Genomic DNA, 115,343 nt, shown 5'->3' with positions numbered 1-115,343 from the left:
CGTGTGCATCTTGACGATGTAAAAGAGTATAAGATACACGGTAGAATCAAAATTTCACCATTAGCTCAGAGAATTGCCGATATTGAAGGCTTAAATATTCAAGTTATTGAAGGTTCAGGTCCAAAAGGTAAGATTATGAAAGAAGATGTGTTAGCTCTTCTACATGGTGATGATAAAAAAGAAGAAAAAGTTAAAGATACACCAAAACAAGAAACCAAAGATAAAAAAGCAGAAGATAAAGATGCTGATGTTGAAAGAATTAAAATGCCTGGTATTAAGAAGGTTGTTGGTAAGAGAATGAGGGAATCATTACAAATTTCTCCAACATATTCAATTAATGTATCAATTGATATGACTAATTTACTAGCATTTAGAAAACAGACGGTAGATTTAGTAGTAGAAAAAGTTGGTGAAAAACCATCAGTTACTGATTACATTTCACTGGCTGTAATTAAATCATTACAAAAACATCCATATGTAAATGCATCAGTTAGTGAAGATGAATCAGAAATTATATTCCATAACTATGTAAATCTATCAATAGCAGTAGGTACAGATGAGGCTTTATACGTACCAGTTGTTAAAGGTGCAGATAAGATGAGTTTTACTGATTTGGTTGTTGAATCTAAAAGAGTGATTAAGGCTACATTAGATGGTAAATTAAAACCAGCAGAAATGCAGGGGTCAACATTTACAATATCTAATTTAGGTATGTATGGAGTTGATAGCTTTACATCAATAATTAATCAGCCAAATACAGCAATACTATCAGTAGCATCAACAAAGAAAACACCAGTGGTAATTGATGATGAAATAGTAATTAGACCTATGATGAATTTATCATTAAATGCAGACCATAGAATAATTGATGGTTTAGAAGGTGCTAAATTTATGCAAACATTGAAAAAGAATCTAGAAAATCCAGTAGGATTATTAATTTAATTAGGAGGGGATATTTATGGCATATGAAGTAATCATGCCCAAAGCCGGCTCAGAAATGGAAGAAGGCGAAATCGTACAATGGCTTAAAAACGAAGGCGATAAAGTTGAAGTTGGTGAACCATTATTAGAAATCGTAACAGACAAAGTAAACATGGAAGTAGAAGCTGAAGATTCAGGTACTTTACTTAAAATTCTTCACAAAGCAGGAGAAGTAGTACCAGTTGTTTCTACAATAGCATGGATTGGTGAACCAGGAGAATCAATACCAGAAAAAGATGGTGGAGACTCAGATTCATCAAAAACAGAAGATGAAGTAGTTGAAAAAACTAAAGATGACGTATTGCCAGAGTCAGTATCAAAGGGCGAGAAAGAAGAAGCTCCTAAAAGAGAAAGAAAAGGCGAATATGATGTAGTTGTTATCGGTGGTGGTCCTGCTGGTTATGTTGCCGCTATTAAAGCTGCTCAATTAGGTGGTAAAATTGCTGTTGTAGAAAATAGCGTAGTTGGTGGTACTTGCTTAAACAGAGGTTGTATCCCAACAAAAGCATATTTACACAATGCTGAAATAATAAATATGATTAAAGAGGCTGATGAGAGAGGTATTAAATTAGTAAATGATGCGTTCTCAGTAGATATGAAACAAACCGTAGCGATGAAAAATGGAGTTGTTAAGAAGTTAACTGGTGGTATTGCAGGTTTATTCAAATCTTATGGTATTAAATTATTTAATGGATTAGGAAAAATCACAAAAGACAAAAAGGTTGTGGTAAATGATGGCGAACATGTAATTGATGCTGATAAAATCATTTTCGCTGGTGGTTCAAGTGTAAGAATGCTAGATTTACCAGGAATGGATAGTAAGAGAGTATTAACATCCGATACAATTTTAGATTTAGAAGAATTACCAAAGAGACTTGTTGTAATTGGTGGTGGAGTTATCGGTTCAGAAATCGGACAGGCATTTGCTGCATTCGGTTCAAAAGTTACTATCGTTCAATCAGCAGATAGAATTTTAAATATCTTAGATAAAGACTTATCAGATGTCGTAACAAAGAGATTTAAGAAAGATGGAATTGATATCATTACAAATTCAAGATTTGCTGGAGTTGAAGAAAAAGATAATGAAATAAGAGTAAAACTTGAAGGTAAAGATGACATTGTTGCAGACTACCTATTGTTATCAGTTGGTCGTGTGCCAAACTTAAGTGGACTAGGTGAAATCGAACTAGAACAAGAAAGAGGCAGAATCAAGGTCAACGAATATATGGAAACTTCAGTAGAAGGAATCTATGCACCTGGTGATATAAATGGTGAATTAATGCTAGCTCATGCAGCATTTAAGATGGGAGAAAAAGCTGCTGAAAATGCAATGGGACATAGTAAAAAAGTTAGCCTAAGCTCAATCCCTTCAGCTGTATATACATTCCCAGAAGTAGCAACAGTTGGTTTAACCGAAGAAGAAGCTAAAAAACAATATGATATTAAAGTTGGTAAATTTGCATTCGCTTCAAATGGTAGAGCTTTAGGTTCAAACTCTACAGAAGGGTTTGTAAAAGTAATTATTAGTGCTAAATATCATGAAATCTTAGGTGTCCACATTGTAGGACCAAGTGCGGCAGAAATCATCAATGAAGCTGTAACAATCATTGAAACTGAGATGACAGCAGATGATGTATTAGAAGCATTCCACGGTCATCCAACATACTCAGAAGCATTATATGAAGCTGTAGCTGACTGTTTAGACGTAAGTTTACACTTACCTAAAAAGAAAAAATAAATTAAATAAATTTTAGAAGAATTCAGATGAAGATATCTTCATCTGTTCTTCTATGTTTGTACATAAGCACAGATGTGTCTTAGATTTATGATAATAAATATATAGGGAGGTAGAATGATATATCTAGAATCAAAATCAAATGATCCAGCATATAATACAGCTCTTGAATTGTACGCTTTTAATGAATTGGCAAAAGAGGATAATGTATTTTTCCTTTGGATAAACCAACCTTGTATCGTTGTTGGGAAAAATCAAAATACAAGAGAAGAAGTTGATCAAGATTATTGTGATTCACATGGAATTAAAATCGTAAGAAGAGTAAGTGGTGGTGGTGCAGTTTATCATGACTATAATAATTTGAATTACACAATAATATCAAATGAAGAAAATGGTGAAAAATTCAACTTTAAGTCTATGAGTCAACCAGTACTAGATTCTCTTGCAGAAATGGGAGTAAATGCTGAATTTACAGGCAGAAATGATCTACAAATTGGAGATAGAAAGTTCTGTGGTAATGCTCAATATATTAAAGGAAATCGTGTTATGCATCATGGATGCATGATGTTTGATGTGGATTTGAGTGTTTTATCAAAAGCTTTAACAGTATCAAAAGATAAAATTGAATCTAAAGGTAAAAAATCTGTAAGAGCAAGAGTTACAAATATTAAAGAACATTTACCTGATGAAAGTTTTACTGTTAAAGATTTCTTAAATAAATTAAGAACTTTTATGGATGAAAAATATAATATGAAAGAGTATCATTTAACAGAAGAAGATGAAAAAGAGTCCAAGAAATTATGGATAAAAAAAATAATTCATGGGATTGGGTTTATGGAAGTAATCCTGAATTTACAGTTCAAAGAAATAGAAGATTGCCATCTGGAAAAGTCGAGGCTAATATAAACGTAATAAAAGGTGTGATTGAAAATGTTAAGTTTTATGGAGATTTCTTTGGTGTAAGAGATGTTCAAGAATTGTCAGACCTACTAAAGGGCGTGACATACGATAGAAGATTTATAGAAGCTGTTATAAATCAAATTCATATAGACGATTATTTTATGAATGTAACAAATGAAGAAGCAATTGATATATTGGTAGATTAGAAAATCAAGACTTGGTAAAATTTTGTATATAGAAACCTCCTGATTAGTGTAAAGAAAACTAATAAGGAGGAATTTTTATGCCAAGAAAGAGAGCAGAAACAAAGTTAAACAAAATATCTAACTATTAATCATAGTTATAATAGAGTTGAGCATATAATTTTCGCCTTCTTTTCTTGCTGAATGAAGTAAGTTACTCGTATACGTAGAGTCCCTACATATTTCAATATTTTCTTTTTTTATACCTAATTCTAATAATAAATAATAATTTGCGTCTATCACACTTAATTGATATTTATCAGAAGAATTTTTCTTAAAAAATTTTTCTCAATCATTAAAATGCTTAAAAGCTTCATATACTTCAACGCCCACTTCATAATTATTAATATCTATAGATGGCCCAAGATATACTAAAATATTTTCCTTTTTACAATCAAACTCGCCTATCATTTTATTTATCCCATTTTCAACAATTTTTTTAACTGTACTTTTCCAACCGCTATGTATGACACATTGTACTTTATTTATCGGATCAAAAAGTACAATCGGGGTACAGTCTGCAAACGTTATTAAAAGAGCTATGTTTGGAATATTCGTGATTAGTCCGTCGGTATCTTCGAAAAATTTACCGACAAAATTTTTAATACCAGTTTTTCCATTACAATATTCAATATTATTGCCATGTATCTGATTTGCAAAATATATTTCGCAAGGATCAATATTCATTTTAGAGAGAGTAAAATGTATATACCTATTAAAATTTTCAGAGTTTTTATCTTTGTGGAAATCAAACTCATTACCTATTATTAAATTTGATAAACCATTATTTTTTAGTATGATAGATTGCAATTTATCCTCCATGTAGTATTTTATCTAAATTATATCATACGACTATCAATTTTATATATAGGTCATTTCTGATTTGACTATAATCAATAATATGATATAATTGTCAAATATAAAAATTAAAAAGGAGAAATTATGAAAAAAATATTATCTACTTTACTAGCAATTATTCTAATATTTACTTTAGTTGCTTGTGGAGACAACAAAAAAACAAATAAAGATAAAGGTAACACAAAGTCAGAAACTATTCTTGAGTCAAAAGGAGAACAAAAAGACAACAAGAAAAAAGATGAAACAAAACAAGAAAAAAAAGATGATAAATCAACTACAGGTGAGTTAGATTATATGTCAATAGCTATTACATCTAATTTAGTTGTCGCAAATCAAGGAGACAAACAAGATCTATATGCTTTAAAGGCTAAAAATGAACCAACTCTATCAGAAGGATTTAAGTATGAATTTAAATTTAATCCTACAAACTTGAAATACGCAAATCCTAGTGAAAAAGATCCTGATGATTTGAAACTAATTGAAGTAGAAAAAGCTGAAATTTTAGGTAAGGAAATAGGATATACTATTACCGGAGAAGTTGCAAAAAAAGTTATTGATAAATTAGATAGCAACAATAAAGCTATAGTTTTAGATACAAGATCAAAAGAAGAATATGCAAAAGGACATATTGATGATGCTATAAATGTTCCGGAAGATATTATTAAAAAAATATCTAAAGACGCTAATCTAGAAAGTTTAGGATTAGGAAAAGTTAATAGAAAGTCTATTGTTATAGTTATTGGTGATCAAGCTAAGAACAAAGAATTGGCTAAAAAACTATACGATTTATTAGGTGTAAATGTAATATTAGATGCTGGTTCAATGAAAGATTATAAAGGTGAATTAGAAAGAAACTAATCGTTTTATTTATAGTACTAAAATAAAATTTAAGCTTTAAGCTAGGTTTTTAAAATATAAATTAATATATTACAAAATCAAGACTCTGAATTTTAAAAATTTAGAGTCTTTTTTGGTTTACTTTTTTAAAATTCTTCAATATATGGTATTATTTATAGTAAGTGAAATAGTGAGGTAACTATGAATAATGAAAAAATAAATGAGCTAATAACTCTTTTAGAGAATAATAAATATACTCTATTAAAAGAAGAGTTAATCAAATATAATGAGGCTGATATAGCAGAGTTTTTAGAAGAAATCGATGAGATTGAAGCTCTTGCAATATTTAGACTCTTACCAGAACAAGAAGCGATAGAGACTTTTTCCTTTTTAGATAGTGAAGTACAAGAAAGTTTTATTGCTTCCATGACAAAAGCTGAAACAGTAGAATTAGTAGATAAAATGTATATTGACGATATGGTCGATGTTATTGAAGAAATGCCGGATACTATTGTTAGAAAAATAATGAGAAATGCTGATGGGGAAAAACGTGGTTTAATTAATCAATATCTAAGTTATCCGAAGCAATCTGCAGGGTCGATAATGACGGCCACATATATTTCTATAAAAGAAGAAAAAACTGTTGGTCAAATTATTAAAAGGCTTAGAAAAATTAAGGATATGGATGAGACGTTTTATACTCTTTATACAACTGATGATAATATGGTGTTAAAGGGGTATATAGAAGTAAGAGACCTTTTAATAAATGATCCAGATACAAAAGTAAGTGATATTATAAATGAAAATATCATTTACGCAACTACAACAGACGATCAAGAGTATGCTGCAAAGCTTTTAGATAAATATGAATTTTTAACTCTTCCAGTAGTAGATCATGAAAAAAAACTTGTCGGAGTTATAACATTTGATGATGCCTTAAAGGTTCTTTCTGAAGAAGCTGAAGAGGACTTCCAAAAAATGGCGGGTATGTCTCCAAATGAGAAAAAGTATATGGATATTAGTGTATTTGATTTAGCTAAACAAAGAATGGCTTGGTTAATTATACTTTTATTTTCAGCATCACTCTCTCAGTTAGTTATAGATAGTTTCAATGATATTATTACAGTCGTTACAGGTCTTATTGCATTTATGCCAATGCTTTCTGACTCAGCAGGTAATGCAGGTTCTCAAGCATCTACCACTATTATCCGTGGTCTTTCTTTAGGAGAGATAGAAGTTAAAGATACTCCAAAAGTACTATTTAAGGAATTTTTAATAGCACTTATGGCAGGGGGTGGATTAGCTATAGTGAATTTCTTTAGGGTGATTTTATTTACACCTGGTGAAATGACTATGGCATTTGTAGTATCTATATCTCTATTAATAACCATCGTGTTATCTAAAATGTTTGGTGCTTTATTGCCGATTATAGCTACCAAAATAAAAGTAGATCCGACTATAATGGCTGCTCCATTACTAACTACAATCGTTGACTCAATGTCGTTATTTATATATTTTACAATAGCGAAATTAATTATTCTTTAGGGGGTTAAGATGAATGATAAAAAATTAAAAGAATTATTGCATCTACTCGAATCAAAGAAAATTAAAGAATTGAGAGATGAATTATTAAAATTTGAACAAGCCGATATTGCTGATTTTCTAGAAAAAATGGGTAAAATTGAATCACTAGCTATTTTTAGAATACTTCCAAAGGATGTAGCTGCTGAAGTTTTCGCACATTTTGATGTAGACGATCAAGAAAGATTATTAAACGCCATGACAAATGTAGAATTAACAGATATTGTTGATAAGCTATACATAGATGACGTCGTTGATATGTTGGAAGAATTACCGGCGAGTGTCATAAAAAAAGTCATGAGGGAAATCAATCCAGAAAAAAGAAAAATAATAAATCAATACTTGCAATACCCAGAAGAATCAGCTGGCTCAATAATGACAGCAGAATTTATAGATATTAAGAAATCTATGAAAGTTGGAGAGGCAATTCAAAAAATAAGAACCAAGGGTATGACAAGTGAAACTATATATACATTGTATATAACGGACTCTAAAAGACGATTAGAAGGATTTATCTCCATCAGAACGTTATTGATGAATGAAGAAGATGTAGTTATAGAAGATTCTGATGGAAGAAGATGTAATATTTGTCCATACAACTGATGATCAGGAGGATGTAGCTAAGTTATTCTCCAAATATGGTTTCTTAGCAATCCCTGTAGTAGATAATGAACAAAGATTAGTAGGTATCGTAACATTTGATGATGCAGTTGATGTTATGATGGAAGAGGCTACAGAAGACTTCGAGCTTATGTCAGCTATGACACCTTCAGAAAGGCCATATTTAAAATCATCAGCATTTGAAATTGCAAAGAATAGATTCTCATGGTTGTTAATACTGTTAATTACAGCGACTTTTACGGGATTTATTTTAACAAAATATGAAGATATGTTAACAGCAGTAACAGGAATTATAGCTTTTGTACCTATGATTACAGGAGCGGGTGGTAATGCTGGAGCACAATCTTCTACTATGATTATCCGTGGTTTAGCACTTGGAGAAATTGAAATTAAAGACTATGGAAAAATATTTGCTAAAGAATTAGGTACAGGAATATTAATAGGTATTGGATTAGCACTAATTAACTTCTTGAGAATATTGATTTTTGGAGGGAAGCCCTTAGTGGCATTAGCAGTTTCAATATCATTATTCTTTACAATAATCTTAGCAAAATCAATAGGTGGATTATTACCAATAGGAGCACAGTCTCTAAAACTTAATCCAGCAGTAATGGCAGCACCTTTAATAACAACAATAGTAGATACATTATCTTTATTAATCTATGTATTTTTTGTATCAATATTATTAATTTAGGGAGAAAATATGAAAGAATTTATTAGAGTTAGACCAGTAGGTCCTTTAAAGGGGGTTGTGCAAATAGATGGTGCAAAAAATTCAGCCCTCAAGCTTTTGGCAGCAACATTACTTACTAAAGAAGAAGTTATTATTTCAAATTTACCATTATTAGAAGATGTGAAAGTAATGTTTGACGTACTAAAATATTTAGGATCTAAAATAGAAAAAGTTGGAGAAGGCAGTTATAAAATAAAAAATGACGATATTAACGACTATATAACACCGACAAAATTAATGAATAAGATGAGAGCATCATTTATTGTTACAGGGCCCTTGTTATCAAGGTTCAATAAAGCTATTTCATATATGCCAGGTGGATGTAGTATAGGTGCTAGACCAGTTGACTTACACTTAAAAGGTTTTGAAGCATTAGGTGCAACAGTTCATATTGGAATTGATGCGATTGATGTAAGTGTATCAAAGGGAGAACTTAAGGGTGCGTATGTGTATTTAGATTTTCCTTCTGTTGGTGCGACTGAAAATATTTTAATGGCAGCAGTATTAGCAGATGGTGTTACTACAATAGACAATGCTGCACAAGAACCAGAAATTACTGATTTAGCAAATTTCTTAAATAAATTAGGTGCTAAAATTAGAGGTGCAGGTACAAAAACAATAATTATCACTGGTGTTAAAGAATTAAAAGGTGGAGAACACTCCGTAATGCCTGATAGAATTGAAGCAGCGACATACCTAATTGCTGGAGCGATTACTAAAGGAGATGTTACGGTTAAGAATGTAGTTGCAGCACATCTAAGACCAATAATTGCTAAATTGAGGGAAATAGGATGTGAGATAAGTGTAAATGATGATGAAGATGAGGTAAGAGTCACAGTAAAAGATAAATTAAAAGCAACAAATATTAAAACGCTTCCTTATCCAGGGTTACCTACAGACGTTCAATCTCAATTTATGACACTTTTAACTATTTGTAATGGAGATTCAATTATAAAAGAGACTGTATTTGAAAATAGATTTATGCATGTTGAAGAGTTACAAAAAATGAAAGCTTTAATTATCACAGATGGTAACGAAGCTAGAATAATGGGGGTTAAAAATTTAGTTGGTACTAAAGTCATATCTACAGATTTAAGAGCTGGGGTTTCGTGTATTCTAGCAGGATTGGTAGCAGAGGGAGAGACAGAAGTATACGAAACATATCATATTTATAGAGGATATAATGATGTAATCAATAAGTTTAAATCTTTGGGAGCAGATTTAGAAGTCGTGGAATATGAGGAAGCAAAATGATAGACACCAAAGGTAGTGTTATAGATATAATATATAGAAGTGAAATAACTTCATATAGTATTTTTAAGCTTGAGACTGAAGATGGAGATATCACTGTAGTAGGTAATACTTTAAATCTTGAAATTGGAGATTTTTTAAGAGTATCAGGCGAAATTGTATATCATAATGATTATGGTGAACAAATAAAATTAAATAATTATGAGAAGATTATGCCGAATACAGTGTTAGAAATTGAAAGATACCTGGGTTCAGGCATAATTTCGCAAATAAAGAAAAAAAGAGCAAAACAAATAGTTAAAGCATTTGGAGAAGATACACTGGATATCATCTTAAATACTCCTGAAAGACTGCTTGAAATTAAAGGTATAGGTAAAAAATCTATAAAAAAGATTCACGATGATTTAATAAAGGCAAATGAAAGTCGAGAGATATCCATATATCTGCAAAAATTTGAATTAGGAAATAAATTAGCAGCTAAAATTTATGCAAAGTACCGTGATAGAACGATTGATGTTATTGAAAATAATCCATATACATTAGTTGATGAGGTTAAGGGAATTGGATTTCCAACAGCAGATAAAATCGCTAAAATTATTGGAATTGCCCCTGATTCAGAATTTAGAATCAAGTCTGGAATAGCATATATATTAAATGTAAGTGAAAATAAAGACGGAAATTGCTATTTGGAGTATAAAAAATTTATAGAAAAAGCATCAAGAGAATTAAAATTAAATAGTCAATTAATAGAAGATCAGATTACAAACTTAATATTAGAAAATATTATTAAAATAGTGGAATATAATAACGAAAAAATAGTTTATGCAAGAAAAACGTATGATTCAGAAAAATATATTTCCCAAAAATTAATCTATCTTTTAGAAGAGAAAAAAATAATTGCAAATATTGATGTGGATGAAGAAATATCCTTTGTTGAAATGACAGAAAATATCGAATATTCAGAAACTCAAAAAGAAGCTATAAAAAAATCGATTATGGAAAAAATTCTGATTATTACAGGTGGTCCAGGTACTGGTAAAACTACAATTATTAAGGCGATTATTTCTATATTGAATAATAAGAGAATTAACTTCACTCTTTGTGCTCCAACTGGTAGAGCGGCAAAAAGAATGGAAGAATCTACCGGATATAAAGCATCCACTATACACAGATTACTTGGATATAGAAGTGCTGAGGACGAGGAAATTGCAATATTTATAAATGAAGAAAATCCTATAGAAACTGATGTTTTGATAATAGATGAGGTTTCTATGGTAGATTTACACTTGATGGAAAATTTATTAAAAGCACTACAAAACAATACATCAATAATATTTGTTGGAGACAAAGACCAGTTGCCAAGTGTAGGAGTGGGGAATGTATTAAATGATATGATTCAATCAAAAATTATTCCTACAATAAAATTAGATGTTATATTCAGACAGGGTGAAGGATTGAATATTGTTAAAAATGCACATCTTATTAACAATGGAAATGCTCCCATACTCAATGAAGAGAATAAAGACTTTTTCTTTATAAATACTAGAAATGATAGAGAAACCTCAGAAATCATAGTCGATCTAGTTTCAAATAGGTTGCCAAAGTTTTATCATGTAGACTCAATGGAGGATATACAGGTCTTAACTCCAACCAAAAGAGGAATTTGTGGTGTTGATAATTTAAATAGTATGATGCAAGAACGTCTAAATCCTATTGAGTTTAATAAATCAGAAATTAAGCAAGGTAATACTATTTTTAGAGATGGCGACAAAATTATGCAAGTGAAAAATAATTATGAAATAGAATTGAAGGATAATTTCTTAAATAAATTTGTTGGAGTGTTTAATGGAGATATGGGGAAAATAAAGGCGACATTTCCCCAAAACAAATCTATGGAAGTTGATTTTGATGACAAAGTTGCAGAATACAAATCTGCAGAGATAAATGAATTATCATTGGCTTATGCTACGACAATTCATAAATCTCAAGGTTCAGAATTTCCAATTGTTATTATACCTATGGCATCAGCACCCCACATGCTTTTAACTAGAAACATTTTATATACGGCGATAACTAGGGGCAAATCAGCGGTGATTTTAGTGGGAGATATACAGATAATGAATAAAATGATTGAAAATAATAATTTTGGAAGGAGAAATTCAACCTTAGATTATTATTTGATAGAAGGGAAAAAGAGATATGATCAAGGGATTAACTGATTATCTATTTTATTCAAATGAATATTGTAAAATATGTTTAAATGAAAAGAGTAAGTCAAACATTTGTAAAAATTGCATTGAAAGATTGGAATTTATAGCTTCTAATAGGAAGTTAGAATTAGGTACTTGCTATTATCCACTATTTTATAATAACTTCATAAGAGAGATAATTAGAAAATTTAAGTATGAAAAAGCAACTTATTTGGTACACCCTTTAGCTGAAATTTTGTATAAGTTTTATAAATCACTAAATTTAGAGTTTGATTATATAAGTTATGTACCTATGTATGCAGATGACGAGTATGAAAGAGGGTATAATCAATCATATTATCTAGCAGAAGAATTTTCAAAACTATCGGGTATTAAGTTGATAAATATAGTAAATAAAATTAAAAAGACAAAACATCAAAACAAAATAGACAGAAATGAAAGAACTAAAAACCTATCGGAAAGTTTTAAGATAATAAAGGGAATGAATATAAATGGATTTAGGGTTCTCATAATAGATGATTTAGTAACTACGGGATTTACATTGAATATTATTTCAAATGTAATAAATGATACATATAATTTGGAATTAACGTTTATGGCAATTACTTCAAGTAAAGTAGAGGGTGAATAAAAATGATAAGCTTTTATAATGATTATAACGAAATAGGACATCCAGATATAATAAGTGAGATAGTAAAATTACAAGATGAAAAATTTATCGGATACTCAGAAGACGTACAGTGTGATTTGGCTAGAAAACTGTTGAGTGAAAAATTAGAAAATAAAGAATTACATATACACTTTCTGCATTCTGGTACCATGGCCAATATTTTAGGTATATTATTTTCTACGAAAAGGTATGAATCCGTAATATCAGCGAATACTGGACATATTATTAATACAGAAAATGGTGCGATTGAAGGGACTGGATTGCAAATTATTCAAGTACAAGAGGAAAATGGAAAAGTTACAGTAAAAGCTGTGGAAGATGCAATAAAAAGACAAAAACCAGAATACGCATCAAAGCCTGGAGTTGTATACATTTCTAACGCTACAGAACTAGGAACAATTTATAAAAAATCAGAGTTAGAATCCCTATATGAATGCTGTAAAAGAAACGGACTTTATCTATATATGGATGGTGCAAGAATAGGGACGGCATTAATGTCAGAACAAGCAGACTATGATTTTAAGGATTTACCTAAATTTACGGATATATTTACCATTGGTGGAAATAAAAATGGTTGTATGTTTGGAGAAGCTTTAATAATTGTAAATAAAGATTTGCAACATAATTATGAAAAAAGGCTAATAAAACAGAAGGGAGCATTATTAGCAAAAGGGTTTTTGCTCGGAATTCAATTTAGAAAAATGTTTGAAGAAAATTTATTTTTTGATAATGCTAAACATGCTGTAAATATGGCAAAAAGATTATCAGAGATATTTGTATCTAATGGAATATCATTGAAATACGAAACAGAATCAAATCTAGTATTTGTAGAATTGCCACTTGAAGTGCATGAAAAAATCTCAAAAAAATTCGTATATGATGCTGTTCAAGATTTTAATGTAAACTATCTGAAATGCAGATTTGTAACAACATGGAATACAAAACTAAAAGAAATAAAAGAACTTGGGAATATACTGAAAGATTTGTAATATATATATATATATATTATAATCGTTATGGTATAAAATTATTTATTATTTAGAAAAGCTGAAGCAATATTACAGTTTTGTATGATTTATAATTGGGTAGAAATAAATATATAAGAATATAAAAAGACAAAACAATGGAGGCATGCACATGAAATTAGAATTAAGAGGCATTAACAAGAGTTTTGGAAAAACACAGATACTTCATGATGTATCATTTGAAGTAGAAAAAGGTAAAGCTATGGGCTTTTTAGGTAGAAATGGAGCCGGAAAGACAACAACAATTAGAATCTTAATGGATGTTTTTAGAGCTGATAGTGGAGAGATATTATTAAATGGGAAGCCATTTAATCAGATGGACTACAAAATAGGATACCTACCAGAAGTTAGAGGTATGTATGATAAAATTTCTGTTATTGATCAACTCGTATATTTCGGTGAACTAAAAGGAATGAATAAAAAAGATGCTAGAGAATCTGCTATGGCAGGATTGGAAAGAATGGAGTTATCGGAATATGCAAATAAAAAATTAGAGACACTTTCTAAAGGTAATCAGCAAAAAGTTCAAATCTTACAAGCAGTGATAAATGATCCGGATATTGTAATATTCGACGAACCATTCAGTGGTCTATATCCTGTAAACTCACAAGTACTCAAGGATATTATTTTAGAATTTATAGAAAAAGAAAGAATAGTTATTTTCTCATCTCATCAAATGAGCCAAGTAGAACAATTTTGTCATGATGTAACATTCATTAGAAAAGGGAAAATAATAAAAACTGGAAATCTTGAAGCGATAAAATCTGAAAAGGGTGCAAACACATATGTACTTTCCAGCAAAACTGAAAATGTAAAAGATATATTACTTCAGTTAAATGGTGTTAAAGAAGTTGTTTTTAGTAAAGATAATCTAATGATTGATGTAGAGGAAGGTTATGATTCAAATAGACTTCTTCAAGATATATTAAATGCTAACATTAAAGTAATAAGTTTTGAACCGTTTAGACCAAATCTAGAAGAAATATTTATAGATTTAGATAAGGAGCAATAATATGAGACAATTTTTTAATGTATTTAAATTTGAATTGAGTCAAAAATTAAAACAAAAAACATTTATAATATCAACTGTGATAATGGCATTAGTTGTTTTTGGGATTACTTTTATACCAAGATTTTCAAACTCAGGTTCAGATTTAGAAGATGATAAACCTTCAACATCTCAATCAGAGAAAAATGAAAAGGAAAAAACTGAAAAAAAAGATTTACTTTTAATTTATGATGGAGAAGTTAGTGAATCCACAAAAAAAGCTATTAATGAACATTTTAAGGTTATAGAAGTTAAATCTGAGGAAGAGATAAAACAAAAAATAAATAATAAAGAAGCAAAATTAGGAGCAGTGATTCACGGAGATTTAAAAGCTAAGGCATACAGTTCAGCAACTGGACTTTCTCAAGTCGAACGAAATGAATTAAAACATGTTCTTGAACATAATTACAAATATAATATAGCACTAAAAGAGGCTGGAATATCAGTGGAAACATTTGATTCCATTGTTAATACAATGGCAGATATTGAAACCGTACCATTAGGAAAAAATCAAATAGCGGGATTCGTATTATCATACGCTGCGATGATGATTCTTTATTTTACAATATTGATGAATGGTCAGCTTATAGCTATGGATGTTGCGAAAGAAAAATCATCTAGAGCAATGGAAATTTTAATTACAAATGTTAAAGCAAAATATTTAATAATAGGTAAGGTTATATCAGGTTTTGTAGCGACATTAATTAATTTCTTCGTTATTGGATTAAGTGGATACATTGGATATTTAATCAATATCAAAGGAAGCCCAGTAGTTACCCAGGTAAAGGATATTATATCTAAAAACTTATCAGCTATAGATGCAATAGTACTGCTATCATTTATTATAGTAGGTGTGATAATGTACTATTTTATATATGCGGCATTATCATCAATGGTTGAAAAGGTTGAGGATTTAAATCAGGCACTAACTCCAATTACAATTATAATAATTGCAGCGTTTATGGCACCTATGGTGTCGTTAGGTGTCCCAGATGGCTCTGTTATGAAAATAGCTTCGTATGTACCATTTTCGTCACCATTAGCAATATTCCCAAGATATCTAATGACAAATATGAAGATGACAGAAGTGTTACTATGTTTTAGTATATTATTAGTTACAACTATAATTGCAGTATTGATATCAATAAAAATGTATAGAAAAGGGACATTAAATTACGGAAATAAATTTAATTTATTTAAGATTTTTAAGAGAAAATAGAATGAAAAATGGATTGTAGTTATTTATAATTACAATCCATTTATTTATATTAAATTATTTTACCTTTATGACTTCAATGTATGTTTTTATAAAAATAGCACCAAATACTATCATTTGACATATAGTCATTAACCAAACTAAAGTAACTAGTACACTACCAAGAGATCCATAAATGCTTGGAGATTTTGTTAAAACATCATTTGTGAATCTATAGAAAAATGTAACTAACCCAATACCTATTGTTGCCACTAAAGCACCTAAAAATGATTCAAAAAAGGTAATATTTGTTTTATCATCAAAAGATGGTGAGTATTTGTATAAAAACATAAAAATTAGTATTGATAAGATAAATGGCATAATAACACCTATACCGTCCAGTAAAATATTTGATAATATATCAATTAATTCTATATTTGTTGTAAATTCTCTTAGAATGCCAATAATTTTTTCATTAAAAACGCTAAATAATAATATAACGGCTAAAAATATAATAAATAAAATGGTATAAAAAATTGAAAATATAATATCAAAAAAGGGGATTTTTGAATTACTTTCGACTTCAAATATTTGATTTAAGGTTTTCTTTAGTCCTAAAAATCCTTTAGAACCAGCAAATAAGGTGGAACCAATTGCAAAAATAGATAGTGAAGAAGATTGACTATTTAGGACATTTTCAATTATAGGGTTAAACAAATTCTTAATATCATTTGGTAGTTGGCTTGTTAGTCCAAACATAAAACTAGCAAAATCAGGTACTACATAAACGATAACTTGCCCCATAAACATAAGTAACGGAATAAAAGATAGCAGTAAATAATAACCCAAATAAGCGGGGGCAAATTCACTAAATCCTTCTGAATTTTTTTTAATAAAATATCTTCCAAATGATTTGACTTTATCCATAATAACTCCTTTTATAAATTATATATTACATTATAACCTAAAATCTTAAATCTTAAAAAGATAATTATATTCTAACGATGTAAAAACTTAAATTTAAGGAAATGATTATCAAAAAACATCTTTGTAAAGTATAAAAGAACGACATTTCTAAAAATATTTTTAACTGCGAAATTTTACTATTGACATTCAATTATAATATTGGTATATTGATAGATATTAAATGCGATGAAGAGAAGAGTAATTATAGTGCCTTTATTTACAGAGAGTCTAGCGAGGTGAAAGTAGACAATAAAAACTATAATGAATAAAGACTTGGAGCAGTGCTTTGGATATTTGATAGAGCAACGTTATTTGCACGTTACAGCAAAGGAGTATGATTGTACTTGCTAAGGTATGTATTGTGAAATACATATAAATTTAGGTGGTAACACGAAATTAACCCTTCGTCCTATGTCAATATTGACAGGGCGAAGTTTTTTAGTTTAAAAATAAAAAAGGATAAGGTGAATTTATGAAAAAAAAATTTATGATATATATATTAACTATATCATTTATATTTACATTTATAGTAGTATCGAATACGGAAGCGGCACCTCAAGAAAAGATACTTAGAATAGGGATGGAAGCGGCATATTCTCCATTTAATTGGACTCAAGATGATGACTCAAATGGAGCTGTTCCAATAGAGGGATCAAATACATTTGCAAATGGCTATGATGTTCAAATTGCAAAAAAAATAGCTAAACACTTAGGCATGAAACTTTTGATTGTAAAAACTGAATGGGACGGATTACTACCTTCAGTTCAGTCAGGAAAGATAGATGCGATAATAGCTGGTATGAGTCCAACGCTCGAGAGGAAAAAAGAGCTAGACTTTACTCAAAATTATTATAACTCAGAATTGGTATTAGTTACAAAAGCAAATGGAAAATACGCCAATTCAAAAAATTTCAAGGATTTAGAAGGTGCGAAAATTGTAGCACAATTAAATACTTTTCATGATAGAATGATTGATCAAATACCAAATATAACTCATGTTACACCAATGACGGATTTTTCAGCTATGAGAGTTGCCGTAGAAAGTGGAAAAGTAAATGCCTACATTGCAGAAAAACCAGAAGGTATTTCTGCAGAAAAGGCAAACAAAGCGTTTAAGATGATAGAATTAAAAAACGCTTTTAAGGTCAGTTCGGATGAAACATCTATCGCAATAGGCTTGAAAAAAGGTTCCCCATTATTAGAAAAAATGAATGAAGCCCTTTCAAAAATAACTGCTGAAGACCAAAATAAACTTATGAATGAGATGATAAATCTTGATTTGGGAATAACTCAAGATGAATCTATATGGGACATAGCAGTAAAAAATAAAGATATGTTTATATTAGGAACACTGTACACTCTATTGATTTCTTTAATAGGTACGATAATAGGACTTTTTGTAGGTATGCTCATCGGGATAATAAGGACTATACCAAAGTTAAAAAATACAATATTAGACATATTAATTGGGATATTAAAATTAATCTCAAATATATACGTACAAATAATTAGGGGTACTCCAATGATGGTTCAAGCAGTTTTATTCTATTATGGATTACAACTATTTTATGGTGTATCATTTTCTCCATTACAATCTGCTTTTATAGTTGTTTCTATAAATACTGGTGCATATATGGCAGAAGTAGTAAGAGGTGGTATAAATTCTATTCATAAAGGACAGATTGAAGCAGCTAAAGCTATTGGTATGAATCATTTTCAAACAATGACAAATATAATCTTACCTCAAGTATTTAAGAACATTTTACCTAATGTCGGTAATGAATTTATAGTAAATATCAAGGATACCTCAGTACTTAACGTTATATCCGTACAAGAGTTATTCTTTAATACAAAATCAATTGCAGGTGCAAACTTTAAGTTTTTCCAAACATATTTTATAACATCACTAATTTATTTAATATTAACATTAAGCATTTCAGGGCTTTTAAGAATGTTTGAGAAGAAATTAGAGGGAAGTGGTTCGTATATAAAAGTAAAAACTGACAATTTATCAAGTGGAAATTAGGAGGGGAAATGAGTATATTAGAAATTAAAAATTTACACAAATATTTTGGTTCAAATGAAGTCTTAAAGGGTATTGATTTTCACGTAAATGAAGGGGAAGTAATTACTTTAATAGGTTCATCAGGATTTGGAAAATCAACACTACTAAGGTGCTTAAATCTACTTGAAGAGCCAAATGGAGGAGAAATAATTTTTGATGGAAAAAATATTCTTACCGATAAGACAAATCAAAATGAACATAGAAAAAATCTCGGCATGGTATTTCAGGAGTTTAATTTATTTAATAATATGAACGTTTTAAAAAACTGTACAATAGGTCAAACTAAAGTGCTAAAAAGACCAATTAAAGAGGCTACAGAAAAAGCTAAACATTACCTAAATTTAGTAGGAATGTCAGAATATCAAAATGCGATGCCATCTCAACTTTCAGGTGGACAAAAACAAAGAGTGGCTATTGCGAGAGCTTTAGCGATGGAACCAAAACTGATGCTATTTGATGAGCCTACCTCAGCACTAAATCCTGAAATGGTATCAGAAGTACTGAATACGATGAAACAATTAGCTGAATTAGGATTCACTATGGTTGTCGTAACACATGAAATGGAATTTGCAAGACAAGTCTCAGATAGAGTTATTTTTATGGAAAAAGGAATTATATTAGAGGATCTCGAGCCAGAAATTATGTTTACAAACCCTAAACATCAAAGAACAAGAGATTTCTTAAAAATATAATTAAAAATGTAGTTAAAGGTACAATCAGTATTAATAATAGAGGAGTGAAAATGAAAAGATCAGAAGTACAAGAAAAACAAACATGGGATTTGACACAATTATATGAAACGGAAGAAAAATATAATGAAGAAGTTGAGAAATCTAAAGAAAAAGTGGATGAATTTGTTGAAAAGTACAAAGGTAAAATAAATTCGTTAGAAGTATTAAATAAATCAATTAAGGATTTTGCAGAAATCAATGCATTATTTTCTAGGCTTGGAGCATACGCATATTTGGATGTGGAAACTGATGCTATGGATGAAACTGCAAATGTAAGGCTTGGAAAATTGTATACAAATTTTGCAAAATATAATGCGAAATTAAGTTTTTATACAAATGAGGTTCAAGAATTGGATACAAAAACTTTAGAAGAAGCTGGAAAAGTAGAATATAATAAGGCTTTTATTGAATCAGTATTAAACAATAAAAAATACAGCCTTGATACAAAAGTAGAATCAGCTTTAAGTACATTGTCACAGACATTGTCATTTCCTTATAACTTATACAATACTACTAAGTTAAAGGATATTGCATTTCCAGATTTTCAAGCAAATGGTCAAAAGCACAAGCTATCATATAACTTATATGAAGACGGTCTGGATGGTTCGGAAGTTGCAGAAATTAGAAGAAACTCATTTAAGATATTTACTGAAACATTAAGAAAATATCAACATACAACAGCGGCCACCTATAATGCACAAGTACAAAAAGAAAAATCGTTATCAGATTTAAGAGGACATAAATCAGTTTTTGATTATTTATTATTGGATCAAAATGTATCTATTGATTTATATAATAGACAAATTGACATTATAATGTCTGAACTTGCTCCTCATATGAGAAAATATGCAGGAATACTCAAGAGATTGGGTAAATTAGATGAGATGAAATATTCAGACTTAAAAATGGATGTAGATCCGGGATATTCACCCTCAGTAACATATGAACAAGCACAAGAATATATTTTAGATGGTTTGTCTGTTTTGGGAGAAGAATATATTTCTATAATGAAAAAAGCTTTTGATAATAGATGGATTGACTATGTAAATAACGAAGGAAAATCAACAGGGGCCTTCTGTTCATCTCCGTATGGAGCAAATGGCTACATTTTAATGACGTTTAACGAAAATATGAGCGATGTAATGACTTTAGCACACGAGCTGGGTCATGCAGGGCATTTTGAGTATACTCATAGAAATCAAAATCCATTAAATTCAAATCCTTCATTATACTTTATTGAAGCACCATCGACTACAAATGAATTAATAGTACAAAATTATTTACTAAAATTAGCAGATGATAAAAATGATTTAAGGATGAAAAGATGGATATTATCATCAATGGTTTCAAAAACATATTATCATAACTTTGTAACACACTTACTAGAAGCAGATTATCAAAGAAAAGTGTATAAGCTAGTTGATGATGGAAATCAAGTTTATGCTAATACATTAAATGATTTATATAAGGAAACTTTGGAGAATTTCTGGGGTGATGCAGTAGAACTTGAAGAAGGTTGTGAATTAACATGGATGAGACAACCTCATTATTATATGGGACTATATTCATACACTTATTCAGCAGGTTTAACAATTGGTACGCAGGTTGCAAAAAATATTGTTGAAAATGGAGAAAAAACATCTTTACAGTGGATAGAGGTCTTAAAAATGGGAGGGACTAAATCTCCGTTAGAATTAGCTAAATTAGCAGGAGTTGACGTGTCTACAGATATACCACTTAAAGAAACTATAAAATATATTGGTTCACTAATAGACGAAATTGAGCAAATAAGTAAGGAATTAGGTGAATTATAAATAAAATAATGACCACTAGTTTAACTGGTGGTCTTTTTCTACTCATATAATGAGTTTTACTGATCTAAACTCAATATATAAAATATAAATATGAAAAAACTTATATTGAATAAATCGTAAAAGAAGCTCCACAAGAAACAAAAATGGTATAACCATAATAAAAAGCCTTAGATTTCAAAATCTAAGGCTTTTTATTATAATTCTGTGTTATTAACTGATTCAACAATTTGATCAACTAATTTTTCTAATTCCGGTCTTTTTTCTTCATCAAATGATGATGAAAAACTTAATGAATCAGGATTTAGAATATTCATATTTTTCATTGATTTAAATTCATCTAACATTACTTTACCAGCTCTTGATGCCCATGAACCATTTTCTACTATAGCTATTGTTCTATTTTGTAGATTTAACATTTTCATGTCTTCTAAAACGTGGTGTACTGTTGGATAAAGTGTCATATTGTATGTTACTGATGTAAATACCATATGTGATAATCTAAATGCATCAGCAATAATGTATGATAAGTGTGTTTTTGAAGCGTCATATACTTTAACGTTTGTTATGCCTCTTTGTACCAATAGTGATGCTATCAAGTAAGCAACTTCTTCTGTATGACCATACATTGATCCGTAAACAATTAATACACCTTTTTCCTCTGGTGTATATGTTGCCCATTTTTTATACTTTTCAATTAAGGTACCTAAATTTGCTCTCCATACAGGTCCGTGTAAAGGAGCGATTTTCTGAATATCAACTTTTGAAGCCTTAGCAAGTACGTTCATAACTGGTTTACCATATTTACCTACAATATTTGTGTAATATCTTCTTGCGTGTGCCATAAATTCTCTTTCGAAGTCCAGTTCATCGTCAAATAATCTACCATCTAACAAACCGAAAGTACCAAATGCATCAGCTGAGAAAAGTACTTTTGTTGTAATGTCATAAGTCATCATTACTTCTGGCAAGTGAACCATTGGAGCTTCTACAAAAGTTAAAGTATGTTTACCTAATTCTAATGTATCACCTTCTTTTACTGCTGTGTGTGGTACATCATCAATAGGGAATCCAAAATTTCTACAAAATTCTATAGCTTTTGCTGTCATATAGTAGTGAGCATTTGGATATCTGTACATTATTTCACCTAAAGCACCAGCATAATCTGGCTCCATGTGATTTACTATAACTACATCAAGATCTCTTTCTCCTAATAAATATTCAATATTTTCTAGAAATTGTTCTGCAAATCCCCAATCTACAGTATCAAATAAACATGTTTTTTCATCTAAAATCATGTATGAATTGTATGTAACACCTTCTGGTAGTGGATGCAGATTTTCAAATCTACCTGTTTTATTATCATTAACACCGATATACCAAGTATCTTGTGCTATTTCTCTAACGTTATGCATTAATACCTCCTAATTTTTTATTACATATATATTATACAGTAATTACAGCATTTTACCAATTAAAATCCAATTTTTTGATTAAAATAGGTAAGATTTGATTTATATCTCCAACAATTCCATAGTCAGATTCAGAAAATATCTTTGCGTGTTTATCCTTATTTATAGCTACTATATTTTTAGCACTTTTAATTCCGGACAAATATCTTTTGTTCCCGGAAAGTCCAAAAGCAAAATAAATATCTCCAGAAAAAGATTTATCAAAATCACCTATAATTCTGTCGCTAGGTAGCCATTCCAATTCCCTAGATATTGAGTGTGAACAAGTGAGTACCCCACCAATTTTTTCTGTGAATTTTTCTGCTGTATATATATTTTCTCTATCACCTATACCTAGACCAACGCCGACGGCTACATTTGCTGTTTTAATATCATCATATATATTAGTTTTTTTGTTCCTATTTATAAAAGGTTTGATTACATTGATTAAATCATCAATATTTTTATCCATATTTGGCGAGTTAAATATTATGCGTTTTCTTTTGATTTGAGGTTGCGATAATTCTTTTCTATTATTTTTATTTTCATCTTTGTCATCTATTAAAATCTTATAGATTAGTTTATCAATATTTTCAAAATTAGAACTATACATACTCGAAAGGTTAAAGTTAATAAGATTTTCATCAATTGTATCTCTTAAAAAATCAGAGTGTATAAGATTGTTGGCTATATTATACGCTAACAAATTAGAGTATGCAGATTCTTTTAAGGATTCAAGACCATTATTTTTCTTTTCTGCAGTGCTATAAATGTATATTTTACATGAGTCAATTTCTGCACCAAACTTTGCAAAAATATTTAAGAATTTCTCATCGATATATTCGTTGTTTTTCTTAAAAATATCTAATAACCCTTGATACAGATTAATTGATAAACCTAAATAATGTGCCGCAAGACTGAGATGTGAAGAAATTAATATGTTTTTAATAATGTTTTCTCCATCATTTTCAAACCCTAAAAGATTTTCCTCTGGTACAATTACATTGTTTAATTTAATGATGCTTTGATTATATAGTGAATCATTAGGTTTAGAAATGATTTCTACGCCCTCAAAGTCTTTTTCAATTATAAATGCAGAAAGATTTTTACTTGAAGTATCTAGTTTAGCAAAAATAAGAATAAAATCAGTATTAATTATATTGATACTACAAAATTTTTCTCCATCTAGAATATAATTATCTCCGATTCGTTTTGATTTAGTTGAAATATCTCTTAAATCAAGATTATTTTTCTTATCTAAAACAGCAATAGAAGCGAAAGCATTTCCACCGTCTACAGGATTGACATATTTAACAATCTGTTGTTTATTTCCAAATTTTAATAATGTAGATTCAAAAAGATAATTCTCGATTATTGATATTGAAATATTGGGATTTACTTTTGCTATTTCGATAATTGCTAGACAATGAAAAATAAAGTTTTTTGCACTACCGGCAAAGGCTTTTGGAGAGTGAAAACCTGAAATTTTTAATGATTTAAGACCTTCTAATAACTCCTTCGAAAGAGGAATATTAGGATTTGAAGCTATATTTTCTTCAGACCACTCTTTTATTATATTTTTGAACTTATTGTATCGCTCATTTAATGTATATAACATTTAATTTCCTTTCATTTTATTGGTAAATATAAAATTATAATTTTTATTATGTGTATAGTATACTTATATCATATATATCCATAATATCATAGATTACAATATCATTTAATATAAAAATACATAATTGGTTTTAGCATACTAAAAGTTATATATAGAAACATAATAATATAGAAATGAAAAGGAGTAAAAATGAAATTTTTACATTTGGCAGATTTACATCTTGGGAAAAATTTGAACGGATATAATTTGATTGAAGACCAAAAATATGCACTTGATCAAATTTATAAATTAATAAAAAGTGAAAATTTAAAATATGTTTTAATAGCTGGAGACATCTATCAAAACATTATTCCATCAGCAGAGGCAATGAATTTATTTGATGATTTTATCTCAAAATGTAATGATTTGGGGGTTAATACAATAATCATAAGTGGAAATCACGACTCATCAGATAGATTAGGTTTTGCATCAAAATTATTAAAAAAAGCAAACATCTATATATCTAAGCCATACGACGGTAATATTGAAAAAGTTAGTTTTAATGACGAATATGGTGTTATAAATTTTTATCTATTCCCTTATGTAAAACCTCATGATGTTAAACCCTATTTTCATGATGAAGAGATAACCTCATATAGTGACGCTGTAAGAATAGTACTGGATAGTATTGATATAAATGAAGAAGAAAGAAATGTGATTTTATCTCATCAATTTATCTTGAAAGCTGAAACATCAGAATCAGAAGAAATTTATGCAGGAATAGACGAGTCTGTATCGGATACCTTTTACGATAAATTTGACTATATTGCACTTGGACATATACATAAAAAGCAAAGTTTCTTAAATGGAAAATTAAGATATCCAGGAGCTTTACTGAAGTATTCTAAGTCAGAATCTAATTATGATAAAACTATATTAATAGTAGAGATGAAAGAAAAAGGAAATATATCTTATGATGAAAGAAAAATAGAATATTTACGTGATATGCGAGTGATTAAAGATTTTTACGATGAAATTATAAAAAAATCTAAAAATGACTTAAATAGAGAAGACTATATTCATATTGAATTATTAGATAAAGAAGAACAATATGAAGCACAGCAAATATTAAGAAATATCTATCCAAACATTATGACACTTAGATATATTAATCTAGAAACTGAAATTTTTGAATTTGATGAAAATAAACAAAAGTATAGAGAAATGAAACCTATAGAATTATTTGAGTTTTTTTATAAAAATGTAAAAGGAATAGACTTAGATGATGAAAAGAAATCTTTAATGGAAAAATCCATAGAAGAGATTTGGGGGAATAATGAAAATAATTAGCTTAAAAATGCAGGCATTTGGACCTTTTAAAAATGAAGAATATATTGATTTTTCAAAGTTAGGAGATAAGGGGATTTATTTAATAAGTGGAAATACAGGATCAGGAAAAACGAGTATTTTTGATGCAATATCATTTGCCCTTTTTGGATCTTCAAGTGGTGGCAATAGAAGTGATACAATGCTTAGATTTATAAGTGCTGACGCATACAAGGAAACTTTTGTAGAGTTAGAATTTTTATACAATCGTAAAAAATATAAGATTAAAAGAATACCAAGCTATGAAAGAGCTAAAAAAAGAGGAGAGGGAACAACTACGCAACCGCATAGTGTAGCCTTAACAATTGAGAATGGAAATATAATAAGCGATACCAAAGAGGTTAATGATTATATAAAAAAACTACTTCAAATAGATGCGAATCAATTCAGTCAAATAATAATGTTAGCTCAGGGAAATTTTATGAAGCTACTTAAGGCCAATAATGATGAAAAAGTGGAACTTTTCCGTCATATATTTTCCACGCAAAAATATCAAGTCTTAGAAACATATATTGGTGAAAAATATCGAGATAAAAAAGCGGAAAGAGATAAATTATTCCATAGAGAAGAAGAGATATATAATAATTTAAATATCCCAAAATATGAGTTTGAGAAATTTGAAGAAGTTAAAAAATATGGTGCAGGTAATGTTATATCATTTGTTGAGTCGATAATAGATGCTCATAAAGATAAGTCGGTTCAATTGCAAGGAAAAATAAAAGAGGTAGAGGAAAATTATACAAAACTAAATACAATTCATTCTAAAGTTTTAGATTATCATAAAACTAAAAATAAAATAAATATTAAGAAAAATGAGCTTTTCAAAGTTGCAGATGAATTTCAAAATGTAGAAATTAAATATAAAAAAATAGATGATAAAGAAAAAGAAAAGTCTACTCTTCAAGAGGCTATTAGAAACTTAAGACAGGATTTGGAAAAGTTTGAAAAATTAGAAAACATCAATAAAGCAAAAAAAAGCTTAATATCTATAAAAGAAGAAAACAATAAACAATTTCTAGAATTAATGGATAACGAAAGAAATTTTAAGAAGTTACTATTAGAACACGAAGTATATATAAAAGATAATGAGAATGTATTTTTAGAAAAGGAAAGATTAGAAAATAACCTAGAAAATAAATTAAATAAATCATTAGATATTTTAACTAAAATAATGAGTATTACAGAAAAAATAGATAAAAATATATGTGAAAAAAAAGCTAAAAATAAAATTTATGAAGAACTAAAAATTGAGATAGAGATATTAAAAAATGATTATGAAAATCTGGAAAGAATATTTTTTGAATCTCAAGTAGGTTTAATAGCACAAACATTGGAAGAAAATAAGCCTTGTCCAGTATGCGGCTCAACGCAACACCCTAATATCTATGTTTCAGAATTTGAAATTCCTAATGAAAATAAAGTTAAGAGTGCCAAAATAAAATATGAGGATAAAAAAGAAAAATTTAATCAATTAAAAAATAATATGCTTTTGTTAAATAATAGTATTGAATCAGATATTAAGATAAAAAATGAATTAATTTTAGAATTAAAAATATTTGATAAAAAAATTGACATCGAAAGTATTCAAGTTGAAAAAGATAATTTAGAGTTTAAGATTGAGTCTGTAAAAAAAGAAATAAAAAATTTATCTAATATTATAGAAAAAATAGAAAAATGTAAGACTGAAATGATTGATATTAAGGCTAAGACAGACGAAAATAATAAAAAAATAGAAAAAAATAAAGAGGAGTCTATTAGAGTTGAAGAACAAATCAAATCTCTTGAAAATCAAGAACAAGAAGAAAAGGCTAATCTAAAAGATTTAAATAAAGAGAATCTTAATAAAAATATGAAATTAAAGGAAAATTTTCTTATCGAGACAGAGACCTTTATAAAGGTGGTTAGAGAAGATTATCAAAATACAAAAGAAAAGTATACTAGTCTAAAAGCTGAAGTAAATACTTTAGAATCAGAATTGAATGAAGAATTTAATAAAAATGAAGAAGATATTAAAACTGAAATAGAAAGTTTGGAAAACGAAAAAAATAATCTACGTGCAGAGTTAGAGTCATTTAATATTTTAATCAATCAAAATTTATCTGAACTTAAAAAACTTAAAGAAATAGTAAAAAGAAAAGAAAATCTAAAAAAAGAATATAAAAATTATGGAGATTTATATAATGTTATTAGAGGGCAACTAACAGGCACAGAAAAGATAAGATTTGAAACTTTTGTTCAAATCACATATTTCGAAGAGGTGTTGATAGCTGCTAATAAAAGATTTTTTGATATGACTGAGGGGAAATTTAGTCTTAAACGAAAAGCTGAAGCTAGTAATCGTAATAAACAAACGGGACTTGAATTTGAGTTGATAGATCATTATAACAAAACGACACGTGATGTTAATACGCTTTCTGGTGGAGAATCCTTCCAAGCTTCACTGTCACTAGCTTTAGGATTATCCGATGTGGTTCAAAGTAAAGCGGGAGGTATAAAACTGGATTCGATGTTTGTAGATGAAGGATTTGGTACTCTTGATGCAGAAACTTTATCAAAAGTTATGAAGAGTTTAATGGACATAAGTCAATACAACAAATTAATAGGTATTATTTCACACGTAGATACGCTCAAATCACAAATAGATAAACAAATTATAGTGACTAAGAATAATGAGGGGTACTCACAAATAGATGAGGTAATATATTGATATATTCTAAATATATGTTATTATATCTACATTGATTGAATAATCGGAGAGGATAATGAAAATTAAAAGAATAGGCTTAGAATCACTTAAAACAATAATATCAGTTACATTATGTTTTATAATAACGGGAATATTTCCACAATTAAGTGCAGGTATGCTGGCGGCGGCAGCAACAACGGCAATAAATATCAGTATTTTTGATTCGTTCAGATCATCATTTGATAGAATAATGGCAAATGTAACAGCAATATTGCTTGCGTTTCTCTTACAAACTACAGGACAAGTAAATCCTGTTGGTGTGGCAGTGGCAATGCTTATACTAGTTATAGTTTGTAATGTATTTAATTGGCAATATGCTATAGGCTCCGCAACAATATTTTTTGTATTTGTATTGGAAGTTCCATATTTTACAAGTAGAAATTTCACTAATTATGCTATAAATAGAATTTTTGATACATTTATTGGTACTTTAGTAGGTCTACTAGTAAATACCTATATTTTAAGACCCAGACAAGAAAAATATCTTCTTCAAACATATAAAACAGCATATATACAAATTAGATTAGCTTTTAAGGATTTAATGGAAGTTGATAAATCAGTTGAGGAAATTGCACTTATAGATTTATTAACTAAAATTAATGAAAATTATAGAAATTTAAGAAATGACGTAAAGCTAAAAATGAATGAGAATATAAACACAATTACAATCTCAAAATTAAATAATTTATTTAGAATTGCTGTAAGTCTAATTATAGAATTAAATGATATGGAAGAAATTCCAAAGTTGACAGAAGAAAATAAAGAATTATTACTCATATTTTATAAAGGGGATTTTGAGAGAGAGTATTCTTCAAAGCTCCCGATAGATAGCGAATATTATACTAGATATAATTATGAAGTAACAAAAACTGTTCACACATTAGAGTCTATAGAATACAATATTAGAGAATTTTCTAAGATGTATGAAAAATTAGGAAAAAAATGGTATTTAGAAAGTAAAAAAATGTAAATTAAAAATCCGTTTTAGTTTTTAAACTAAAACGGATTTTTTCGATTGATTTCACCTACGTCTAAATATATAAATGGGTGAGAGTAACCATAGAGATTTAATATATTGACGATTAATATACTATTGACAGCTCAAAATAGTATGTTTGGTACTTCAATAAGTCGGTGACTTCTTATAAAGTAATTAGTAAGTCGGAGAAAGACTTACCAAAAGTAGATCAACTCCATGTATTTATAATAACATAATTTAATTTCTATAACTGTCAACAATATAACATAAAATTAATAATTATCTATTTAGATATTCCTGTATTATATCATCGGGAATCAAATTGCCACCGGTAGCCCAACAAATATGATTTATATTATCAACTTTATCTAATAAGTCATGTTTTTCTAAATATTTTCGCCCTTCCTTAAATTTAAATAAATCAATAGCACCTTGTATTGAAGCACATGATGATGGCTCAACTTTAACTTGTTCTAAATCTTTAAGTTTTCTTAAATGATCAAATAAAACATTATCCTCGCATGTGAAAATTCCGCTTAAAAGAGTTTCCATTGTATGCCCAGAAAACTTTGATGGTCTTGAAACTGATAAACCGTCAGCTTCAGTTATTCCGTCAATACCTAAATCATGGACAGAAACTTCAGAATGAAGTTTGGTTGAAGCACCGATTAAAAAGCTTGGGATGTGAGTTGTTTCCACGAAAAATGCGTGAACATTATCCCCCAATACTTTTCTAAAACCAAATGCAGCTCCACCTGAAGAGCCACCAACACCACATGGCATATATAAAAATAATGGATGCTCTTTATCAACTTTTATATTCATTTCCTCTAATTGTTTCTTTACTCTCAATGCTGAAACAGAATATCCCTTAAATAGTGTGGTAGACTCTTCATCATCTATAAAATAGCTATTAGGATCTTTGTTAGAAAGTTCTCTTGCTTTTTTTATCGCTAAAGAAAAGTTGCCATCATATTCGATTACTGTTGCACCTCTATCTCTTAGATGCTTTTTCTTCCAATCTTTTGCATCATTTGACATATGAACAATTGTATTAAATCCAAGAGCTGAACCCATTACACCAACGGAAATACCTAAATTCCCCGTTGATGCAACCTGTATAGTGTATTTAGAAAATAAATCTCTAAATTTTTCATCTGCGAATTGAGAATAATCTTTATTATCATCGATTAATTTGTTTTCTTTAGCTAAAATTTCAGCATAAACTAAAACCTCGTATAATCCACCTCTAGCCTTAATTGAGCCACAGACAGGTAAATTAGAGTCTAACTTATAATATAAATTACCTTTAAGACCGTATTTTTCTTTATATAAGCTCTCTAATTCTTTAATATGTTTTAATTCAGATTCTAATATTCCATTACTTTCCTTTACACCATCAATATTTCCAAAAAGTTTTACCATTAGTGGTGCAAATCTATGAAATCTATTATCGGCATCGATTATATCGTCCAAAGTAAATTCAATATTTTCCCAAGCTTCATTACCTTCTTTTCTATCAGGATTAATCCATAAAACTGGCTCTAAATTAGATACTTTAGTCAAAAGTTCTGGATTATACTTGATTATATTTTCTTTCGTATGCACTTATCTCCCCTTAGTAATTTTATAAAATAAAATTAGAGATGAATTCATCTCTAATCCTGAGTATTTATTATTAGTAATATATTACTATTTTTTTTAGTTATTGTCATCTTTTTTTGATTCCAAATCAGATTTTTCTTTTTTATCCTTGTGCTTGATGGTTTTCTCTTCTAATTTAGATTTTTCTTCTTGAATTTTATATTTTTCAATTTCATTTATAACTTCTCTATCCATAGTATGCTCCTTTATTATTTGAGTTACTATATTTTTACCCTTTTTTTAATTTATAAAACTAAATTCTTCTTTGTAGAATATGAGTAATTTTATAAATCAATATTAATCCAAAGTTAAATACAACCATCATTATAGCTGAATGAATAGCTGGTGAGTTAAATACTGAGAAATTCCCAGGTAATGCAAGAATATATCCATAATTTACATTAGGATACATTGGTCTTAATGAGAAATTTACTATCAGTAAAAAAACATTGAAAATATTTGTTACTATCAGTGTATTTTTTAAATCACCTTTGTTTAACTTAAATTTTTCTACAAACAGATAATAGAAAACTAACCATCCCATTGAAAGATGCACTAAAAAGAATTGGAAATTTGTATAATGTGGAAAACTAAATTTATACAAATCTGGTATGATTAAAGCCATTACTGCTCCCAATAGGGAGTAGAAAATGGTGATTGATTTCATTGTTCTATTTTTGTAAAATGCACAATAAATCAAAAACCATATTACAAGTCTACAATGATACAACGGAAAGCTCATATAGATCTTAAAATATCCATATCCAATTTGCCATGCGTAAAGTACTATCTGATCAATTAATAAAATTATAGCTAAACATTTAATTTTTTTTTTTGTTTTTTCGTTTTTCTCAAGTTTTGTTATTATAAAAAATACTCCTAAAAAAAATAAAGTGAGGATAGCTAGATGAACGGGTCCAAAAAGTTGAAACTTAAATCCATCTTCATTTCCTCTAAAAAAATTATTTAAAAAATTCATTTTTCCTCCTTCAACAATTATAATTTATTATAACAATAATTTAAATAGCAAATATTACAAAAATGTAGTGTTGTTCTAAAATTGAAGATTAATTGTTATAGTGCTATAATAGAAATATTAAATAATCATGGAGGAAATATGGATATACCATTAGCCGTCACGGAGGTTCCTCTCCAGAATGGCAATTTAACAGGGCAATTATTGCTCATTTTTATACTGACACTTATAAATGCTTTTTTTGCATCTTCAGAAATGGCAATAGTTTCAGTTGATAAAGCTAAGCTTAAACATGACGCAGATGATGGAGATAGGAAGGCATCTAGTCTGCTAGAACTATTAGAAGAACAATCAAAGCTATTATCAGTTATTCAAATAGCAATAACATTTGTGAGTTTTTATAATGTATCATACGCAGCATCAGGGATATCGTTAAGGCTAGCAAATTTATTTTTTGATATAAAAGTTCCATACGCAAATGTGATTTCTCAAATATTAATCACGATACTAATGACATTTATAACAATAGTTTTTGGACAGTCAATCCCGAAAAGAATTGCACTTGAAAAGAGTGAACAGATTGCAAGATTTTCAGTTGGAATAATAAAGTTTATTAACTTCATATTTAAGCCATTCGTGTATTTACTAACGTGGACGACATTTTTATCACTAAAAATATTTGGATTAGAAACAACAGATTTAGAAGCTAAAATTACAATAAGTGATATAAAATCAATGGTTCAACTTGGTCAATCACAAGGGGTTATTGATCAAATTGAAGGTGATATGATTAATTCGGTAATTAGCTTCGATGAAACATTTGCAGAAGAAATAATGACTCCCAGAACAGAAGTGTTCATGATTGATATAAATGATGATTTTCATCAATACAAGGAAGAGATGCTATCCTTAAAATATTCAAGAATACCAGTTTACGATGAAGATATTGATAATATTATCGGTATACTATATCTGAAGGATTTTCTTTTAGAATCTTACATAAGTGGTTTTGATAATGTAAATATAAGAAAGATAATTAAACCAGCTTACTTTGTTCCCGAAAGAAAAAATATAAACGAACTTTTCTCTGAACTACAGCTAAACAACAAGCATATGGCTCTATTAATAGATGAATATGGAGGTTTTGCCGGTATTGTTACAATGGAAGATCTAATTGAAGAAATAGTTGGAAATATAGATGATGAATATGATTATGACGAACCAGAATTAATTCAGATATCTGATGACATCTACAAAGTAAAAGCATCTATTCCCATTAAGGAATTTAACAACAAAACAGGCTCAAATTTAGATGAAGAAAGTGATGATTATGATACTATCGGTGGCTTAATAATATATCTTTTGGGATATATTCCTGAAGATGGAGAAAAGCCATTTATAGAAATTGATAATGTAAGTATACAAGTACTTGAAGTTAGCAACAAGAAAATTCAAGAAGCAGAGATAACAGTCTATGATGAATTTTCACATCGAAAAGATGAAGGAGAAAATAGTGAAAGTTAAAAAAGCAGTAATACCAGTAGCGGGATTTGGAACACGATTTTTACCATTTACAAAGGCAGTGCCAAAGGAAATGCTACCAATAGTTGACATCCCAACTATACAGATTATTGTTGAGGAGCTAGTTTCCTCAGGTATAGAAGAAATATTATTTATCACAAATAGGAATAAGCATGAAATTGAAGATCATTTTGATTATACGATAGAGCTTGAAAATTCGCTAAAATCTAATGGCAAGACTGAACTTTATGAGCAAACTAGAAGAATTGCAAATATGGCAAATTTTTATTATAAAAGGCAAAAAGAAACTAAAGGATTAGGACATGCAATTTTACAAGCTAAGGAATTTGTAGGAAATGATGCATTTGCAGTAGTTTTAGGTGACGATATAGTCTATAATCCTGATGAGGCTGCAATTGGACAATTGATCAAAAAATTTGAGGAATCAGAAAAAAATGTTGTGGGCTGTCAAATTGTACCTCACGATCAAATTAATAAGTATGGTTCTATCGAGGCCACTAAGATAGATGATAGAACATATGATATTCATTATTGTATTGAAAAACCAAATCCAGAAAATGCACCCTCTGATGTTGCGATTTTAGGGAGATATGTATTTACTAAGGAAATTTTTAAATATATTGAAGAAACAAAACCAGGTATTGGTGGAGAAATACAAATAACAGATGCAATCGATTCTTTAGCTAAAAATGAAGGTGTTTACGGATATATTTATGAAGGCAAGAGATATGATATAGGAAGTAAAATAGGTTTTTTAGAGGCTACAGTTGAGTATGCTTTAAGAGATAAAGAACTTGGAAGTAAATTTAGAGAATATTTAAAGACGATTAATTTATAATATTGGTATATTCTATTTTACGAATATTAAAATTAAAAAAAGAATATAATATAAGTACCACATTAAAAAATATGAAAATATCAATTTATATGATGTGAAAATGAAATAAATAGTTATTTTTTACTATATATAACAACAAGGATAAATATAAAATATAAGCAGAATGTAACCAATATACTTTGATTGACATTCTGCTTATATTTTTTTATTTAATTTCATTTATTGAATTATAAGATATTTAATTTATACATTTAAAAATCTAAACTTCGTTTGTGTGCACTTATTGATAGACAAATTCCAAGTAAAGTTAAATTTATAAGTTGAAATGTACCACCATTTGAAAAGAAAGGTAGTGGAATCCCGGTCACGGGCATTATTCCCATTGTCATTCCCATATTTTCAAAGATATGAATAAATAAAAGTGCTAGTACTCCAATAACAATTAAGGAATAAGAAAGATTATCTGATTTTTTCGAGATTCTAATCATCCGAGAAAATATTATAAAATACAGAAATATAGCAGCAAGACCACCAATAAACCCAAAATCTTCGACTAATACAGGAAATATAAAGTCTGTGTGTTGTTCGGGAATATATCTATTTTGTGAATAAGGGCCTTGCATATATCCTCGCCCTGTTAATTGTCCTAATCCTAGAGCGATTAATCCTCTATCTGTCTGATGTGTGGAGGTTGCCAAATTTCTTTCTGAAGAAACAGTAAAATCAATAATTCTTTGTCTAGCATAATCCTCTAAATTAAACCAAATTATTGGAAGTGCAATTATAGATACCAGTATAACGGTACCGGTCAAAACACCAATGTTTTTCCAGGAAATACCTGAGCAAAAAAACATAACTGTTACAACAAAGGCGAGAACTAAGGCTGAGCCTATATCTCTTTGTACAATAATTAGTGCTACCGGAAAATAACCTATAATCAAAAATTTAGCTATAAACATTTTAGTATTAACTTTTTTTTTGTTTTCTCCTATAAAAGAGGCTAAAAATACTATATGTAATGCTTTTGAAATTTCTGATGGTTGTAAATTGATAGGGCCTATTTTTAACCATAGATTAGCCCCCCAAGAAGCACCACCATATCCGAAAAATATAGTAGAAAGAATTAAACCTGCAGATATTATATATATTATCCATTTCATTTTAGCTAAAAATTCTAAATCAATCGTAAATATAAAAAACACAATAATAAATCCCGTGATAGTGGCAATTATCTGAGAAGTTATAGTCTGTCTTATTGGATTAATGGCTGAGTTTAGTACAAATAATCCAAATATTACTATTGTAACTATTGCAGCTAGTAATATGTAATCCATTTTTCTAAAGTCTTTTTTTGATAAATTAAACATTTAAATCTCCTGACAACTCGAACTTTGATAAATTTGTTAATTCGATATAATATATTATAGAATAAACTAAACTATAATTAAAGTTAAGATTGGAAAAATAATGAAAAATAAATTGACAAAAAAAGAAAAACTAGAAGCATTAGATATTTTATACGATCATTTTGAAGATCTTGGCGGAGTTAAATTATTCAAATGAATTTGAACTATTAGTTGCAGTTATGTTATCGGCACAATGCACTGATGAACGAGTAAATATTGTTACAGAAAAATTATTTAAAAAATATAGATCACCCAAAGATTATATACAAGTTGATGTAGAAGAGATACAAGAAGATATAAAATCGCTTGGATTGTATAAGACTAAAGCAAAAAATCTAAAAAAGACTTCTGAAATTATTGTATCTAAAATGGGAGGTAAGGTGCCATCAAATAGAAAAGATCTAGAGTCTTTGCCGGGTGTTGGAAGAAAAACAGCAAATGTAGTACTTTCAGTAGCTTTTGACACACCAGCAATAGCCGTTGATACACATGTACAGAGAACGGCAAATAGAATTGGTTTAGTAGAGTCTACAAATGTTAGAGAAACAGAAAAACAACTAATGGAATTAATACCTAAAAAAGATTGGTTTAAAGCTCATCATGCTTTAATTCTATATGGTAGAAGAATATCGACGGCAAGAAATCCAGATATAGAGAATGATCCAATAAAGCACATCAGTCTACATTGTAGAGGTATTTATAAAGGTAAATAAAATTGACAATTTTGCATAAAACATATATCATATAAGGTAAATAAAAATAAAATCTTTGAATAAGAGAGTAACTATATAGATATGCTAGAGAGGCTTTGGGTGGTGAAAAAAGCTCATTGAAATATAGTGAAAATCACTTATGAGATTAATTCTTAAATAAATAGGGAATTACGCCGACACAGCGTTACGTGAAAGAGGTTAATTAATATTAACGAATTTGGGTGGTACCACGTTTTTAACGTCCCTGCAATTTTGCAGGGATTTTTTAATGCCTAAATTTAAAATCAAAAGGAGAGTAATATGAAATTTGAACAATTATCAAATGATGTTGTAAAAAATAGAGAAGCGAAGATTTCAAATTATTGGAATGATATCAATATTTTAGAACAATCAACCGAAACTAGAAAAGATGGCCCTAGTTATGTATTTTATGATGGACCACCTACAGCAAATGGTAAACCTGGTATACATCATGTCATTTCAAGAACTATCAAGGACTTAACTGTTAGATATAAGACGATGAGAGGATACCATGTAGAGAGAAAAGCTGGATGGGATACTCATGGACTTCCTGTTGAAATTGAAGCAGAAAAGAAATTAAACTTAAATTCTAAAAAACAAATAGAAGAATATGGAATCGAGAAATTTAACGAGGTGTGTAGAGATTCAGTTTTCACTTATAGTGAAATGTGGAAGGATATGTCAGACAGAATGGCGTTTTTAGCCGACATGGAAAATCCGTATATAACGCTTAAAAATCACTATATCGAGACAGTCTGGCATTTAATTGATGATTTCAACAAAAAAGATTTACTTTACAAAGGTGCTAAAATCTTACCATATTGTCCAAGATGTGGTACGGGGCTTGCTTCACATGAAGTCTCTCAGGGATATAAAGAGATTAAATCGCAAACAGCTATTGCAAAGTTTAAGGCAAAAGATGAAGAAAACACATACTTCTTAGCGTGGACGACTACTCCGTGGACATTACCTTCAAATGTGGCTTTAACAGTGGGACCTGAGATTGACTATGTAAAAGTTAAACAAGATGATAATTTTTATTACGTAGCAGAAAAATTAGCTACTAAAGTACTTGGTGAAGATTACGAAGTTTTAGAAAAATATAAAGGAAAAGACTTAGAATATATGGAATACGAGCAGTTGCTTCCTTTTGTAAAAGTAGAAGAAAAAGCATTTTTTGTAACACTTGCAGATTATGTTTCCATTGAAGATGGTACAGGTATAGTTCATACTGCTCCTGCATTTGGTGAGGATGACTATCAACTAGGTAGGGCGTATGGTTTACCCATGATAAATCCAGTTTCTGATGAAGGAAAATTCACAACAACTCCTTGGGAAGGCAGAGAAGTTATGGAGGCAGATCTCGATATAGTAATACATCTAGGAAAAGAAAATAAAATATATTCAAAACAAAAAATGGAGCACAATTATCCTCATTGCTGGAGATGTAATACGCCTTTAATTTACTATGCAAAACCATCATGGTATCTAGAAGTAACTAAAAAGAAGGATTTAATGATTGAAAACAACAAAACGGTTAATTGGTTCCCTTCATACACAGGTGAAAAGAGATTTGGTAATTGGTTAGAAAACTTGAAAGATTGGGCGATATCCAGAGAAAGATATTGGGGGACGCCTTTACCAGTATGGGTTGATGAAGACGGTGACTTTATAACTGTTGGTTCAAGAAAAGAATTGGCAGAGTTAGCAGTAGAAGAAGTAAATCCAGAAACCATTGAATTACACAGACCTTTTGTAGATGAAATACATTTAAAAAATCCTAAAAATGGGAAAATAATGACTAGAGTACCAGAAGTTTTAGATGTGTGGTTTGACTCTGGAGCAATGCCATTTGCTCAAAATCATTACCCATTTGAAAATAAAGATAATTTTGAAAGACTATTTCCAGCAGACTTTATCTGTGAAGGTATCAATCAAACAAGAGGTTGGTTCTACACTTTAATGGCAATTTCTACACTCTATAAAGGAGTTGCTCCTTATAAAAATGTAGTAGCTAATGATCTCGTGTTAGATAAAGAAGGAAAGAAAATGTCTAAGTCGAAAGGAAACACATTAGACCCATTTGAAATGTTTGATAAATATGGTGCTGATGCAGTGAGATACTATTCAATGTATGTGTCACCAGCGTGGGTTCCTACGAGATTTGATGAAGCGGGATTAAAGGAAGTGGATGCGAAACTGTTTAGAACTTATAGGAACATTTATTCATTCTTTCAACTTTACTCAAATACTGACAATATAAATCCAAGAGAATTTTTTGTCGAATATAAAGATAGGTCAGAAATTGATAAATGGATACTTTCAAAATATAATTCATTAATAAAATATTACGATGAACAAATGGAAATCTTTGAATATACAAATGTCGTGAGAGCTATTCAAGAATTTATAGTTGAGGATTTTTCAAATTGGTATATTAGAAGAACTAGAAGAAGATTCTGGCAAGCTGAAATCAATACCGATAAGAAGGCTGTATATAATACAACATATGAAATTTTAGTTGGAGTGACTAAATTATTAGCTCCATTTACACCATATATTACGGAAGAAATTTATCAAAAATTAGTTGGAGATACATCAGTGCATCTAACTTATTTACCAAAGTTAAATGAAAATCTAATAGATCAAGAAGTAGAAGAACAAATGGATCTTGCCAGAAGGATTGTTACACTTGGTAGAGCTTCTAGAGAAGATGCATCAATTAAAGTTAGACAACCACTTTCAAGAATATTAATAGATAATAAATTTAAGGAAATGTTAACTGGTGTTATAGATTTACTTAAAGAAGAGTTAAATATCAAAGACGTTGTATTTAATGAAGATTTATCAAAATATATGCAATATGAACTAAGACCTAATTTTAAGGTTGCAGGTTCAATTTTAGGTAAAAAAATTGGTGCATTAGGAAAAGAACTTAAAAATGTCAATCCAAAAGAATTTATTGAAAAATTAGAAAATGGTACGGTGATGCTAAATCTTCTAGGCGAAGAAACTGAAATCGAAAAAGACTTTGTAGAAATCAGAATTTCAAGTAAAGAAGGTTTTGACATTACTATGGATAAAAATCTTTTTGTAATACTTGACACAGAACTTTCAGCCGAATTAATAGATGAAGGTTACATGAGAGAATTTATTTCTAAAATACAACAAATGAGAAAAGCTAATGATTTTAAAGTTACTGATGAAATTGAAATTTACTTTGAAAGTGACGATGAATTGTTTGATTCCTTAAATAAATTTAGTGAAGAAATAAAGAAGGAAACTCTAGCCACAAAACTTGAGAGAAAAGAACTAAACACTAAAGAAATCGAATTAAATGATAAGTTTATAAAAATTAAATTGGAAATAATATAAATATATCATAACAAAGAAAATACATTTACAAATATGTGTTTTTGTAGTAAACTATAGCAAGAAAATTAATATATATATTAATTTTGACAAAAAATTAGTAACTTATTTAAATAGGAGGGAAAATGGATGATAAGAAAAAAATAAATAAAAAATTTATTTTAAATACCATCAAGAAATTTACAATTAGTGCCTTAGTTGGTGCAATGTTAATTAATTCAAGTGCATTCACGGTAAATGCCCAAGAATCAAGGGGGGGGGGTAGATAGACAAGCTACCCAAGGTGTAGAAAACACCAATCAAGCTGATACTGACGTAGCAGTACAAAAACCTGATGGAGATGGAAAAGTAGTTTTTGAAAAAGACGGATTTAGATTTGAATTAATAGATGATGTTGAAGCAAATAAACAAGAAAAATATAACGGGGAATATGTTAGTGAATGGCGTCATAAAAGATTGAATATAAGTTATACAGGTAATGAAAATATTGAAGACGCTACATTAAAATTATCACTTCCTAGAGAAGTATCTAATAAAAAAGAAAATGAAAGTCACTCAAATGCGATTCAATTTAGATTGAATAATGTTGAAGATACTAAATCTTATACTAAAGAGAATAATCAGTATATTGAAATAAATGAAAAAAATATAACTTCAGGTTATAGCCGTTCAATTCCTCTTGAGTTTAGCACAGATTCATATGCCAAACTAGTTGAGAACCTAAGAGTAACACTAAGCAAAGTAGATGATAAACTTATAGACACTAAAATGCAAGTGGAACAAAAAGGACTGCTTAAATTAACAGAAGCAGATTTAATTAACACTACCTTAAAATTTTATGGTTATGCTGCCTTTCAGGATTTAAAACTAGACCATCTTGGATATCAAGATTTAAATCCAGATGACCCTACTATAAAACGTGTAGATTTACGTTTAGAATTTAATTCAAAATTTAGAGGTAATGATGCACATAAAGGACCAGCATATGTATCTAATATTGAATCTGAAATAAGATTTCCTTCTGAATTTAAGGAAGTTACAATAGAAGATTTAAAATCGGAATATAATACAAAAAAAATAAATGCAACAACATACAATGTAGAATTTAGTAAAATAGTGCATAAAAACGATTCTTCAGAATATGAGTTAGATTTAACTATCAAAGATATTAAACATTCGGGAACGGATCCATTAGTTGAAAATCCAGAGCAATATGTTAATAGGGATAGACTGCATTCATATTCATCGCCTCCAAGAAACAAATATAAAACACTTAGCGTGTCAGCATCAATTTTTGGACAAACTATAAATTATGAAGATAAATTTCATTGGCTATTCAGAAATACAGGTCTAAAAGAACCCAATAAAATTGAAAACTCAAATTTTGATGATGATATAGTATTTCCATCTATAGAAAGACTAAAAAAAGAATATAAAAAAAATCCAGAGATACTATCAGATAGATTCTATAGTCTAATATTTGTTAAAAAAGGTAGAAATAATGAACTTACACTTACTAATATTAAAAAAGAAATTACCATGCCTACAGATAGTGAAAATAAACCACTATTCAAGGTAAAAAGTATATCTTTTGTTGACAAGTTTAAAGAACTAATTAAAGATAAAGATATTATTGTAAAAATAAATGATACAGTATTAAATAAATCTACTGAAAAAGAAGCTTTTTATGAAAATACATTGAGTGACGCTGCATCGAAGTATACTATTGATATAAAATTTGCAGAACCTATAAATTTACCTAAATCTAAAGATAATGATTATTTTGGTTATATTAGAGTAGATTATGATGTAGTCGACATAGATAAAGCGGAACAATTCTTTGATAATCCTACAAAAAAAGAGACTTTTCAAAAGATAATTGTCGATAAATCATCTGTATATAATAACGACAAAAAAGAGGATGACGATTCTACAAATATATTATCTTTACTAATAAGAACAGGGAAATTACAAGATTTAAGAAGTGGAACGAAAGATTACGATACACATAATAAATTATCATTTAATGAGTTGAATCAAACTATACAAGTTAGTAACGATGCTTTAGACGTTGGTTTTAGAGTTCAAGATAAATCAAGAAGCTATACTGATTCATTTAGATTTCATGATAAAGATAAAGAACATTATAAAGATGAATATAATATTGGTAAAGTAACCATGAAAGCAGAAGTAACACCAGGTCTTGAAATTGACTATTCTGAATTTAAGAATATCGAAGGATTTTCATATACAAAAGAAACTGTAGGCGATAAAACTGTATACACCGCTACATTAACTAATGTAGATGCATATAAAGCGTTTTCTGATGATGATGTTGATGGTAATTTAGTAGGTAAGATTTTAAGAGCACCTATCACTGCTACAGAAGGTATATTTAAAGGGAAACAATATTCATCAGTAAATCTTGAAGCCAAATATAGCGTATTTGTAGAAGATACACCTGATAAACTTGAAGTGCCTGATACACTAAAAAAAGGTAGCGAATTATCTAAAACATTTACTGGTCAACTTGTTTTACCACAAGGACTAAGTGTAGAGCATTCATTCTCAAACTTAGATGAAGCCAACTACAAAAAGACTGATACTGTAGGTTCGGTACTTCACAATGAAGATGTCTATCTAAAAGCATCATTTATTAACCTAGATGGTACAGTACAAGAAAATAAAGGATTTATATTCTTCCTACCAAGAAAAAATGGATATACATTCACTGGCTCTCAGACAAATGAGCATGATGTGTATTTGAAAGAATTGCCACAAAACGATAACTACAATGTCTACTATACAACAGATACATTAGGTGAAAGTAGTACGCATGATAGCACTACATGGATACAAGTTACCAAGCAAAACGATGCCCTTAATTTACAAGATATTACAGCAGTTAAACTAGAGCGTAAAAGTCCACTTCCAGCATATACAGTTGATGATATTAAACTTAAAGTATTAACACCTAATGAAGACATTGGATATGATGTAGACTTTAAGTCATATGTAAGCTTGTATGATACAAAAACAAAAGTGGTATCAGCTCCAAATGTATCTACATTTAAGATTGCACCATTAAAAGCAGTTACAACTAATGTTTCGATACCTCAGGGAGAAAATGTAACTGAAGATCCAGCAGTACCAGAAGGTAAACAAAGAGTAACTGAAGGTCGTGATGGTAATATTGCAACAACAAAACACTACAAACAAAGAAATGGTGTAATAGTTGATGAAGATAATCCAGTGAGAGTAGATGAACCAGTAAGAAAAGATCCAGTTGCTAAAGAAATAGTAAAAGGTACAGGGGTATTACCAACACTTGCCGTAAAAGAAGACTATGTAAATGATGCTACAAACAAAGTAAGTGTAAAAGTTGATGATGCAAATACTCAAAAAACAAGCGTTAAATTCTATAACGAGGCTGGTCAAGTAGTTGATAAAGAAATAAACGCCCTACAATTAAAATATGGGACAACTCTTGATGAATTAAAACAAATGCTTTATGCAAATGATAAAAATACTGGAGATATCGATTTATCACGTGTGACACATACATTTAAGGACGACAACAATCCATTTACTGACAATAAAGCAACAAAAGTTGGAAGTGGATATAGCGTGACATTTAAGCTTGTTGATGAGCATATGACTGATAAATTTACAGAACTAACCGTACCATTTGAAGTACTAGAAGCAGATAGAGTATTCTTACCAAAAGAAGATATAGCATTTAATCAAAAAAATGAAACCACTGAAAGAAATCAAGATGGTAATTTAATAACTTATGTAGGTAACGTAGAAAATAAAACTGAAGCAATACCAATGCAAACTATCTACAAAAAGCTATACAAACAAGATGGTACACTAGCAGATGGTATTACTAAAGACGAACTTCCAGAAGACTTAGCATTTGGACAAAGCTATGTGAAAAATGAAGGAAGTGAAGGAACAAAGAAAATTAAAGTAACTTATGAAGTAAATCCAAAAACTGGTGAAACTACAAATCCTAGAGAAGAAGTAATAAGTGAAACTACAAATCATAGAATAGAGTATGTAAATAATCGTCAAATGATTACTGAAACTGATGATTTCTCAACACGCTATGAAGCAGATGATACACTAGACTTCAAACAAGAAAAAACAAAGACTGAAGGTAAAAACCGTATTAACAAATACTATGAAATATATCTAATGGATGATAAAGGTAGTGTATTTAAGCCTGAAGAATCACCAAATAAAAAAGATATAGACGGACTATCTGAAGTTAAGAAGATTACAATTGAAAATCAAACTTTAGAAGAAAAAGTAGTTGGTGTAGGTAATATTGAAACCACAAAAACCCCAATCGACTTTAATACAACTTATCAACCAAAAGAAGATTTAGCATTTGGTGAAAAGAAGGTATTAGTAGAAGGGAAAACAGGTACTGAAACAATTAAATACCAATATGATGTAAACCCACAAGATGGTTCACTAAGCAATAAGAGAGAACAATCACGTGAAACAGAAGAAAAAGCTAGAGATAAAGTATTTGGTGTAGGTAATGTAGAAAATAAAACTGAAGCAATACCAATGCAAACTATCTACAAAAAGCTATACAAACAAGATGGTACACTAGCAGATGGTATTACTAAAGACGAACTCCCAGAAGACTTAGCATTTGGACAAAGCTATGTGAAAAATGAAGGAAGTGAAGGAACAAAGAAACTTAAAGTAACTTATGAAGTAAATCCAAAAACTGGTGAAACTACAAATCCTAGAGAAGAAGTAATAAGTGAAACAACAAATCATAGAATAGAGTATGTAAATAATCGTCAAATGATTAATGAAACTGAGAACTTTACAACACGCTATGAAGCAGATGATACACTAGACTTCAAACAAGAAAAAACAAAGACTGAAGGTAAAAATCGTATTAACAAATACTATGAAATATATCTAATGGATGATAAAGGTAGTGTATTTAAACCTGAAGAATCACCAAATAAAAAAGATATAGACGGACTATCTGAAGTTAAGAAGATTACAATTGAAAATCAAACTTTAGAACAAAAAGTAGTTGGTGTAGGTAATGTAGAAAATAAAACTGAAGCAATACCAATGCAAACTATCTATAAAAAGCTATACAAACAAGACGGTACACTAGCAGATGGTATTACTAAAGACGAACTTCCAGAAAACTTAGCATTTGGACAAAGCTATGTGAAAAATGAAGGAAGTGAAGGAACAAAGAAACTTAAAGTAACTTATGACGTAGATCCAAAAACTGGTGAAACTACAAATCCTAGAGAAGAAGTAGTAAGTGAAACTACAAATCATAGAATAGAGTATGTAAATAATCGTCAAATGATAACAGAAACTGACAACTTTACAACACGCTATGAAGCAGATGATACACTAGACTTCAAACAAGAAAAAACAAAGACTGAAGGTAAAAACCGTATTAACAAATACTATGAAATATATCTAATGGATGATAAAGGTAGTGTATTTAAGCCTGAAGAATCACCAAATAAAAAAGATATAGACGGACTATCTGAAGTTAAGAAGATTACAATTGAAAATCAAGCTTTAGAACAAAAAGTAGTTGGTGTAGGTAACATTGAAACCACAAAAACCCCAATCGACTTTAATACAACTTATCAACCAAAAGAAGATTTAGCATTTGGTGAAAAGAAGGTATTAGTAGAAGGACAAACAGGTACTGAAACAATTAAATACCAATATGATGTAAACCCACAAGATGGTTCACTAAGCAATAAGAGAGAACAATCACGTGAAACAGAAAAAGCTAGAGATAAAGTAATTGGTGTAGGTACTAAAAAGGTAGAAGAAGTCACACTAAATCATGGACATCAAGAAACTACCGATAACCTATTAACTAAGGGAGAAAGAAAAGTAATCCAAACTGGTAAAAATGGACTTGTAAAATACACATATAAATATGTGGTAGATCCAAGTACAGGGAAATTTACTGGAAGAGAAGTTCTTGAGAGAGAAGTGTTAGAACAAGCACAAGATGAAGTAGTTGCAGTTGGAACATTTGAATCAAGTAAGGGACAACCAGAAACTCAGGAAACACCTAAAGAAACAGAAGGTGAAACATCAAAAGAAACAGAAGGTAATACACAAAAAGAAACATCAAAAGAATTAAAACCTTCAAAACCAGAAAATCCAGGTACTGGAGATGCAGGAATTGCAGGAGCAGTACTAGTTATGGTAGCATCAGCTGCAGCATACCTAGGACTTAGAAAAAGAAAATAGTTTAAGATAAAGAAGTTGCTTGAGAGTAGAGTAAATCTATTCTGAGCAACTTTTTTCTTTTTGTTATTTAAAACAGCCTAAATATGATTTAACGATATATTAGATTACTTTCTTGTCACATAAGTTTGATAATCCTAGAATACAAACGATGATTCTTGTAATATGCTTATTGTTACTAACTACATTAATTGCTATAATTAATATATCAATAAAAAAAGAAAGAAGGTGGAATGATGAATCAAACATTAAAATATATTACAAAATTAACAAATATAGCTTCACCAACTGGACATACAAATGAAATTATAAATTATCTAAAGTAAGAAATATCGTCTTTAAGATATCGACCAATTATTACAAATAAAGGTTCTTTTAATGATAAATATTAAAGGGGATATGTTAGAGAAAATTATAACGAACAAACATTTATATAATCTATCATTGAAAAATATAATATTTTTAGATAAAATAGTTTAAGAGCAGAGGTGAAAAATGAAAAATTTAGTTTTAATTACACAAGTCGGTTTAAGTCTTGCAATTCCAATAATAGTTGGCGTTTTACTTGGAGGATTCATCGATAAGTGGTTAAAAACTGGATGGATTTTTTCGATAATCTTTTTGTTTTTAGGTATAGTATCAGGATTTTACAATACCTACAAGCTAATAATGTCATTAAATAAGCCGGAGAAAGGTGAAGAAATTGACGGAAAATGATAAATTTGTAAATTCAATAATAAAAAAAGCTGGACTTTTGATATTAATTGAAGCAATACTATTAATATTTTTAGATAATAGGATCACTTTAATATTAGGTTTACTATTTGGTGGAATTATTAGTATATTATTTTTTAGGATAACATATGTAAACATCCAATATATAATTAATAAAACAGAAAGACAGGCGAAAAGAATCATGATTATTAATTATACAGTAAGGTATTTTATTAGTGGTCTAGTACTCTTTGTTTGTGCGAAATCAAGCAATTTTAACATATTCACATGTTTTCTAGGACTTTTAACTATAAAACTCACTTTTTATATAAACAATGTGATTTCGCTAGTTTCAAGAAAGGAAGAAAAAAAATCTTTCTAGAAAGGAAGGTAGAATGGATATTAGTATAGATCTAAATCTTAATGGTCAACACTATACTATCTCCCCAGAATTAGTCAACGCCTACATTGTGGTAATTGTATTATCTATTATCTCAATTGTAATAGGAATGAAAGCTAAAAGAGCAGATTTTAAGAAAAAACCTAAAGGCATTTTGCTATTTGCAGAAATATTTGTCAAAGGAATAGAAGATTTTGTTAAAAATACTATGGGTAAGGCCAACGTAGGATTTACACCATATATTGGTAGCTTAGCTTGCTTTTTAGCATTCTCTAATTTAATGGGGCTAATAGGCTTTAAGCCACCAACATCAAATTATGTAATTCCATTTACATTAGCTATTATAACAACATTTATGATACATATTAATAATATAAGATTTAATGGAGTTGGAAATTACTTAAAAGGTTTTTTTGAGCCTGTACCAGTATTGTTTCCTATAAACATTTTAGGTGAAATAGCAAATCCTATATCACTTTCATTTCGTTTATTCGGAAATATCTTAAGTGGTGTAATTGTTACCACATTATTGTACTCAGCATTGAGTTCACTATTCGTGTACATAACACCGTTCGTAACACCTGTATTTCACGCATACTTTGATATATTCGCAGGTTTAATACAAACATTTGTATTTATTATGCTAACTATGGTTAATGTTGCGTTAGGAATAGGAGAAAGAGAATTATAATTTTAGGAGGAAAAAATGGGAGAGTTTAATCAATTTTTTGTATTAGGAATGTCAGCACTAGGTGCAGGAATCGCTATGATTGCAGGATTGGGACCTGGTATCGGGCAAGGATATGCTGCTGGTAAAGCTGTAGAAGCTGTAGGTAGACAACCAGAAGCTAAAGGGGACATTATTCAAGTTCTTTTAACAGGTGCTGCTGTTGCTGAATCAACAGGTATCTACGCATTAATTATTGCAATAATCTTACTATTTGTTAAACCATTTGGTGGATAATAAAAAATTAATAAATAGAAAGGGGATAGCATGTTTGATATAAAAGTAGTCCCTAAGTGGTACGAATTTGTACTTCAATTAATAGCATCAGGAATTTTATTTTTAGTAATGAGACATTTTCTTTTTGAACCTGTTCAAAAATTACTAAGAGATAGACAAGAATTTGTTGAGTCAAGTATTCGTGAAAGTGAAGAAGCGAAAGAAGAAGCATTAAAACTAAAAGATGAATATAATCAAAAAATTTTAGATGCTAAAAAAGAATCATCAGAAATTGTTTCTCAAGCTAGAGCATATGGTGAGGATATTAAATCTAAAGCTGTAGAAGAATCAAAGAGTTTAGCACAATTAGAACTTGAAAAAGGAAGAAAAGATTTTGCTAATGAAAGAGCTAAAGCGTTGAAATCTATGAATGATGAAATCGCAGCAATGGCTATTAATGCCGCTGAAAAAGTATTGAGAGAAAAGGTGGACTCAAAATCTGACAAGCAAATGGTAAAATCGTTGATTAAGGATTTGGAGGAGTCAAATGAATAATCGTGTTGTAAATGTTTATTCAGACGCTTTTTTTGAACTATCTAAGGAAAAAGATAAGTTGAAAACTCACAAAAAAGATTTACAAACTATCAAGGATATAATTACTAATCATAAGGAATTAAAAGAAATAATTTTAAGTCCTACAATTGAAAAAAGTGATAAAAAAGCCCTGATTAATAAAATATTTTCAGATTTAGATAATGACTCACGTAATTTAATTAATGTTCTAATTGATAAGTCAAGATTTACAGTTTTTGAAGAGTTGACAAGGGATTTTAATAAAAAATATAATAAAGAGTTAAATATTTCACAGGGGAAGATTTACTCTGCAAATAAACTCGATGAAACAGAGATTAGGGACTTAGAAAAAGTCCTAAGTAAAAAGTTTAATAAAAAAGTTGAGCTAGAAAACGAAATAGATAAAAACCTTATTGGAGGAGTATCTATATTATTAGATGGCAAGAGAATTGACAATAGTGTTAAATTCAGACTTGAAAGTCTAAAAGCTCACTTAATGAAAGAAGGTGAATAGATGAAACTAAAACCAGAAGAGATTAGTTCAATTATCAAATCGATGATTGATAAATATGATCAAAAAACTGATGTGGTTGACGAAGGTACAATTATTGAAGTTGGTGATGGTATTTCACGTGTTCATGGACTTGAAGATGCTATGGCTGGTGAGCTATTAGAATTTGAGGGTGGAGTATATGGTATGGCTCTTAACCTTGAAGAAAATAATATTGGTGCCGTACTTTTAGGGGAGGATTCAAACTTAAAAGAGGGTAGTAAAGTAAAGAGAACGGGAAAGATTGTAGAAGTTCCAGTTGGTAAAGAGTTAATCGGTAGGGTAGTTAATGCTCTTGGTCAACCAATTGATGGAAAAGGTGCAATTAAAACGGACAAATTTAGACCTGTCGAATCTCCTGCTCCACAAGTTATAGACAGAAAATCAGTTGATGAACCACTTCAAACAGGAATTAAGGCTGTTGACGCTTTAATTCCAATTGGAAAGGGACAGAGAGAGTTGATTATCGGTGATAGACAAACTGGTAAAACTACTATTGCCACAGATACTATTTTAAATCAAAAAGGTAAAGATGTTATTTGTATTTATGTTGCAGTTGGTCAAAAAGAATCAACGGTTGCAAGTATTGTAAACCTTTTTGAGAAAAAAGGTGCTATGGATTACACAATCGTAGTTTCAGAATCAGCAAGTAGACTTGCTCCATTACAATATCTAGCACCATATTCAGGTGTTGCAATGGCAGAAGAATTTATGCATGAAGGAAAAGATGTTTTAATCGTGTATGATGACTTGAGTAAACACGCTGTTGCTTATAGAGCGATGTCGTTGCTATTAAGAAGACCGCCAGGACGTGAAGCGTACCCGGGAGATGTTTTCTACTTACATTCAAGACTACTAGAAAGAGCGGCTAAATTAAGTGATGAATTAGGTGGAGGATCAATTACTGCACTTCCAATAATTGAAACACAAGCGGGGGATATTTCAGCATATATCCCAACAAATGTAATTTCTATTACAGATGGACAAATTTTCTTGGAATCAGAATTATTTTTCTCAGGACAAAGTGGCCGTAAATTCAGGACTTTCAGTGTCTAGGGTTGGTGGTTCTGCACAATTAAAACCAATGAAAAAAGTTTCGGGTGGTATTAAACTTGAATTAGCACAATTTAGGGAATTAGAATCATTTTCACAATTTGGTTCTGAGTTAGATAAATCTACAAAGAATAAACTAGATCATGGTCAAAGAATCATGGAGATAATGAAACAACCGCAAAATTCACCTGTGGATGTAAAAGATCAAGTAATCATTCTTTTTGTGTTAACAAATAAACTGTTAAGTGATATAAAGTTAGAAAATGTAAAAGATTTTGAATTTAATTTAATAGAATATTTCAAAAACAATTACTCAGAATTAAGAGATAGAATTTTAACAGAAGATTTTTCAGATGAATTAAAAGATGAAATAAAGAGTGTAATTTTAGAATTTAAGAAAACTTATGCTTAGAGAGAGGTAATTATGGCACAAAACACAAAAGATATTAAGAGAAGAATTCAAGGTATCTCAAGTATTATGCAAATTACTAACGCTATGGAATTAGTATCATCTGCTAAGTTAAGAAAAGCTAGAGAGAGATTAGATGTTACGAAGCCATATTTTCAAACAGTGTATAGAAACATTAATGATATATTGGGTTCAAGTAATATAAAATCTCCATTAATGCAAGTTAGAGAAGTGAAGAATAGAGCAGTTATAATCATTGCAAGTGATAAGGGACTTGCCGGTGGATATAATATAAATGTTGTGAAAAAAGCTTTAAAATTTATTGAAAAAAATAATGATGCGAATAATCAAATCTATACAACAGGCATAAGATCAATTGAATTGATAAAAAGAAAAGGTTATAAGATAAATACGGATTTCACACACTTAAATAATGATCCGGAAATTGTGGATGCTATAGACTTAGGACAATACCTCATAAATAGTTTTAAAAATAAAAAATATGATGAGATAGTAATGTTTTACACTAAGTTTAATTCAGTTGTTTCATTAGAACCCGAAATGATTAAACTCCTTCCAGTTTCAGGATTTTCAGACTCTGAAAGTACAAGAAAATTAGATTTTGAATTTGAACCATCACCATCAGTCGTTTTATCACAGATGATAAAACAATATGTAAATGTTACAGTTTTTGGATGTTTACTAGAGTCTTCAGCTGCAGAGCAAGCTTCAAGAAGAACTGCAATGGAAAATGCAACTTCTAATGGTGAGGAATTACTTGAAGATTTACAATTAGAATACAATAGAGCAAGACAGGCATCGATTACTCAGGAAATTTCTGAGATTGTTGGTGGTGCAGAAGCTCTAAATTAAAGAAAGGAATAAGCATGGCAAATGAAAATATTGGTAAAGTTGTCCAAGTAATAGGACCAGTACTAGATATTAAATTTTCATTAGGGAATTTGCCTAATTTACTGAATGCCATTGAAATTGAGTCAAAAGATAGAAAGGTAATTGCAGAAGTTTCACAACATATTGGTGATGACACTGTAAGATGTATATCTATGACTTCAACTGACGGACTAGTGAGAGGAGATAAAGCGAAAGATTTAGGTGCTCCAATATCTGTACCAGTTGGTAATGCTACTTTGGGTAGACTTTTCAATGTGTTAGGTGAAACTATAGACAAATCAGATGAACTAAAATCAGATATACCACATTCTCCAATCCACAGAAAAGCACCTGTGTTTGAAGATTTAACACCATCAACAGAAATATTTGAAACAGGTATAAAGGTTATCGACCTTATGGCACCATATTCAAAAGGTGGTAAAGTTGGATTATTTGGTGGTGCCGGAGTAGGTAAAACGGTTTTAATTCAAGAATTAATTAATAATATAGCTAAAGAACACGGTGGACTTTCTGTTTTTGCTGGAGTAGGTGAAAGAACAAGAGAGGGTAACGATTTTTACTACGAAATGAAAGATTCAGGAGTTATAGATAAAACAGCTTTAGTATTTGGTCAAATGAATGAGCCACCAGGAGCTCGTATGAGAGTTGCACTTACCGGTTTAACAATGGCGGAATACTTTAGAGATCAACAAAAACAAGATGTATTATTATTTATTGATAATATATTTAGATTTACACAGGCGGGGTCAGAAGTATCTGCACTTTTAGGTCGTATGCCTTCAGCTGTAGGTTACCAACCTACATTAGCTCAAGAAATGGGTGCTTTACAAGAAAGAATAACTTCAACAAATAATGGATCTATAACATCTGTACAAGCAGTATACGTTCCAGCAGACGATTTGACAGATCCTGCCCCTGCAACTACATTTACTCATCTCGATGCAACAACAGTTTTATCAAGATCTATATCAGAATTAGGTATTTATCCTGCTGTTGATCCTTTAGATTCAACATCAAGAATCCTATCAGAAGATATTGTAGGTAAGAAACATTATGAAACAGCTAGAAAAGTACAAGAAACGCTACAAAGATATAAAGATTTACAAGATATCATTTCTATCTTAGGTATGGATGAATTATCTGAAGATGATAAAGTTACAGTTGCAAGAGCGAGAAGAGTACAAAGATTCTTGTCACAACCATTCTTCGTTGCAGAACAATTTACTGGTTTGGAAGGTAAGTATGTACCAATTGAAGAAACTATAAGAGGATTTGAAGAAATTTTAGAAGGTAAACACGATGATTTACCAGAATCAGCATTTTTATTTGTAGGAACAATTGACGAAGCGGTGGAAAAAGCTAAATCTATGGAATAGGAGAAAGCTATGTCACAATTAAAATTAAAAATAGTAACTCCAAGCAGAATATTTTATGATGGCGAAATAGATATGTTAATAGCTAGAGGTCTGGAGGGAGATTTTGCAATACTGAAAAATCATTTGCCTATTATGGCGGTACTAGCAATCAGATATCTAAAAATAAAAATAAATGGAGAATTTAAGTACGCTGCAATTGCAGGTGGATATTTAACATTTAAGGATAATCAAATTACTATTATGTCGGATGCGTGTGAATGGCGTGAAGAAATTGACAAAGGTAGAGCTACTGCTGCTATGGAAAGGGCACAGAAGAGATTAAAAGATAAAGAAGAAGGTATTAGTCATCGTAGAGCTGAATTAGCATTGAAAAAAGCTATAAATAGATTAGGCGTAAAAGAAAATATGTAATATGATTGAGGTAAAGTTTATTTGCCTGGGTCTGTAAATAATTTTGTGTATCAACCTATTTCCTGATATTAAAGGGTATGGGTTGATACATTTTTTGTATCAATAGATATTCATTTCTTAAGAAATGAAGCTTAACTTAATTTTACACATTATTAATACACTGTCAAATTTTGTTAAAAATTTGCAGATATTTTTTACTATTGCTTTCTATTTTTTTTATTATATCCTCCCTTCAAAATATATTGATAATTGTGATAACACCTTATCCCAACCTCTTATTCTACTAGTCCACTTAGCTGAAGCATCTGCCATAGCTAGATAAAGACTTTTTTGTAATGCATAATCATTTGGAAATATTGCTTTATTTTTAGTTACTTTTCTTAACTGTCTATTAAAGTTTTCCATAGCATTTGTTGTGTATATCATCTTTCTAATACCTTCAGGATACTTAAAATATGTTGATAATTCAGCCCGATTATTTCTCCATGAAGATACACATGTAGGATATTTCTTACCCCACTTATCTTCAAATACATCTAAATTGGTTAGTGCTAAATCTTCTGTAGGTGCTTTGTATATTGACTTTAAGTCCTTCATCAACTCTCTAATATCTTTGTATGATACATATTTAGTAGAGTTTCTTATTTGATGTATTATACATTTTTGTATTTCTGCTTTTGGATAGACTGCTTCTATTGCTTGAGTAAATCCTGGTAGATTGTCTGTTGAGAAGATTAATGCATCTTCTAGTCCACGTTCTTTTAATTGATTTAACACTAAAAGCCAATATTTACTTGATTCATTTTCTCCTATCCACATACCAAGTATTTCCTTAAAGCCTTCTAAATTGTATCCTAAAGCTATGTAAACAGCTTTTTTAACTACAATATTATTTTCTCTAACATGATAGTGGATTGCATCTAAAAACACCATTGGATAGACTTTATCTAGTGGTCTGTTTTGCCACTCTTCTATTGTTGGAAGTATCTTGTTAGTTATTTTACTTACCATAGTTTCTGATAATCCAAAACCATAAATTTCTTTAATATGAGCTGATATGTCTCTAGTAGTCATACCTTTTGCATACATTGATATTATTTGATTCTCTATATTTGATATGTCTTTTTCATATTTTTTAAGTACTTGTGGTTCAAATGAAGCATCTCTATCTCTTGGAATATTAAGATCTATATTTCCATATGAAGATTTAACAGTCTTTTTACTTGATCCATTTCTAGTGTTTAGTGATAGTGGAACTTGTCCATATTCATAGTCTAGATGCTCATCAAGTTCAGATTTAAGCATTTGTTCTATTGCATCACCTAAAAGGTCTTTAAGTGCATTTTGTAAATCCTGAGCAGTTTCTGGTTGATATTCTTCTAGTAACATTTTAGTTATTTTATTTAGTCTTGTTTCTGGTCTTTTTCTTGGCATAAAAATTCCTCCTAATTAGTTTTTCTTTACCCTAATCAGGAGGTTTCTATACACAAAATTTTACATAGTCTCAATTATTTATCTGATATATATTCTTCTCGTATTATACTATACACTTTTATATCAACTAAGGATCCACTTTGATTTTTAAGAGCTTGTCTTAGACAACCCTCATAAGTCAAACCGGACTTCAACATGACCTTACCTGAGTTTGGATTTTCTACATCGTGTCTTGCTTCAATCCTATTTACCTCAACTTCATCGAATAAATACTTTATAACTTCTTCAAAGGCTTCATGGACATAGCCATTCCCCCAATAATCATAACCAATCACATATCCAATCTCCACAGACTCACTATCTTCATCAAGGTCAACTACAGAAATAGTCCCTATTACTTCACTATCTTTTAAGCAAATAGTCCAATGGTAAAAATTATCATTTTTATACCCATCTATCCATTCGGATAAAATCTTTTCTGTCACTTCCACACTTTCGTGCTTTGGCCAAGTAACATACTTACATACTCTTTCATCAGATGTCCAGTTTTTGTAGCTTGGTATGATATCATCTTTTGTAAATTTTCTTAAAATTAGTCTCTTAGTTTCTAGTGTCTTAGTGCCTTTGTGTTTCATGGTATTTCTCTTTTCTGTTTAATTTATTTTATTAATTTTATATTTTTTAAAGTATATTTTCAATTGTTTTCTTTGATTATAATATCTATATTTTAGATAAAATATTTACAAAACTATTCTATCATTTAACTTAAATATTATAAATATATGACTAATTAAATACCTGTATAATTGAAATTAACTATCTATATATTAGACTTTTTCTAATATATAATTTATATATTGATAATTAAACGAGGTAAACTATGATTAAAAAGATTAAAATAAAAATATATTTAATATGGATGTAGACTTAATTAATGGCCCAATACTAAAATCCCTATTAACTTTCTCTATTCCCTTATTTATATCTACTATTTTCCAACAATTATATGGTTTTTATACAAATGAGTATATAAGAAAAGAAAGACTTGATTAAAAATCATAACCACCAGCTAAGCTGGTGGTTATGATTTGTTTTATTAATCAAATTTGATGAAAGACCCATCATTTGCGGATATAATTACACCTCTTCCATATTCTACATCAACTTCATATACTAAAACTCCATGTTCTGTATGAAGATCCCAACCTTCTATTTTATTAGATTTAGCTTGTTTTAATGCTTCTTCGATAGCTTTATCAGGACTTACAACCTTATTTAAATCAATAATAACATCATGTTTATCTATGTCATCATCAAATTCAACTTTATGTTCAAGTATTTGTTCTGTTTTTGCATCAATTTCTAATTTGTATTCTTTATTGTCTTTCCAACCTTCTATTTCATAAGTATATTTACCATTATCTTTATCAAAATCGATTTTTGTAATATTTATTTCCTTATTACCAAATTTGGCATAAAATATTTCAACCGCTCTATTTATGCTTATATTAGCAGTTTTACCTTGATTTTGAGTATTACCATTAGTTTCTTTTTCTGCATTTGTTTTTGCATTTGTTTTTGCATTTGTTTCTGCGTTTGTTTTTGCATTTGTTTCTGCATTTGTTTCTGCATTTGTTTTTGCATTTGTTTTTGCATTTGTTTCTATTTTTGTTTCTGTTTTTGTTTTTGTACCTTGCTCTAATTTTGTTTTATCTTGATTTTGTGGTCCATTAGAACATGCTGCTAATAGAAGTGCTCCAAATAATAATGTTCCTAATTTTAATTTTTTCATCATAAAATATCCTCCTTTTGTTCCGAAATTATATATACCCAAGATTATAAATTTTAATCTTTATCTTTATTAAACGTATCTTAAGTGATGAATTGTAAAATTAAATGTGACACTAGAATAAAATAAAAACCTCATACTAACTTCGTGTAAAATGTTAATAACTACAAAAACACACACGGAGGTCAATATGGGTTATAAACATCTTACCATAAATGAGAAAAATAAGATAGAGGTACTAAGTAATCATAACCACCAGCTAAGCTGGTGGTTATGATTTTAAAATTATTATAGTTTAATTTAAATCATAAATAATATGATAAAATTATATAGAGGTAATTATGGACTATATAGATTTAATAAATAATTTAGATAATAACAAATTAAAAAATATAAACCTAATAAATGTAGAAGAATTATATCTATTAGATTTAACAATAGACGCATTAAGGACGGACTTTATCGGTGAAGAATTTTTAGATTTTAACTACGAAAAACTTACATTTGAAGATATAGAGGTAAGAAGATATAACGAAATTATTGAAACACTGCCTTTAATGTCTGAAAAGAGACTCGTAATAATTGATGATTGTGATTTAAGTAGAGATTCTATCAAGAAAAATGAAAAATTATTAAATGAAATGCAAAAATCCTTTGACGACTTCAATGATAACACCTATCTTTTTTTAATATCCTATGGAAATAATGTTTTTAAGGGGAAGTTTTTAAAATCTATTTTTAAGAATGGAGATGTTTATAACTTAACAAGATTGGACACAAAAAAATTTAAGAGTTTTATTGCTAAATTTTTCTTAGGGTATGGGATAAAATTAGATGTAAAATCAGTAAATCTAATTTCTGAAAGACTTAGATATCTAGATAGAGATGCGACCAAAACACTATATGAAGTACAAAATGAGTTATCGAAATTAGCGAGTAATATCAAAAATAAGCAACCAAGTTTTGGAGAAATCGAAGAAAGTATAATTGACACATTTGAAGAAAAATTATTTGGAATGCTAGATTTTATGAGTGAAAAAAATGCTAAAAAAGCAATAGAAGCATATCAAACCATGCAGAGTCAAGATGATGATATGATATTTTATATGATAATTCGTCAGATACGAAATATGATTTGTGTCAAAGATGTTACTACAAAAAGGGTTAATTTTCAAACAGGACAGTCTTATTGTAAATTAAAATCTTTTGAATATAATAAGCTTGTAAAATTTGTAGACAAATTTAGCATGGAAGATTTATTAAAAATTCATAGAATATGTTTTGATAAAGAGATAGAGAAGAAAACTAAAAGGATTAAAATAGATAATATTATAGAAAGAATAATATTAGAGTTTTGTTTAGAAGGAGTGAAATAATGGGATTAAACTTTGCGATATATTCATTGATTATCGTATTGATAGCTGTGGGGGTATCTATTGCATTTATTTACTACAGGATAAATAAAATTGTCAATAAAGATTTCATTTCAAATGAGATGGAAGAACAAGTTGATAAGTCAAATATATCAGAAGAAAAAGTGAGTGTGATTGAAAAAGACTACCGACAATTGATAAAAGATGATTTTAAGGATACAAATATTGAGAAAATAAAAAATATTGCAAAAAGTAATTTACAAAATATTTTTAGGAGCATAGAAGAAAAAGATATCTCTAAATTACAGGGTGTAAGTAGTCTGATAGAAACAAAGATTAAAAATTTACTATCAGCTCAAGAAAGACTTAATTTGAATGAATTTTTTAAGGAAATTAAATTCCATGAAACTGTTATTGCTGATTATCAAAGAAAATCAGGATATATAAGTATAGTTTTTCGTATTAACCTAGAATATAAACACTACATTCGAAAAGGGAATGAAATAGTAAATGGCTCAAAAGAAATTTATCAACTAGATATTTATGAGGTGGCATTGGCATATATAACAGATCTTAGTGAATTAGATAGAGAAACTAAAAAGACGGAGATATTTGGTGTAAAATGCCCGAATTGTTTTGCTTCGATAAACAGTATTGGTCAGAAGTGTTGCGAGAATTGCGAAAAAGATTTAAGTGAAACAAATATTGTGGACTGGATTTTTATTGATTTTAATAGAATGTAAAGAAAAAACGAGAGATGCAATAAAACATCTCTCGCTTTATATAAGTTTTCTTAAAATAAAAACCAAAAATTTTATGCGAATTTTTTGGTATATTTTCTAATTAAGCGTTAGCTTCATTTAATTGAGTTTGTAATCTGCTTAATCTTCTTGAAGCAGCATTTTTGTGTAAAACATTTTTTGAAGCAGCTTTCTTTAATTTTTTGTCTAAAACTTTTAATAAATCACTTGCTTCGTCTAATCTATTATCTTCAATAGCTGATTCGAATTTTTTTGTAAGTGTCTTTAACTCACTTTTTTTACTTTTGTTTCTTAATGTTTGTTTTCTAGTAACATCAATTCTTTTAATTGCTGATTTTATATTTGCCATGAAATTCACCTCCCGTACAATAAATATCTAAATAACATCAATAAGTATATCAAACTATTTATTGTAAATCAAGTAAAAATTATATAGATTTATATATTTTACTCTTTATGATTATATCTTATAATGTTATAATAGTAATATTGCAAACTGCAAACAGAAAGAGGTAAATATGTCTGAAGAATTTAATGAAATAAATTTAAGTGAAGAGAGCGAAAAAATTGAAAAAAAGGTAAAAAAAACAAAAGAGGATAATGTGTTCTTTGAATGGGTGAAATCAATATTTATTGCTGTTGTGTTAGCTATACTAATAAAAACATTTATAGCTGAACCTACGAAAATAGAAGGAAATTCTATGATTCAAACGCTGCATGATGACGACAGAGTAATAATTAATAAAATAGTAATGAAATTTAAACCATTAAAAAGAAAAGATATTGTTGTTATGAAATATGATAACAACAGCGACTATATTAAACGTATTGTAGGATTGCCGGGCGAATACATTCAATTAATAGATGGTAAAGTATATATAAATGGAAAAGTTTACGAAGAGGCATATATTAGTGGAGATTACACACAAGCGATAAATGGATTTGAATGGAAATTAGGTAAAAATGAATACTTCTTAATGGGAGATAATAGAAATCCTAATGGGAGTACAGATTCAAGAGTTTTTGGACCTGTAAACTTAGATAGAATAAAGGGGGTAGCAAGCTTTAGATTCTATCCTTTCGATAGTAGATTTGGCTTGATCAAGTAAAGTGGACGATAGATTAAAACAAAAAAGAATAATTAGAAAAAAAAAGAAAAGATATAAATATTTTAATTCAACTAAAATATTTATATTGGTCGCAATAATAGGAGTGTTATTAGTTTTTATGATAGACAAATTTGTCATTTCGGTCATAACAGTAGAAGGCGATTCAATGAAAAACACCCTAATTGAAAATGATAAAATTTTAGTTAAAAAAATAGGTATAAAAACTTCGAATATAAATGTGGAAGACATTGTATACTTTAAAGGAGTAGACGAAAGATACTATCTAAAGAGAATTATTGCTGTACCAGGAGATGTTGTAGAAATAGTGAATGACAAGGTGATAGTAAATGGTGTTCAAAAAAACGAAGAATATACAAATGGCAAAAAGACAGAATTTTATTCTCAAAATAAATGGTTTATAAAAGAAAATCAATATTTTGTACTGGGAGATAATAGAGATAAAAATTCTTCGAAAGATTCAAGAATATTTGGAACGATAAGAATAGATCAAATTAAAGGGAAAGTGATACATAACTTTAATTCAGAAAGGTAAATATGAGACGTAAAAAAGAAGATATAAGAAATTTTTCAATAATAGCACACATAGATCATGGTAAATCGACTCTTGCCGACAGATTAATTGAAGAAACAGGTGCTGTGACTATGCGAGAAATGAGTGATAGACTACTCGATGACATGGATTTGGAAAGAGAGCGTGGTATCACAATTAAATTGAAAGCTATAAAAATTTATTATGACGCAAAAGACGGAAAAAGATACAATCTAAATTTGATAGATACCCCTGGACACGTCGACTTCAATTATGAAGTATCGAGATCTTTACAAGCATGTGAAGGAGCCCTACTCATAGTAGATGCTACACAAGGCGTTGAAGCACAAACCTTAGCTAATACATATTTAGCAATAGAGCAGGATCTGGAAATTATTCCGGTGATTAATAAAATTGATTTACCTTCAGCTAGAATAGAAGAAGTAAAAGAAGAGATTGAAGAAATATTAGGTTTTGACACAGAAGGCATCCCATGTATTTCTGCCAGAGATGGATTAAATATTGGAGATGTTTTAGAATCAATTGTTAAAAATATTCCAGCACCTGAGGGGGATGACGAAGCTCCACTAAAGGCATTAATTTTTGATTCTTACTACGACTCTTATAGAGGGGTTGTAATGTATGTAAGAGTAGTTGAGGGAAAAATATATCCGGGAATGGAAATTAAAATGATGTCAACTGGAGCAAAATTTGAAGTTACAGAAGTTGGATACTCTATAAAGGGTGAAGTGAAGACTGATGAAATTAATTCCGGTGATGTAGGATATGTAGTTGCATCAATTAAAAATATCAAACAAGCTAGAGTTGGTGACACTATAACTGGTCTACAAAATCCCGCAAAAGAAGCATTGCCCGGCTATAAAAAGGCGACACCAATGGTATATTCTGGATTATACCCAGCAGAGGGCGAATCTTATAACAATATAAGGGATGCACTTGAAAAGTTGAAAGTAAATGATGCGTCACTTGATTTTGAAGCGGAAACATCGGCTGCTTTAGGATACGGTTTTAGAACGGGATTTTTAGGTCTTTTGCATATGGAAATTATTCAAGAAAGACTAGATAGAGAATTTGATTTGGATATTATAGCAACAGCACCTTCCGTAATTTATAAAGTTCATATGAATGATGGTGAAGTGAGAGATATACAAAATCCTACTGACTTTCCTGAACAAACAAAAATCAATTATGTTGAAGAACCTATGGTTACAGCTTCAATTATGGTGCCAGAAACATATATTGGTGCAATCATGGAACTTTGTCAAGACAGAAGAGGTGAGTTTGTCGATATGCAATATTTAGATAAAAATCGAGTTACCATCACATACACACTACCACTTAACGAAGTAATTTACGATTTCTTTGATGCATTAAAATCAAAGACAAGAGGTTACGCTTCATTTGATTATGAATTTAAGGAATATGTAAAGTCGGATTTAGTAAAATTGGATATTTTATTGAATGGAGAATCTGTAGATGCTCTTTCTATAATAGTTCATGAAAAGAAGGCTTATGAAAGAGGAAGAAAAATAGCAAGCAAGCTTAAAGATGAAATTCCAAAACATCAATTTGCTATACCGGTTCAAGCAGCTATTGGTCAAAAAGTTATTGCTAGAGAAACAGTTAGAGCCTTTAGAAAAGACGTTATAGCAAAATGTTATGGTGGAGATATTTCTAGAAAAAGAAAACTTCTTGAAAAGCAAAAAGAAGGTAAAAAACGTATGCGTTCAGTTGGTACGGTGCAGGTGCCGCAAGATGCTTTCCTTGCTGTACTCAAATATGATGAAGGCGATGAAAAATAAAATTGCTTAAACATAGGAGTTATTATGAGACGAATCGGATTGTATATTCATATTCCGTTTAGAATTTATAAACATAATGTTAGAAATTCATTATCTTTTTATAACAAGGATTTCTGCATTAAAAAATATTTTGACAATTTAAAAAAAGAACTACTACTTAGAGTAAAAGATGATTTTTTAATAGATTCTATTTATGTGGGAGGAGGAAATCCTTCTGCCGTAGGCTCTGATTTTATAACGGATTTAATGAACTTCATTAACCGTATATATAATGTAGAACCAGCGTGTGAAAAAACGATTGAAATAAATCCGATAATACCAGATTTTAGAATCGATGATTATGTAGCGGCAGGGTTTAATAGGTATTCATTAAAAGTTTACACTGTAAATAAGCAAGGAATAAAAAATTTACAATTAGATCATACCGATAAAGATATAAAGAGAATTACAAAATTACTGAAAAGGTTTGGGATAACAAATATAAATGCAGATATGTTTTTGCTTTATCCTGATCAAAACTTAGAAATGTTGAAAAATGATCTAGATGAAGTAAAAAAATTTAATTTCCCACATATTTCTTACTATTCATGCAGAAATGATGAAGACATAGATGTCATATATCATTCAAAAGATGAAATAGAAGCAATGGAAAACTTAGAAGCAGATATGCTAGAAATGATTCAAAAAGAATTAGAAAATTCAGGATACAATCAGTACGAAATAAATCATTTTGTAAAAGGGGATAAAAAATCATATCATAATCAAAAATACTGGAATCTTAAAGAATATATGGGTGTAGGTCTTGGAGCTAGTGGACTAATAGGAAATAGACTATATAAAAACCATATTGACTTTGAGAAATATTTTAATGCGATAAGTAAAAATGAAAAGCCGATACTTGAAAAAGAAGAGTTAAGCAATGAAGAAATGGAAAAAAATTATATAATTTCCAAAATGGGCTTACGAGATGGGGTTAATATTGACTTTGTTAATAGAAGATTTTCAATAGATTTTCTAAAAAAATATGAAAAAACATTGAAAAAATATTATGAAGACGGAGTTATTGAAAGAAAGGGAAACAGAATAAGATTTACTGATTCTGGAATTTATCAATCTAATAGATTTTTCGTAGATATAGTGTGATGAAATTTTAATATAATTTTAATAAAAGCAACTGGTTTAAAACTAGTTGCTTTTTTGATAAAAATAGTTATAGAATATTAATAATTCTGGCTATAAATTAAAAAAAAATAAATCAATAATTCGTAAAAATTTTGTGAATTATTTTGAAAGTATTGAAAATATCAGCTTTATAAAAATTTAATATTATACTTGACAAAAAATAAAAATGCCCTTATAATAGTATTAGCACTCAAAGGAGTCGAGTGACAACAAAAAGTAAAAGAATAAAAATTAAGATAAAATTTAATTTCTTAATTAAATAAAATGAATAAAGGAGTCAGTATGGATGATAGAAAAATTAAAATATTAAATTCAATAATCAAGTCATACATTGACTCAAAAGAGCCAGTTGGTTCAAGGTCGCTATCTAAAAATCCTAATATTGGAATTAGTGCGGCGACTATTAGAAATGAAATGAGTGATCTAGAAGATTTGGGATATTTGAAAAAACTACACACATCTTCTGGTAGAGTGCCATCAAATTCAGGATATAGACATTATGTTGATTCATTATTGTCTAATGAGATTCCTTTTGAAAGAGGTCCGCAAAGATTATTTAATATGCAGGAGCTTAAAGAGTCCAACGAATTTGATAATATTATCCGAAATGCAACAAAGATGTTAGCGGCAATCACAAATTATACATCATTTGCAATGCTACCTAAACAAAGTAGCATATATTTGAAATATATTAATATCGTTTTTCTAAGTCCAAAGGATTTAGTTATCATTTATATCTTTAATTCTAAAGAGGTTATAAATGACACGATAAGGCTTAAATCACCTGTTGACAAAAATACTATTGACTTAATAAATAGTCTATTAAACTCAACATTGATAGACTTAACTCATAAAGATATTATAAATATGCTACAAACAGATATTTATGAAGTATTAAGTATGAAGCATAATATATTAAATGAGATAATACCGATTATTTCAAAAACAATTAAAACCAATTCAAATGCAAGAATTATATTTGAAGGTGTAGGAAATGTATTTGTATATAACGATGAAAGTGTTGTTGGTAATCAGGAGATTGTAAATAAATTAAAAAATGAAAATGTTTTTATGAATCTATTATCACGTGACATGTTGACAGATTTACAGATATTTATTGGAGATGAAATTGGAATTGAATATTTTGAAGGATTTAGTATTATTACAGTTATATTTAGAAACTCTCAAGGGATTAAAGGTAAGATTGGCGTACTAGGCCCAAATAGCATGAAATATGACAAAATTATTTCGGATATCATATTAGTCAACAAATATATCAATGGTCATATAGAAAGAAGGTAGTCATGGCAGAAGAAAATTTAGATGAAAAAATAAAAGATGAGAAAGTAGAAGAAGAAATTCTCGAAGAAGCAGATGAAAAAGTAGAAAAAGAAGAGAATAGAGATAACGAAGTAAATCAGGAAATAGAGAAATTAAAAAATTCTCTAACTAGATTGCAGGCTGATTTTGCAAATTATAAAAGAAGAAATGAAAAAGAGAAACAAGATATATACAAATATGCATCAGAAAGCTTAATAATTAAGTTATTAAATATAAGTGATAATTTTGATAGAGCACTTAAAGATGTTGAAGAAGAAAACTCATTTGTTGAAGGTATAAAAATGATTAAAGATGAACTAGACTCTGTATTAGAAAAAGAAGGAGTTGAAGAAATAAAATCAGATAATACTCAATTTGATGCGAATTTACATCACGCAGTTTTTGCAGAAGAAAGTGATGATGTTGAAGAAAATCACATTCTAGAGACATTCCAAAAAGGATATAAGTTAAAAGATAAAGTGATAAGACCGGCTATGGTAAAGGTTTCAAAATAAATTTAAGATAGATAGATAAAATTAAGTAAAATAAAGAAATAAGGAGATATATAATGGGTAAAATTATTGGTATAGATTTAGGTACAACAAACTCAGCAGTAGCAGTTATGGAAGGTGGACAAGCAACTATAATCCCTAATGCTGAAGGTAATAGAACAACTCCATCAGTTGTTGCGTTTACAAAAGATGGCGAAAGATTAGTTGGTGAAACAGCTAAAAGACAAGCGATCATGAATCCAGCAAAAACTATTGCGTCTATTAAAAGAGAAATGGGTACAGATTATAAAGTAAATATTGATGATAAATCATATTCACCAGAGGAAATTTCTGCAATGACATTGCAAAAAATTAAAGCTGATGCAGAAGCATATTTAGGAGAAACAGTAACAGAGGCTGTAATTACTGTGCCTGCTTACTTTACAAATGAACAAAGACAAGCAACTAAAGATGCTGGTAAAATAGCTGGTTTAGAAGTAAAAAGAATTGTTAACGAACCAACAGCAGCAGCATTATCATATGGTATGCAAAAAGAAAATGAAGACAAGAAAATAATGGTATTTGACTTAGGTGGTGGTACTTTTGATGTTTCTATATTAGAAGTTGCTGACGGAGTTATTGATGTAATGGCTACAAGAGGTAATAACAGACTTGGTGGTGATGACTTTGATGAAAGATTAATGAAATACATTAATGAAGAATTCAAAAAAGAAAATGGAGTGGATTTACTTGCGGATCAAACATCAGCACAAAGATTAAAAGATGCAGCAGAAAAAGCTAAAAAAGAATTATCATCTGCAATGAATGCTCAAATCAATCTTCCATTTATAACAGCAGTAAATGGACAACCAGCTCACCTAAATATGGACATTTCAAGAACAAAATTTGAAAGTTTAATTGAAGATTTAATTGAAGAAACATTGATACCAGTTAAGGATGCGTTAAAAGATGCTGGATTATCAGCGTCAGAAGTAGATAAAGTTCTTTTAGTTGGTGGTTCAACAAGAGTTCCAGCAGTTGCAGAGGCAGTTAAAAAGTTAACTGGTAAAGCACCTCAAAAAGATATAAATCCAGACGAAGCTGTAGCTTTAGGTGCAGCGGTACAAGGTGCTATTCTTTCAGGTGATGTAAATGATTTATTACTATTGGATGTTACTCCGCTATCATTAGGTATTGAAACTATGGGTAATGTTACAACAGTATTGATTGAAAGAAATACTACAATTCCTACAAAGAAATCACAAATATTTACAACAGCAGCAGATAATCAAACTTCAGTAGATATTAAAGTGTTGCAAGGTGAAAGGCAAATGTCAGCTGATAATACAATGATTGGTAATTTCCAATTAACAGATATTCCAGCAGCACCAAGAGGAGTACCTCAAATAGAAGTAACATTTGATATTGATGCAAATGGTATTGTAAATGTATCTGCGAAAGATTTAGGTACAGGCAAAGAACAAAAAATCACAATAACAGCATCAGCTAATTTATCAGAAGATGAAATCAACCAAAGAGTTAAAGATGCTGAAGCTCACGCTGAAGAAGATAAGAAGAGAAAAGAACTTATCGAAGCAAAAAATCAAGGTGAAAGTATCGTTTACCAAATTGAAAAAACATTAAAAGATCTTGATGGCAAGATTGGTGATGAAGAAAAATCAGCAATTGAAAGCAAAAAAGATGAATTAAAATCAGTTTTAGACTCAGAAAATGTTGAGGAAATTAAAGCTAAAACAAATGCTTTAACTCAAGAATTACACAAAATGAGTGAAAAACTATATGCAGATACAGGTCAACAAAATCCTCAAGATCAAGCACAACAAGATGATGTTGTAGATGCTGACTATGAAGTAGTTGACGATGAAGAAAAAGACAATTAAAATATAAATATATAAATATATAAATATATAAATAGGGGAGCAATCTCCCCTTTTTAATTGAGATTAAGGTGGTAAAATGGACAATCCTTATAAAGTGTTAGGCGTTGACCAAAACGCATCGGCACAAGAAATAAAAAAAGCATATAGAAAATTAGCTAAAAAATATCATCCAGATTTAAATGGAGGAGATGAAGAAGCACAAGAGAAACTTAAAGAGATAAATCAAGCATTTTCAATAATTGGAGATGAAGAAAATAGAGCGAAATATGACAGATATGGAGATGCTGCGTTTGATCCAAATGCAGGATTTTCAGGATTCTCAGGTAATATGGGAGATATATTCTCAGACTTATTCTCAGACTTCTTTAGTGGAGGCCGTAGTCGTTCATATAGAGAAGATCCAAATGCTCCAAAGCGTGGTGAAGATATTCAGCTTAGAGTAAATATATCATTTAGAGAATCGGTGATAGGTGTTGAAAAAGAAGTAGAATTTAAGCGATATAAAACCTGTAGTACTTGTGATGGTGATGGAGCAAAACCGGGAAAAGAAAAGAAAAAATGTTCTAAGTGTAGAGGTTCAGGTAAAGTTACAACTACACAAAATACGCCATTTGGACAATTTTCTTCTGTGCACACTTGTCCAAATTGTAATGGTTCAGGTGTGGAGTTTGAGGAAAAATGTGAAACTTGCCATGGAGAAGGTAGAACGGTAAAAACTTCAAAAATAAAAGTAAAGATTCCTTCAGGAATATCAAGCGGTGATATAATTCCTGTTAGAGGTCAAGGTCATGATGGTAAAAATGGTGGGCAATCAGGAGATGTATATATCGTTGTTGATGTTCAGGAACATGAAATATTTAAGAGATATGATAATGATATATTTTATGAATTGCCAATATCTTACGCCACTGCGGCTTTAGGAAATGACATTGAAATACCAACATTAGAAGGTAAGAGAGATTTTCATATTCCAGCAGGTACACAAAATGACGATAGATTTAAGTTAAAAGGCGAAGGTATGCAAGACGTAAGGTCTGGTCGTAAAGGTGATTTATATTTTGATGTAAAAATTGTTGTCCCTAAAAAATTAACACACGAACAAAAAACAAAATTAAAAGAATATGCAGAGATTTCTGGAGAAGATGTAAAAACGGAAAAGGGATTTTTTGAAAAAATAAAAGATTGGTTTGAATAATTCATATATGAATTACTTAGTTATTGTTTTTATATATATTTTTTATACAAAATATTTTGAAAGAATAACACCTAATGTCTTATTGAATTAGGTATTTTAGAAAAACTGATTTAGAGAGTATTTAACGGGCAAGATAAACGGCTGTGAGAATTTTAACTCACAGCCGATTTTGCTACATATCTTTAATCAATGATTTTATATGATTTCTTTCATCTTCTGTTAAATTGTATTTATTAAAAAGTTGCATCTCTATTTCATTTGCTTTACATTTAAGTTCGCAAACACCTTTAAACTTATTTTTTTTTCTAGATATTTCATCTACAAAACTTTGTTTCCCAATAATTTCAATAGATTTTGCAAATAAAAAATGATCAAAGATTACCAATCATAAAACGTGAAGAATTAATCGAGAATATAAATAGCCAGATTGATGTTGAAGAATTATAAAATAATTTAAACACTCTAATAGTACAAGAGATATGAAAACGTTCACTCTTTTTTTACACAACGAAAACAACTGTTATATTGTTATTTTTATATTTTTATTTTTGTTTTTGGAAAATATTTTCTTTCCATAAATATTGTGATATAATATTTATGAAATTATTTTATTGAAGATTTAAGTACACGTTAAAGGAGCTGTGAAATAAAAAATAAATTAAAAAACATATAATTTTTGCATTGATGTTCTCTTCAGTATTTACGTTAATACATATGCAAAAGCTGATGAGAATTTATTAGATATAAATTCAAATTCTTATAGTAATAAAATCTCTTTAGAGATTGAAAATCTTTCAGTTGGAGAATCTGAAAGTAAAAAAATTATACTATCTGACGGTAGTACCGGCTCTATAACCGTAAAAAAATATCTGAACTTGAAGATGACAATAAAGAGGATAGAAATTTAATTACACCTTATGCTTCTTGGTCTGTTTGGCATACTAGAGATAAAGTTTCTAACGGAACTTATGAAGTATATAAAAGCAGGAGTTGCTAATGCAGGATTTAAAATTGATATTAGAAACTATAATATTACAAAAGTTTACGGTTAATGGCATTTTATCTTAATATCTTCTGTTTCAGATAATTTAACTTTAGATTCTAATAAACAAGCGACATATTTTATAAATTTTAATTTAGCTTTACCATGGGTAGGCGGTCCAAGTTGGACTGGAGGCGTTAGAGCCAGAATAGAAGGCACAAAACTTGTTATACATTGGAGGTAAGCCATGAAAAATACAATTATAGGATTCATTTTAATATTAATAATAATTATTTTAATAATCATTAATTTTAATAAAATAATTAATTGGATTAAGAAAATAATAAAATAAATATAAGTTTTATAGATTCTAAAAAATACTAATTGTCAAAATCATTAATAAAATAATTTTTATACTAAGAAACACGTAAAAAGAGTTATGGTTGATTTTACTGTAGGTCTAATTTGAATGAGTGTGATTTAATAATCTTTGAAATAAAGATTTAAGAACGTAAAATTTAAGTGTTTTATAATTTCTTATATAATACTTGTAGGTGAAAATTAAGTAATTATTTTGAAGGAAATCAAAATAAAAAACCAGGAATTAATCTGAACCCCAAAATCCGGAATACGGATTTTGGGGTTCAGATTATAACTGTTCTTTTTTTACATTTTCTTTACTAATCCTGCTTTATATCTTGTGACAAAAACTTCAATCGTGCCTAAAATAACAATACAGGCAAAAATATATTTAGCAGAAAATTTTATAGCTAAATAATACATAATAGAGCTAATTATTAGTGTCCTTACAACATCTAGTAAAGAAAAGGTTTTATTTTTTTTATCGCATATATCTATAATAGTTTTTATTATTAAAAACACAAATAAGATTATAAATATTAAATGTGATCTGTAAAAAACAGCTGGGTGTTCTACGTTAAAGTTACTTCTTATTTGAGAAAAAACAAGTATTGACATTACTGTAGATAGAGCACCTACTAAACCAGTTCTATATATTTTCATAATATTCTCCTTAAATGTATTATCTATCTATAGCAATTTCAACTGGTGGAAACGCCCATACAGTATATATCGCTATACCTTTACCAGACTCTATAGCTCCTATAATTTTCATAGCCATATCAGCAAAAAAAGCTGTTCCGAACATTCCTGTAATCACGCCACCAATAGTTCCTATATAGGAGCCTGAGGCTCTTTGTATAGTTACATTATTCTTCACGTTTTTTGTTATTTTTTTATTTATTTTTGAATTTTTTATAGCGATAATTCTATGAAGTTCTTCTAGATCAGAATTATTTAAATTATATCGTGTTATTAATTCTTTGTCACTAATATTCAATATTAATTTATCATTTTCATCAAAATCAAAATGCTTTCCTACTAAATTTATTAAATTTAAGGTTTCTTGTAGAATTTTTTGTACTTCACTTTCATTGTATTCAGATTTTTCTTCTTGAGCAAAAGTCATCCCCATTGAATTAAGGATTAAAAGAGTTACCATTATCAAGCATACTATTTTCTTTAACCTTTTTAATAAAATATACCTCTTTTTTTTATTAAGTTTTTTTGTATTATCATAATATTAAGTCACGACTTAATATCATTATAAATAATTCAATCTTTTATGTCAACGTTTTCTCTATACTAATTTATATCGCGATATATATGCTTATAGAGGTAGTTCGTAAGAACAAAAATCCATAAGAGTATATATTGTGTAAATAGAAAACAAAAGAAAACGTTGACATTGTTGAATAAAAAATTTATAATATTTTTAACAAAAAAATTTAGGAAGAAAAATGAAGATAAAAAACGAGTAGAATATCCAAAAGTTTTTAATATTATAGAAAGGGTAGAATAATGAAAAAAGAAACACAATATATATTAATTGTATCTTTTTCAATATTTTTATATTTTTTATTAAACTATTATAACTTTTCTTTGCAAAATACTGTACCGTTATTTATTATAATGTGTTCTAATATTTATTATAATAAATATCTGCAATATAGAAAAAATTCTTTATTATACTTGTTAATATCTATTTCAATTACATTAATATTAAATTTTCTTTTTATTTCAAAAGGCTTAGATTTTTTTAGTTTAAATAAGATTATTGATGGAATAATTGTGTCTGTAATTACTTTTTTCATATTAAAATATTTTATATATGAATAATAATATTAAAAAAACCTGGAAAGAATTATATAAAAAATTAAAAGATTATTCTTAATGATCTGAACCCGTAAACACGGAATAATTTAATAATATTTTAATCGGAATGTAATCTGTACATAACAGGGGACATTCCGTTTATTTTGATTTTTTTATGAAAAAACGTCAAAAAATACGTATAAATCACTAAAATTTTTTTGAATTATTATAATTTTTCAAAAAAAGGGGCTTGGGGAATTCCACAACAAGAAAAACATAAGAATGCTGTAGTATTTGTATAAAAAACCTTTGTATATACAAATACCGGTCTTGCCCAGATTTAAAAAAATTAAAGATTGTTTTAGGAATTTATGGTCTTTGTATATACAAACCGAATTATTATACAAGATTAAAAATAGACTATATCTATAATTTTTAGAAAGGGATAATTTATGAAAGAAGAAAAAATAAGAATAACTATTAACTATTTTCTTATTCAAATGTATTGACTAACATTAACAGAAAAGCTAAAATATGTTTAGGAGAATCAAATATCATAATCGGTAAAAGTAAAGTTAATTTTGAATTAGATTATGTAGGATCAAAAGCAGAAACAGTATCTATCACATGGGGACCTATCGTAAATAAAAAAATTAAATTAGTTGCCGGAAAAGTTTGGGCTAAAACAATAGGCAAAAAGTCGAGCATGGATATTTATTGTAATTTGACAACTAAACCATATTACATCGAGGGAAGTTATGATAACTACAGTGCTGCATATGAAGTTAAATAAGAGAATAATCTTATTAATTTTTATTATTATTTTTTTTTATATCTACTTTTTAGAAATAAAAAAATGGAAATTTACGTTAGCGAATTGACCTTTATATCTTGTTAAAAAACATTTAAAAATATAGTGTAAAATATAGTGTTTTTTCTTTTCCACTTTTATATATCTTTTAAATGTTTTAAAGGGTTAAAATGGAAATTTCACTTAATCACAGAAGAGTTATAAGAGCGAAATGTGCAATTATAAGCATAAAATGTGCAGTATAAGTAATTATTTTATTATTTCGAGTTTAATACTAATGATAGAACTCTTGATGTTCAAGTAGCACCTATGTTTGAATATATAGTTAATAAACTAACTGCTAATTTTATAGTATATGAATTAGCAGAATTTACAAGCCTTAAATCTACATATTCAAAAACCAATGTATCGAATTTTGGAACAATGGAAATGATTAGGAGAAAAAGAGTTTAAGATTGAACAATTTAGAAAATTGCTTGATATTCCTAAATCATATAGTACAAGTGCTATAAATAGAGCAGTTATTAAACCTATTGAAAAAGAATTACCACAATATTTCAATGGACTAAAGGTTAAATCAATAAAGAAAAATACACAAGGTACACCAGTAATAGCTTATAAGCTCACTTTGGAAAAACAGTTATCGGGAAATAAATTTATAAAAGTGAAATATAACAAAAAATATAAATCTAAAAATTTAGCTGATGAAGATAATCGAATGACTAAACAAGAACGATTAGATTTTGAAAATAAAAAAATAGATCAAAGGTTACCAATCATAAAACGTGAAGAAGTAATCGAAAATATAAATTGACAGATTGATGTTGAAAAATTATAAAAAAAATGAAGAGAGGAAATAACCTCCCTTCGTTTTTACATTATTTTTATAAAAATATTAAAAAATAAAATCCCTAACAAAACAACTAAAGGTGCCGAAAACACTATCAATTTAATACTACTTATAATTTCATCATCTTTAGAATTTTTTTTAATAATTAAATTATAAATTATTAAAAAAGATATATTTACGCTTAACAATATGGCTGTATAGGTTGGTACTATGTCTGTAAACTTGTCTCTGTTAATAATAATCCTAAAAATAAAAACTAAAACTAAAAATATATTAAAACTCAATAATGTTTTTTTTATATCTATATTTTCATTTCTGTTTTTTTTCATTAGTTTCTCCTAATATTAACAATAAGTTGAAGCGTAATTTGTACCTAATGTAAATAATAAAGCTACAGCTCCCAATCCTACAGGTCCTGCTCCTAATCCTTTTAATACTAAAGCAGATATTTGATTTAGTGACCAACCTGAATAAGTCATCAATAGTCCACAAACAAGTGAAACTGTTCTATCATTTGATTTAGAATATTGAGATGAGGCAGTAGCAGCTACTCTTAATTTGTTTGAAGATACTTTTGTTTCGCTATTTGATTTTTTTTGTAATTCCATTATCTTTATCATACTCAACTGATTTATTTGAATCTCTTAAAACACCAGACTCAATTTGACCTTTTGAATCATAAGAAAACTCATAAACTACATAATTATCAGAATTTACTTCAATAAATCCATTTATTGATTTGTCTTCATTTGAGTAATAGAACATTTTTGAACCTTCTAATACTTGATAAGTGTATTCGAAAGCATAGTCTTTACTTTGTATAGATTCGACTTCTCTCTTTATGTCAAAATTCCTGTTTGATAAATGTTTTTATTTCATTTACTGCATTTTCTTTCGTCACTATTTTTTTTGTTTTTACACTTATATATTATGATACTTTATCATCTATGTCAACGTTTTCTTCTTCACTATGTAATTTAAAGTAAATACACACTTATAGGATAGAGACTGAAGGTCAAAAATCCCTAAGTGTGTATTTACGCTCTCTTGAAGAGAGCTAGAAATTATTGTATGATATATTTACTAGAAAAAAGGAAGTGAAACGCCGTGGCTAATGTATATTCCAGACAGACAAAAATATCAAATGTAGTTGGCAGAAGTGATTACATTTCAAGCGAAAAAAGACAAGAATATATAGTCTTACACTCTAAGAATAGAGACTTTGATTGGAAGGACTATGTTGGCTTTGAAGATAAGAATAAACGTACAGATATGGCTAATAATTAAGCTAGGGAGCTGGTAATAGCTCTGCCCAATGATTTAGATGATGATACTAGATTAAGGACTGTTAGCGACTAATCTGCTAGGTTTTGATTGTGACTACGAATATGCTGTCCACTGGAATAAGTCACACACTAATTTACATATGCATCTGCTGTTTTCAGAAAGGGAAATAAACAAGGAGTTAAAACCTAAAATCTACAAAAGAGATATGTATGTTGATGAAACAACTGGAAAAACGTGTAAAAAAGACAATCCTAACGTAATTCTGAGAATTTAAAAAGGTGATATTCAAAAACAATGTATCGAATTTTGAAATAATGGAAATCTTTAGGAGAAAAAGAATTCAAAATTGAGCAATTTAGAAAATTATTAGATATATTAAAGTCCTATAATACAAGTTCTATAAATAGGCAAGTAATAACTCCTATTCAGAAAGAATTACCACAGTATTTTACTGGATTGAAAATTAAAGCAATAAAGAAAAATACACAAGGTACACCAGTAATAGCGTATAGATTTGTTTGGCAAAAACAACTTTCTAAAGTTCAATATATTCCTAACAAATATAATAAAAAATCTAAACCTAAATCATTAGATGATGAAGATAATAGAATGACTAAACTAGAGCGTTTAGACTTTGTAAATAGAAAAATGAAACAAAGATTACCAATAAATAAACATGATGAAGAATTTGAAGAAATAGAAAATATTGACGGCCAAGTTGATATGGAAGAATTGTAAAGAAAGAGGAAAATATGAGCAAAAAAAATCTTATAAAACTTACTATAGCTATATTAGGAGGAGCAACTTTAGGAAACTTGTTATTAAAAAAAATAAATCTATTAAATGTAGGATTTTTTTTAGTCGGATGTATTTTGTTAGGATTTTTGCTTAGTAGAGAATAAACGAATAAAAAAAAGACCCTGAGGTCTTTTTTTATTCTAAGTTCCACACTTTCATATAGTAATAATAAGCATCTTTACATATTCGATTATAGTCTATAAGCAAGTTCACAGAAACAGCTCCTGCACCTGCTGTTGAGGCTATACTAGCCCATGCTGCTGTAGATAAAGTTCCCCCAGTAAATATTGCACCTGCACCTGCTGCTGCTGCTGCAATAGCAGAAAGGGTAGTAACTCCTACTGAAGCTATTAATTTTTTCTCGATAGAATCAAGTTTATCAACTTCCTGTTTAAAACTATCTAAATAAAATCTATTTTTTGATGTTTCTGTAGTTTCGAAATACTCCCAATTAAATATATGTCTACCAGGTTTTATTAACACCCGTCATGTCCATTTTATCTACTCTGAATATGAAACTAATTATAAGGCTACTCCTAAAAGACATACAAGAGGGATTTATGGGTTACCCCCAAAAGACAGAGGTAAGGCTTGCAAAAAAGATATGCCACAAGCGATTTTACGTTGTAGGTAAGGTGATATTCAAAAACTATGTATCGAATATTAAAACAGTGGAAATCTTTAGGAGAAAAAGAATTCAAAATTGAGCAATTTAGAAAATTGCTTGATATTCCTAAATCTTATAATACAAGTGCTATAAATAGACAAGTCATTAAACCTATTCAAAAAGAATTGCCACAATATTTCAACTTGTTAAAAGTTAAAGCAATAAAGAAAAATGCTAAGGCGACACCGATTATTGCTTATAAATTTACCTGAGAGCCTCAAAAGTCAAGTAATCAACAATGGATTAATGGGAAATATAATAAAAAATCTAAAGCAAAAACTATGATTTACCACCTAAAGACAGTCTAGCTACTAAAGATAACAGAATGACTAAAGAAGAGCGAATGGCTTTTATTGAACGAAGATTTAGACAGCCGTTACCTATTTATGAAGATGAGGAAATAAAAAACATTGAAGTACAAATCGATGTTGAAGAATTGTAGATTTTTTATTATTCATATCGTATCTTAGAATAAGAATCATTGTTAATATGTAATAGGTTGTATATTAAATTAGGAAATTCAAATAAGAAAATGCAAAAAACACATATCTAGTATTTTAGCTTTATTGTTCATATTTAACTTTTTAATGCCAAGTGTATCTTTAGCAAAAAACTCTAAAGACAATTTAGAAAACCCTAGATGTGATCACTATGCTCCAGGACAGTCCTGTAACAAAAAGGAGGTTTTATGGAAAAAAAGAAAATTTTTTGGTACGCTATTCTTGCAATAGCTGGTTTTTTAACAGCGATATTTATACTATAACTTCATAAAAAAATATATATTACATATTAGTAATGATAAAAATGCAGGGAAATTTCTCTGCATTTTTTTAGCAAATACACAAAAGTAGTGAAGGGGAGTGCAATAATCTTAATATACGAATATACATGAAAAAGATTTTTTACCATGGCAAATTTATACTTAAGAGAAACGATTTTGAAAAATATTTCTGGACGCAGTAAATATATTTCAACAGAAAAAGAAATAAAAAAAAGAATACGAAAAAGAACTGAACTGAACCCGTAAACACGTACAAAATTTAATATTTATTTTATGCGGATTGTAGCCTGTATTCTATAGGAGACAATCCGTTTAATTTTTCTTTTATTCTTTCTTCGTTATACCATCTTATATATTCTTCAATTTCAAATTTCAAATGTTAATAACTTTTAAAATATTCTCCATAAAACATTTCTTGTTTCAGCAAGCCAAAGAAATTTTCCATCGGTGAATTATCTAAGCAATTTCCTTTTCTAGACATACTTTGCTTTATTCCTCTTTTCTCCAGTCTTTTACACCACGATTTGTTCTGGTAATGCAGACCTTGATCTGAGTGAATCACTAGTCCATTTAATATTCCAAACTTATCTAATGCATTATCTAACGATTCGTTTGTGAAGTCTGTAGTTGGATTTTTACTAATTGAACATGATATTATCTCTCCATTAAAAATGTCTAATATTGTTGAAAGATAAAGTTTTTCTTCTCCACCACTTAATCTAAATTCTGTAACATCTGTTAACCATATTTTATTTGGTTTATTTGCATAGAAATTTCTGTTTATTAGGTTTTCAGCTATTTTTCCTACTTCACCTTTGTATGAAGAATATTTTCTAGATTTATTTCTAAATTTTTTGCAAAGCAAATTTAGCTCCTTCATTATTCTTAAAACTTTCTTGTGATTAACTACAAGACCTTGCTCTTTTAGTTTGTTATATACTCTTCTGTATCCATATCTTAATTTATTTTTTGAAACAATATCTTTAATTTTTAATTTAATTTCTAAATCTTTATCTACAAAATTTTCTATTTTTCTTCCATTCGTAGAAAGAGCTTTTTGGTAATTCTGCAAATTTTAACCAAATAAAAATTTTCTGCAGCTTCTCTGTATGACAAATTATTTATTTGTCTATATTTTATTACAGAGAGCTTAAATTCTCCAGTATATTTATTGTTTGATTGTTTTTTTCTTAAACCATCTATTCCATTTGCATTAAACCAATTAATCCAATTTCTAACAGTACCAAAAGGAATATTATATTTTCTTGCTATTAACTCAATTCCTCCAGATTTTCCATTTAGATATTTCTTAACTACTTTAATTTTACATTCTAAACTATATTTTGACATGAAAAAACCCCTCCATCCGTGTCCGGATTTTGGGGTTCAGTTCATATTTTTAGGGCGTCCATTTATTTATTGCTTTTTTTATTTTTAGTATTATGTTAAAATCAAAAAGCAATAGAATTTAATTTAGAAAGAGAAAACATGAAAAAAATAATTACATATATAAATAAAAATAGAAAATTAATGTATATTTTTATATTTGCTATATTTTCAGCCATCACATTTGAAGTATTTAATAGACCATTTGGCGTGCCTACAAATATAAAAATTGATTTAGATGACAAAATTCCTTTTATTAAGGAGTTAATAATTGTCTATCACACATTTATGTTTATGCTGATTATTGTGGGATTTTTATTATATAGAGATAATAAAGAAAATTACAAAAAATATGTGGCGGCACTATTTTTGTCACAAATATCGGCATACGTAATATTTATATTTTTCCAAACGGATGTGCCTAGATATGATACAAAGCTTTTAGGAAATGATATATTTTCAAAAATAGTAGAATATACTTATAATATAGACAATCATTACTCGGGGGCTCCTTCTTTACATGTGTGCCATACTTTTATAGCTTCATTTTATTTATTGAAAAGTAAATTAAAAAAATCATATATTATACCTTTAATATTTTATTTAATGTTAGTGGCAGCAACAACTGTATTAGTAAAGCAACATGTTATTTTAGATGTTCCTGCGGGTATTTTACATGCTGTAGTAAATTATTTTGTTATTGCATGGATATTTAAGTTAAAAAATGATAATAAAAAATGAGTATTTAAAATATAAATAAAGGAGAATGCCTATTTATTCATAAATAAGTATTCTCCTAAAATATTGTATTAAAAATTATATTAAACATATAGTTTACATGAATTTATTTTATTCAAACTCATCAAATTTAATATTTATTATATTTTTTAAGCTAGATAATTTACATGCTAAATCTGAAAATGATATATGTTTATTTGTGTTTATTCTGTATACTTGAGTTGTATATAATTTCCCGTCTTCAGTTGATGTACTCATTCCAACAATATCAAATTTAGGATCAATAGCTCCAACTACTCTTTCTATTTCTTCCATATTTTCTTTACTGGATAAAAATTTTATAACAAATTTTTGAGTACCAGGAATCACTAAAATTCTCTTAAATAAAATTAGTACAATTAAAATTAAAAATCCACTTAAAATACCAATTTCATAATATCCCATACCAAAAGCAAGTCCGACAGCTGAAACACACCATATAGATGCTGCAGTTGTTAAACCAGTGACACTTCTTTTTGTAACAATAATCGTACCAGCACCTAAAAAACCTATTCCACTAACAACTTGAGCGATTAATCTTACAGCATCGATTTTAACATTTGAGTCTGGAGCAAAGACAGATACAAAGGCTATTGTATTTATTTGTATTAAAGATATTGTTGCAGCTCCCATACCTACCAAAATATGAGTTTTAAGTCCGGCACTTCGGTGACTTTTTTCTCTTTCAAATCCAATAAGACCAGAAAAAATAATTGATAGAATTAGTCTGATAAAAATTTCATTTATAGATAGTTCATTCATTGTAATCTCCATATTAAATACTTATAAAAACATTATACCATTTTAGATACTAATAACTAAAATATATTTTAAACTATTTGATTAAAATATATCTAGTATGCAATAACCACAAAACATAATAATTTAAAAAAAAAACAAAATATAAAATCATGATATAATAATGTTGAGAGCGTAAATTATATATAACAGTAAGAATTTATATTGTACTAAAAAATAGCTTCCACTAATTTTTTGAATATAATATATCAACTAAAATTTTAATTTTTTAAAGGAGTAGGAATGAAAAATAGTAAAAGGATAGCAATATTTGTGTTATCACTAGTAATTTTATCGAGTGGGAGTTTATTTGTAAGAAGTAAAAATGAAAGATACAATCAACGAGAAAAGATGACTTATAGCTATAATGAAGGTATTAAAACTCTAGATTTAAACGTAACAAAATAAGTATTTTTTTTACGTTCTTAAATCTATAAAGTATAAAATATAGGAGGAAATAAATTTGTTAAGAATATTAAGGTCAATATATAAAGCTAACAAATATATAACATTCATGATTATCTTTCAAATGTTTATAATGATTTTTTTAAACATACCTACGTACAATAAATTTAAGACAAAATATAATCGTCAAAAATTATTGGAAAATTCTTCTATTTCTAATTCATTTATATTTATGGGGAAATTTCCATATAAAGTAAAAATAAATAGAGAAATAAAAAGTAATGATGAAGATTTGGTAGCGGATAAGAAAAAAATATATGAATATTATAATAACAATAAAGATATGTTTAAGTCAATAACACCAAAGAAAAAATCGTTTTATGATGCTAATAATAATGATAATGGTGACGTATTGGTATTAGAAATTTTTGATAAAGAAAGTATTAATCTACTGAATAAATATACAAAAGATATCATAAATCTAAGAGAAAATTTTGATAAAAATCAAATTCCAGTTATTGTTCAGCAAAGATTTAGTAAAAGATTTATAAAAGATTCCATTGTTAAAATGAATCTTGGTGGAGAAGAAGTTAATTTTAAGGTTGTGGGATACTATGAAGGTGGAAATGCACCAATGTTAAATTTAGGAATAGTTTCAACCCGTGAATTTGCAGCAAGTGAATTACTAGGTGATATAGATAATATAAATCCAACATTTGTTACACTTGACAGAGATGAATTAAGAGAATTTAAGGTGTTTAACAGTATAGAAACTGGAGAAATCACAATATTATACTTTTCTGAAAAAGCTACAAATGAAGATGTAAAAAAACTTGAAAATTATGTAAAAGAAAATTCGCTAGGATACTATTCTTTATCGAAGCCTTTATTTGAAGCGCAAAAAGAGCAAGATAAAATATTTATACAAAACAATTTAAATCTTATCGCCTCATTTTTAGTAATTAATATATTTACATTAATTGCTATAGGTATTGTGAATAAACAAATATGGGAGAGAAGATTTAGTATTTACTATTTAAATGGGATGTCTAAAACCAATATTTATTGGATTTCATTTTTATATTATAGTTTAGTTGTAGCAGCAGCACTATTAATATACAATATAATAGCCGGATTTTTAAATATAGATTTCATAAAATATAAATTCATTTCTCAAAGTGAAATTTTATCAGATTTTATATTACGCGGGGAAAATGTTCTATATTTAAATGAATTAATAATACTAGTTGTTTTTTTAGTATCAGTTATTTCGATTATTGCATATCTACCATTAAGTAATATAAATAAAAGATATAGGAGAAAATTATGAGATTAATGTTAAAAGAATTTAAGAAAAATTTTAAAAAAAATATCTTATTTATTGTATCCTTAATTATAACTATTTGTTTATGTTTGATGTCAATATCTTCAAAAATGGTATCGGAAAATAGAAAAAATTTAATGTATAAAGATAATAGAAAATATATATTTAATAATAGTGAAAATATTGACGATATTAATAAATTATTAGGTAATGAAAAACTAAGATACTTTAATGTGTCTAGTGAGATTGAAAATTTAAATTATGATGAAAATGTAGGTATAAGGTCTGAATCAAGAATTTCAAATAAAATTCTTCTAGTAGATAAGTATAATTTTGTACCAATAAAAGGAAAAATCCCAACAGTAAATTCTACAGGTAATGTTATTGCAGTGCCAATGTTATATGCGATGATAAATGATATAAATATTGGGGATGATATAGAGTTTATGGGAGAAACTCTTAATGTGGTAGGTTTTACAGACCTGACGCTTGATGATTCTTTTGTAACTAATCTAGAGGTATTTAAAAAACTAAATTTAAAAGCTGAAAGAGTTACTATTGCTCCTTTAAAAGGACTTTCTAATAAGGAAGTAAAAGAACTTGTATCTAATGTTTCTAAAATTTTAGACCCTGAAAGTATTAAAGATGATATTCTTAAAGCGAAAGATACAAATAGCACGGCGATATATATGATATCTATAATTATGATATTGTCAACACTTTGCTTAATATTTATTTTTACGCATACATTAAATAGTAGGAAAAAGAAATATTTTATTTTTAGATTTAGTGGGATATCAAAAGGATATTTTTACAGTATGCTATTATTTGAGATTATATTGACATATATAACTTGCTTTATTATATCGATATTCTTATTTACTATATATGATACATTGATATTAAAAAGTATTTTTGAAATATCAAGATACGATTTAAGGATAAGCTCGATAATACAGATTTTTGTAGTATTCTTAGTAATATTACTAATTAGTATACTTATTAATTTGAAAAAATATTTTAAGAATTCTTTAGTAGATTCATATAAGAGAGGATAATATGTTAGTAGAAATAAAAGATTTAAATAAATATTATAATAAAAAAAGCGATAATAGCTTGCATGTATTAAAGGACATTAGTTTTAAATTAGAGAAAAATAAATTTGTATCTATGATGGGGACAAGTGGAGTAGGAAAGTCAACATTATTAAATATTATAGGTTGTATTGAAACTTATGATAGTGGAAAATATTATTTTAACGGTAAAGAAATTAAAAATATAGATGAAATAGACGAAAACGAAATAAGAGGAAAGCAAATAAGTTTTGTATACCAAGACTATATGCTAGTAGAGGAAGATACAGCAATAGATAATGTAAAAATTCCTTTATATTTTGATAAAAAATTTAAGAAACATGATATAAATAAAATGGCTATTGAAGCACTAAAACGTGTTGGATTGAGTGAGCATACCTTCGATAAAAAATGCTCAATGTTATCAGGAGGACAAAAGCAAAGAGTAGCAATAGCTAGAGCGATTGTAAATAACCCTTCTTTAATATTAGCAGATGAGCCAACAGGTGCGCTAGATGAAAAAACTTCTCAAGAAATATTAGAATTATTTAGAAGTTTGATAAGTGAAGATTTATCAATAATAATGGTAACACATGACAAAAATGTAGCAGAATTTTCAGATGAAATTTTTGTAATGGTTGATGGTAAATTTGTACAATCACATAAAAATGTATAGATTTAAGTTTAGATAATATACAAGGAGATTTCATGAAAAAATAGAAAGTATGTATAAAACAAAGGTTAAAAATATAGATGGTCTTTATGGGAGAGCATCTATGATTTTCCCTAACAAAAGGGATTTTGAAGTTTCAAGTCCTATGGCAGATGATATTTCTGGTACAAATCCTGAACAATTGTTAGTTTTAGCCTTTGTTACATGCTTAAATTCTACATATGAAGAGTATTAGATAAAATTATTTATTATATCTGAAAATATTTATATTATAAAAAATTGCAATTAAAAATTTTTTCATATGATATTATCAAGTATAATATAACAGACACGGATTCAGTTCAATTCCCTGCGTTTTATCATATTCTCTTCACTAACCATTTTTAAATTTTTCCAAAGATATACTTAGTATTAAAAAATCATATATAATTAATTAAACTAAAAGATAAGATATTAATTTTTTATTCAAACTCGTCAAATTTAACACTTATAATATTATTTAAAGATGGGAGTTTATATGCTAGTTCTAAAAATGAAGTGTTTCTTGTTGTATTTATTCTATATACATGAGTTGTATATAAATTTTGATTTTCAGTTAATGTGGTCATCCCTACTATATCAAATTTTGGATCAATAGATTTTATAGCTTCCTTTATTTCATACATAGTTTCTTTATTAGATAAAAATTTTATAACAAATTTTTGTGTACCAGGAATCACTAAGATTCTCTTAAATACTATTAATACAACTAGTATTAATAGTCCGCTTAAAATTCCAATTGCATAGTATCCCATACCAAAGGCAAGTCCAATAGTGGATACACACCATATAGATGCAGCAGTAGTTAAGCCGGTTACGCTTCTTTTTGTAACAATAATGGTACCAGCTTCCAAAAAACCTATCCCACTAACAACTTGAGCAATCAATCTAACAGCATCAATTTTTACATTTGAATCTGGATTAAACATAGTGCAAAAGATATCGTATCCATTTGGATTAGAGAAATCGTTGCGGCTCCCATGCCTACTAAAATATGAGTTTTTAACCCTGCACTTCTATGACTTTTCTCTCTTTCTAAGCCTATTAGACCAGAAAAAACTATTGAACAGATTAGTCTTATAAAAATTTCATTTGTAGATAGTTTATCCATTGCAAACCTCCTCTTAAATATGTGTTTATTATTATATCATTTTATGATAAAAAATATTTTCTAATTTTTCATATTGAACGTAATGAGGTAAGATATTATAATTAAAGCGAAGAATTGGATTGAAGATATAGAGTATAAGAGATAGAAAGAATATCTTCACTATTTGTAAATTTATTTTCAGATAAGGATCTATACTCTAAAAAAGTTGACGTAAATAAATTTTGCATTTTAATCAGAAAAAAAGGAAGAAAAACGCTATAAACTAAATTCTTTGTCTTTATTGATGTCAAGTATTGCTTCTACTGAAAAAAAGGTAAGAGATGATTCTCGGTCTATGGTTCGACTATATATTCTCGTGTTATAATTATGATGATATAAATAGTAACGATGGATATTGATTTTGAGGAGATTTATAACAGAAAAATATAAATGAAGTAGATTTAGCAAAAGGAACATCTGAATAAAAAAAAATGATGATTATAGGAAATCGATTCCTAAATTAAAAAGTATCACCTAATACCCATATTTTAAGATGTATGTTCAATCGATTGAAAAAATCAGTTGTTGTTTCTGAAACAGAAGAGTAGATTAACATTATACTTGGTAGAGTTTAAGTCGAGTGAAAATGGATTGAAACTAATTTATATAGATAGCAAACTTGCAAAATAAATTTGTTGTACAAGAGAATGGTGTAATTATAACTACTAGTAAAGGTTTAATAAAGTTTGGGACATGTGACTTAAAAAGTTATCAAATTAAATAGTGTCGCAAGATGATATTCACAAAGAGGAAGACTTTCTGTTATCCCTCAAATTCCAGCGGTTGAGCCACCAGATGAAATACTAGCAGATAATCTTAAATACATAATTATTAATGAGGAAAAATTTATTATGATTCTCAAAAACTTTACATAAATAAAATTAAAATAAAAATAGGAGGAAATTTTCAGATAAAATCAGTAAATTGAATTATTAAAAAAATTTTATGTGTATTAGATACAAGGTTTAACATATGTACATAAAATAAAATATAAAGGAGATAAATATGTACAACACTTTTGAAGAAATGACTAGTTTACAAAAAGTGACTAAAACACTAAGATTTAAGCTGATTCCAATAGGTAAGACACAAGATACCCTGGAAAATATCATTGAATCAGATTATAAAAGAGATAAGGCTTATCCTATAGTTAAAGGACTAATAGACAGAGCCTATAGAGATTTAATATCAGAAGGATTAAGCGAAAATAATATAAAAACAAGTGACGAGATATCTTTTGTTAATTATTATAATCAATTATCTAAATCTGGTGAAGATAGAAATGAATTAGATATTGAAAAAGAAAAAAATAAACTAATTAAAAATTTGGATAAGTTAGTTAATAAAGATAAGAATATTGAACATTTAGCAACAAAAAATTTTATAGATGTTATTATTGATTTATACGACTTAGATAAAGAAGAAACGGAAGCATTGCAACTATTTAAAGGATTTACAGTTTATTTTACCGGGTTCCATGAAAACAGAAAAAATATTTTTGATACAAAAGAAAATAAGTCAACATCAATTTACAATAGAATTGTAAATGACAATTTTAATATATTTATTAATTGTGTTAATTTAATTAATAATATAAGTCATAAGTTTGAAAAAATAATAAGTGATTCAAATTTTGAATTAAAAAAACAAGGAATAATTGGTTACGATGAAAATATCCTTAGTGATTATATTTCTATAAAAAACTACTATAAGTTTATAACTCAAGAAGGAATCGATAAATTTAATAATATTAGAGGGGTAATAAATTCTCGAATAAATCTTTATCAACAAAAAAATAAAGTTAAAATATCAAATTTACCAAAATTAATGAAACAAATATTATCAAATATAGGAGAGAAAAAAATAGTTGTACTTGAATCTGATGAAGAACTGCTTAAACTTCTAGAGAAAATCCATAAAAAGTATAAAGAGCTACCATCTCTTGAATTATTTGAAAAAGAAATCAATAATTTGAATGAAAAAGATTTAAACAGTGTATATGTAACTACAGAATTTATTAGACTTATTTCAACAAGAGAGTTTAAGGATCATGGATATATCTTATCAACAATTAGAGATAAATTATTTAAGAATGCATTAAGTAAAAGTATAAAGTTAACTAAAAAGAAACAAAAAGAAATTAACTCTCTACTAGGCATTACAGACAATGATCAGGAATTCAGAGATAAAGTTGTTTCTCTAAATTTTTTAATCGAAAACTTTAATGAAGAGTCAGAAAATGGTTTTAATTTTATTGAACGTATACAAGACTATTTTGAAAGGGAAAAAGATTTTTTTAAAGAATCCTATATAAAATTTGAAGATAAATTAAAAGAATTAGATGAAAATAATGTAAATAGTAGTGATAATATTCAAGTTTATAAGAGGATACTAGATTCTGTACAGTCATTACTTAGATTTACTAAAAACTTTAATAATGGGGATAATATTGATACTGATATTGAATTTTATGGAGCACTATTGGAATTTCAAGATGATATTTTTGAAAATACTAACTGGTTAAACTTAGTTAGAAACTATGTTACAAAAGTTAACTTTAGTAAAGACAATATAAAACTTAAATTTGATATACCTACTCTAGCAGATGGATGGAGTAAGAGTAAAGAAGACCAATATAAGACATTCATTTTTAAAAGAGAAGAAAAATATTATGTAGCAATTGGTACTGGTACAAAAATAGATTTTGATGAATTTTCTGAGTCAGAAGATAATTATGAAAAAATGGAATATTACTTATTACCAGGACCAAATAAGATGATACCCAAGTGTATGTTTGTAAATGAAGTTAAAAATCATTTTAAAAATAACGATACCGATTATTATTTAAGTAACGATAGCTATGAAACTCCTCTAAAAATAACTAGAGAACTATTTGATACTTTTAGAAAAGAATTCGAAGGTAAGAAAAAATTTCAAAAAGATTATTTACGAAAAACTGATGATTTTAAAGGTTATAGAAAAGCGTTAAATATTGCAATTGATGGATGTAAAGATTTTTTATCTAGTTATAAGTCTACAAAAGTATTTGACTACTCAAACCTACTACCAACTGAAAAATATAGTGATATTAGCGAATTTTATAGAGACATTGAGAACAGCTCAAGTTTAATGACTTTTAGAAATATAAATGCTAGAGAAATTGATAAATTAGTTGAAGGTGGAGACTTAATGTTATTCCAACTATATAACAAAGATTTTTCTAAATATAGTAAAGGAAAAGATAATCTTCATACAATGTATATAAAAACTTTATTCTCCGAAGAAAATATTAAAAAGGGTAATATGAGATTAGCTGGAAATGCTGAATTTTTCTTAAGGGAAAAAAGTATAAATGATCCTATTGTGCATAAAAAAGGAGAAAGATCCTGAGTAAAAACTATGTAGAAGATGGTGTTAAAAAGAGAGTACCAGACGAGATAATCCCTGAGATTAATAGACATATTAATGGTGATAATAGTAATATTAGCGAAGAAGCTAAAGAATTTCTTGATAATCCAAATATAGAAACCAAAGTACTTGAATATGATATAACAAAAAATAGGAGATTTACAGTAGATCAGTTTAGTTTTCATGTGCCAGTGATATTTAATTCTAAATCTAAAAACTCTGATATTAACAAAAAAGTAAGAGGTTTAGTTAAAGAATATGATTTTAATATAATAGGTTTAGATAGAGGTGAAAAAAACTTAATATATGCTATTGTAATTGATTCAAAAGGTAATATTATTGAACAGAAATCACTAAATATTATTAATAACGTTGACTATCATGATAAGTTAGATAAAAGAGAAAAAGACAGAAATAATGCTAGAAAGAGTTGGCAAAAAATTAATAGTATAAAAAATCTTAAAGAGGGATATGTCTCACAAGCAGTACATGAAGTTGTGAAATTAGCAATTCAGCATAATGCATTGATTTTTATGGAAAATCTGAATACTGGATTTAAGAGAACTAGGTTAAAATTTGAAAAACAAATATATCAAAAATTTGAAAATATGTTAGTTAATAAATTAAGCTTTCTAGTTGATAAAAATGTAGAAAATCATTGTAACTTGGGTGGTGTTTTGAATGCATATCAACTATGTGATAGTACAGTAGAGCAAACGAATAATAACGGAATTGTGTTCTTTGTCCCAGCAGCATACACATCAAAGATTGATCCTAGTTCAGGATTTGCAAATACAATAAAATTTAATAGAAATATGAATTTAAATGGTATTAAAGAATTTATGTCCAATATCGATAAAATTGTTTACGATGAATCTCAGGGTACCTTTGTATATTCAATAGATTTGAAAAAATTTTCGACTATCTTTGAAACTAAAAAGAATAAATGGGAAATATCAACTCAAGGAATTAGAATCAAGGGCTACAGAAAGAATAATCATTATAAAAAGGATTATGTTGATATAAGCAAAAACTTAATGGATACTTTTTTAAAACAAAAAATTAATTACAAAAATGAAGATAATCTCAAAGAAACGATAATTAGTAATGATGAACTATTAAAAGCTTCTTTTTACACATTTAAGGATGCTTTATCACTAAGAAATTCAAAAAGAACAAATGATGAACTTGATGATTATATACTCTCTCCAGTTTCATTTAACGGTGAATTCTTTGATACTAGAAATAGTGACGGAAGTATACCATATGATTCAGATGCAAATGGTGCATACAATATTGCTTTGAAGGGATTGTATGCTATTAATAGATTTAGAAAAAATAGTGATGAATATATTTCAACATATATTACAAATTCTGAATGGCTAGATTATATGCAAAGTAGAAATAGATAGGGGACAAATACATGGAGTCAAATTTAATAAAAATTTCTAATTTAAATGATTTTATATTTTGTCCATTATCAATATATTTTCACGAGTTAATGACTGAAATTAACGGGATCTTATACAATAGTACAAAACAAATAAAAGGATTTAAAATTCATGAAAATGTAGATAAGAAAAAATATTCAAATTCTAAGGATGTAATTACATCCTTAGACATATACTCACAAAAACTAGGATTAACAGGAAAAATAGATATACTAGATGTAAAAAATAAAAAGTTAATAGAGAGAAAAAAGAAGATTTCAAAGATTTATGATGGCCAAGTATTTCAATTATATGCACAATATTACTGCTTATTAGAAGATTCGTATGAAATTGAGAAGTTAGAAATATATAGCTATGATGATAATGTTGTTTATAATATTAGACTTCCAGAGGATGATATTGATATGAAAAACAAGTTTTTTAATACTATTAAAAGTATACGAAAATTTAATATTGATAATTTCATCCAAGTTAGCAAAAGTAAATGTCAAACATGCGTCTATTCAAATATGTGTGATAGGAGTCTTGTATGATTAGTAAAAAGGACTTTAGAAAGAAGCAAATTATATACTGTTTCACAATAGCTGGAGAAAAATTTAGTGTAAAAAATGAAAATGTTATAATAAAAGATAAAGAAGGAAAGATTAAGTTTCAAACTAGTAGCTATAGACTATTTGCTATTTTCATAATAGGAAACTTCAGCATAACTTCAAACTTTATAAACCTAAGTAAAAAAGCAGGATTTGCAATAGTAATAATGAATTCCGGTTTTAAGGTGGTTGATTATCTTGGTTTTAGGATAAGGGGTAATACACTACTTGAAAAGAAGCAAATTGAATATGCTTCATTAGACATTGGAAAGTTTATAATAGAAGATAAAATTGAAAATCAAATTTCAATTCTGAAAAAACAAAGAAATAAAGATGAAGATTTTAAGAGAAAATTATTAGAAATAGAAAATATAAAAAAACAAATTATGTTCAGAAAATCTTAATAAACTTATGGGATATGAAGGATACTGTGCGAAACAATATTTTGGATTATTATATGGATCATTTGATTGGAAAGGTAGGAAGCCTAGGATTAAAGGAGATTACATAAATGCTTCTCTTGATATAGGTTATACAATATTATTTAATTATATTGAAGCGATATTAAATATTTATGGGTTTAATATATATCATGGTTTTCTACATACTTTATTCTATAAACGAAAATCATTAGTTTGTGACATGGTAGAACCATTCAGACCAATAATTGACTATCAGGTAAGAAAATCAATAAATTTAAATCAGATAAGAAAAAGTGATTTTAAGAAATTTAGAGGTCGATATATACTCAAATATGAACAAAACAAAAAATATGTAAAGATATTTAGTGAAGCAATTAATGAGTATAAAGAAGAAATATTCCTTTATATACAATCATTTTATAGAAGTTTTATGAAAGGGGAAGATGTTAAACGATATAAAAAGTTTAACATATAGATATGATTATTTTAAGTTATGATATTTCAGATGATAGATTAAGAACTCATTTTTCAAAATATTTGAAGAAATTTGGACATAGGATTCAGTACTCAGTTTTTGAGATAGATAATAGCAACAGAATACTCGAAAATATAATTACAGAAATACATAATAAATTTTGGAAGAGATTTTCACAATCAGATAGTGTTTTAATTTACAAAATTAGATGTGAAAATGATATAATAAAGTATGGGTTCCCTAGAAATGAAGATGAAGATATAATTATTATTTAATTGTAAAGCTTAGTCTTTACAAAAATTAAAGATTTCAGATGTTGAAAAATAGATATATAATTAATTATCAATATAAAAACAAAATAGGTTTGCAAATAGACGCTCTACAAAAATTGAAAATATTGAATTTAAGATGTAGAGTATCTAGAGAACCTCTATAATTTCTACTAATGTAGATACAAAAAAGTTAACAAATAAACAACTAATCTAGAGAACTTTATAATTTCTACTAATGTAAATCAACATAATTAGAAGTTCCACTATATTATCTAGAGAACCTTAATAATTTCTACTAATGTAGATGCTCATAGAGGTGAATTGTTGGAACAAATCTAGAGAACCTTAATAATTTCTACTAATGTAGATTAGATGCTCCATTTATTAAAATGGCAATCTAGAGAACCTTTATAATTTCTACTAATGTAGATAAGATACATCTATAAATGTACTCTTTATCTAGAGAACCTTTATAATTTCTACTAATGTAGATTTATTGATACAGTGCTGACATCATAAATAGCTGCCATCATATTTTGAGTTAGCCAAATATTTTCATCTTCATATCTAATTTCAATAGCTTCCTGGTCATCACCTTTAGCTGCAATAAAAGTCAAGTATTCAGCAGTAGATGATCTATTTTGAAGCTCATGTTTATCATGATTTTCGTTTTTGTTTTTATCAATTTCTTTACTCATAATTTCCTCCAAGTATAAATTTCATTCTACCTTTAAACACTGGAATACTAATCAAGAATATAATTACATAATGTATAAAAGAATTTATCATCATACTTTTGGTTATTGGTAATTGATGATAAGTTTGACCTATTATTTTAAAAGTGGTTAGTGTGCTTGTTATAAAATCTAGTGCCAACCATAGTGCAACTGATGATCCGATAAAAGTAATTATATAGCTTGAAATTTTACAGATTTTTGGTGGATTTTGATTTATAAAAACTAGAAATATCCCATAAATAATTACTATTGTAATTGAAAGACTAACTATTAAAAGTCAAGAGGTGAAACAAAGAAAATATAAGTAATGATATTGATAAAAAATGAATAAAAATAAGCATGAAAAAGCACCCTAAAGTTTAAGATTAAAAATAGGGTTAGTAAAGTTTTGGACTTTTAAATAGTAATTTTTCAAAAGAACCTGTAAATGATAAAGGTTATGCCCGAGAAAAGCTCGTCATTTACAGAACTTTTTTAAAAATTTGTAAACAGTTAATTAAAAATTAACTCTGCACTTGATAAGGTTCATTCTTAGTAAGGACAGCAAAAATAGTATGACAAAGCTTTCTAGCAACTGCATTGGTAGCAACTAAATGATGCTTGCCTTCACTGAGTTTTTTCTGATAATAATCAGAAAAAACTGGGTCACAAAATTCAGCTCTAAGAGCGGATTGAAAAAGAGCACGCCTTAAGTGAGGAGAACCTCTTTTACTCATATGATTGTAAGTAGATTCATATTCTCCAGACTGAGAAACGCTAGCATCCAAACCAGCATAAGCGACAAGTTTAGACGGATTAGAAAATCTTTTAATATCTCCAATCTCACCTAATATAGTAGCTGCATTAACAGAACCGATACCTGGAATAGTAGTAATTGGAGAATTAAGTTTTTCAAGTAAAACCTCAATTTCATTTTCAACATCAGATACCTGATTTTGAATAAAAGAAATTTGCTCAATAAGCATTTTGATTTGAAGACTAAACGAGTCCAAGCAGAAATTAATACCAAAAGAAGAAGCCTTTTTAGAAAGCTCATCAATCTTCTTAGAAGCATAGTTTTTCCTAGTAACAGACTCAAGAAAAGTATTCAAATCATCAGAACTAATATCCTCAAAATCAGAAGGAGTAGAGAAATGTGAAAGAATTTCCTTAGAAGTCTTCCCAAAAATATTACTAAAAGAAGAAGCATATTCAGGGAAAACTTGATCTAAAAGTGCAATAGTTTTTCTTTTAGAATCGCCAATTGAAGAAATGAGGAAGGACCTAAATCTGGAAAGATTTCTCAAAGACAAATAATCTTCATTAGAAAGTGAAGTCTCAACGAAATCTCCATATCTAAGAAGATCAGCTATTAAAAGAGAATCAATAATATCAGTTTTTCTCTTTCTGATTTCTATACCAGATTGCCAACCGTCAGTTTGGATTGGATTGATAACACGAACAGTGAAGTTCTTTTCAACAAGATATGAGTATAGAGATAACCAATAATGACCTGTAGCTTCCATACCAACTTCAAGTTCATTTTTGAAAGCTTGTAGTTTAAGGATTAAACTACAAGCACCCTCAATGGAATTTGAAAAAGAAAAAGCTTTAAAAATAACTTTTTTCTTGTCATCAACTAATGAAGCAACATGAGTATTTTTACCAATATCGATACCTAAATAAAACATTTGAAACCTCAAAAAAAAGTATTTTAGATAGACACCTCAAAATCTAATAACGTTACTGCCTTATGGTATATACGAAGTACCCTAAAAGGGTCAACATCTAACTTATTCGTAAACAGTTAAAAGATTAGAGGACTCACTCTTTCAAGTACGAGATTAAATCTCAAGGAGAAAACGAGTACACTCTACCTAATAACAATATTATACAGCAAACCTGAATAATATTTAGTCGAAAAAGGGTTATAGGTTACCTTTAACAGCCTAAATACATTATATAAGGGGAATAGCTAATTTGTTATCTAGTTTATCTTTTATGGATATATAAAATCCTAAACCTACAATTATAAAATCAATTAAAAATGCTGGAATTTTTACAGAGTAGGTAGAGATGAGATAGTAGAAACTATTCCAGAAAGGATCAATAAAATATAACCTGCAATAAAAATTCCCATAGAGTCTCCTAATAATAATGTTCAGGTCGATAGTTTTTAAGAAAATTTCTCTGACGAGTATTAACTTTAATTGTCTTATTAAAATTTCTCATTTTTCTAACTCAGAAATTTTTAGATTTAGTAAATTTATATCTACACCTAATTGTCCAGCAATTTCATTAACATAAACTTGATCATTAACATTATCGAGGACATCTTTATTACTAATTAATATAAGTGCTAGAAAACGTTAGCATAATCAATTTTGTATATTAAAATTATTATTAACATTATCATGTTAATTCAAAATAAAATAGGGAGAAGAAATGTTATCAATAAAATGAAAAGCCGCTAAATTATTATGTTTGGTGTTATTAATAAGTTTTATTTTTCTAAATATTCAAAGTGTATCTGAGGCAAGCAAGAATAATGAACTTATGTCTATCATCGTTTATCAAGATGAAGAAAGAATAATAACAACGGAAATACAAAAAAAATTATCTAATGATCAGAATTTTATAAATAAAACAAAAAGAGATTATCTTGAAAATTTAGGAGATACTTCACATTCATCTATGTTTTCATTGCATAGAAGATAGGTAACACAATTTTATGTAACAGCTGAACAGCCTCCAAGACCTACAAAAAAACTTATTTCAACAACACGATGGTATGCTTCTGATATTAAAAAAAGGTTAGCTGCAGAAAAACGTGGAGTAGAAATCCTTAAAAAGCTAGTACTTGGACTATAGTAAAGACTACGGCGACAATATTAGATATAATAGGAACAGGTGGATATGCTAGTCTAGGTAGAATAATTTTTAATGAATATACTAATTATATAACGCAAAAAAATCAAAATAAAAGTAGCTAACGGAATCATTAGTTATGATTACTAGGGGATAAATAAGATACATTGAGCAAGGATATATGAAATTCTATCTGAGGTCTGTAAATAATTTTGTGTATCAACCTAAATCCTGATATAAGGGTAAGGGTTGATACATTTTTTATGTATCAATTTTTGTCCATTCCTATAGGAATGGAGCTTTACTTAATTTTACACAATTTTAATAATCTGTCAAATTTTCATGAAAATTTGCAGGCGATTTTACTCATTTTTCTATTTGGATTTTTAAAACCTCCCCTCAAAAAATATTGATAATTGGGATAAGATTTGATCCCATCCACGAATTTTACTTGTCCATTTACTTGAAGCATCTACCATTGCCAGATACAAGCTTTTTTGTAGAGCATAGTCATTTGGAAATATGGTCTTGTTTTTTGTAACTTTTCTTAGTTGCCTATTGAAGTTTTCCATGGCATTTGTTGTATATATTAGTTTTCTTATTCCTTCTGGATATTTGAAATATGTTGATAATTCTGCCCAGTTGTTCTTCCAAGAGCTTACACACATTGGATATTTTTTACTCCATTTTTCTTCAAAGATTTCTAGATTTGTTAGGGCTAAGTCTTCGGTTGGTGCTTTGTATACTGCTTTCTTGACTACTATGTTGTTTTCTCTTACGTGATAGTGGATGGCGTCTAAAAAGACCATAGGATAGATTTTTCTAGTGGTCTATTTTGCCACGCTTCTATGGTTGGTAGTATTTTGTTGGTTATTTTACTTACCATTGTTTCTGATATTCCAAAACCATAGATATCTTTGATATGACTTGATATGTCTCTTGTTGTCATACCTTTCCCATACATTGATATTATCTGATTTTCTATGTTTGATATGTCTTTTTCGTATTTTCTTAATGCTTGTGGCTCAAATGAACCTTCTCTATCTCTTGGTATGTTTAAGTCTATATTTCCATAAGATGATCTAACTGTTTTTTTTCTTGTGCCGTTTCTAGTGTTTAAGGATAGTGGTTTTTCTCCATATTCATAGTTTAAATGCTCATCTAATTCTGTTTTTAAAAGTTTTTCCATTGTATCGCCTAGAAGGTCTTTTAAAGCTTCTTGAATATCTTGTGCGCTTTGAGGCTGATATTCTTCAATTAACATTTTTGCTATTTTGCTTCTTTTTGTTTCTGACCTTTTTTTTGCATAAAAATTCCTCCTAATTAGTTTTACTTACCCTAATCAGGAGGTTTCTATACGCAAAATTTTACACAGTCTCCTCTCGCTCAAAATATTTCTCCCGAATATTATATTATTTTCGAGAGAATTCTACTTACTTATTAATTTCTTTTTCTAGTTCTTGAAGAACTTTTATAATATCTTCAAAGCTTGGATATTCTCCATATATCATTTCTTCCATAGCATTATAATCTTTTCCTATTTCAGAAAATCGAAACTCTCTTGGGACTAACTTTAATCTACCATTTAATGCTTCTTCATACCTTGCCCACTTTCTAGGGTAGAATTTCATTTTGAATTCAGTCACTTTTTTTAATAAATCCTTGTCCTCCAAGGCTTTGTTTTTATAATCTGAATCTGCTATTTTATATAGGTCATAAAAGTGTCTTGCATACCTATGTGGCATAGGAGAAGATTCTGATCTATTCGCTTCGTGGTGAAGTATTGTTGCCTTTTCCCAAAAGGTTCTCTCTGCTGAGACTGTTCTTATATAAGTTTTTTCTTTAAATACATTTGGATATGTTTCACTAATTATTGGTGAAACTTCAACTCCAATTGCAGGTGTCCATGCTGCAAGACTTCCTATTTCAAGCCTTATATTTTGTGTTAAATAATTAGATTCAAAGATTTTAGGATATTTACATAGAATTGTTTGTGGGTATACTGTATCTATTGAAAATTCAAAACCAAAATCATTTAAATCTTCTTCTAAAACTTTTAAAAATTCATCTCTTAAAAATTCTTCTGTCTTTTCTTTAACTGCTTTGATGAATTTATCCTGTTTGGTATTTGACCTTTCAATCCATGGTTCTTTTTCTTCATAGCCTAATAATCGCCAATCTAAGATTAAATCTATATCTTCAGAAAATCTTTCAATGAGTCCAAAACATTTTGAAAGTGATGTGCCACCTTTAAAGGTAAAACATTCTTTCCATTTATTTTCATTAAATAGATAGTCTAAGATAAAAGTAACCCAATAGTCTTTTTCAATAACTGCTTCAGATATATTTGTCTTTCTTGCAGTATTGACTATTAAAACTCTCAAATCTTCTTTGTTTTCTATATAAAACTTATTCATCTTTAGCCTCGCAAATTTCCCTTATTACTTCATATATCCATGATGGAGCAGATTTTGACTCATTTATTAAATCTAATTTTTCTTTTTCACTTAAGTTTTCTCTTATTTTTTGTATAACTTGGTCATTGATATTTTCTTTGCCCAAAGACTTAATTGCTTGAATAATTGTTGCGGTCTTTAGGGACATATTGGCAATTTCTCCTGGATTTACTTTTTTAAATTCTAAAATGCTATCTCCAATTTTATATTCCTTATATCTTCCACTAGATATATATTTATAGTGAGTTGGTACTTGTGTTGAAAGTCCTAACAAGTTTAAGGCTGTGCTATTATATGGTGCAATATTCCAATTGTATTTTCTTGCTATGGCAAGTGCTAATTCGTGAATTGATACTGCTTCGTACTCTCCAATTAATTCACTGTATCTTGGATTGTAATAGAAACCATTAATCACTCTTTTTATTTTATTTTCACTAACTAATTGATTTAAAGTTCTACGGACAGTTTCATTTCCCGCTATATCTAAAAAATCATTGTTTATAAAAACTTTTCCACTATCAAAATTTTTAATTCTATTTTTTATTTGATTTAAATAGGAATTCATTCCGCACCACCTTCTCCCGAATATTGTATCATATTCGGGAGAATTTTTCAATTTGGTTTAAATTTTCATATCGAGAAATCAAATCTTCATTATCTTTCATCCACTTTTCTGGATTCTCAATAACACCGAGTTTAGCTTAATTTACATTCTTTAAGATTTTTATATCATAGGGTGAGCTAATCTTATCGATATATTTTTTATCTTCTTCAGTTAATTCAAACGAAGGAAGCCTATCAAGATAATCTATATATTTATAATAGGAATTCTTACCATCATTTTCTAATGGCTCATTCAAAAATGGTTAATAAGCAGCAAATATCATTTGTCCAAAATATCCTGGAAAAGAATTTTCTAGTTTTTCATAGATAGTTTCTTCCGCATCAAGTGATGAAGATTTCTCATTAATTAGTCCATTAATTTCGTCTTTAACAATCATTTTTAGTATTACTTTCCTTTTTTACCAAGATCTAGTTAATTATATCTATATCTGTCAAATTGATATAAATATAATGACAAAGTATGGAATACTAAAATAAAAATATTGAAACAAATGTTTAAAAAATATATTATAAGGGTAAAAATATTATCAAGAAGAAATCATATAAAAAAAGAAAGGAATATAAAATGAAAAAGCTACAAAAAAATATTAGCTATAGGACAATTATTACTTACAGTAGCTATACCAGCGACTCAATTAGTTAAAATTAAAAATTACATTGCAAGTCTAGGTGGAGTTTGGGCGACTACAAAATTATTAATAGGAGCAACAACTGTATCAGAAAAATTGCAAGGTGTATTTACAGGTTTATTGGGTGTAATATCAACATTATCGGGAATTGAAGACATTAAGGAGCATTGTTTTGAATAATATCTTTTATAATATATCAATTATATTGTCAATAATTATTATAATATTAATTTATAGAGATAAGAAAAAACTAGCTGATAAATTAACAAAAATAATAATCGAAAACAATTTAGAAAAAAAACATAACTTAGATACTGAATTTATAGAAATTAAAAATATAAATAAAAAATATAGAGTAGGATTAAGAAACTCTAAGAAAATATACGAGTCTATAAAATAAAAAATATATACAAATCGAAAAAATAAAGATACTATATAACAATTTGAACTGAACTCCTCCATCCGTGTCCGGATTTTGGGGTTCAATTCATAATTATTAATACGTTAAAATATAAAATATTTGTAGAGTACGAAATAGGGGATACATAGATTATAGATGAAATTCGTTAAATGTTATAATTCAGTATATATTTTAAAATACTTGATTTATTATACTAGATATGATATATTTTCTTGTATAATATACCGTATATATAAAAATAAATATTATATGTAAAACAATTATTGGAGGTCGAAATGAATGTTATAAAAAACATAAAAAAGTAGATCAAAGTGGTAGAAATTACATTGGATTTAGTTTATTATAAAGAAAATTGTTTAACTAAATATAAAGAATTAAAACAAGAAGAAAATATTCCGCGAGATTATCCTAAGACTTTTGTTGAACATGGAGAAAAAGTATAATTCAATTTTGATATTTGTTGGTTCGTTTATGTATTTTATTTATCAACAATATTTGTAGTAGAATATCTTAATATAGCTTTTATTATTCTATAACAACTTGTCCTTCCAAGTTTGGAATTTCTTCGACTTCTTTCCTTTCTTTTTTATTTATTTCTGTAACATATGCCTTATTATATTACACTTTTTACATTAGTATTTTCTTTTTCAATATTTTCTACTTGACCAGTTATATTACTGGCTATATTTATGAGGTTATATTTTTCTTCAATTTCACTGGTATTTTCAACAATTATATCTTTTTTTTCATATCATCAATCATATAGTCAAGGTCATCACTTAGTAGCCTGTTGTGTCATTGTTCATGTATAAAACATAGACTTCTTCAAGTGCATTTTTATTATTAATATCTTTTACTACTTCTAGGGATAGGTATTTTTATACCTAAAATAATTAGGCAAAGATGAAAAATACAATCTAAAAAGTAAAACATACTTGATTCAAAAAGAAAAGTATACTATACAAAAAATATAAATCAAACTTGCTAACAGGAGGGAGAAAATGAAAATAAAATAAAAAATGTATGGAAAAGAAACAGATGAAAGAGAGATCTTAATAAGTATGAAATCTGGTTCAAAAATAATACCCATATTTTCAATGATTATAGTAATTTCTTCAATGATAGTTGGCTTTATTAGCTATCCAGCTTTCTTGGCATTAAATATAGTAGCATTTGCACAAATCATACTTTCCAAAATATTAAAAATATACTTGTCAAAAAAGATTTAAAAAATTTATATTAAATGTGGACTTTTAAGGAGTGTATCTTTCAAGATACCTTGTAAGCCAGCTAAATCTAATTAAGGAAGATATAGATAATTATATGAAAAGTGGAAGTTATTTAAGGGATATAGCATTAGAGACTCGTAAGTTGAATTTCCACCAAGAGGAAGACTAGCAAATCCTTATAACATCACAATATTGGATAGAATCAAAGAAAATAATAAAAGTTTCTTTTTAAAATTAATTAGTATAAATAAATTGCAATTAATCAAATTATCATATAATATTATCAAGTATAATATAACAGACACGGATTTGGAGCATCAAAAAATTTTGGATTTGACGGGTGAGCTAAATTAAAGTCAAAACAAAATTAGGAGAAATACTTGAAGTTTAATCAATTAGAATTATCACAGGAAGTGATAAAAGCAATAGAAGAAATGGGATACAACAATCCAACACAAATTCAGGAACAAGCTATTCCTGCGTTATTAAATGGTGATGACGTCATCGCTCAAGCACAAACAGGGACTGGTAAGACGGCATCATTTGGGATACCATTGATTGATATGCTAGAAGAAGGAGCTGGATTACAAGCTTTGGTACTTGTGCCTACTAGAGAACTTGCGAGACAAGTAAGCGATGAGCTTGAAAAAATTTGCAAATATAAAAGAGGCATAAAAATCGTTTCAGTTTATGGTGGATCAGATATGAGAAGGCAGCTAAAAGCCTTGAAAAGTGGTGCAAATGTAGTTGTAGGGACTCCTGGTAGGATAATTGATCATCTAAGAAGAAAATCTATGAAATTAAAAGCTTTAGAATTGTTAGTTTTAGACGAAGCAGATGAAATGTTTGATATGGGATTTAGAGATGATATGAAAACAATTATTGATCAAGCCAATAATGATAGACAGACATGTTTCTTTTCAGCAACTATGGGAAACGATATTACTGAATTTTCAAAAATGTATCAAACAAGTCCTCAAAAAATTGTGATTGAAAAAAAAGAATTAACAGTTTCTAATATTAAGCAATACTATTTGGAATTAAATAGTGATATGAAGACAGAAATTCTTAATAGATTATTAAATATATATAATCCAAAACTTTCCATAGTTTTTTGTAATACAAAAAGAATGGTAGACACTTTAGTGGGAGATTTAACTAAAAAAGGCTATAATGTAGATTGTCTGCATGGTGATTTGAAACAATCTCAAAGAGATAATGTAATGAAGAGATTTAGAAACAGTACGATTGATGTGCTTATTGCTACTGATATTGCAGCGAGAGGGCTTGATATAGAAAATGTAGATGTTGTAGTAAATTATGACTTACCTCAACAAAATGATTATTATGTTCATAGAATTGGACGTACTGCAAGAGCTGGTAGAAAGGGAATCGCATTTACATTTATTTCAAGTAGAGATTATCAAAAATTACCAGAAATTGAAAAATATACTAATGCAAAGATGGAAAAAATGGAACTTCCAACTATTGTTGATGTTAAAGAATCAAGTAATGAAAAGTTAGCTAAAACAATTAAGAAAGAGTTGGATAGAGATTCTGATTTATCTATATACAATAATTTAGTAAATGAATTATTATCTGACGGGTTAGGATTATATGAATTAGCACTTGGACTTATTAAAATTATTGATGATAATCAAACAGGGTCTAATGTTGAAGAACTACAAAATGTTGATTTTGGAAAAAAATTTGAATTGACAAAAACACATTCTAGAGGCACTAAAAGAAGTAAAAGAAAAATTAAGGGGCCTAAGATATTTGTAAACAAAGGTGCTAGAGATGGTGTAAATACAGATATAATGGTACAGTTTTTAAGAAAGCATACAAAAGTACCTACATCAAAAATTGGAAATATTAATATAATGCCAAATTTCTCATTTGTTGAAGTTAATTTAGAATATTTGAGAGGTGCTATAAAAGATATCAATGGAAAGAAAATTAAAGGGAAAACGGTAAAAGCTGAATACTCAGATAGATAGGATTAGCCTAATCAAAATAAAATGAATATGGACAATTGATTATATAATCTTAACAAAATTTATTTTGATTGTTTATGAATAATAAAAAACCTGTTACATATGTAACAGGTTTTCTTGTTGGTATGACGGGCATGTCATCAATCTGTGGTGAAAGTCCACTAAGGGCGTAGTTGCCAACGAACCTCACAGTAATTCCCAAGGTTTGCACCGTGAGATGCAGGCGAGAAGAAGGGATAGCAAAATTGTAGCCTGACGAACAGAAACCTAATACTAAGGCTTGCACGGTGGACAAGCGGACCAAAAGTCGTGAAGTCCAAAAGGCAACCGTAAACCATGCAAGTAGATTAGGCAGGTAGACAAGGAAAGATTGATGGCTTATCCCGTGAGGTCTCACTAGCGAATAAGTAGTAACAACGAATAGTGAGAAGTCAGCAAAAGCCATAGTAGTATTGAAGCCTTTGTAATAGAGGTGGAGCGAAGGGCTGAATAATTCAAAGTCAAATGGACTTGCAAAAGTCTGTATCCATATCCGACGAGAAAATCGTACCAAAGACGTAACGGCGGAAAATTTTCACAGGAGTTAGGAGTAAGAGGATACAGAGCATAACAAAGAAAGGAGACAATCCAAATGTCAGAACTGCTAGAACAAATACTCAGTAGAGAAAACATGTTTGCAGCATTAAACAAAGTGAAAGCAAACAAAGGAGCAGGAGGAATAGATGGAATATCCACCGAAGAAATAGACCAACATCTCAAAAACAACTGGGTAGAAATTAGAGACAAAATTCGAAGAAGAAAGTATAAACCAAAACCGGTCAGAAGGGTAGAAATACCAAAACCAAATGGAGGTGTACGCAATCTAGGAATACCAACAGTAGTAGACAGAGTAATAGAACAAGCAATTGCACAAGTTCTAACACCAATAGCAGAACCACACTTTAGTGATAAAAGTTACGGTTTTAGACCAAATCGCAAAGCACAACAAGCGATAGTGAAACTTCTTGAATACTTTAACGACGGATACAGCTATATTGTAGACATAGACCTAGAGAAATTCTTTGATAACGTCCCACAAGACAAACTTATGACCTTGGTTCATAACCTCATAAATGACCCAAACACAGAATCCTTAATTAGGAAATATCTTAATGCGGGAGTAATGATAAAAGGAAATTATGAAGAAACACCCAAGGGAACACCACAAGGAGGAAATCTATCGCCCCTTCTAAGTAACATAATGCTAAACGAATTAGACAAAGAACTAGAAGCAAGAGGACTACACTTTGTAAGATATGCAGACGACTGCATAATAGCCGTAGGAAGTAGCGCAGCAGCTAACAGAGTAATGGCAACAGTAACAAAGTGGATAGAAAAGAAACTAGGACTAAAAGTAAATGCAACAAAATCCAAAGTTACAAAACCAATAAAACTAAAATATTTAGGATATGGTTTTTGGAAAGACAAAGCAGGATGGAAAGCAAGACCACACAAAGAATCAATCCGAAGGTTTCAAAGAAAGTTGAAACAGTTGACAAAGAGGAGTTGGTCAGTACCAATGACCTATAGAATCAACAGACTGAACCAAGTAATTAGAGGGTGGATAAACTATTTTAGACTAGGAGATATGAAGACGGTCCTTAGAAAGATAGATGAACGACTTAGAACAAGAATGAGAATAGTCATATGGAAGCAGTGGAAGACGAGTGGGAAACGCCTATGGGGACTTCGAAAGTTAGGAGTTCCGATGTGGATGGCAAAACAGTCAGTAGGATTTGGAGACCACTATCAAGCGGTTGCCAAAACCACAGGACTACATCACATAAACAAAGAAATCCTCGCAAAGCGAGGACTTCAAAGTTGTTTGGATTATTATTTGAATTAAACCGCTGTATGCCGAACGGCACGTACAGTGGTGTGAGAGGGGCTACATGTTAGCTCCTACTCGATTAATTGGATTTTAATCTTTAATTACTTATTCTTAAAGAGACTGTGTAAAATTTTGTGTATAGAAACCTCCTGATTAGGGTAAAGAAAAACTAATTAGGAGGAATTTTTATGCCAAGAAAAAGACCAGAAACAAGACTAAATAAAATAACTAAAATGTTACTAGAAGAATATCAACCAGAAACTGCTCAGGATTTACAAAATGCACTTAAAGACCTTTTAGGTGATGCAATAGAACAAATGCTTAAATCTGAACTTGATGAGCATCTAGACTATGAATATGGACAAGTTCCACTATCACTAAACACTAGAAATGGATCAAGTAAAAAGACTGTTAAATCTTCATATGGAAATATAGATCTTAATATCCCAAGAGATAGAGATGCTTCATTTGAACCACAAGTACTTAAAAAATATGAAAAAGACATATCAAATATAGAGAATCAAATAATATCAATGTATGCAAAAGGTATGACTACTAGAGACATATCAGCTCATATTAAAGAAATTTATGGTTTTGGATTATCAGAAACTATGGTAAGTAAAATAACTAACAAGATACTTCCAACAATAGAAGAGTGGCAAAACAGACCACTAGATAAGGTCTATCCAATGGTGTTTTTAGATGCAATCCACTATCATGTTAGAGAAAATAATATTGTAGTTAAAAAAGCTGTTTACATAGCTTTAGGATACAATTTAGAAGGCTTTAAGGAAATACTTGGTATGTGGGTTGGAGAAAATGAATCAAGTAAATATTGGCTTTTAGTATTAAATCAATTAAAAGAACGTGGGCTAGAAGATGTATTAATCTTCTCAACAGACAATCTACCAGGATTTACTCAAGCAATAGAAGCAGTCTATCCAAAAGCAGAAATACAAAAATGTATAATACATCAAATAAGAAACTCTACTAAATATGTATCATACAAAGATATTAGAGAGTTGATGAAGGACTTAAAGTCAATATACAAAGCATCTACAGAAGATTTAGCACTAACCAATTTAGATGTATTTGAAGATAAGTGGGGTAAGAAATATCCTACATGTGTATCTTCATGGAGAAATAATTGGGCTGAATTATCAACATATTTTAAGTATCCTGAAGGTATTAGAAAGATGATATACACAACAAATGCTATGGAAAACTTTAATAGACAGTTAAGAAAAGTAACTAAAAATAAAGCAATATTTCCAAATGATTATGCATTACAAAAAAGTCTTTATCTAGCTATGGCAGATGCTTCAGCTAAGTGGACTAGTAGAATAAGAGGTTGGGATAAGGTGTTATCACAATTATCAATATATTTTGAAGGGAGGATATAATAAAAAAAATAGAAAGCAATAGTAAAAAATATCTGCAAATTTTTAACAAAATTTGACAGTGTATTAATAATGTGTAAAATTAAGTTAAGCTTCATTTCTTAAGAAATGAATGTCTATTGATACAAAAAATGTATCAACCCATACCCTTTAATATCAGGAAATAGGTTGATACACAAAATTATTTACAGACCCTTCTTAAACACCTTCGTATGCTGAAATTAAAATTTCTTTTAATTCTGATATCATAGGTTCTTTTGGATTTGCTGTTGTACATTGATCTTCGTACGCTAATTCAGCTAATCTATCTACTTTTTTATCAAATTCTTCTCTTGAAACACCTTGATCTTTAATGCTTAATTTTAAGCCTAGATTGTTTGATAATTTAATTATTTCTTGCACTAATGCTTCTACTAATTCTTCAGTAGTTTCACCTTTACATCCAATTAATTTTGCAATTCTTGCATAGTCTTCATCTGCTCTAAAGTATTCATATTTTGCCCAAGCTTGAGTTTTACCATTGTTAATTGCGTTGTATCTAATTACATGTGGCATCAAGATTGCATTTGCATATCCGTGAGGAATGTTAAATTCTGCACCGATTTTGTGTGCTAATGAGTGGTTGATACCTAAGAATGCATTAGCGAATGCCATACCTGCTATTGTTGAAGCGTTGTGCATTGTTTCTTTTGGTGCGTGTGCATTAGTGTTATATGAGTCTCTTAGTGACTCGAATACTAGTTCTACAGCTTGTAAACTTAAACCTCTTGTGTAGTCTGAAGCAAGTGCAGATACATATGATTCAAATGCGTGTGTTAATACGTCCATACCTGTGTAAGCAATCATTGATTTTGGTAATGTATAAGTGAATTGTGGATTTACAATTGCTACAGTTGGTGTTAGCGAATAGTCAGCGATAGCATATTTAATGTGTGTTTCAGAGTCGGTAATTATAGCGAATGGAGTAACTTCTGATCCAGTACCTGATGTAGTAGGGATACATACCATTTGACATTTTTGTCCTAATTCAGGTATTTTGTATGCTCTTTTTCTAATATCTAAGAATTTTTGTTTTGCACCAAAGAAGTCAACATCTGGTTGTTCATACATTAGCCACATCATTTTTGCAGCATCCATTGGTGAACCACCACCTAAAGCGATAATAGTGTCAGGTTCAAATGCTTTAATTTTTGCTAAACCTTTTTCTATAGTATGTGTTGTTGGATTTGGTTCAACATCTGAGAATATTTCGTATTTAACTTCATTGGATCTCTTCTTAAAATATCAACAGCCTTAGCTACTAGACCAAATTTAACCATTCCAGGGTCTGTAACAATAACTACTCTCTCTATATTTGGCATTTTTTCAAGATATCTTATAGAATTCTTTTCAAAGTATAGTTTTGATGGTAGTTTTTGCCATTGCATGTTATTTCTCCTTTTAGCGATAGTCTTAACATTGATTAAGTGTTTTACTGAAACATTTTCTGAAACAGAGTTTTTACCATATGAACCACAACCTAATGTAAGAGATGGTGTCATTTCATTGTATAAGTCACCGATACCACCAATTGATGATGGGGAGTTTACAAGAATTCTACATGCTTCCATTTCTTCAGCAAATTTTTCAATCAATTCTTCATTTCCAGCAAATGTGTGGATAGCTGCTGAATGACCTAAACCATTAAACTCTAACATTTGTCTTGATTTTGAGAATCCATCTTCTGTGCTTTCTGCTTTTAAGAATGCTAATACTGGAGATAATTTTTCTCTTGTTAGAGGATAATCAGGACCTATTCCTTCAACTTCTGCAATTAATACTTTTGTATCAGAAGGAACTTTTATTCCTGCTAACTCAGCAATTTCTAAAGCTGATTTACCAACTATATCTGGATTTGCACAGTGTTTTTCGTCATTGATAACATATTTTTCTAATTTTTTAATATCTTTTTTTGGAACAAAATATCCCTTACTTCTCTTAAATTCTTCCTTTACTTCTTCATAAATCTCTTTATCACAAATTACAGCCTGTTCAGAAGCACAAATCATACCGTTATCGAATGACTTAGAAACGATAATGTCATTTACTGATCTTCTAATATTTGTTGATTTTTCAAAGTATGCAGGTACATTACCAGCACCTACACCTAAAGCTGGTTTACCAGTTGAATAAGCTGCTTTAACCATTGCATTACCACCGGTTGCTAGAGTAATTGCAACTTCTGTATGATTCATTAAGTATCCAGTTGCTTCAATTGAAGGTTTTGTAATCCATTGGATACAGTTTTTAGGAGCACCAGCTTTTACTGCTGCGTCATATAATGTCTTTGCAGCTTGTGCTGAACATTGTTGTGCATTGGGGTGAAACGCAAATATTATTGGATTTCTTCCCATTATAGAAATTATTATCTTAAACATTACTGTTGATGTAGGGTTAGTAACAGGTGTTATACCAGCAACTACACCAAGTGGAGAAGCAACTTTAGTTACGCCAGTTTGAGGATCTCTATCGATTACGCCACAAGTTTTTGCGTACTTAATTGAGTGCCAAATTGTTTCTGTTGAGTATAGATTTTTTATACATTTATCTTCCCAAATACCACGTTTAGTTTCATCTACTGCCGCTTTTGCCAACACCATATGTTGATCTACACCAGCAATAACCATTGCGTGTACTATTTCATTAATCTTGTCTTGATCGAATTTCATTAATTCGTTAAGAGCTTCTTTACCTTTTTTTACTAAATCATCTACTTCCTGATTTACATTAGTTATTTTATTTTTATCCATGATAGCCTCCGTTTTTACTTGTTATTCATTTAACAATTATATAATAAATCATTTTTATGATTTTGTAAAAGAAAAAATAAAAGAATACGATTGCATAAAGATAAAATATTAACAAATATTAACAATTTTTTAACAACACGATACAAATGTTAAAATTTCAATACTTATATAATGGGACAAGTATATAAGTTTTATTGATAAGATTATTAAATATGTTATAATGAAAAAATAGAAGGGAGATATGTATGTTAAAAAAATATAAATTAATAAATAATTTACTATTCATAATTGGTTTTATAAGTATATTATTATTTATGTTATCTCACTACATGTTTATAAACTTAACACCATTTCATGCTCGTGGATATTACCTATTTATGTTTGTTTTTGTTATTTCTATAGGGATAGCAACCTATTACGATATAAAGATTAGAAAATTAGAAGGACATAACATAAAGTGGTATTCTTTTATTTTTGAAATACTTATATATGGATTTATTTTAGCGTATTCGATCTATTTATATACAATACCAGTGGGAACATGTCCGATAAAACAGTTATTTTCAGACCATAATTATACACATCAAGAAAGGTTGAGATAGTAATATGCAAAATTTTTTATTAATTAAATTCTCATTAGATAGAAAATTTGATGACTTCATACAAAGTAATGTATCGGATTTCAATAATATAGGACTAGAGATTGATGACCCGGTTGAAAAAAAAGAGCTGTTAAGTGAGTTACCTGAATGGGAGATCACTGATATCGAGATTAAAGATGATGGAGTTATTAATTACGGTTTATACTTTGAAGACAACGAAGATGGTAAAAGTGAACTTCAAAGATTTAAAAAATTTCTCGAGGATAATTTGAAAGATTTAAGCTTTGAAATACTAAATATAGATAATTCTAATTGGGAAGATGAATGGAAAAAGTCTTATACGAGTTTTGAAATTGGAAATAAAATACTAATAAAACCTTCCTGGGAAGAAAAACCGAAAACGGATAAAATTGTAATAGAAATAGATCCTAAGATGGCTTTTGGAACGGGTACACATGAAACGACTTCAATGTGCATGGAATATGTAGAAAATTACGATTTTACAGATAAAAATATACTGGATATTGGTTGTGGTTCTGGAATACTTTCTATACTTTCAAAAAAATTAGGTGCAAATAATGTTGATGCATGTGATATAGATAAAATAGCGGTGGATTCAACACTTGATAATGCTAGGATCAATAATGTAGAAATAAATGCTTTTGAATCAGATTTATTTTCTAATGTCAAAGTAAAATATGACATAATATTTGCGAATATCTTAGCAGAAATAATCGCAAGAATGTTACCTGATGCTGATAATTATTTGAATGAAGATGGAATATTGATACTCTCAGGCATTATAAATGAGAGGGAAAATTATGTTTTAAATCATTTAAGAATAAATAACTTTGAAATAATTGAAATAAAAAGAAAAAATGAATGGTCACTTATTTCTGCAAGGAGAAGAGATGCATAGATTTTTTGAAGATAGCTCTAGTATTATAGAATGTAAAATTTATTTAAATAAGAGTAATTCACATCATTTAAGTGTTTTACGCATTACTGAGGATGAAGAATTTGAAGTAGTTATTGATGGGTTTATATACACTGCAAAAATTAGTGAACGTAATAATAATTTGATTATTTGTACCGTTCTTTCAAAGAGAATTGGAGATAATGAATCTAAAATAAAAATTAATCTTTACCAAGGATTGCCTAAATCTGATAAATTAGAACTTATTGTACAAAAATGTACTGAGCTGGGAGTTAACTCAATAACACCGTTTGTCTCATCTAGAACTATAGTGAAGTGGGATTCAAAAAAAGAAATAAAAAAAATAAGTAGATATAATGATATATCAGAATCTGCAGCTAAACAATCAAAAAGAACCTTGATACCCAGGGTAAATGAATCTTTAAGTTTCAACAAAATGTTGTCTATATTAAAAGGTAAATTTGTTATTCTAGCATATGAAAATAGAGGTGAAAGCCTTAAAGATGTTCTTTTGAATGTGAAAAATGATGAGATAAATATTATTGTAGGACCTGAAGGTGGATTTTCTGAAGATGAAATAAAGTTATTTGAGGGAATAGAAGCTAAGATTATAAACTTAGGTAGTAGAATTTTAAGAACGGAAACAGCGGCTATTTCACTAACAGCAATGGTTCAATATGAATTAGGAGATATAAATCATAAATAAGTTGAAAAAGTTAATTAATTAATATATAATACTTTAGTAGGCCTCAAAGGCTATTACGCATGTAGGGAGGTGAAATGAATGACAGAAATTAAAGTTGGAGATAATGAATCAATCGACAGTGCTTTAAAGAGATTTAAGAGACAATGTGCTCGTACAGGAGTTCTTTCTGAATATAAAAGAAAAGAGTTCTACGAAAAACCATCAGTTGTAAAAAAGAGAAAAATTGATGCAGCTAAAAGAAAAAAAAGAAGAGGATAGGTCTAATTGCAGTAGAAATTATTAGATTTATAATCGACAAATTAAAAACGACCATATAAGGATTTCTTATATGGTCGTTTTAGAATTTTAATTAAGAGACTGTGTAAAATTTGACAGTGTATTAATAATGTGTAAAATTAAGTTAAGCTTCATTTCTTAAGAAATGAATATCTATTGATACATAAAAAATGTATCAACCCATACCCTTTAATATCAGGAAATAGGTTGATACACAAAATTATTTACAGACCCTTAATTAATTTTTATATTAGTATGCATATTCAATTTTTGCGTCTTTTTTCATCTCTTTTTTCAAGATTTTTTCAGCGACTTTTTTGTATTCTTCTGCACTATCATTTTTTATAACATTTTCGTTACTTTCCAAAATTCCTCTACCGTCAAATAAAACTAAAACCATCGTCTTAGATATTTTGTAGTATTTACCTAAACCGATTTTATTTACTCCGTATCTCATTACCCAACCAAAAGATTCACTATCTTCATATTTAGCGATAGCTTGTAGGTTTTCCTTAGGAAATTTATTGACGGTATTTCCACCCAATGTTACTAAACTTACTGCATAATCATTAAGCTTTTCTAACATTTCTTTAGTCATTTGATTTTGTAATTTATCAGATTTATTTTTTGTGGTATCTACACTTTCGATAACTTTAGAGTCTTTTCCTTGTTCTTTTTCTTCCACTTTAACTTCAACAGTATTTGAAGTTTTTTTAGTTTCTTTTTTAGTCTCTTCTTTAGTCTCTTCTTTAGTTTCCTCTTTAGTTTCCATTACAGTTTGTTTTTCTTTTTTAGTTTCTTCTTTTTTAGTTTCTTCTTTTGTTAAATCATTACCTTTATTATTTCCACAAGCAGCTAATAAGCCCATTAACAATACTGAATAATAAGATTTTTGTCTTTTTCATATCGTCCTCCTATATTTTGTAATATTTTATCACATATATATGATAAAATAAAGATAGAAACTATATATTTACAATAATGTAATTCTATGCGTAAACATCTTGATTTAGGGTATAAATATTATCGATATATAACTATAATTAAGAAAGGGAGGTATTCATGTTCACGCAATTTATAAACAATGAAATTTTGATTGTTTTAATTTTGTCAGTAGGTCTTACGGCTATAGCGTTAGAGTTGATTGTTCCAAGTTTTGGGATGATAGGAGTTGTCGGGATTTATCTAATCTTTGAGTCGATATTATCACTGAAAAACTTCTCAAATCCTTTGATTTACATAATAATTTCAATTATAATTGCTAGTGTAAATACATTTTTGATTGCAAAAGTTTTTTTACGAAATATTGATAGCAACAAGTTGGTATTGAATAAAAATCTCTCGAAGTCGAGAAGTAACAAAGATTCTAAAATTAGAGATAATTTAGTAGGAAGAGAAGGAGTAGTTGTTAAAATTATGCGTCCATCTGGTGAAGTTAAAATTGACGATATAATATATATGGCTATTTCAAGTGGAGATTATATAGATAGAGGCGAGAAAGTTAAAGTTGAAAAAATTAGAGGTAGCAAACTTTATTGTAGAAAAATTAATATTTAAGAAATAGAAGGAGAGAATATGACAAAATTAGTGAATGCTATAAATAGTTTAAATGGTCAGTTGATTGGTACAATTTTTATAATTGTAGTTGCTTTAGTTTTAATATCATTATTTTTTACATTTATTCCTGTAGGACTGTGGATAACAGCCTTCTTTTCAGGGGTAAAAGTAGGATTAGGAACATTGATTGGTATGCGTTTGAGAAGGGTATCTCCACACAGAATAATTAATCCACTAATTAAGGCGACAAAAGGTGGTATTAGCATTGAAATCAATGAACTTGAAGCTCACTTTTTATCTGGTGGTGATGTAAATAGGGTGGTAGATGCTTTAATAGCCGCACAAAGAGCGGATATTGATTTAGAATTTGAACAGGCAGCAGCAATTGATTTAGCTGGTAGAGATGTATTTGAAGCGGTGCAAATATCTGTAAATCCAAAAGTTATACAAACCCCAACTATTGCAGCAGTTGCTATGGATGGTATAGAAATCAAAGCGATAGCAAAAGTTACAGTTAGAGCAAACTTAGATAGATTAGTTGGAGGTGCTGGTGAAGAAACAATTATTTCAAGAGTTGGTGAAGGGATAGTTACAACAGTAGGTTCATCTAGATCTCATAAGGCAGTATTAGAAAATCCAGATTTAATTTCACAAAATGTTTTAGAAAAAGGATTGGATTCAGGAACTGCATTTGAAATTCTATCAATAGACATCGCTGATGTGGATGTAGGAAGAAACATAGGTGCTGCACTTCAAGCTGATCAAGCAGAAGCTGATAAGAAAATTGCACAAGCTAAGGCGGAAGAAAGAAGAGCTATGGCTGTTGCTCAAGAACAAGAAATGCAGGCAGAGGTTCGTAGGATGAAGGCTAAAGTTGTAGAAGCTGAATCAAAGGTGCCATTAGCACTTGCAGAAGCTTTAGATATCAGGTAAATTAGGGGTTATGGATTATCTAAACATGAAAAATATTCAAGCTGATACAGATATGAGAAAAAATATTGCCGGAGATGAAATAAATAACGAAGGTGAATAATCATGGGAATATTCGATTTTTTTGAAGAAATAATAGAAGAAATAAATAAAGAAATTAAAAACACAAATAATAGTGGGAAAGTATTGTCTGATAGTAGAAAAATTAAAAAAATGGAGTATATAGATTTAACTAAAAAGGTTGAAACTCCACAAGAATCCTACGAAAGAAAGAAAAATCAAAAAATATTGAAAGAAAGATTAGAAAAAAAATTTAAAAAAGAAGAAAAATTTGAGGAAAGATATGGATTTCATGTAAACCCTGCTGATAAAAAGTATTCATATAGTGATGAAATGGAGTCAGAGATTTCAGATACTGTTCAATATGAAGAAGATAAATTATATAGAATTAAGGAATCTAAAGATAAAGAATCAAAGATAAATTTCTATGCGAAAAAATTAAAAAAAAGGGAAAGTGCAAGAGAAGCATTTATAAATAGTATAATATTTAATAGAAAGATATAGGTGGGAAGTTCCTATATCTTTTGATATTGAGGAGGAAAGTATAAAAGATTTAGTTTATAAAATAGACGATCAAAGTTTATTAAGTATTTTATTTGGAAATTTAGATAAAAATATTACATATATTGAAAAAGAACTAGGAGTGAGAATCAAGATATTAGATAACAATTTATTGATTAGAGGAGATGAAGAACTGATAAAACTCGCCGAGCACTTACTAGATGTATTATTTCAAATCATAAAGTCAAAAAATGAACTTAGTATGCAAGATGTAAGATACGCTATAAGTATGGAAAAGAAAAATAACAGTGAAAACATTAAGAAATACTTAAATGATATTATAGTTACAACATATCAAGGAAAGCCTATTAGACCAAAGACAATCGGGCAAAAAAAATATATTGATACAATAAGAAAAAATGATGTGGTTTTTGGTATCGGTCCAGCAGGTACAGGTAAGACTTATTTAGCAATGGCAATGGCTATTGAAAAGTTTAAGAAAAAAGAGGTTTCAAGAATAATCTTGACACGTCCAGCAGTTGAAGCGGGAGAAAGCTTAGGATTTCTACCGGGGGATTTACAAGAAAAAATAGACCCATATTTAAGACCGCTATATGATGCTTTATTTGAAATAATGGGTCCAGAAACTTATCAAAGTCTTATGGAAAAGGGAGTTATAGAAGTTGCACCGCTTGCTTATATGAGAGGACGTACACTTGATAATGCGTTTGTGATATTAGACGAGGCTCAAAATACTACACCCCAACAAATGAAAATGTTTCTAACAAGAATAGGTTATGGATTTAAAGCTATTATTACTGGAGATATAACTCAACTTGATTTGCCTTCAGGTAAAATATCAGGACTGGTAATAATCAAAAAAATCTTGAGAAATGTAAGAGGTATTGAATTTGTTGAGTTTGATAAATCTGACGTTGTTAGACATCCTCTGGTACAAAGAATAATAGAGGCTTATGAAAATTTTGAAGATTCTCAGAAAAAGGATAATCATGGAAATATTGATAGAAAATCTAACGAATAATATAGAAATTAATGCTGAAACTTTTAATGATATCGAGAAATCAATTAAGACGGCCCTAAATTATTTAGGTTATGGAGAAAATTATGAAATTTCAATATCTATAGTTGATGAAGAAGAGATTAAAAGCCTAAATTTAGAGTATCGAGGAAAGGATAGCGTAACGGATGTGCTAAGTTTTCCTCTATTTGAGAAAAATCAAATACCTAAAGGGGGTATGCTCGGGGATATAGTAATTTGTGAGCAAAGAGTTTTAGAGCAAGCAGACGAATTGGGACATTCATATCAGAGAGAATTAGTGTATTTAACGATACATTCACTTTTGCATTTACTCGGATATGATCATGAGTCTTTGGATGAAAAAGTCGAGATGCGAACTAAAGAAAAAGAGATAATGAAGTTGTTAGGGATATTTAAATGAAAAATTATGATAATGAAGAAACTAATAAAATAAAGAATAATAGCAGCATAT

At 28.7% G+C, this 115,343-nt stretch carries 110 protein-coding genes, 7 pseudogenes, 1 CRISPR repeat array and 2 other annotated features (2 of these 120 running past the window's edge); of the genes and pseudogenes, 83 read left to right on the top strand and 34 right to left on the bottom strand.

Annotated features, from left to right (window positions below; translation table 11 throughout):
- From AC4KN9_RS06555 to AC4KN9_RS06540, 4 genes are all read left to right on the top strand, one after another.
- Window positions 1-942 carry the 3' portion of a dihydrolipoamide acetyltransferase gene (locus AC4KN9_RS06555; protein WP_491017788.1) on the top strand. Its footprint begins 99 nt before the window's first position, so the window shows 942 of its 1,041 coding nt (coding positions 100-1,041); its start codon lies beyond the left edge, outside the window; its stop codon occupies window positions 940-942.
- A 16-nt stretch (window positions 943-958) separates the two neighbouring features.
- Entirely contained in the window at window positions 959-2,719 is a 1,761-nt protein-coding gene (gene lpdA / locus AC4KN9_RS06550; protein ID WP_491017787.1) for a dihydrolipoyl dehydrogenase, read from the top strand.
- 114 nt (window positions 2,720-2,833) lie between these two features.
- Window positions 2,834-3,622 carry a lipoate--protein ligase gene (lplA, locus tag AC4KN9_RS06545; RefSeq protein ID WP_491017786.1) on the top strand — a complete coding sequence of 263 codons (789 nt, stop codon included), beginning with the start codon at window positions 2,834-2,836 and terminating at the stop codon, window positions 3,620-3,622.
- Window positions 3,592-3,822, top strand: coding sequence for a lipoate protein ligase C-terminal domain-containing protein (locus tag AC4KN9_RS06540; RefSeq protein WP_491017785.1), 231 nt, complete (start codon window positions 3,592-3,594; stop codon window positions 3,820-3,822). Before lplA ends, AC4KN9_RS06540 begins: the two co-directional genes overlap by 31 nt.
- A 324-nt stretch (window positions 3,823-4,146) precedes the next feature.
- Here the strand turns inward: AC4KN9_RS06540 and AC4KN9_RS06535 are convergent, their stop codons facing one another.
- Window positions 4,147-4,668: a purine nucleoside phosphorylase YfiH/LACC1 family protein gene (locus AC4KN9_RS06535; RefSeq protein WP_491017784.1), complete on the bottom strand. Its 522-nt coding sequence runs from the start codon at window positions 4,666-4,668 to the stop codon at window positions 4,147-4,149.
- A gap of 132 nt (window positions 4,669-4,800) precedes the next feature.
- Between AC4KN9_RS06535 and AC4KN9_RS06530 the strand changes: the two genes are divergently transcribed.
- The 10 genes from AC4KN9_RS06530 to AC4KN9_RS06485 all read left to right on the top strand — a co-directional run bounded on the left by AC4KN9_RS06530 (window position 4,801) and on the right by AC4KN9_RS06485 (window position 15,911).
- Window positions 4,801-5,574, top strand: coding sequence for a rhodanese-like domain-containing protein (locus tag AC4KN9_RS06530; RefSeq protein WP_491017783.1), 774 nt, complete (start codon window positions 4,801-4,803; stop codon window positions 5,572-5,574).
- 180 nt (window positions 5,575-5,754) lie between these two features.
- Window positions 5,755-7,098 carry a magnesium transporter gene (gene mgtE / locus AC4KN9_RS06525; RefSeq protein ID WP_491017782.1) on the top strand — a complete coding sequence of 448 codons (1,344 nt, stop codon included), beginning with the start codon at window positions 5,755-5,757 and terminating at the stop codon, window positions 7,096-7,098.
- Window positions 7,099-7,107: 9 nt separating this feature from the next.
- Window positions 7,108-7,737: a magnesium transporter MgtE N-terminal domain-containing protein gene (locus AC4KN9_RS06520; RefSeq protein ID WP_491017781.1), complete on the top strand. Its 630-nt coding sequence runs from the start codon at window positions 7,108-7,110 to the stop codon at window positions 7,735-7,737.
- Entirely contained in the window at window positions 7,703-8,449 is a 747-nt protein-coding gene (gene mgtE, locus AC4KN9_RS06515) for a magnesium transporter (protein WP_491017780.1), read from the top strand. The genes AC4KN9_RS06520 and mgtE (AC4KN9_RS06515) overlap by 35 nt, the downstream gene beginning before the upstream one ends.
- Before the next feature lie 9 nt (window positions 8,450-8,458).
- A complete protein-coding gene (gene murA, locus AC4KN9_RS06510) occupies window positions 8,459-9,742 on the top strand; it encodes a UDP-N-acetylglucosamine 1-carboxyvinyltransferase (RefSeq protein ID WP_491017779.1) in 1,284 nt (427 codons plus the stop codon).
- Window positions 9,739-11,958 (top strand): SF1B family DNA helicase RecD2, encoded by a 2,220-nt coding sequence (gene recD2 / locus AC4KN9_RS06505; RefSeq protein WP_491017778.1) that lies wholly within the window; start codon window positions 9,739-9,741, stop codon window positions 11,956-11,958. The genes murA and recD2 overlap by 4 nt, the downstream gene beginning before the upstream one ends.
- Window positions 11,939-12,580, top strand: a complete 642-nt coding sequence (locus AC4KN9_RS06500) for a ComF family protein (RefSeq protein WP_491017777.1) — start codon at window positions 11,939-11,941, stop codon at window positions 12,578-12,580. Before recD2 ends, AC4KN9_RS06500 begins: the two co-directional genes overlap by 20 nt.
- A gap of 2 nt (window positions 12,581-12,582) precedes the next feature.
- A complete protein-coding gene (locus AC4KN9_RS06495; protein WP_491017776.1) occupies window positions 12,583-13,608 on the top strand; it encodes a threonine aldolase family protein in 1,026 nt (341 codons plus the stop codon).
- Window positions 13,609-13,756: 148 nt separating this feature from the next.
- Entirely contained in the window at window positions 13,757-14,656 is a 900-nt protein-coding gene (locus tag AC4KN9_RS06490) for an ABC transporter ATP-binding protein (RefSeq protein WP_491017775.1), read from the top strand.
- 1 nt (window position 14,657) lies between these two features.
- A complete protein-coding gene (locus AC4KN9_RS06485; RefSeq protein WP_491017774.1) occupies window positions 14,658-15,911 on the top strand; it encodes an ABC transporter permease in 1,254 nt (417 codons plus the stop codon).
- Between the two features lie 54 nt (window positions 15,912-15,965).
- Here AC4KN9_RS06485 and AC4KN9_RS06480 read toward each other — a convergent pair whose 3' ends face one another.
- On the bottom strand, window positions 15,966-16,814 hold the full coding sequence (locus tag AC4KN9_RS06480) for a YihY/virulence factor BrkB family protein (protein ID WP_491017773.1): 849 nt from the start codon (window positions 16,812-16,814) through the stop codon (window positions 15,966-15,968).
- A gap of 216 nt (window positions 16,815-17,030) precedes the next feature.
- Window positions 17,031-17,268: a binding site (T-box leader), on the top strand.
- Between the two features lie 57 nt (window positions 17,269-17,325).
- Here AC4KN9_RS06480 and AC4KN9_RS06475 point away from each other — a divergent pair.
- From AC4KN9_RS06475 to pepF, 3 genes are read left to right on the top strand one after another with little or no spacing between them, the layout of a single operon-like run.
- Entirely contained in the window at window positions 17,326-18,879 is a 1,554-nt protein-coding gene (locus tag AC4KN9_RS06475) for an ABC transporter substrate-binding protein/permease (protein WP_491017772.1), read from the top strand.
- Window positions 18,880-18,887: 8 nt separating this feature from the next.
- Window positions 18,888-19,610: an amino acid ABC transporter ATP-binding protein gene (locus AC4KN9_RS06470; protein WP_491017771.1), complete on the top strand. Its 723-nt coding sequence runs from the start codon at window positions 18,888-18,890 to the stop codon at window positions 19,608-19,610.
- Between the two features lie 50 nt (window positions 19,611-19,660).
- On the top strand, window positions 19,661-21,463 hold the full coding sequence (gene pepF, locus AC4KN9_RS06465; RefSeq protein WP_491017770.1) for an oligoendopeptidase F: 1,803 nt from the start codon (window positions 19,661-19,663) through the stop codon (window positions 21,461-21,463).
- Window positions 21,464-21,657: 194 nt separating this feature from the next.
- Here pepF and AC4KN9_RS06460 read toward each other — a convergent pair whose 3' ends face one another.
- Complete coding sequence (locus AC4KN9_RS06460; protein WP_491017769.1) at window positions 21,658-22,875, bottom strand: FprA family A-type flavoprotein; 1,218 nt, start codon at window positions 22,873-22,875, stop codon at window positions 21,658-21,660.
- A 52-nt stretch (window positions 22,876-22,927) separates the two neighbouring features.
- Window positions 22,928-24,529, bottom strand: a complete 1,602-nt coding sequence (locus AC4KN9_RS06455) for an FAD-binding protein (RefSeq protein ID WP_491017768.1) — start codon at window positions 24,527-24,529, stop codon at window positions 22,928-22,930.
- Between the two features lie 189 nt (window positions 24,530-24,718).
- Here AC4KN9_RS06455 and AC4KN9_RS06450 point away from each other — a divergent pair, with 189 nt between their 5' ends.
- The 3 genes from AC4KN9_RS06450 to AC4KN9_RS06440 are packed head-to-tail and all read left to right on the top strand — an operon-like array spanning window position 24,719 to window position 29,610.
- The gene (locus AC4KN9_RS06450; RefSeq protein WP_491017767.1) at window positions 24,719-25,858 is read left to right on the top strand and encodes an exonuclease SbcCD subunit D; all 1,140 of its coding nucleotides are present in this window, start codon (window positions 24,719-24,721) and stop codon (window positions 25,856-25,858) included.
- Window positions 25,845-28,601: an AAA family ATPase gene (locus tag AC4KN9_RS06445; protein WP_491017766.1), complete on the top strand. Its 2,757-nt coding sequence runs from the start codon at window positions 25,845-25,847 to the stop codon at window positions 28,599-28,601. The genes AC4KN9_RS06450 and AC4KN9_RS06445 overlap by 14 nt, the downstream gene beginning before the upstream one ends.
- Before the next feature lie 55 nt (window positions 28,602-28,656).
- Window positions 28,657-29,610, top strand: coding sequence for an FUSC family protein (locus AC4KN9_RS06440; protein ID WP_491017765.1), 954 nt, complete (start codon window positions 28,657-28,659; stop codon window positions 29,608-29,610).
- Window positions 29,611-29,898: 288 nt separating this feature from the next.
- On the opposite strand, the gene dsdA is transcribed toward AC4KN9_RS06440, so the two are convergent.
- The 3 genes from dsdA to AC4KN9_RS06425 form a co-directional block, all read right to left on the bottom strand.
- Window positions 29,899-31,227 (bottom strand): D-serine ammonia-lyase, encoded by a 1,329-nt coding sequence (gene dsdA / locus AC4KN9_RS06435; RefSeq protein WP_491017764.1) that lies wholly within the window; start codon window positions 31,225-31,227, stop codon window positions 29,899-29,901.
- A gap of 93 nt (window positions 31,228-31,320) precedes the next feature.
- On the bottom strand, window positions 31,321-31,458 hold the full coding sequence (locus AC4KN9_RS06430; RefSeq protein WP_491017763.1) for a hypothetical protein: 138 nt from the start codon (window positions 31,456-31,458) through the stop codon (window positions 31,321-31,323).
- Between the two features lie 58 nt (window positions 31,459-31,516).
- Window positions 31,517-32,242, bottom strand: a complete 726-nt coding sequence (locus AC4KN9_RS06425) for a TMEM164-related integral membrane acyltransferase (protein ID WP_491017762.1) — start codon at window positions 32,240-32,242, stop codon at window positions 31,517-31,519.
- Between the two features lie 138 nt (window positions 32,243-32,380).
- Between AC4KN9_RS06425 and AC4KN9_RS06420 the strand changes: the two genes are divergently transcribed.
- Window positions 32,381-33,763: a hemolysin family protein gene (locus AC4KN9_RS06420; protein WP_491017761.1), complete on the top strand. Its 1,383-nt coding sequence runs from the start codon at window positions 32,381-32,383 to the stop codon at window positions 33,761-33,763.
- Window positions 33,753-34,619, top strand: a complete 867-nt coding sequence (gene galU / locus AC4KN9_RS06415; RefSeq protein ID WP_491017760.1) for a UTP--glucose-1-phosphate uridylyltransferase GalU — start codon at window positions 33,753-33,755, stop codon at window positions 34,617-34,619. The genes AC4KN9_RS06420 and galU overlap by 11 nt, the downstream gene beginning before the upstream one ends.
- Window positions 34,620-34,870: 251 nt before the next feature.
- Here the strand turns inward: galU and AC4KN9_RS06410 are convergent, their stop codons facing one another.
- Window positions 34,871-35,986, bottom strand: a complete 1,116-nt coding sequence (locus AC4KN9_RS06410; RefSeq protein WP_491017759.1) for an FtsW/RodA/SpoVE family cell cycle protein — start codon at window positions 35,984-35,986, stop codon at window positions 34,871-34,873.
- A 170-nt stretch (window positions 35,987-36,156) separates the two neighbouring features.
- Between AC4KN9_RS06410 and nth the strand changes: the two genes are divergently transcribed.
- The 15 genes from nth (at window position 36,157) to atpC (ending at window position 53,742) form a co-directional block, all read left to right on the top strand.
- Window positions 36,157-36,738, top strand: a complete 582-nt coding sequence (gene nth / locus AC4KN9_RS06405; RefSeq protein ID WP_491017758.1) for an endonuclease III — start codon at window positions 36,157-36,159, stop codon at window positions 36,736-36,738.
- Window positions 36,739-36,784: 46 nt separating this feature from the next.
- Window positions 36,785-36,987, top strand: a binding site (T-box leader).
- A 51-nt stretch (window positions 36,988-37,038) separates the two neighbouring features.
- The gene (ileS, locus tag AC4KN9_RS06400) at window positions 37,039-40,134 is read left to right on the top strand and encodes an isoleucine--tRNA ligase (RefSeq protein WP_491017757.1); all 3,096 of its coding nucleotides are present in this window, start codon (window positions 37,039-37,041) and stop codon (window positions 40,132-40,134) included.
- A 122-nt stretch (window positions 40,135-40,256) separates the two neighbouring features.
- A complete protein-coding gene (locus AC4KN9_RS06395; protein WP_491017756.1) occupies window positions 40,257-40,400 on the top strand; it encodes a hypothetical protein in 144 nt (47 codons plus the stop codon).
- Complete coding sequence (locus tag AC4KN9_RS06390; RefSeq protein WP_491017755.1) at window positions 40,369-46,404, top strand: G5 domain-containing protein; 6,036 nt, start codon at window positions 40,369-40,371, stop codon at window positions 46,402-46,404. Before AC4KN9_RS06395 ends, AC4KN9_RS06390 begins: the two co-directional genes overlap by 32 nt.
- Before the next feature lie 492 nt (window positions 46,405-46,896).
- Window positions 46,897-47,118, top strand: coding sequence for an AtpZ/AtpI family protein (locus AC4KN9_RS06385; RefSeq protein ID WP_491017754.1), 222 nt, complete (start codon window positions 46,897-46,899; stop codon window positions 47,116-47,118).
- Window positions 47,105-47,497 (top strand): ATP synthase subunit I, encoded by a 393-nt coding sequence (locus AC4KN9_RS06380; RefSeq protein ID WP_491017753.1) that lies wholly within the window; start codon window positions 47,105-47,107, stop codon window positions 47,495-47,497. Before AC4KN9_RS06385 ends, AC4KN9_RS06380 begins: the two co-directional genes overlap by 14 nt.
- A 13-nt stretch (window positions 47,498-47,510) precedes the next feature.
- Window positions 47,511-48,206: a F0F1 ATP synthase subunit A gene (atpB, locus tag AC4KN9_RS06375; RefSeq protein ID WP_491017752.1), complete on the top strand. Its 696-nt coding sequence runs from the start codon at window positions 47,511-47,513 to the stop codon at window positions 48,204-48,206.
- Window positions 48,207-48,221: 15 nt separating this feature from the next.
- Entirely contained in the window at window positions 48,222-48,479 is a 258-nt protein-coding gene (atpE, locus tag AC4KN9_RS06370; protein WP_491017751.1) for an ATP synthase F0 subunit C, read from the top strand.
- Between the two features lie 30 nt (window positions 48,480-48,509).
- The gene (gene atpF / locus AC4KN9_RS06365; protein ID WP_491017750.1) at window positions 48,510-49,013 is read left to right on the top strand and encodes a F0F1 ATP synthase subunit B; all 504 of its coding nucleotides are present in this window, start codon (window positions 48,510-48,512) and stop codon (window positions 49,011-49,013) included.
- Window positions 49,006-49,545, top strand: coding sequence for an ATP synthase F1 subunit delta (atpH, locus tag AC4KN9_RS06360; protein WP_491017749.1), 540 nt, complete (start codon window positions 49,006-49,008; stop codon window positions 49,543-49,545). The genes atpF and atpH overlap by 8 nt, the downstream gene beginning before the upstream one ends.
- Window positions 49,546-50,637, top strand: coding sequence for a F0F1 ATP synthase subunit alpha (gene atpA, locus AC4KN9_RS06355; RefSeq protein ID WP_491017748.1), 1,092 nt, complete (start codon window positions 49,546-49,548; stop codon window positions 50,635-50,637).
- The gene (locus AC4KN9_RS06350; protein WP_491017747.1) at window positions 50,606-51,046 is read left to right on the top strand and encodes a hypothetical protein; all 441 of its coding nucleotides are present in this window, start codon (window positions 50,606-50,608) and stop codon (window positions 51,044-51,046) included. The genes atpA and AC4KN9_RS06350 overlap by 32 nt, the downstream gene beginning before the upstream one ends.
- Window positions 51,047-51,058: 12 nt before the next feature.
- A complete protein-coding gene (gene atpG / locus AC4KN9_RS06345) occupies window positions 51,059-51,916 on the top strand; it encodes an ATP synthase F1 subunit gamma (RefSeq protein WP_491017746.1) in 858 nt (285 codons plus the stop codon).
- A 14-nt stretch (window positions 51,917-51,930) separates the two neighbouring features.
- Complete coding sequence (gene atpD / locus AC4KN9_RS06340) at window positions 51,931-53,331, top strand: F0F1 ATP synthase subunit beta (RefSeq protein WP_491017745.1); 1,401 nt, start codon at window positions 51,931-51,933, stop codon at window positions 53,329-53,331.
- Window positions 53,332-53,340: 9 nt separating this feature from the next.
- Complete coding sequence (atpC, locus tag AC4KN9_RS06335) at window positions 53,341-53,742, top strand: ATP synthase F1 subunit epsilon (protein WP_491017744.1); 402 nt, start codon at window positions 53,341-53,343, stop codon at window positions 53,740-53,742.
- A gap of 219 nt (window positions 53,743-53,961) precedes the next feature.
- On the opposite strand, the gene AC4KN9_RS06330 is transcribed toward atpC, so the two are convergent.
- The 3 genes from AC4KN9_RS06330 to AC4KN9_RS06320 all read right to left on the bottom strand — a co-directional run bounded on the left by AC4KN9_RS06330 (window position 53,962) and on the right by AC4KN9_RS06320 (window position 56,971).
- Window positions 53,962-55,131: an IS256 family transposase gene (locus AC4KN9_RS06330; protein ID WP_491017959.1), complete on the bottom strand. Its 1,170-nt coding sequence runs from the start codon at window positions 55,129-55,131 to the stop codon at window positions 53,962-53,964.
- A gap of 119 nt (window positions 55,132-55,250) precedes the next feature.
- Entirely contained in the window at window positions 55,251-55,811 is a 561-nt protein-coding gene (locus AC4KN9_RS06325; protein WP_491017743.1) for a GNAT family N-acetyltransferase, read from the bottom strand.
- Window positions 55,812-56,272: 461 nt separating this feature from the next.
- Window positions 56,273-56,971, bottom strand: a complete 699-nt coding sequence (locus tag AC4KN9_RS06320; RefSeq protein WP_491017742.1) for a PepSY domain-containing protein — start codon at window positions 56,969-56,971, stop codon at window positions 56,273-56,275.
- 335 nt (window positions 56,972-57,306) lie between these two features.
- Between AC4KN9_RS06320 and holA the strand changes: the two genes are divergently transcribed.
- Entirely contained in the window at window positions 57,307-58,341 is a 1,035-nt protein-coding gene (gene holA, locus AC4KN9_RS06315; RefSeq protein ID WP_491017741.1) for a DNA polymerase III subunit delta, read from the top strand.
- Window positions 58,341-59,081: a hypothetical protein gene (locus tag AC4KN9_RS06310; protein WP_491017740.1), complete on the top strand. Its 741-nt coding sequence runs from the start codon at window positions 58,341-58,343 to the stop codon at window positions 59,079-59,081. Before holA ends, AC4KN9_RS06310 begins: the two co-directional genes overlap by 1 nt.
- Before the next feature lie 100 nt (window positions 59,082-59,181).
- On the opposite strand, the gene rpsT is transcribed toward AC4KN9_RS06310, so the two are convergent.
- The gene (rpsT, locus tag AC4KN9_RS06305) at window positions 59,182-59,448 is read right to left on the bottom strand and encodes a 30S ribosomal protein S20 (RefSeq protein ID WP_491017739.1); all 267 of its coding nucleotides are present in this window, start codon (window positions 59,446-59,448) and stop codon (window positions 59,182-59,184) included.
- A 169-nt stretch (window positions 59,449-59,617) separates the two neighbouring features.
- Here rpsT and lepB (AC4KN9_RS06300) point away from each other — a divergent pair, with 169 nt between their 5' ends.
- The 8 genes from lepB (AC4KN9_RS06300) (at window position 59,618) to dnaJ (ending at window position 68,670) form a co-directional block, all read left to right on the top strand.
- On the top strand, window positions 59,618-60,208 hold the full coding sequence (gene lepB, locus AC4KN9_RS06300) for a signal peptidase I (RefSeq protein WP_491017738.1): 591 nt from the start codon (window positions 59,618-59,620) through the stop codon (window positions 60,206-60,208).
- Between the two features lies 1 nt (window position 60,209).
- Complete coding sequence (lepB, locus tag AC4KN9_RS06295; protein WP_491017737.1) at window positions 60,210-60,761, top strand: signal peptidase I; 552 nt, start codon at window positions 60,210-60,212, stop codon at window positions 60,759-60,761.
- A gap of 2 nt (window positions 60,762-60,763) precedes the next feature.
- Window positions 60,764-62,581 (top strand): translation elongation factor 4, encoded by a 1,818-nt coding sequence (lepA, locus tag AC4KN9_RS06290; protein WP_491017736.1) that lies wholly within the window; start codon window positions 60,764-60,766, stop codon window positions 62,579-62,581.
- 24 nt (window positions 62,582-62,605) lie between these two features.
- Window positions 62,606-63,724 carry a coproporphyrinogen-III oxidase family protein gene (locus AC4KN9_RS06285; protein WP_491017735.1) on the top strand — a complete coding sequence of 373 codons (1,119 nt, stop codon included), beginning with the start codon at window positions 62,606-62,608 and terminating at the stop codon, window positions 63,722-63,724.
- Window positions 63,725-64,045: 321 nt separating this feature from the next.
- Window positions 64,046-65,065, top strand: a complete 1,020-nt coding sequence (hrcA, locus tag AC4KN9_RS06280; RefSeq protein ID WP_491017734.1) for a heat-inducible transcriptional repressor HrcA — start codon at window positions 64,046-64,048, stop codon at window positions 65,063-65,065.
- 2 nt (window positions 65,066-65,067) lie between these two features.
- Entirely contained in the window at window positions 65,068-65,598 is a 531-nt protein-coding gene (gene grpE / locus AC4KN9_RS06275) for a nucleotide exchange factor GrpE (RefSeq protein ID WP_491017733.1), read from the top strand.
- 53 nt (window positions 65,599-65,651) lie between these two features.
- Window positions 65,652-67,475 carry a molecular chaperone DnaK gene (gene dnaK / locus AC4KN9_RS06270; RefSeq protein ID WP_491017732.1) on the top strand — a complete coding sequence of 608 codons (1,824 nt, stop codon included), beginning with the start codon at window positions 65,652-65,654 and terminating at the stop codon, window positions 67,473-67,475.
- Window positions 67,476-67,551: 76 nt separating this feature from the next.
- Window positions 67,552-68,670: a molecular chaperone DnaJ gene (dnaJ, locus tag AC4KN9_RS06265; protein ID WP_491017731.1), complete on the top strand. Its 1,119-nt coding sequence runs from the start codon at window positions 67,552-67,554 to the stop codon at window positions 68,668-68,670.
- Window positions 68,671-68,842: 172 nt separating this feature from the next.
- Here dnaJ and AC4KN9_RS06260 read toward each other — a convergent pair whose 3' ends face one another.
- The 3 genes from AC4KN9_RS06260 to AC4KN9_RS06250 form a co-directional block, all read right to left on the bottom strand.
- A complete protein-coding gene (locus AC4KN9_RS06260; RefSeq protein ID WP_491017730.1) occupies window positions 68,843-69,055 on the bottom strand; it encodes a hypothetical protein in 213 nt (70 codons plus the stop codon).
- Between the two features lie 1,263 nt (window positions 69,056-70,318).
- Window positions 70,319-70,675 (bottom strand): hypothetical protein, encoded by a 357-nt coding sequence (locus AC4KN9_RS06255; protein ID WP_491017729.1) that lies wholly within the window; start codon window positions 70,673-70,675, stop codon window positions 70,319-70,321.
- Between the two features lie 19 nt (window positions 70,676-70,694).
- On the bottom strand, window positions 70,695-71,174 hold the full coding sequence (locus AC4KN9_RS06250) for a hypothetical protein (RefSeq protein WP_491017728.1): 480 nt from the start codon (window positions 71,172-71,174) through the stop codon (window positions 70,695-70,697).
- A gap of 1,158 nt (window positions 71,175-72,332) precedes the next feature.
- Between AC4KN9_RS06250 and AC4KN9_RS06245 the strand changes: the two genes are divergently transcribed.
- The 3 genes and pseudogenes from AC4KN9_RS06245 to AC4KN9_RS06235 all read left to right on the top strand — a co-directional run bounded on the left by AC4KN9_RS06245 (window position 72,333) and on the right by AC4KN9_RS06235 (window position 73,452).
- Entirely contained in the window at window positions 72,333-72,620 is a 288-nt protein-coding gene (locus AC4KN9_RS06245) for a hypothetical protein (RefSeq protein ID WP_491017727.1), read from the top strand.
- A 282-nt stretch (window positions 72,621-72,902) separates the two neighbouring features.
- Window positions 72,903-73,091, top strand: a pseudogene (locus AC4KN9_RS06240) (RepB family plasmid replication initiator protein); the annotation flags it as partial.
- 1 nt (window position 73,092) lies between these two features.
- Window positions 73,093-73,452 (top strand): hypothetical protein, encoded by a 360-nt coding sequence (locus AC4KN9_RS06235; protein WP_491017958.1) that lies wholly within the window; start codon window positions 73,093-73,095, stop codon window positions 73,450-73,452.
- Window positions 73,453-73,511: 59 nt separating this feature from the next.
- On the opposite strand, the gene AC4KN9_RS06230 is transcribed toward AC4KN9_RS06235, so the two are convergent.
- Genes AC4KN9_RS06230 through AC4KN9_RS06220 form a run of 3 tightly spaced genes read right to left on the bottom strand, consistent with a single transcriptional unit; the run spans window position 73,512 to window position 74,253 of the window.
- Complete coding sequence (locus tag AC4KN9_RS06230; RefSeq protein WP_491017726.1) at window positions 73,512-73,817, bottom strand: hypothetical protein; 306 nt, start codon at window positions 73,815-73,817, stop codon at window positions 73,512-73,514.
- Between the two features lie 15 nt (window positions 73,818-73,832).
- A complete protein-coding gene (locus AC4KN9_RS06225; RefSeq protein ID WP_491017725.1) occupies window positions 73,833-74,108 on the bottom strand; it encodes a hypothetical protein in 276 nt (91 codons plus the stop codon).
- Window positions 74,071-74,253, bottom strand: coding sequence for a hypothetical protein (locus AC4KN9_RS06220; RefSeq protein WP_491017724.1), 183 nt, complete (start codon window positions 74,251-74,253; stop codon window positions 74,071-74,073). Before AC4KN9_RS06220 ends, AC4KN9_RS06225 begins: the two co-directional genes overlap by 38 nt.
- A 342-nt stretch (window positions 74,254-74,595) precedes the next feature.
- Between AC4KN9_RS06220 and AC4KN9_RS06215 the strand changes: the two genes are divergently transcribed.
- The 3 genes from AC4KN9_RS06215 to AC4KN9_RS06205 all read left to right on the top strand — a co-directional run bounded on the left by AC4KN9_RS06215 (window position 74,596) and on the right by AC4KN9_RS06205 (window position 75,677).
- Window positions 74,596-74,775 carry a hypothetical protein gene (locus AC4KN9_RS06215; protein WP_491017723.1) on the top strand — a complete coding sequence of 60 codons (180 nt, stop codon included), beginning with the start codon at window positions 74,596-74,598 and terminating at the stop codon, window positions 74,773-74,775.
- 345 nt (window positions 74,776-75,120) lie between these two features.
- Window positions 75,121-75,513, top strand: coding sequence for a hypothetical protein (locus AC4KN9_RS06210; RefSeq protein ID WP_491017957.1), 393 nt, complete (start codon window positions 75,121-75,123; stop codon window positions 75,511-75,513).
- A 14-nt stretch (window positions 75,514-75,527) separates the two neighbouring features.
- On the top strand, window positions 75,528-75,677 hold the full coding sequence (locus AC4KN9_RS06205) for a hypothetical protein (RefSeq protein WP_491017722.1): 150 nt from the start codon (window positions 75,528-75,530) through the stop codon (window positions 75,675-75,677).
- A gap of 31 nt (window positions 75,678-75,708) precedes the next feature.
- Here AC4KN9_RS06205 and AC4KN9_RS06200 read toward each other — a convergent pair whose 3' ends face one another.
- Window positions 75,709-76,056, bottom strand: a complete 348-nt coding sequence (locus AC4KN9_RS06200) for a geobacillin-26 family protein (RefSeq protein WP_491017721.1) — start codon at window positions 76,054-76,056, stop codon at window positions 75,709-75,711.
- Between the two features lie 168 nt (window positions 76,057-76,224).
- Here AC4KN9_RS06200 and AC4KN9_RS06195 point away from each other — a divergent pair, with 168 nt between their 5' ends.
- Entirely contained in the window at window positions 76,225-76,452 is a 228-nt protein-coding gene (locus AC4KN9_RS06195) for a replication initiation protein (protein ID WP_491017720.1), read from the top strand.
- Between the two features lie 840 nt (window positions 76,453-77,292).
- Here AC4KN9_RS06195 and AC4KN9_RS06190 read toward each other — a convergent pair.
- Window positions 77,293-78,371 (bottom strand): annotated as a pseudogene (locus tag AC4KN9_RS06190) (IS3 family transposase).
- A gap of 138 nt (window positions 78,372-78,509) precedes the next feature.
- Here AC4KN9_RS06190 and AC4KN9_RS06185 point away from each other — a divergent pair.
- The gene (locus tag AC4KN9_RS06185; protein WP_491017719.1) at window positions 78,510-79,148 is read left to right on the top strand and encodes a phosphatase PAP2 family protein; all 639 of its coding nucleotides are present in this window, start codon (window positions 78,510-78,512) and stop codon (window positions 79,146-79,148) included.
- A 108-nt stretch (window positions 79,149-79,256) separates the two neighbouring features.
- On the opposite strand, the gene AC4KN9_RS06180 is transcribed toward AC4KN9_RS06185, so the two are convergent.
- The gene (locus AC4KN9_RS06180) at window positions 79,257-79,946 is read right to left on the bottom strand and encodes an MgtC/SapB family protein (RefSeq protein WP_491017718.1); all 690 of its coding nucleotides are present in this window, start codon (window positions 79,944-79,946) and stop codon (window positions 79,257-79,259) included.
- A gap of 279 nt (window positions 79,947-80,225) precedes the next feature.
- Here AC4KN9_RS06180 and AC4KN9_RS06175 point away from each other — a divergent pair, with 279 nt between their 5' ends.
- Genes AC4KN9_RS06175 through AC4KN9_RS06155 form a run of 5 tightly spaced genes read left to right on the top strand, consistent with a single transcriptional unit; the run spans window position 80,226 to window position 83,692 of the window.
- Window positions 80,226-80,390 carry a hypothetical protein gene (locus AC4KN9_RS06175; RefSeq protein WP_491017717.1) on the top strand — a complete coding sequence of 55 codons (165 nt, stop codon included), beginning with the start codon at window positions 80,226-80,228 and terminating at the stop codon, window positions 80,388-80,390.
- A 55-nt stretch (window positions 80,391-80,445) separates the two neighbouring features.
- Window positions 80,446-81,717: a hypothetical protein gene (locus AC4KN9_RS06170; protein ID WP_491017716.1), complete on the top strand. Its 1,272-nt coding sequence runs from the start codon at window positions 80,446-80,448 to the stop codon at window positions 81,715-81,717.
- Window positions 81,714-82,769, top strand: a complete 1,056-nt coding sequence (locus AC4KN9_RS06165) for an FtsX-like permease family protein (RefSeq protein ID WP_491017715.1) — start codon at window positions 81,714-81,716, stop codon at window positions 82,767-82,769. The genes AC4KN9_RS06170 and AC4KN9_RS06165 overlap by 4 nt, the downstream gene beginning before the upstream one ends.
- A gap of 1 nt (window position 82,770) precedes the next feature.
- Window positions 82,771-83,460, top strand: coding sequence for an ABC transporter ATP-binding protein (locus AC4KN9_RS06160; RefSeq protein ID WP_491017714.1), 690 nt, complete (start codon window positions 82,771-82,773; stop codon window positions 83,458-83,460).
- Between the two features lie 49 nt (window positions 83,461-83,509).
- Window positions 83,510-83,692, top strand: a complete 183-nt coding sequence (locus tag AC4KN9_RS06155; protein ID WP_491017713.1) for a hypothetical protein — start codon at window positions 83,510-83,512, stop codon at window positions 83,690-83,692.
- Window positions 83,693-83,918: 226 nt separating this feature from the next.
- On the opposite strand, the gene AC4KN9_RS06150 is transcribed toward AC4KN9_RS06155, so the two are convergent.
- The gene (locus AC4KN9_RS06150; RefSeq protein WP_491017712.1) at window positions 83,919-84,425 is read right to left on the bottom strand and encodes an MgtC/SapB family protein; all 507 of its coding nucleotides are present in this window, start codon (window positions 84,423-84,425) and stop codon (window positions 83,919-83,921) included.
- Window positions 84,401-84,607, bottom strand: coding sequence for an MgtC/SapB family protein (locus AC4KN9_RS06145; RefSeq protein ID WP_491017711.1), 207 nt, complete (start codon window positions 84,605-84,607; stop codon window positions 84,401-84,403). The genes AC4KN9_RS06150 and AC4KN9_RS06145 overlap by 25 nt, the downstream gene beginning before the upstream one ends.
- Window positions 84,608-85,651: 1,044 nt before the next feature.
- Here AC4KN9_RS06145 and cas12a (AC4KN9_RS06140) point away from each other — a divergent pair.
- From cas12a (AC4KN9_RS06140) to cas2, 6 genes are read left to right on the top strand one after another with little or no spacing between them, the layout of a single operon-like run.
- Window positions 85,652-88,036 carry a type V CRISPR-associated protein Cas12a/Cpf1 gene (gene cas12a, locus AC4KN9_RS06140; RefSeq protein WP_491017710.1) on the top strand — a complete coding sequence of 795 codons (2,385 nt, stop codon included), beginning with the start codon at window positions 85,652-85,654 and terminating at the stop codon, window positions 88,034-88,036.
- A complete protein-coding gene (gene cas12a, locus AC4KN9_RS06135) occupies window positions 88,030-89,466 on the top strand; it encodes a type V CRISPR-associated protein Cas12a/Cpf1 (RefSeq protein ID WP_491017956.1) in 1,437 nt (478 codons plus the stop codon). The genes cas12a (AC4KN9_RS06140) and cas12a (AC4KN9_RS06135) overlap by 7 nt, the downstream gene beginning before the upstream one ends.
- Window positions 89,467-89,477: 11 nt before the next feature.
- On the top strand, window positions 89,478-90,038 hold the full coding sequence (cas4, locus tag AC4KN9_RS06130; protein WP_491017709.1) for a type V CRISPR-associated protein Cas4: 561 nt from the start codon (window positions 89,478-89,480) through the stop codon (window positions 90,036-90,038).
- The gene (locus AC4KN9_RS06125) at window positions 90,035-90,499 is read left to right on the top strand and encodes a CRISPR-associated endonuclease Cas1 (RefSeq protein WP_491017708.1); all 465 of its coding nucleotides are present in this window, start codon (window positions 90,035-90,037) and stop codon (window positions 90,497-90,499) included. The genes cas4 and AC4KN9_RS06125 overlap by 4 nt, the downstream gene beginning before the upstream one ends.
- 7 nt (window positions 90,500-90,506) lie before the next feature.
- A complete protein-coding gene (gene cas1 / locus AC4KN9_RS06120; protein WP_491017707.1) occupies window positions 90,507-90,992 on the top strand; it encodes a CRISPR-associated endonuclease Cas1 in 486 nt (161 codons plus the stop codon).
- Between the two features lie 2 nt (window positions 90,993-90,994).
- Entirely contained in the window at window positions 90,995-91,267 is a 273-nt protein-coding gene (cas2, locus tag AC4KN9_RS06115) for a CRISPR-associated endonuclease Cas2 (protein WP_491017706.1), read from the top strand.
- 142 nt (window positions 91,268-91,409) lie between these two features.
- A CRISPR array of direct repeats spans window positions 91,410-91,757; the repeat unit is 36 nt; unit sequence ATCTAGAGAACCTTTATAATTTCTACTAATGTAGAT.
- 197 nt (window positions 91,758-91,954) lie between these two features.
- On the opposite strand, the pseudogene AC4KN9_RS06110 reads toward cas2, so the two are convergent.
- The 3 genes and pseudogenes from AC4KN9_RS06110 to AC4KN9_RS06100 all read right to left on the bottom strand — a co-directional run.
- Window positions 91,955-92,275, bottom strand: a pseudogene (locus tag AC4KN9_RS06110) (hypothetical protein); the annotation flags it as partial.
- Window positions 92,276-92,504: 229 nt separating this feature from the next.
- The gene (locus AC4KN9_RS06105; RefSeq protein ID WP_491017705.1) at window positions 92,505-93,671 is read right to left on the bottom strand and encodes an IS110 family RNA-guided transposase; all 1,167 of its coding nucleotides are present in this window, start codon (window positions 93,669-93,671) and stop codon (window positions 92,505-92,507) included.
- Between the two features lie 457 nt (window positions 93,672-94,128).
- Window positions 94,129-94,346, bottom strand: a pseudogene (locus AC4KN9_RS06100) (ImmA/IrrE family metallo-endopeptidase); the annotation flags it as partial.
- Between the two features lie 118 nt (window positions 94,347-94,464).
- Here AC4KN9_RS06100 and AC4KN9_RS06095 point away from each other — a divergent pair.
- The gene (locus AC4KN9_RS06095) at window positions 94,465-94,698 is read left to right on the top strand and encodes a hypothetical protein (protein ID WP_491017704.1); all 234 of its coding nucleotides are present in this window, start codon (window positions 94,465-94,467) and stop codon (window positions 94,696-94,698) included.
- A 536-nt stretch (window positions 94,699-95,234) separates the two neighbouring features.
- Here AC4KN9_RS06095 and AC4KN9_RS06090 read toward each other — a convergent pair.
- From AC4KN9_RS06090 to AC4KN9_RS06075, 4 genes and pseudogenes are all read right to left on the bottom strand, one after another.
- Window positions 95,235-96,112, bottom strand: a pseudogene (locus tag AC4KN9_RS06090) (IS256 family transposase).
- A 169-nt stretch (window positions 96,113-96,281) separates the two neighbouring features.
- Window positions 96,282-97,265 (bottom strand): nucleotidyl transferase AbiEii/AbiGii toxin family protein, encoded by a 984-nt coding sequence (locus AC4KN9_RS06085; RefSeq protein ID WP_491017703.1) that lies wholly within the window; start codon window positions 97,263-97,265, stop codon window positions 96,282-96,284.
- A complete protein-coding gene (locus AC4KN9_RS06080; RefSeq protein ID WP_491017702.1) occupies window positions 97,258-97,869 on the bottom strand; it encodes a DUF6088 family protein in 612 nt (203 codons plus the stop codon). The genes AC4KN9_RS06085 and AC4KN9_RS06080 overlap by 8 nt, the downstream gene beginning before the upstream one ends.
- A gap of 301 nt (window positions 97,870-98,170) precedes the next feature.
- Window positions 98,171-98,305, bottom strand: a complete 135-nt coding sequence (locus AC4KN9_RS06075; RefSeq protein WP_491017701.1) for a hypothetical protein — start codon at window positions 98,303-98,305, stop codon at window positions 98,171-98,173.
- A gap of 424 nt (window positions 98,306-98,729) precedes the next feature.
- Here AC4KN9_RS06075 and AC4KN9_RS06070 point away from each other — a divergent pair, with 424 nt between their 5' ends.
- Window positions 98,730-98,957: a hypothetical protein gene (locus AC4KN9_RS06070; RefSeq protein ID WP_491017700.1), complete on the top strand. Its 228-nt coding sequence runs from the start codon at window positions 98,730-98,732 to the stop codon at window positions 98,955-98,957.
- Between the two features lie 332 nt (window positions 98,958-99,289).
- On the top strand, window positions 99,290-99,421 hold the full coding sequence (locus AC4KN9_RS06065) for a hypothetical protein (protein ID WP_491017699.1): 132 nt from the start codon (window positions 99,290-99,292) through the stop codon (window positions 99,419-99,421).
- Between the two features lie 188 nt (window positions 99,422-99,609).
- Here AC4KN9_RS06065 and AC4KN9_RS06060 read toward each other — a convergent pair.
- Window positions 99,610-99,817 (bottom strand): annotated as a pseudogene (locus tag AC4KN9_RS06060) (DNA-binding protein); the annotation flags it as partial.
- A 222-nt stretch (window positions 99,818-100,039) separates the two neighbouring features.
- Here AC4KN9_RS06060 and AC4KN9_RS06055 point away from each other — a divergent pair.
- The 4 genes from AC4KN9_RS06055 to AC4KN9_RS06040 all read left to right on the top strand — a co-directional run bounded on the left by AC4KN9_RS06055 (window position 100,040) and on the right by AC4KN9_RS06040 (window position 105,477).
- Window positions 100,040-100,207, top strand: coding sequence for a hypothetical protein (locus tag AC4KN9_RS06055; protein WP_491017698.1), 168 nt, complete (start codon window positions 100,040-100,042; stop codon window positions 100,205-100,207).
- 380 nt (window positions 100,208-100,587) lie between these two features.
- Window positions 100,588-102,207, top strand: a complete 1,620-nt coding sequence (locus tag AC4KN9_RS06050; protein WP_491017697.1) for a DEAD/DEAH box helicase — start codon at window positions 100,588-100,590, stop codon at window positions 102,205-102,207.
- Between the two features lie 628 nt (window positions 102,208-102,835).
- Window positions 102,836-104,089, top strand: a complete 1,254-nt coding sequence (gene ltrA, locus AC4KN9_RS06045; RefSeq protein ID WP_491017113.1) for a group II intron reverse transcriptase/maturase — start codon at window positions 102,836-102,838, stop codon at window positions 104,087-104,089.
- Between the two features lie 218 nt (window positions 104,090-104,307).
- Window positions 104,308-105,477, top strand: a complete 1,170-nt coding sequence (locus AC4KN9_RS06040) for an IS256 family transposase (protein ID WP_491017909.1) — start codon at window positions 104,308-104,310, stop codon at window positions 105,475-105,477.
- Window positions 105,478-105,672: 195 nt separating this feature from the next.
- Here the strand turns inward: AC4KN9_RS06040 and AC4KN9_RS06035 are convergent, their stop codons facing one another.
- Both AC4KN9_RS06035 and AC4KN9_RS06030 read right to left on the bottom strand, forming a co-directional pair.
- Entirely contained in the window at window positions 105,673-106,683 is a 1,011-nt protein-coding gene (locus tag AC4KN9_RS06035; protein WP_491017955.1) for an iron-containing alcohol dehydrogenase, read from the bottom strand.
- Window positions 106,680-108,263 carry an aldehyde dehydrogenase family protein gene (locus AC4KN9_RS06030; protein ID WP_491017696.1) on the bottom strand — a complete coding sequence of 528 codons (1,584 nt, stop codon included), beginning with the start codon at window positions 108,261-108,263 and terminating at the stop codon, window positions 106,680-106,682. The genes AC4KN9_RS06035 and AC4KN9_RS06030 overlap by 4 nt, the downstream gene beginning before the upstream one ends.
- 245 nt (window positions 108,264-108,508) lie before the next feature.
- Between AC4KN9_RS06030 and AC4KN9_RS06025 the strand changes: the two genes are divergently transcribed.
- The 4 genes from AC4KN9_RS06025 (at window position 108,509) to rpsU (ending at window position 110,766) form a co-directional block, all read left to right on the top strand.
- On the top strand, window positions 108,509-108,865 hold the full coding sequence (locus tag AC4KN9_RS06025; RefSeq protein WP_491017695.1) for a hypothetical protein: 357 nt from the start codon (window positions 108,509-108,511) through the stop codon (window positions 108,863-108,865).
- Between the two features lie 4 nt (window positions 108,866-108,869).
- Entirely contained in the window at window positions 108,870-109,784 is a 915-nt protein-coding gene (gene prmA, locus AC4KN9_RS06020) for a 50S ribosomal protein L11 methyltransferase (protein WP_491017694.1), read from the top strand.
- A complete protein-coding gene (locus AC4KN9_RS06015) occupies window positions 109,777-110,508 on the top strand; it encodes an RsmE family RNA methyltransferase (RefSeq protein ID WP_491017693.1) in 732 nt (243 codons plus the stop codon). The genes prmA and AC4KN9_RS06015 overlap by 8 nt, the downstream gene beginning before the upstream one ends.
- 78 nt (window positions 110,509-110,586) lie before the next feature.
- Window positions 110,587-110,766, top strand: coding sequence for a 30S ribosomal protein S21 (gene rpsU, locus AC4KN9_RS06010; protein WP_491017692.1), 180 nt, complete (start codon window positions 110,587-110,589; stop codon window positions 110,764-110,766).
- A gap of 268 nt (window positions 110,767-111,034) precedes the next feature.
- Here the strand turns inward: rpsU and AC4KN9_RS06005 are convergent, their stop codons facing one another.
- Window positions 111,035-111,652 (bottom strand): hypothetical protein, encoded by a 618-nt coding sequence (locus AC4KN9_RS06005; protein WP_491017691.1) that lies wholly within the window; start codon window positions 111,650-111,652, stop codon window positions 111,035-111,037.
- Window positions 111,653-111,846: 194 nt separating this feature from the next.
- Between AC4KN9_RS06005 and AC4KN9_RS06000 the strand changes: the two genes are divergently transcribed.
- The 6 genes and pseudogenes from AC4KN9_RS06000 to AC4KN9_RS05975 form a co-directional block, all read left to right on the top strand.
- Entirely contained in the window at window positions 111,847-112,341 is a 495-nt protein-coding gene (locus AC4KN9_RS06000; RefSeq protein ID WP_491017690.1) for an NfeD family protein, read from the top strand.
- Window positions 112,342-112,359: 18 nt separating this feature from the next.
- A pseudogene (gene floA, locus AC4KN9_RS05995) lies at window positions 112,360-113,374 on the top strand (flotillin-like protein FloA).
- 2 nt (window positions 113,375-113,376) lie between these two features.
- Window positions 113,377-113,835, top strand: coding sequence for a hypothetical protein (locus tag AC4KN9_RS05990; protein ID WP_491017689.1), 459 nt, complete (start codon window positions 113,377-113,379; stop codon window positions 113,833-113,835).
- A gap of 85 nt (window positions 113,836-113,920) precedes the next feature.
- Entirely contained in the window at window positions 113,921-114,874 is a 954-nt protein-coding gene (locus AC4KN9_RS05985) for a PhoH family protein (RefSeq protein ID WP_491017954.1), read from the top strand.
- A complete protein-coding gene (gene ybeY / locus AC4KN9_RS05980; RefSeq protein WP_491017688.1) occupies window positions 114,843-115,292 on the top strand; it encodes an rRNA maturation RNase YbeY in 450 nt (149 codons plus the stop codon). Before AC4KN9_RS05985 ends, ybeY begins: the two co-directional genes overlap by 32 nt.
- On the top strand, window positions 115,289-115,343 hold the beginning of the coding sequence (locus AC4KN9_RS05975) for a diacylglycerol kinase (protein ID WP_491017687.1). It continues 695 nt past the right edge of the window; the window shows 55 of its 750 coding nt (coding positions 1-55); it begins with the start codon at window positions 115,289-115,291; its stop codon lies off the right edge, out of view. The genes ybeY and AC4KN9_RS05975 overlap by 4 nt, the downstream gene beginning before the upstream one ends.

This window comes from Helcococcus sp. SA-HE-C1 (assembly GCF_985670335.1).
The sequence above is the reverse complement of the archived record's forward strand: the minus strand, read 5'-3'. Positions and strand labels throughout refer to the sequence as shown.

Bases quoted from the DNA above. Each gene is read 5' to 3' on its own strand.
- lpdA (WP_491017787.1), top strand. From the start codon at position 959: ATGGCATATGAAGTAATCATGCCCAAAGCCGGCTCAGAAATGGAAGAA.
- lplA (WP_491017786.1), top strand. From the start codon at position 2,834: ATGATATATCTAGAATCAAAATCAAATGATCCAGCATATAATACAGCT.
- AC4KN9_RS06530 (WP_491017783.1), top strand. From the start codon at position 4,801: ATGAAAAAAATATTATCTACTTTACTAGCAATTATTCTAATATTTACT.
- mgtE (WP_491017782.1), top strand. From the start codon at position 5,755: ATGAATAATGAAAAAATAAATGAGCTAATAACTCTTTTAGAGAATAAT.
- AC4KN9_RS06520 (WP_491017781.1), top strand. From the start codon at position 7,108: ATGAATGATAAAAAATTAAAAGAATTATTGCATCTACTCGAATCAAAG.
- mgtE (WP_491017780.1), top strand. From the start codon at position 7,703: ATGGAAGAAGATGTAATATTTGTCCATACAACTGATGATCAGGAGGAT.
- murA (WP_491017779.1), top strand. From the start codon at position 8,459: ATGAAAGAATTTATTAGAGTTAGACCAGTAGGTCCTTTAAAGGGGGTT.
- recD2 (WP_491017778.1), top strand. From the start codon at position 9,739: ATGATAGACACCAAAGGTAGTGTTATAGATATAATATATAGAAGTGAA.
- AC4KN9_RS06500 (WP_491017777.1), top strand. From the start codon at position 11,939: ATGATCAAGGGATTAACTGATTATCTATTTTATTCAAATGAATATTGT.
- AC4KN9_RS06495 (WP_491017776.1), top strand. From the start codon at position 12,583: ATGATAAGCTTTTATAATGATTATAACGAAATAGGACATCCAGATATA.
- AC4KN9_RS06490 (WP_491017775.1), top strand. From the start codon at position 13,757: ATGAAATTAGAATTAAGAGGCATTAACAAGAGTTTTGGAAAAACACAG.
- AC4KN9_RS06485 (WP_491017774.1), top strand. From the start codon at position 14,658: ATGAGACAATTTTTTAATGTATTTAAATTTGAATTGAGTCAAAAATTA.
- AC4KN9_RS06480 (WP_491017773.1), bottom strand. From the start codon at position 16,814: ATGGATAAAGTCAAATCATTTGGAAGATATTTTATTAAAAAAAATTCA.
- AC4KN9_RS06475 (WP_491017772.1), top strand. From the start codon at position 17,326: ATGAAAAAAAAATTTATGATATATATATTAACTATATCATTTATATTT.
- AC4KN9_RS06470 (WP_491017771.1), top strand. From the start codon at position 18,888: ATGAGTATATTAGAAATTAAAAATTTACACAAATATTTTGGTTCAAAT.
- pepF (WP_491017770.1), top strand. From the start codon at position 19,661: ATGAAAAGATCAGAAGTACAAGAAAAACAAACATGGGATTTGACACAA.
- AC4KN9_RS06460 (WP_491017769.1), bottom strand. From the start codon at position 22,875: ATGCATAACGTTAGAGAAATAGCACAAGATACTTGGTATATCGGTGTT.
- AC4KN9_RS06455 (WP_491017768.1), bottom strand. From the start codon at position 24,529: ATGTTATATACATTAAATGAGCGATACAATAAGTTCAAAAATATAATA.
- AC4KN9_RS06450 (WP_491017767.1), top strand. From the start codon at position 24,719: ATGAAATTTTTACATTTGGCAGATTTACATCTTGGGAAAAATTTGAAC.
- AC4KN9_RS06445 (WP_491017766.1), top strand. From the start codon at position 25,845: ATGAAAATAATTAGCTTAAAAATGCAGGCATTTGGACCTTTTAAAAAT.
- AC4KN9_RS06440 (WP_491017765.1), top strand. From the start codon at position 28,657: ATGAAAATTAAAAGAATAGGCTTAGAATCACTTAAAACAATAATATCA.
- AC4KN9_RS06430 (WP_491017763.1), bottom strand. From the start codon at position 31,458: ATGGATAGAGAAGTTATAAATGAAATTGAAAAATATAAAATTCAAGAA.
- AC4KN9_RS06425 (WP_491017762.1), bottom strand. From the start codon at position 32,242: ATGAATTTTTTAAATAATTTTTTTAGAGGAAATGAAGATGGATTTAAG.
- AC4KN9_RS06420 (WP_491017761.1), top strand. From the start codon at position 32,381: ATGGATATACCATTAGCCGTCACGGAGGTTCCTCTCCAGAATGGCAAT.
- AC4KN9_RS06410 (WP_491017759.1), bottom strand. From the start codon at position 35,986: ATGTTTAATTTATCAAAAAAAGACTTTAGAAAAATGGATTACATATTA.
- ileS (WP_491017757.1), top strand. From the start codon at position 37,039: ATGAAATTTGAACAATTATCAAATGATGTTGTAAAAAATAGAGAAGCG.
- AC4KN9_RS06395 (WP_491017756.1), top strand. From the start codon at position 40,257: ATGGATGATAAGAAAAAAATAAATAAAAAATTTATTTTAAATACCATC.
- AC4KN9_RS06390 (WP_491017755.1), top strand. From the start codon at position 40,369: ATGCCCAAGAATCAAGGGGGGGGGGTAGATAGACAAGCTACCCAAGGT.
- AC4KN9_RS06385 (WP_491017754.1), top strand. From the start codon at position 46,897: ATGAAAAATTTAGTTTTAATTACACAAGTCGGTTTAAGTCTTGCAATT.
- atpB (WP_491017752.1), top strand. From the start codon at position 47,511: ATGGATATTAGTATAGATCTAAATCTTAATGGTCAACACTATACTATC.
- atpE (WP_491017751.1), top strand. From the start codon at position 48,222: ATGGGAGAGTTTAATCAATTTTTTGTATTAGGAATGTCAGCACTAGGT.
- atpF (WP_491017750.1), top strand. From the start codon at position 48,510: ATGTTTGATATAAAAGTAGTCCCTAAGTGGTACGAATTTGTACTTCAA.
- atpH (WP_491017749.1), top strand. From the start codon at position 49,006: ATGAATAATCGTGTTGTAAATGTTTATTCAGACGCTTTTTTTGAACTA.
- atpA (WP_491017748.1), top strand. From the start codon at position 49,546: ATGAAACTAAAACCAGAAGAGATTAGTTCAATTATCAAATCGATGATT.
- atpG (WP_491017746.1), top strand. From the start codon at position 51,059: ATGGCACAAAACACAAAAGATATTAAGAGAAGAATTCAAGGTATCTCA.
- atpD (WP_491017745.1), top strand. From the start codon at position 51,931: ATGGCAAATGAAAATATTGGTAAAGTTGTCCAAGTAATAGGACCAGTA.
- atpC (WP_491017744.1), top strand. From the start codon at position 53,341: ATGTCACAATTAAAATTAAAAATAGTAACTCCAAGCAGAATATTTTAT.
- AC4KN9_RS06330 (WP_491017959.1), bottom strand. From the start codon at position 55,131: ATGTTACTAGAAGAATATCAACCAGAAACTGCTCAGGATTTACAAAAT.
- AC4KN9_RS06325 (WP_491017743.1), bottom strand. From the start codon at position 55,811: ATGAAACACAAAGGCACTAAGACACTAGAAACTAAGAGACTAATTTTA.
- AC4KN9_RS06320 (WP_491017742.1), bottom strand. From the start codon at position 56,971: ATGATGAAAAAATTAAAATTAGGAACATTATTATTTGGAGCACTTCTA.
- holA (WP_491017741.1), top strand. From the start codon at position 57,307: ATGGACTATATAGATTTAATAAATAATTTAGATAATAACAAATTAAAA.
- AC4KN9_RS06310 (WP_491017740.1), top strand. From the start codon at position 58,341: ATGGGATTAAACTTTGCGATATATTCATTGATTATCGTATTGATAGCT.
- rpsT (WP_491017739.1), bottom strand. From the start codon at position 59,448: ATGGCAAATATAAAATCAGCAATTAAAAGAATTGATGTTACTAGAAAA.
- lepB (WP_491017738.1), top strand. From the start codon at position 59,618: ATGTCTGAAGAATTTAATGAAATAAATTTAAGTGAAGAGAGCGAAAAA.
- lepA (WP_491017736.1), top strand. From the start codon at position 60,764: ATGAGACGTAAAAAAGAAGATATAAGAAATTTTTCAATAATAGCACAC.
- AC4KN9_RS06285 (WP_491017735.1), top strand. From the start codon at position 62,606: ATGAGACGAATCGGATTGTATATTCATATTCCGTTTAGAATTTATAAA.
- hrcA (WP_491017734.1), top strand. From the start codon at position 64,046: ATGGATGATAGAAAAATTAAAATATTAAATTCAATAATCAAGTCATAC.
- grpE (WP_491017733.1), top strand. From the start codon at position 65,068: ATGGCAGAAGAAAATTTAGATGAAAAAATAAAAGATGAGAAAGTAGAA.
- dnaK (WP_491017732.1), top strand. From the start codon at position 65,652: ATGGGTAAAATTATTGGTATAGATTTAGGTACAACAAACTCAGCAGTA.
- dnaJ (WP_491017731.1), top strand. From the start codon at position 67,552: ATGGACAATCCTTATAAAGTGTTAGGCGTTGACCAAAACGCATCGGCA.
- AC4KN9_RS06255 (WP_491017729.1), bottom strand. From the start codon at position 70,675: ATGAAAATATATAGAACTGGTTTAGTAGGTGCTCTATCTACAGTAATG.
- AC4KN9_RS06250 (WP_491017728.1), bottom strand. From the start codon at position 71,174: ATGGTAACTCTTTTAATCCTTAATTCAATGGGGATGACTTTTGCTCAA.
- AC4KN9_RS06230 (WP_491017726.1), bottom strand. From the start codon at position 73,817: ATGAAAAAAAACAGAAATGAAAATATAGATATAAAAAAAACATTATTG.
- AC4KN9_RS06225 (WP_491017725.1), bottom strand. From the start codon at position 74,108: ATGATAAAGATAATGGAATTACAAAAAAAATCAAATAGCGAAACAAAA.
- AC4KN9_RS06220 (WP_491017724.1), bottom strand. From the start codon at position 74,253: ATGTTCTATTACTCAAATGAAGACAAATCAATAAATGGATTTATTGAA.
- AC4KN9_RS06205 (WP_491017722.1), top strand. From the start codon at position 75,528: ATGAGCAAAAAAAATCTTATAAAACTTACTATAGCTATATTAGGAGGA.
- AC4KN9_RS06195 (WP_491017720.1), top strand. From the start codon at position 76,225: ATGTATCGAATATTAAAACAGTGGAAATCTTTAGGAGAAAAAGAATTC.
- AC4KN9_RS06185 (WP_491017719.1), top strand. From the start codon at position 78,510: ATGAAAAAAATAATTACATATATAAATAAAAATAGAAAATTAATGTAT.
- AC4KN9_RS06180 (WP_491017718.1), bottom strand. From the start codon at position 79,946: ATGAATGAACTATCTATAAATGAAATTTTTATCAGACTAATTCTATCA.
- AC4KN9_RS06175 (WP_491017717.1), top strand. From the start codon at position 80,226: ATGAAAAATAGTAAAAGGATAGCAATATTTGTGTTATCACTAGTAATT.
- AC4KN9_RS06165 (WP_491017715.1), top strand. From the start codon at position 81,714: ATGAGATTAATGTTAAAAGAATTTAAGAAAAATTTTAAAAAAAATATC.
- AC4KN9_RS06160 (WP_491017714.1), top strand. From the start codon at position 82,771: ATGTTAGTAGAAATAAAAGATTTAAATAAATATTATAATAAAAAAAGC.
- AC4KN9_RS06155 (WP_491017713.1), top strand. From the start codon at position 83,510: ATGTATAAAACAAAGGTTAAAAATATAGATGGTCTTTATGGGAGAGCA.
- AC4KN9_RS06150 (WP_491017712.1), bottom strand. From the start codon at position 84,425: ATGTTTAATCCAGATTCAAATGTAAAAATTGATGCTGTTAGATTGATT.
- AC4KN9_RS06145 (WP_491017711.1), bottom strand. From the start codon at position 84,607: ATGGATAAACTATCTACAAATGAAATTTTTATAAGACTAATCTGTTCA.
- cas12a (WP_491017710.1), top strand. From the start codon at position 85,652: ATGTACAACACTTTTGAAGAAATGACTAGTTTACAAAAAGTGACTAAA.
- cas4 (WP_491017709.1), top strand. From the start codon at position 89,478: ATGGAGTCAAATTTAATAAAAATTTCTAATTTAAATGATTTTATATTT.
- AC4KN9_RS06125 (WP_491017708.1), top strand. From the start codon at position 90,035: ATGATTAGTAAAAAGGACTTTAGAAAGAAGCAAATTATATACTGTTTC.
- cas1 (WP_491017707.1), top strand. From the start codon at position 90,507: ATGGGATATGAAGGATACTGTGCGAAACAATATTTTGGATTATTATAT.
- cas2 (WP_491017706.1), top strand. From the start codon at position 90,995: ATGATTATTTTAAGTTATGATATTTCAGATGATAGATTAAGAACTCAT.
- AC4KN9_RS06105 (WP_491017705.1), bottom strand. From the start codon at position 93,671: ATGTTTTATTTAGGTATCGATATTGGTAAAAATACTCATGTTGCTTCA.
- AC4KN9_RS06085 (WP_491017703.1), bottom strand. From the start codon at position 97,265: ATGAATAAGTTTTATATAGAAAACAAAGAAGATTTGAGAGTTTTAATA.
- AC4KN9_RS06080 (WP_491017702.1), bottom strand. From the start codon at position 97,869: ATGAATTCCTATTTAAATCAAATAAAAAATAGAATTAAAAATTTTGAT.
- AC4KN9_RS06075 (WP_491017701.1), bottom strand. From the start codon at position 98,305: ATGATTGTTAAAGACGAAATTAATGGACTAATTAATGAGAAATCTTCA.
- AC4KN9_RS06055 (WP_491017698.1), top strand. From the start codon at position 100,040: ATGAAATCTGGTTCAAAAATAATACCCATATTTTCAATGATTATAGTA.
- ltrA (WP_491017113.1), top strand. From the start codon at position 102,836: ATGTCAGAACTGCTAGAACAAATACTCAGTAGAGAAAACATGTTTGCA.
- AC4KN9_RS06040 (WP_491017909.1), top strand. From the start codon at position 104,308: ATGTTACTAGAAGAATATCAACCAGAAACTGCTCAGGATTTACAAAAT.
- AC4KN9_RS06030 (WP_491017696.1), bottom strand. From the start codon at position 108,263: ATGGATAAAAATAAAATAACTAATGTAAATCAGGAAGTAGATGATTTA.
- AC4KN9_RS06025 (WP_491017695.1), top strand. From the start codon at position 108,509: ATGTTAAAAAAATATAAATTAATAAATAATTTACTATTCATAATTGGT.
- prmA (WP_491017694.1), top strand. From the start codon at position 108,870: ATGCAAAATTTTTTATTAATTAAATTCTCATTAGATAGAAAATTTGAT.
- AC4KN9_RS06015 (WP_491017693.1), top strand. From the start codon at position 109,777: ATGCATAGATTTTTTGAAGATAGCTCTAGTATTATAGAATGTAAAATT.
- rpsU (WP_491017692.1), top strand. From the start codon at position 110,587: ATGACAGAAATTAAAGTTGGAGATAATGAATCAATCGACAGTGCTTTA.
- AC4KN9_RS06005 (WP_491017691.1), bottom strand. From the start codon at position 111,652: ATGGGCTTATTAGCTGCTTGTGGAAATAATAAAGGTAATGATTTAACA.
- AC4KN9_RS06000 (WP_491017690.1), top strand. From the start codon at position 111,847: ATGTTCACGCAATTTATAAACAATGAAATTTTGATTGTTTTAATTTTG.
- AC4KN9_RS05990 (WP_491017689.1), top strand. From the start codon at position 113,377: ATGGGAATATTCGATTTTTTTGAAGAAATAATAGAAGAAATAAATAAA.
- ybeY (WP_491017688.1), top strand. From the start codon at position 114,843: ATGGAAATATTGATAGAAAATCTAACGAATAATATAGAAATTAATGCT.